The sequence below is a fragment of the Amycolatopsis sp. EV170708-02-1 genome (assembly GCF_022479115.1).
Classification (GTDB): Bacteria; Actinomycetota; Actinomycetes; order Mycobacteriales; family Pseudonocardiaceae; genus Amycolatopsis.
Window position 1 is genome coordinate 5,069,974 of the sequence record NZ_CP092497.1, and the last position, 115,343, is coordinate 5,185,316.

The window sequence follows — 115,343 nt, forward strand, 5'->3', positions numbered from 1 at the left end:
CGCTCGCGAAACCGCTGGTGTTCCTGGCGCTGCCGCTGATCCTGCTTCGAGTCCTGCCCGCGCGGGATTCCTTCCGGCTCACGTGGCGGCCCCGGCAGGCGTGGCAATGGCTCGCGCCCATCCCGGCGGTGCTCGTGTTCGGCTGGCTCTACGTCCTGGGCCCGCTCGCGCCGCCGCTTCCCACCGCGGAGGACTACCCGGACCCGGTGTACCTGGCGGTCGGCGCGACGCTGACCTTCTTCACCGCGAACGTCCTCGAGGAGGTGTTCTTCCGCGGCATGCTGCAGACCCGGCTGGAGGCGCTTTTCGGGCGGTGGCCGGGGATCCTGCTGTCGGCGCTGCTGTTCGCGTGGCTGCATCTGCCGACGCACGGACAGGGATCACTGCCGCTCACCCTGGGCGCGATCGTGGCCTTCCAAGGGTTCTTCGGCCTGTTCACCGGCTACCTGTGGTCGCGCTACCGCAACCTGTGGGCGCCGATCGCCGCGCACACCGCGATGAACACGCTGCCGCTGCTGCTGATGTGACGCGCCTCGTGAGTGGCAAGGACGGTTCTAACCGTCCTTGCCACTCACGAGACGGACGAGCGGGTCAGGCGCCGATGGTCGCCGCGTCGATGACGAACCGGTAGCGGACGTCACTGTTCTCGACGCGGTCGTAGGCCACGTTCACCTGGTCGGCCGAGATCGTCTCGATCTCCGCGCCGATCCCGTGCTCGGCGCAGAAGTCGAGCATCTCCTGCGTCTCGGCGATCCCGCCGATCATCGAACCGGCGAGCACCCTGTTCCCGCCGAGCAGCGAGAAGGCGTTGTAGGACAACGGTTCGCCGGGCGCGCCGACGTTCACCATCGCGCCGCCGACCCGCAGCATGCCGAGGTAGGAGTCGACGGGCAGCGTCGCCGAAACGGTGTTGAGGATCAGGTCGAAGCGGCCGCGCAGCGTCTTGAACGTCGACGCGTCACCGGTCGCGAAGTAGTCCTTCGCGCCCAGCTTCAGGCCGTCCTCCTGCTTCTTCAGGCTCTGGCTGAGCACGGTGACCTCGGCGCCCATGGCGACCGCGATCTTGACCGCCATGTGCCCGAGCCCGCCGAGGCCGACGACGGCGACCTTCTTGCCCGGTCCGGCACCCCAGCGGTTCAGCGGGGAGTAGGTGGTGATGCCCGCGCACAACAGCGGAGCGGCGACGTCGAGGCCGATCCCCTCCGGGATCCGGCAGACGAAAGCGTCCTTCACGACGATCTGGCGGCTGTAACCGCCGTAGGTGTTCTCGCCGTCGAAACCGACGCCGTTGTAGGTCTGGATGTTGCCCTTGAGGCAGAACTGCTCGGTGCCGGCGAGGCAGTATTCGCACTCACCACAGGAATCGACCATGCAGCCGACCCCGACCCGGTCGCCGACCTGGTACTTCGTCACGCCGGAGCCGACCGCGGCGACGACGCCGGCGATCTCGTGACCGGGCACCATCGGGAAGATCGCGCTGCCCCAGTCCTCCTTCACCTGGTGGATGTCGCTGTGGCAGATCCCCGCGTACGCGATGTCGATCAGCACGTCGTCCGGACGCAGGTCGCGACGCTCGATCGTCGTCGGCGACAGAGCGGCGCCCGGGGACGGCGCGGCGATGGCGTGCGTGGTCGTCGTCATGAAACCCTCCGAGAAACAGTGAGACCATGTAAGAGGTCACTTACAACCAGCGTAAGAGGGCTCTTACATATTCCGCGACCGGGACGGTGTGATCCACGACATGGGCGGCAAGTACCATCACGGCGATCTTCGCGCCGAACTCGTCCGGGTCTCGCTCGACCTGATCGCCGAGCAAGGGCTCGGCGCGTTCTCGGTCGCCGAGGTCGCCAGGCGCGCGAAGGTCAGCCCCGGCGCGCCCTATCGGCACTTCCCGGACAAGGAGAGCCTGCTGGCCGCGATCGCCGCCGACGTCGCGTGCCAGCTCGCCGACAAAGTGCGCGACGCCATCGAGGCCGAGGCCGAACCGGTCGCGGCGCTCGCCGCGGCCGCTGGCGCGTACACGGAGTACCTGATCGAACGCCGGGCCGGGATGAACATCATCTACTCGGACGGCTTGCAGGGCCCGGAGCACGCCGCACTGCACGAGCAGACCCGCCGCCTGACCGACCAGTTCGTCATGCTCTGCCTCACCGTCGCCGACCGGCCGGAGGACGGGCTCGAACTGATGGAGCAGCTGTTCACCCAGGCACACGGTTACGGCACGTTCTACCTCGACGGAGTGTTCACGAAACAGGGCTACTCCACCGAGGTGGTCGTCCGGAAATCGGTCGAGGCCGCTCGTGCCGCCATCGAGGGGCGCGCGAAAATGTGACGTGATTCACGTCCGATTTGCCCGATTACCGGGGCTCCCCGCGCCGACAGGATGCGAAGCGCAATCCTTTCGACAGCGAGGAGAAACGCGTGAGCATCGGGCAAGACGTCGGGTCATGGCGGGAACTGGGCCACCATACGAGCACCGCGGCGGTACTGGCGGGTGGCGTGCTCGTCGGCGCGATCACCATCTACGTGGCGGCGAGCCTGCTGCCGACGGCGATCCAGGACATCGGCGGAAGGTCGTTGTACGCCTGGACCATGACGGCGTTCCTGGTCGCCCAGGTCGTCGCGACCATGCTGGTGGGACAGGCGCTTTCGCGCTTCGGCGGCAAGGGTTCCTATCTGCTCGGTTTCGGTGTCTTCGCCGCCGGCTCGGTGGTGTGCGCCGCGAGCCCGTCGATGCCGGTCCTCCTGCTCGGACGCGGGATCCAGGGCCTCGGCGCCGGTCTGCTGACCGGGCTGGGTTTCGCCCTGATCCATTCGGCGCTGCCGCCTCGGCTCTGGAGCCGGGGCAGCGCACTGATCTCCGCGATGTTCGGGGTCGGCAACTTCGCAGGCCCGGCGCTCGGCGGATTCTCGGCGCAGTTCGGTTCGTGGCGCTCGGCGTTCGCGGTTCTGGCCGTGGCAGCGGCCGTGCTGGCCGTCTTCGTGCCCCGCGCGTTCCGCGACGGCGAACGCCCGGCGCAGGCGCCGCCGGTCCCGGTCGTTTCGCTGGCGCTGATCGTCGGCGCCGCCGGAGCGGTGAGCGTGGCCGGGATCCTGTCCGGCGTCCTCGCGATGGCCGCCCTCATCACGCTGGGGCTCGTCCTCGTGGGCGCGTTCCTGGTGACGGAGAACCGCTCGGCGGCGAGTGTGCTTCCCGCCTCGGTCTACCGCCGGGGCACGAGGTCGCGGTGGATCTACCTGACCATCATGGTGCTGGCGTCCGGCGTCGCGGTGGAGACGTTCCTGCCGCTGTTCGGCCAGCGGTCGGGCGGGCTGCCGCCCGCGGCGGCGGGATTCTTCGCCGCCGCGTTGTCCTTGGGCTGGTCGGTGAGCCAGCTCGTCAGCGCTTCGGCCGGTAAGCCACGTCGGCTCGTGCTCGCGGGGCCGGCCTGTCTCGCCATCGGGTTCGCCGTGCTGGGATTGCTCCAGACCGACCGGCCGCCGCTGCCCGTCGTGCTCGCCTGGCTGCCGGTGCTCTTCTTCGGTGGCACGGGAATCGGCATCGCGATGCCCCATCTGACCGTCTCGGCGATGACCTCCGCCCCGGACGGCGAGGGCGGGCAAGCGGCGGCCGCGATCGCGACGGTGCTCACGATGTCGACCGCGTTCGGCGCGGCGGTCGCCGGTCTGCTGGTCAACCTCGGCGGAGCTTCGGTGGTCACGTCGGCGAGGTGGCTGCTGTTCGGCTTCGCCGCCATCTCCGCCCTCGGCCTGCTCACCGCACGCCGCGCCGTCTGACGCCGGTCAGCTCCGGGAGCGCTTCACCCGCGGAAGCGCTTCCGGGCAGCCGCCGTCGCAGCGGATATGCGCCCAGACGATCTTCCCGCCGCGCACCGGCTCGCGCCGGACGCCCCATTGGACGGCCACCCCGTCGACAACGAGGAGACCGCGCCCGCGGGATCCTCGATCTGTGAACAGCGCGCCCGCGGCTGTTCGACGCTGACATCCGCGACCTCGATGCGGACAGCGCACGGCGCGACGCCACGCCACAACTGGATATGGCGTGCGCCACCCCCGTGCACATAGGCGTTGGCGACGAGCTCCGTCGCCGCCAGCAGGACGTCGTCGCGATGCCCCTCGCCGAGATCGGGAAGGCATCTGACCACCCAGGCGCGCATGTCCGGCAACGCCCGTGGCGTCGTGGCCCGCAGGTCGAGCACCCAGGTTCCCGGCACCGGATGCTCCGCGATGTTGATCATGGAGCCACCCTTCCCCTCGCGCGCGACCTCCCTGCTGAAGTCGCACAACCGGGTTACCCAGAACGGGCGCCGATCAACCCGTGTCGAATCCGACACCGGATCAGCGAACCGCGATACCCTCCAGCACCGTCTTGACCACGGCTTCCGTGGCCGGCGACGTGGTCACCCCCGGGCCGTGCGGCAGCAGAGCGGCGAGCACCGATTCGTGGCAGACACCGACCAGCATCGCCGCCGCCGCGTCGACGTCGCCGTCCAGCCTGCCGAGTTCCTTTTCGGCGCGCAGGTATCCGGCGAGGCGATCCCGCCAGGTCCCACCGTCCCCGGCCAGTTCCCCGAATCGCGCCAGCACGGCGGGCCGGGCGAGCAGCCCGGCGAACGCGGGCAGGATCTCCTTGTGCAGAGCCAAGCCGTACGCCAGCTGGGCGCGGAGATTGTCCTCGACCGTAGCCGATCCCGGCGCGGGCAGCTCGCCGAGCCCGGCTTCTGCTCTCCGTACGTGCTCGGCCAACGCGTCGGCCAGCAACTCCTCTTTGTCGGCGAAGTGGTTGTACAGCACGCCATCGGCGACCCCGGCCGCCCGCGCGATGGCCCGGACCGTGAGTTCCGCGGTGCCGTGGGCGGAGATCAGGTCCGCGGCCGTGCCGATCAGATGCTCGCGCAGGCTCCGGCCGTCTCCGGTGTCGCGCAGCGCCGCCGCTTTCCTCGGTGACATCAGGATTTCGCCGTGACCAGCCACGCGGCACCGCGAAGCCGCACACCACCGGGTCCGCCGAAAGGCCGGAGCGCGGCCGAAAGCGCTTCTCGCGCGCCGCTCGCCGCTTCTTCATCGACCTGGCCGAGGTGATACTTGACCGGGCCCCAGTCCGCGATGAACCCGGCGGCGTCGGCCACGTCGCTTCCCCAGACCTGATCCGCCTCGACACGAATGGCCGTGACGTCGAGGAATCCGGCGTCCGTCAGCACCGAGCGAGCCCGTCCGGGGTCGGCGAACGCCGTCGGGCCGGTGCCGTCCTCACCTGTCGGAGTCGGCAGGAATGGTGCCAGCGCACCGAAAACGGTGCCGAGATCGGTTCCGGCGAGTGCGGTCATGCACAGGAACGCGAGCTTGCCGCCCGGCTTCAGCGCCCGGCGGACGTTCGCGAAGGCGGCGACCGGATCCGCGAAGAACGTCACCGCGAACCGGCTGAGCGCGACGTCGAAAACCCCTTCCCCGAACGGGAAGACCTGGACGTCGCCCTGCTCGAACCCGACGTTCGCCACGCCTTCGGCCTCCGCGCGGGCCCGCGCCGTGGCGAGCATCGGCGCGGACAGGTCGATCCCGGTCGCGCTCCCGAGCGGGGCGCGGACGGCGGCGAGCCGGGTGACCTGTCCGTTGCCGCAGCCGATGTCGAGCACCCGGTCCCGCTCGCCGATCCCGGCGGCGTCGAACAGGAACTCGTTGAATCCGCTGTTCACCGCGTCGTAGCGCCCGTCGTGCTCGGCCCAGTGCCGCCCTTCGTACCCGTTCCACGCCTCGGACTGCGCGGTGTTGACGATGCCGGACATCCCAGAACCTCCTTCGTTATGAACGCGCGTTCATGAACATGTGTTCATAGTGCCGACGCCCGGTCCGGCCGTCAAGCGATCGCGACGGTGAAGTCGGCGGTGCGGACCTTGCCTTCGTGCTGGAAGTCGAGGAACAGCCGGTAGGTACCCGCCGTCGGGAACCCGGCGAAGAACGTCACCTCGGGCCCCGCAGCGGTCCGGCCGTCACCGGGTTCGCCGTCGGGATGGACGTGGAGATACGCGAGGTCGCCACCGCGCAGCGCGACCAAGTGCCCGTAGGCGCCCAGATACGGCTGGAGATCGGTGACCGCACGGCCGTTCTTGGTGACCATGAGGGTCACCTTCGACGGCATTCCCGCCATGAGTTCGCCGTCGAGGCGGACCCGGTAGCCGTCGGCCTCCGCGACATGCGAGATCCCGTATTCGACGGGGCGGAAGTCCCCGCCGGCGAAGAGGTCCGCCCCCAAGGTGGTCGCCTCGCCACCGCTGGGCTTGAAGTCGGCGAAGACGCGGTAGACCCCCGCCTCGGCGATGGTCAGCGGGACCGACCAGACGCCGTCGGCGCCGAGTTCGGGGTGGAGGTGCTGGAAGCCCGCGGTGTCGCGGCGGACGACGATGAGATGCAGCCGCTTTTCGTGTTCGACGTCGTAGGCCGTCACCGGCATGCCGTCGGCGCCGAGGATCCGGAAGGTGAACGGAGCCGTCTTCCCGGGAACGAGCGTCGTGGTGGTGGGCGCGAGGGTGTAGCCGCCTTTGGTCGACGCGAGCCCGGCGGGTTCGTGGCCATGCGTGCCGTGCGTTGCTGTGTTCATGGACCCAACATACATACCCCCACAGGGTATAAGGGAGCGACGCTCGTCACATACCCCCAAGGGGTAGCCGTACGACCAGCCGCGCACCAGTGGCGCCGTCCTCCGCCCGGAGCGATCCGCCGTGCCGGACGGCGATGTCCCGAGCCAGCGTGAGACCGAGGCCCGTACCCCCTGCGTCGCGCGCGCGAGCGTCGTCGAGCCGGGCGAACCGATCGAAGACGCGCTCGCGGTCGGCGACCGGGATACCGGGGCCGTCGTCGACGACTTCGAGGACCGCCTCCCCCGCCTCGCGCCGGAGCCGGACCGTGACGGCCGACCGCGCGTGCCGCACGGCGTTGTCGAGCAGGTTCCGCAGCAGGCGTTCCAGCTGGACGGCTTCGCCGGGCACCGGCGCCGGTCCGTCCACTTCGGACACGACCGCGGGGCCGGGTTCGAGCGCGCGTTCGGCGACCTGCTCGCCCACCACGTCGGCGAGGTCGACGACGTCCTCCGGAATCTCCGCCGGATCGACGGCCAGCTGCAGGAGATCCGCCGTGATGCGCTGCAGCCGCTGGACGTCGAGCAGCGAACGGCGGGCGACGGCGGGCCAATCGGCTCGATCGGCGTGGGTGAGCGCGACCTCCAGGCCCGCACGGAGGTTCGCGAGCGGACTGCGCAGTTCGTGGCTGGCGTCCGCGACGAACCGTTCCTGCCGGTCGTAGGCCTGCTGGAGCCGGTCGAGGGTCTCGTTCGTGGTGGTCGCCAGCCGGGCGACCTCGTCACGGGACGGCGGCACCGGCACCCGGCGGTCGAGCCTGCTCCCGCTGACCTCGGCCAGTTCCCGGCGGATCGCCTCCACCGGCCGCAGCGCCCGCCCCGCCGCGAGCCACGCGGCCAGCGCGGTGATCAGCACCGCGAGCGGGACGAAGAAGACCAGGGTGTCGTCGAAGGTCGCCAGCGTCCGGAGCGTTTCCCAGGGAGACACGAACAGGTAGACCGTGAACCGGTGCCCGTCCCGGTCGGTCACCTTGCCCACCACGGTGTATTCGCGATATTCACGCCACTGTGGATGGTCGCCGGGTTTCAGGGTGGCCTTCGTGGTGACCGTCCAGTCCCCGGGCGCCCCGGCGGGCGCGGGCGGCAACGGCGTCCACGCGGGATCCCAGCGGTGCAGGTTCTCGCTGCTCGCCACCTCCCTGCCGGACTCGTCGACCACCTCGAACACGGCGTCCCCGTAGAGCTGTGCCGGCTGCCCGGAACGGTGGGCCTCGGCGAGACCGTCCAGCTGGACCCGCGTCGCGGCCACGGCGCTGTCCGAAAGCTGCTTGCTCAGCAGTTCGCGGGTGCCCAGCCAGCCGAGGGTGAACACGACCGCGCACAGCAGCGCGGCCGAAAGCGCGGTGCTCCGGCGCACCGACGCCGGCCACCATCCACTCATCCGTCCTCCAGCCGATAGCCCGCGCCGCGCACGGTCGCGATGGTGCGCCGCCCGAACGGCGCGTCCAGTTTGCGCCGCAACGCGCTCACGTAGACCTCGACGATGTTGGGATCGCCCCGGTACGCCAGATCCCAGACCTGATCGAGGATCTCCCGTTTCGTCACCAGCTGACCGCCATGCCGGAGCAGGCATTCGAGAACCGCGAACTCCTTGGTGGTCAGCGAAACCGGCGTCCCGGCCCGGCGGCACGTCCGCTTCGCCGGGTCGAGAACGAGATCCCCGAACTCCAGCAGACCCGCCGATCCGGCCCCACCCCGGCGCAGGAGCGCCCGCAGCCGGGCGGTGAGCACGACGTAGGAGAACGGCTTGCTCAGGTAGTCGTCGGCGCCGGTGTCGAGCGCTTCGGCTTCGTCGTACTCGCCGTTCTTCGCGGTCAGCATGAGGATCGGCGTGGTCACCCCGCGCTCCCGCAGCGCCGCGCAGACACGGTAGCCGTTGAGCTTCGGCAGCATGATGTCCAGGATGATCACCTGGTACGGGTACAGCTGCGCGAGTTCGAGCCCTTCCAGGCCGTCGTGGGCGAGGTCGACCGCGTAGCCGTCGGCCTCGAGTCCCCATTGGAGGGTCTCGGCCAACCGCCTTTCGTCTTCCACCACGAGCACGCGCATACCTCGATCTTCGCAGATCACCACCGGGGTTCCTGAAGCGTTCTTCAGGTTGTTTCAGGAACCGTTCAGGTGGTTCCGGCCATGCTCGCGGTATGCACACAATGGACGGTCCCGCGGTGAGCGCGATGGACGTGGTGAAGGTCTACGGCCGGGGAGACACGGCGGTACGGGCGCTGGATCACGTGTCGGTGGAGTTCCCTCGCGGCCGGTTCACCGCGATCATGGGCCCCTCGGGCTCGGGCAAGTCGACCCTCATGCACTGCCTCGCCGGCTTGGACACCGTCGGCTCCGGCCGGGTCCACATCGGACGGACCGAGCTCACCGGCCTCTCCGACGCCGAGCTGACCAGGCTGCGCCGCGACCGGATCGGGTTCGTGTTCCAGTCGTTCAATCTGCTGCCGACCATGACCGCAGCGGAGAACATCCTGCTCGGGCTCCGGCTCGCGGGCAGGCGCCCGGATCCGGCGTGGTTCGACACCATCGTCGGCGCGCTGGGCCTCCGGGAGCGCCTCCGGCACAAGCCCGGTGAGCTGTCCGGTGGCCAGCAGCAACGGGTCGCTTGTGCCCGCGCGCTCGTCGGGAGGCCGGACGTCGTGTTCGCCGACGAGCCCACCGGCAGCCTGGATTCGAAGTCCGGCGCCGAAGTGCTCGGCTTCCTGCGCGACTCGGTCCGGGAACTCGGCCAAACGGTGGTCATGGTGACGCACGACCCGGTGGCGGCCTCGTACACCGATCGCCGGGTGCTGCTGGCCGACGGCCGGATCGCCGAGCTCACCGGTCAGGTGGCGTGATGCTGCGAACCGTGCTGGCCGGGCTCAAGGCCCGGCCGCTGCGACTGCTGCTGTCGGCCGTCGCCGTCACGCTGGGCGTGACCTTCGTGGCCGGATCGTTCGTGCTCACGGACTCCGTCGGCGCCGGACTGCGGGAAGCCGTCGCCTTCGAGACACGCGGGGTGGACGTGTCGATCACCGCCAAACGGGGTGCCCTCGACGACGCGACGCTCGCGAAGGCACGGCAGGTGCCGGGGGTCGCCGCCGCGGAGGGCAGGGCCACCGTCGGCGCACCCGTGATCGGACCCGACGGGCGCCCGCGCGACGCCGCCGCGACCGCGCTGAGCGCCGATGAGGGGCTGCGCCCGTACGACCTCGCGGAAGGCCGATTTCCGCATGGCCCGGGCGAAATCGCGATGGAGCGGAACAGTGCCGAGGGCTTCCCGCTCGGCGGGCCGGTGACCGTGCTGGACGAGACCGGTGGCCGTCACCCGCTGACGCTGGTCGGCACGTTCAGCCGTCCGTCCGACGCCGGTCTCGGCGGGGCGAATCTGGTGGTGTCCCAGGAAACCTTGCGACGGCTGAGCCCGGCGGCGACGTTCGGCGAGATCGTCGTGCGCGCCGCCCCCGGCGTCGGACAGGCCCGGCTGGCCGCGGAGCTGAAGAAGGCACTGGGCGTTCCCGCGATCACCGGGAAGGAGGCCGCGGCCCGGTTGCTCGCCGAGACCGCGCCGAACACCGCCGGCCTGGCGAAGTTCTTCACCGGCTTCGCGGTCCTCGCCATGGTCGTGGCCGCGATGGTGATCACCAACTCCTTCACCATCCTCGTGACCCAGCGGGCACGCGAGCTGGCGCTGCTGCGCTGTGTCGGCGCCGGGAAACGGCAGCTCTTCGTCGGTGTGCTGGCCGAAGCGACGGTGGTGGGGGCGATCGCCTCCGTGGCCGGGCTGTTCGGCGGTCTGGGTGCCGCCGCCGCGGTGCAGGCCATCGCCGGTCAGGAGACCGTCCATCTCCCGTTGACCGCGCGGACGGTGGCCGCCGCGGTGGCCATCGGCGTCCTGGTGACCGCGCTCGCGGCGGCGATCCCGGCGTGGGCGGCGACACGGGTCGCCCCGGTCGAAGCGCTGCGGACACCGGCCGGAGCCACTCGCGCCGGTCGTCGGCGCGTGATCGTGGCGGGGCTCCTCCTCGCCGCCGCCGCGAGTTCGGGCACCGTGGCCCTTCGGTCCTCAGTGGACGATGGCGCCGGGTTGGCCTTGGTGGCGATGGTCGCGCTGCTCGGGGCGACGCTGGCCGCCGGACCGCTGATCGCGGGGCCGGTCGTCCGGACGCTCGGGCGGCTCGTGCCGGGTAAAGCGGCCGGACTGGGCGCGCTCAACGCCGACCGGGACCCGAAACGCACCGCCGCGAGCGCCGCCGCGCTCACCATCGGCCTCACCGTCGTCGCACTCGCGACCACCATGGCGGCCGGCGTCGAAGCAGGCCGGAGCCGGGGACTGGACGAGCAGCTCGCCGCCGACTTCACCGTCACCTCGGTGCTCACGACCCGTCCCCTTCCCGCCACGCTCGCGGGCACCGTCGCGGCCGTGCCCGGCGTGACCGCCACCGCGACCCGCTGGTCGTTCTCGGGCGACCTCGGCGAATACGGGAAGTTCCAGCTGACCGCGGTCAGCGGCGATCTCCTGCGCCCGAAGGTGCTTTCCGGCCGTCTCGACCGGCTCGGCCCCGGCGAGATCGCCATCGGCAAGGACCTCGCCGAGCAGACCGGGCTCGCCGTCGGCGACACCGTGCGTTCCCTGCGTGTGGTGGCGGTCTACGACGCCGTGGAGGCGCCGGGGGCCGACCTGGGGTTCGCGCTGGTCGACGTCACGGAGCAGCGGAGGCTCGACCTGACCGGGGAGACCTACGACGGGAGCGTGCTCGTCAAGGTCACCGATCCCGATCGGGACCGGCCGGCGCTGGAGCGAGCGCTCTCCGCCTCGCCACTCGCGAAACTGAGCAGCGTCGGCGAAATCAAGGAAGAGGAGGCCGCGCCGCTGCGGGAGACCCTGAACCTCCTGTGGGCCCTGACCGGGCTGGCGGTGCTGATCGCTTTCGCCGGGATCACGAACACGCTCTCACTCTCCGTTCTGGAGCGGACCCGGGAATCGGCGCTGCTGCGCGCGCTGGGTCTGACGCGCGGCGGGCTCGGCGCCGCGCTGACCGCGGAGTCGGTGTTCGTGGCCGTCCTCGGTACCGTTTGCGGTCTGTCGGTGGGGATCGCTTCCGCGTGGCTGATCACGGAAGTGGCATCGGGCGGCGGTGAGGCGATCGTGTTCGCGCCACCGTGGGGCCGGCTGGGGGTGCTGGTGGCGGCGGCCCTCGTCGCGGCTCCCCTGGCGGCTTTCGTCCCGGCGCGGCGGGCCGGCCGAGCTTCGCTCGTGGCGGGCCTGTCGGCGGTGTGACTAGGCCAGCCGCAGTTCCCGCCCGGGCAAGGACCGCCGCCGGTCCGTCACCATGATCATCGCCAGTGTCCCGATTCCCAGCCACACCACCAGCTGCACGATCCCCGGCGTCAGTCCGTCCGTCCCGGTCAGCAACGACCGCAAGGCCACCAAGGCGCCGTTGGTCGGCAGGATCCCCAGCACGGTCCCGAAAAAGCCAGGCACGGTCGAGACCAGTGAAGCGCCGACGGTGAGTACAAGGATCGCGAGGGCGGCGAAGCGGCCAGGACGTTTGAAGATCGCCACCAATGCTTGGTTGACGACGGTGAACGTCCCGGCCGCGAGCACGAGCACCACCAGCAGGGTCACCGCCTTGCCGAAGCTCAGGCCGAGGAACGCCCAGAACACCCCGGTCAGGATCAGGGCGGTGAGCACCGCGAGTGTCGCGCCGGGGACGGCCGCGGCGAGGATGATCCGCCAGCTCGGTTCGCGGGTGGTGAGCACGCTCGGCGGCACCGCCCGGATCACCTGGTACGTCGCCAGCGCGCAGCCCCACAGCGCCAGCACGAGGATCAGCGCCACCGCGCCTTCGCCGAACGATCCCGAGCCCGCCGTGTCGGCGATCGCGGGGGTGGCGGCGACCTGTTTGAGGTGGTCGCGTTCGGCCTGGGTGTAGTCGGGCACCTTGCCCCGGCCCTCGTCGAGGCCCTTGGCCAGCTCCGAGGCGCCGGATTCGGCGCGTTCGGCACCGTCGGCGGCCGATCGGGCACCGGTGGCGAGTTCACCGGCACCGGTGGACAGCGTCGTCGCGCCGCCGGCGAGCTGACCGGAGCCATCGGCGAGCCTCCGTGCCCCGGAGTCGGCGGCCTTGACACCTGCGTCGAGTTTCCGCGCGCCGTCGGCCGCCGTGCCGATGCCGCCCGCGAGTTCCTTCGACTTGTCCGCGAGCTGCTTGTTCCCGTCGGCGACCTTCTGCGAGCCCGCGGAAAGGTCTTGCACCGCTTTCTTCGTCTGGACGACGGCGTCACGGATTTCGGCGCGTTTGCCGTCGAGGATCGCTGCGTCGGCCGTGAGTTTCTCCGAAGCGGCTTTGAGATCGGCGCAGAACTTCGTGTCCTGATCGCATTTCCGGGCCAGCTCGGCGAACTTCCGCGCCGAGTCGCCCGCCGACGGCAAGGCGTCGATGATCCGCACGACCTTGTCCGCCAGCGGTGAGATCGTGTCGGCCAGCTGTTTGTTGCCGTTCGCGACCTGCTGGGCCCCGTCGGCCAGTTCCCTGGTCAGCCGGGGCAGCTGCGCGGTGTCCTTCTCGGCCTGGGTCAGCCCCGACGACAACCGGCCGGAACCGGTGGCGAGCTGCCCGGTGCCGTTCGCGAGCTTGCGCGCGCCGTCCGCCAGCTGACCCGCCGCACCGCTGAGCTTTCCCGCCCCACCGGCGAGTTCGCCCGCGCCCGCGGCGAGTTTCCCGGTCCCGTCGGACAACTGCCGCAGCCCGACGACGAGCTGGCCGCTACCGTCGGCCGCCTTCACCACTTGCTGGTGGATCGAGGAGAATCCGACGTACAGATTGTCCACATAGGTCTCGACGATCTGCCGGTTCAGCGCGGTGAGCGTCGCGTTCGCGACCTCCCGGCTCGCCACCGGGTCGACCAGACCGGTGCGCTGTGACGTCTCGACGCGCATGATCGCCTGCTTCGCGTCGAGCGGCTTGCCCGACGTCGACGTGGCCTGCGCGGAGAAGTCGCGCGGGATGGTGACGACCGCCGAGTACGTCCCGTCGGAGATGCCCTCCTTCGCGTCCTCGGCGTCCGTGAGCACCCAGGTGTACGCGGACTCCTCGCCGTGCACGAGGTTTCCGGCCAGTTCCCGGCCGAGCGGGATCAGCTGCCCGTTCACCGTCACCGGCTCGTCCTCGTTGACCACGGCGGCCTTGGCCGCGCCGTGGTTGTCGTCGGGCGACCAGAACGCCCACGCCAGCCCGAGCGCGACGATCACCGGCACGAGCACGATCCCGAGCCAGGTCTTCCAGGTCAGCGGGCCGAACGCGGTCGCACGGGCGGAACCGGTGAAGAAGCGGGACATCAGCGGACCTCGGCGGGGACGGGGGCGGGCGTCATGGCGAGACCCGCGACGGCGGTGGTGGGCAGCAGATCCCGCACGAGGGCGAGACTCTGGCAGGACACGGCGAACGTCGCGGCCCGGCTCGCGAACGCGGCTCGCAATCCCTCGCGCTGAGCGGTGGCGACGACGGTGTCCAGGTCGTCGAGGAAGACGAGCGCGACGCCGTCGTCGAGCGCACGGCGGACCTCGCCCGCCGGGTCGTCGGTCTCCTTGCAGGCGACGAAGGCCACGTTCCGCCGGACGGCGTGCGCGTGCTGTGGCAGCACCCGGCCGAGAACCTTCAGATCGCCGCGGACATTCGGGACACGACCGGCGAGCGCGTAGAGCAGGGCGCTCTTGCCCGCCGGACCGGAGCCGTGCACGGCGAGGATCTCCCCCGGGCCGAGATGCAGTTCGACGTCGCGGAAGATCGTGCGGCCCCGGTCGTCGTCGACCCGGAGACCGGCGGCACTGATCACTTCGGACGAACCCGGCGCGGGCCAGTCGGCGAGCCGGAGTTCGTGGACGAGACCGTCGCCCTCGGCGTCGAACACGGGCAGTTTGCGATCCAGCCACGGCGGCAGCCCCCAGGCACGCGGGCCCAGCAGCGCGAGGATCGCCGGGACGAGCGTCATCCGCACCAGGAAGGCGTCCACGAACACCCCGACCGCGAGACTGAACGCGATCGGTTTGATCGTGGCGCTGCCTTCGGGCACGAAGGCGGCGAACACGCCCAGCATGATCACCGCCGCCGCGGTCACGACCCTCGACGCGGACACGAACCCCGTCTCGATCGCCTTGTGCGCGTCGCCGTGATGGACGTAGTCCTCCCGGATCCGGGACACGAGGAACACCTCGTAGTCCATGGCGAGTCCGAAAAGGACACCCATCAGGATGATCGGCAGGAAACTGATCACACTGCCGGTGCGCGTGACGCCCAGCGCCTCGGCCAGATGCCCCTGCCCGAACACGAACGACGTGGCGCCGAACGCCGCCCCGATCGAAAGCAGGTAGCCGAAGGTGGCCTTGAGCGGCACGAGGATCGAGCGGAACACCATCGCCAGCAGCACGAGCGAGAGCCCGACGACCAGGATGCCGAACGGCAGCAGCGCGTCACCGAGCTGCGTGGACACGTCGATGCCGACGGCGGTGAATCCGGTGACCGCGGTCCGCACGCCGTACCGCTCCTCGAACTGCCCTTCCATCGACCGCAGCCGCTCGACGAGGTCGTCGGTCGCCTCGTCGTAGGCGCCGGTCGTCGGCACGACCTGGATGATCGCGGTGTCGCCCTTGGGATTCGGCGTGGCGAGCGGGACGACGGCGACGCCGGGCACCTTGCGGATGTCGTCGGCGATGCCGTTGGTGATCCCGACCGGGTCGGTGGTCGAAAGGATGTCCGCGGTGACGACCAGCGGACCGTTGAAACCGGGTCCGAAATGCTCGGCCACCGCGTCGTAGGCGACCCGCGCCGGAGTGCCGTCCTCGTCGGTCCCGTTGTCCGGCAAGGCGAGCCGGAGATCCAGCGCGGGCACCGACGCTATCGCCAGCACCCCGACGATCAGTCCGATCGTGACCCACGGCGACTTCGTGGCCAGCCGGACCCAGCGGAGGCTGAACCGCGTCTTCTTCTTGGGCTTCCGGGTTTTTCGCGGCTTCTTGGGCCGCAGCCGCTCGCCGGCGAACGCCAGCAGCGCGGGGATGAGGGTGATGGCCACGATCACCGCGACCGCGACACCGCCCGCCGCCGCGATACCCATCGTCGTCAGGAACGGGATCCCGGCGACGAACAGGCCCAGAAGGGCGATCACCACGGTGAGCCCGGCGAAGATGACCGCGGATCCGGCGGTGGCGGTCGCCCTGGCGATCGACTCCTCGACCTCCAGTCCTTCGGCGAGCTGATCCCGGTGCCGTGAAAGAAGGAAGAGCGCGTAGTCGATGCCGACGGCGAGCCCGAGCATGACCGCGAGCATCGGCGCCGTGGAGGACACCGTCGCCACCGAAGTCGCCGCGTAGACCAGCGCCACCGACACACCGACGCCGAGGATCGCCGTCAGCAAAGGCATCCCGGCCGCGATGAACGAACCGAACACCATCAGCAGCACCACGAGCGCGATGACGAGGCCGATCCCCTCGGTGGGGCTGAGCTTCGGCACCTTATCCGAGAAGGCGTCGCCGCCGGTGAGCACCTCCGTGCCGTGGCCGATCCGGTTCTCCAGGTCCTGCGCGAGCCCGGCGAGCGCGGTCCGGGTCGACGGCTGGATGTCGGCGAGCCCGACGTCGAGCTGCACGGTGACCAGAGCGGCGCGGCCGTCCTTCGACACCGCGTCGTGCACGGCCGGGTCGAAGGGGTTGACCACCGTCGAGACCTGCGGGGCCCGGGTCAGCTCCGGGACCACGGCGGCGACCGAGTCGCGCACGGCGGCGGAGTCGGCACGCCGGCCTTCGGGGACGAGCACCACCAGCTGCGCCGAGGTCCCGCTCACCTGCGGGAAGACCCGGCCGAGGTGATCGAGCGCCTCCTGGGACTCCGAGCCGGGGATCGCGAACGTGTCGTCGGTGCCCTGCCCGAACAGCAGCGCCGCGCCGCCGGAGACGCACAGCACGACCAGCCACAACGCGGTGACCAGCACGCGGCCGCGGGCGGCGAGCCTGCCGAGGCGGTAGAGGAATGACGACACGATCGGCTCCCGGCACTCGGTGGATACACGGCGTATCGTAATACACGCTGTATCCGATTCACGATGTATCCTGTCCCACAGCCGGGTGAACCGGGCCGATGCGAAAGAATGGCGAGATGACCGAGGAGCGGGGCGCCACCATGACCAGGCGCCGGGCGGACACCCGCCGACGGCTGATCGACGCGGCGTACGAGGCCTTCTCCGAACGCGGCATCCGGGACACCCCGGTCGAGCTGATCTGCGAGCGCGCCGGCTTCACCCGCGGCGCCTTCTACTCGAATTTCAGCTCGAAGGAAGACCTCTTCCTCGCCCTGTTCCAGGAGGAGACCGAGATCCGGCTCGAACGGTTCCGCGAGGCCACTGAGAGCGTGCTCGGCGACGCCGTCGTCGGCGCGCACGAAGACCTCTCCCCCACCCTCGGGCGGATCGCCGAACTGTTCATGGTCGCGCTCAACGCGGACAAGGACTGGTACCTGCTGTGCGCGGAATTCCGCACCCAGGGCCTGCGGCAGCCGGAGATCCGCGACCGGATCGGCGCCGCGTTCCGGTACTTCCACACCGAACTGGGCGCGGTACTGGTCGGCACGCTCGACCGGATCGACCGGCGCTTGACGATCTCGGCGGACGACGCGGTGCACGTCCTGGTCGCCCTGTACGAACAGGGGCTGCAGAACTACCTGCTGGAAGGCGGCGAACTCCCCGCCGACGGCCGGTTCGTCAGCGAACTGATCCCGAAGGTGATGGCGTCGCTCATCGTCCCGGCGAACTGACCCTTCAGCACCGCGGCGGTAGCCACCCAGGCGTGGTCACGACCTGCTCGGGCGCCACAGGCATCTGCGAGGTCTTCGGCCCGAAGACGAAGCCGACGAGCCCGCCGGGGCAGACCCGCACCGCACTGGGCCCGTCCCGGGTCCCGGATTCGCGCCAGGCCACCGGATCCAGCCCGACTCGCCACACCTTCCAGAACGACGCGCCGTCCCGATGGCCGGTACAGGGATCGCCATCGGGCAGACCTTCGACGCGGCAGACGTAACGGGAGTCGCCGTACGGCCCCGGTCCGTCCCCCAGCCGCACCGCGAGCCCGGAGCGTTCGAGCGCGGTCCGCGCGTCACCGGGCGAGCCGGACACGCAGCGAACGAGCACGCCGACCGCGACGGTCACCCCTTCCGTTCCCTCGCAGGCACCCGTTCGGGAAACGGGGTCCACGGCGGGAAGAAGGGCCACCAGGCTGAGGAGCACCGTCAAGATCGACACCTTCGGATACTAGGGGTGTCCCCCTGGCTGCGCACAGTGAATCTTTCGAGGAGCGCCGACATAAATCACGCTCCGTTTCGCACGAAACGAGAGAATATGTCGGAAATTGCCCTGTTCTGGGGACTTGCGCATTCTCCGGCGCAGGAAAAAGATGTGTTCTTCTCGCGCGCACCACTCCATCGGGTGCGGCTCTTCGAAAGGTTCAGAGCGTGACGCGCAGGCGCCTTGTCGCATTCGTCGTTCCCCTCGCCCTCGCCGGATTCCTGCTCACCGCGGGCGGCACCGCCCACTCGCGGCAGCCTGCCCAGAGCCCGGTCGACATCTCCCCCGGCGCGATCAGGTTCGATCCGACCCTGCCGAGGCTGGACATCTCCTACGGCCACTCGGATCTGGACCTCGAATACATCCGGAAGGACGCGTCGGACGCCGACGGATGCGGAACGAGGAATCACGAAGAAACCGAAGAGGCCGTCGTCAGGCCGGGCACCGGGCACGTCACACTCGCCGGGGTCCGCTACGAGCTCGAACAGTTCCATTTCCACACCCCGTCCGAACACCGTTTCCGCGGGCGCACCGATCCGCTGGAAATGCATTTCGTGCACCGCAGCGCCGCCGGGAAACTGCTGGTGATCGGCGTGCCCCTGCGTTCGGGCGCCGCGTCGCCGGTGGATCGCGTCCTGGCGAAACTCGCCCCGGAATGCGGCGAAACGGTGGCACTGGAGGACTTCGACCTCGCCACGCTCCTGCCCCGCGACCGGAGCACACTGCGCTACGACGGATCCCTCACGACGGCCCCGTTCACCGAAGGCGTGCAGTGGTTCCTGATGTCCGAGCAGACCGTCTCGCCGTCGACGATCGCGCGGTTCCAGGGCCTGTTCGGAGCGGGCAACGCCCGCGCGCCCCAGCCGCTCAACGGGCGGAGGCTGACCGTCGTACCCCAATTCTCGTGAGTGGCGAGGACGGTTAGAACCGTCCTTACCACTCACGAGGCGAGAGGTCTCGTTTCATCGGGATTTCATGGCTCCGCCCTACGGTTCCGGGCACGGATCCGCGGCCGCGGACCGGTGGTCCACGAGGAGACGTGCATGAGCCCGGCGAGCCGGACCCCGTACAACATGGTGACGCCCCGGGACGACGCGCCGAGCCCCGGCCAACGGGACGGGGTCGTCGGACCGGGCTGGAGCTGGGCGGCGTTCTTCACACCGTGGGCCGACGGCCGCCCGTCGCCGAAGTACCGGTGGACGCTGTTCGAAACCGCCGCCGACGCCGTCGAAGATCTCCGCCGCTGCCTCGAGAACAGCGTCGTCGGCAGGCGCGGCGCCCTCTGCTCCTCCGTGCTCCGCAGGCGCGGGGCACCAAGGGAGTTGGTGCTGTGCGACGCCGCGGAGTGGGCTTACGCCGTCCACGAGGTCCGCGCCGGGGTGCACCTGGCCGACGCCGCCGACAGCTACTTCGCGCGCTGGCGGACGAGTATGGCCGGGCACCGGTTCACGATCGTCAACGCCGGAGCACCGACTGTCTGGTGAGGTCCAGACCTTCCAGCGCGAGGGTGCGCTGAAGGGAATCGCCGTCGGGCCCTATGGTGGTGAGCACCCATTCGAAGTGCTCCCTGGCCGCCACCGGATCGCCCGCGGCGAGATGGGTGCGGCCGAGCCGGTTGCGGATCTCGGACTCCATCCCGACGATGGTCTCCTCGGTGACGGCCGTCAGCGCGCGCCGCTGGAGTTCGAACGCCTCGGAGAGATTCCCCAGTTCCAGTTCCGCGGCACCCAGCCGGGCGAGGCTGGTCGCGACCAGCAGGCCGTCCGTGGTCTCTTCGGCGAGTTCGACGGACCGCCGGAGGTCGAGCGCGGCTTCGGCGAACCTGCCGATTTCGAGCTGAACCGTGCCGATATGGCACAGCACCCTCGCCAGCATCCCCGTGCTGCCGATCTCCTCGCTCAGCTCACGCGCGCGGCGGAGGTGGACGAGCGCCTCTTCGTGCTCGCCCTGCAGATAGGCGAGATAGCCCAGCGCCGACAACGATCTCTCGGCGAGCCAGCTGTCCCCCACCTCGTCGGCCATGACCATCACCCGCCGCATCCCGGGGATGGCGAGATCGTGCCGTCCGGCGATCAGGTCCGCCATGGTGAGCCCGCCCAGCGCCCGCGCCTCCACGCCGCGGTCTCCGGAGGACTGGCCCGCCCGCAGCGCGTCGTCGAACCAGCCGCGCGCCCGGTCCAGCTGGCCTTGCATGGCGTAGGCGTAGCCGAGGCAGAACCGCAGCGAAGAGACGAGGCGTTCGTCTTCGGCCTGTTCGGCCAGCGGCAGCGCGATCTGCAGCGCCGTCCGGCATTCGTGGTATCGCTGCTGGCGGGCGAGATAATCGACGAGCCCCTCGGCGACAGAGCACGCGAGGTCGTGCAACCCGGATTCGGCCGCCTGGGCCACCACCTCGGGCAGGTCGCCGACGGCGTCGAGCCAGGCGGAAGCGTCGCGCTGGCCGGTGAAAGGCCCTCCCGTCTCCAGCGGGAACCGCGCGACGCCCCATTCAGTCGCCCGGCGAGCGGCGCCGAGATACAAGCCGTACACCCGTTTCCGTGCCGCTTCGGCGGCCTCTTCCGGCATCTCCCCGGCGAGCCGCCGGGCGTAGACCGCCACCAGGTCGTGCAGCCGGTAGCGGCCGCTCGCCGGTTCCTGCACGAGGCTGGCGTCGACCAGGCTTTCCAGCCGCCGTTCGGCTTCGGCCGGTGAGCAGTCCAGCAGGGCGGAGACCGAGAGCCGGTCGAACTCGGCCGTCGGCGACAGGCCGAGCACACTGAACGCGTCCTGCTCGGCGGGCCGCAGCTGTTCGTACGAGAGGCGCAGCGCCACCTCGACGCTGCGATCCTCGGCGGTCAGCTCGCCGAGCCTGCGCTCGTCGTCCGACATCCGGTCCACCAGGTCCTTGAACGTCCACATCGGACGGTTCTGCAGCCGGGCGCCCGCGATCCGCAGCGCGAGCGGCAGACGCCCGCACAGTCCGGCGAGGGCGCGCACGGCGAACCGCTCCCCCTCCGCCCTCGGCGCTCCGACGATGCGGCCGAGCAGCCGCTCCGCCGCTTCGAGACCCAGCGCACCGAGGGAAACGCGGCGGTCTGCGTCCAAACCGGACAGACGGCGACGGCTGGTCACCAGCACCCGGCTGCCCGGCCCGGACGGCAGCAACGGCCGCACCTGCCCGGCGGACTCGGCGTTGTCGAGCACCAGCAGCAACCGCAGCTGCGCGGTCGCCGCCCGCCACGACGCGGACAGCTCGTCGAGATCGTCCGGCATGAGCCCGTCTTCGACCCCGACCGCGCGAAGCAGCCGCCGCAGCGCGCGCTCCGGCGTCACCGGCTCGCGACCTTCGGTGTAGCCGTGGAGATCCACGAACAACGCACCGTCCGGATAGGACTCGCGGAGCCGGTGGGCCGCGCGCACCGCGAGCGCGGTCTTCCCCGCGCCCGCGACACCGTCGACGGTGTCGACCGAGACCGACTCCGGATCGCCGTCCTCCACGAGCAGCGCGAGTTCCCGGTCCCTGCCGACGAGTTCGCCGTTGGTGGCGGGCAGTTCGTTGCGGATCCGGCGGGTCGGCTCCCGGCGCGGGGCGACACCGAGCAGCGCCTCGTCCCCGCGCAGTACCGCTTCCTGTACCTGCCGCAGCTCCTCGCCCGGCTCGACACCGAGCTGCTCCACCAGCCGCTCGCGGACGTCGGTGAACACCTCCAGCGCCTCCGCCTGCCGCCCGCCGCCGTAGAGCGCCCGCATCAGCAACGCGGCCAGCGGCTCGCTCGGCGGGTCGGCGGACACCAGCGCCGAGAGCTCGCCGATCACCTCGTCGAACCGTCCGAGTTTCAGCTGGGCCCGCAGTTTCCGGCGCAGGAACAGCAGCTTGCGTTCCTCCAGCCGCCGCCGCTCGCCCTGGACGAACGCTCCGGGCAGCCCCGTCAGCGGCTCGCCGTGGAACAGCCGGAGTGCCTCGGCGAAGGTGTCCACCGCGGCGACGAGGTCGCCCGATTCCTCGGCGGCGGCCGCGACGGCCGCTACCTCCTCCAGCCGGACCACGTCGAGGCGCACCCCGCCGCCGGCGAACCGGTAGCCACCGCGGTCGGACACGATCACCGAGTCCCGCGGCTTCGTCCCTGACGTGTCCAGGCATTGCCGCAGCCGCCGGACGTACACCGGCAGCACGTTCGACTCCGGCGGCTTCTCCCAGAGCCCGTCGGTGAGTTCGTAGTGGCTGACGGTCACGTCTGGGCGCAGCAGCAGCGCGGCGAGGACGGCCTGCTGGCGGACCGGACCGAGGTCCAGCCGGGTCTCGCCGTGCCAGGCCCGCAACGGGCCGAGCACTTCGAACCGCAGCTTCGATTCCGACATGATCCCCCCTTCGTTCCGCACTAGCCCGGCACCACGATCCCGTGATCGAACGCGTACACGATCGCGGCCGCCCGGTCCCGCAGCTGGAGCTTGGTGAAGATCCGGCCGATATGGCTTTTCACCGTCACCTCCGAAATCACGAGGGTCGCGGCGATCTCCGCGTTGGTCAGTCCCCGGCCGATCGCCCTGAGCACGTCCTGTTCCCTCGGTGTCAGCAGTTCCGGTGAGCGTCCGCCGCTGCCGTTCCCGGCGGCCTGCCGGTAGGCGGCGAGCACCCGCCCGGTGACCCCGGGATCCAGCCAGGCGTCGCCCGCGGCGACCGCCCGCACGGCCCGGATCAGGTCTTCGGCGGGAGAATCCTTGAGCACATAGCCCGCCGCGCCCGCCCGCAGCGCGTCGGCCAAGAGGTTGTCGTCGTCGAAGGTGGTCAGCGCGAGCACGGGTGGATGCCCGCCGGTCCGCCGCAGCCGCCTGGTGGCCTCGACGCCGCCGACGTTCTTCATCCGCAGGTCCATCACGATGACGTCGACCTCGTGCGCGGCCAGCGCCGCGGGCACCTCCGAGCCGTCGCCGCATTCCCCCGCGATGACGAACCCGTCGCGCCGCCGCAGGATGCGCCGCAGCCCGGACCGGACCAGCTCCTGATCGTCGACCAGCAGCACCTGGATCTCGGCGGCGGTCACGGTTTGACTCCCGGCACGGTGACCCGCACGATCCACTGCCTGCCACTGGGGCCGGCGCTGAGGTCGGCGCCGAGCTGGGCCGCCCGGACGGCCATCCCGGCCAGTCCGGACCCGTCCTCCGCCGCGCGCCGGACGGTGGCGGGGAGGGTGTTGCTGACGACGAGGTTCAACCCCGAACGGCCGGCGTTCAGCCGCACCTCCGCGGTCGCTCCGGGGGCGTGCTTGACGACGTTGACAAGTGATTCCTGCACGATCCGGTAGAGGCCCAATCCTTCCGAGGCGCCTACCCGGCCGAGGTCGCCTTCCTGTGTATAGCGCACCGCCAGTCCGGCGCTGCGGGTGCGTTCCACCAGCGTCGCGATGTCCTCCACGCCCGGCAGCGGGGCGCTGCCCGACGGCGAGTCGGCGAGCAGGCCGACCGTGCGGCGGATGTCGGCCATCGCGGCGCGTCCCACCTGCTCGGCTTCGGTCAGCGCTTCGATCGCCTCGTCGACGTCGCGGTCCTGCTGCAACGCATGCCGGGCACCGGTCAGGTGCAGCAGGGTGATGCTGAGCGAATGGCCGACGACGTCGTGCACCTCACGCGCGATGCGCTGGCGTTCGGCGAGCAGGGCCTTGTCACGGGAGGCGTCGCGGTTTCCGCGTTCGGCGGCCAGCACCCTGGTGTACCAGCGGTCATGAGCCCGCCACTGAGGCCGAGCAGAACCGCGACCATGTACACCGGCCCACCGATCAGCCCGCCCCAGATCCCCGCCACGAGGAGCACCGCCTCCGCCGCGAACGTGACGAGGGCGATCCCCCACGTCGTCCGCAGGACACTGCCCGCTTCGGTGGCCGCGACCAACAGCAGCAACGGCGCGAAATCCGGGAGCGCGGGCTCGACGAGCAGGACGGCGGCGGCGGCGATCAGCGCCGCCACCCGCGCCCACGGCACGACCCAGCCGGTGATCACCCAGGCCAGCGGTGTGGCGATCACGAGCAGCCCGCCCAGCGCGACCGGCTGCGGCGGCGCCAGGGCGTCCCGCTGCACCACCGCGATCACGGCGAAGACCACGCTCAGGAAGGTGGAACTCACCGGAACCCACCAGGGCAGGGCGAGCCCGGCACGGGTGAGGCTCTCCTGCGCCCGTGCCCGGAATCGGTCCCGCAAGATCTCCAGCACGGACATCAGCCTAGGAAGTGCCGGGAAGCGAGTCATCGTGCGGCGGGCGGCACCCTTCTCCGCCCACGGTAGGAGGCGGGCCGAGCACGGTGGGATGAAATCCGGATGAAACCCGGGTTGGTCATTCCTGGCTGAGCGCGACCCAGTTCAGTTTCTCCTGTTCTCGTTTCGGCAGGCCCGCGACGACGAGGTCGTAGGAGTCCTCGATCATCTCCCGGACGAAGTCGTCGGTCAGCGAGCCGTCCAGCTCGACGGTGTTCCAGTGTCGTTTGTTCAGGTGGTAGCCGGGGATGATCGCCGGATGCCCGGCGCGCAACCGGACGGCGAGGTCCGGCTCGCATTTGAGGCTGATCCGCAGCGGTTTCGCCTTGAGCGGGCTGAGCGCGAACACCTTGCCCGCGACCTTGAACACGCTGTTGTCCTCCCCGAACGGGAACTCCTCCCGGGCGCCGGGGAAGCCGAGGCAGATCTTCCGGAGGGCGGCTGGCTTCATGGCGTTCAGGCTAACCGCGACCACCGACAGAAACCTGTCCCGTCCGGGACGTTGACCCGCTGTCGGTGATTCACTGACGATGGGTGGAGCCGACTGGGTGGAGGCGAAACCGACATGCGCGTGAAGCAGCTCGCCGTAGCGGGGATCCTGTTGCTGGGCGTGGTACCGGGGGTCGCCGCGGCGGCCCCGCCGTCTCAGATGGAACGCGCCGCCCCGAGCGGCTGGGTGGGCACCTGGGCGGCCGCTCCCGCGGCCGGGGTCGCCGGGACCGACAACGGTTACCCGAACTTCTCGATCCGCAACATCGTCCACACCAGCGTCGGCGGGCACGAGGTGCGGGTGCGGCTGTCCAACGCCTTCGGCCGGACGCCGGTGCTGTTCGGCCGGGTGACCGTCGCGGTCGCCGTCGGCCCGGACACCCCGCAGGCCGTGCCCGGCACGATGCGCACGCTGACCTTCGGCGGAGATCGCGAGGTCACCGTGCCGCCGGGCGCCGACATCCTCAGCGACGGCGCGGCGCTGACGGTGCCGAGGGACGGCGATCTCCTGGTCACCACGTACACGCCGACGCCGTCGGGCCCGGTCACCTACCACCCGTTGGCGACGCAGAACTCCTACTTCACCCGGAACGGCGACAAGGCGGCCGACGAGTCGGCGGCGGCGTTCCCGGAGAAGACCGCGGTCTGGCACTACGTGTCCGGAGTGGATGTCCGTGGCCGGGGGCTGCGGGGCAGCGTCGTGGCGATCGGCGACTCGATCACCGACGGGGCGAACTCGACCTGGGGCGCGAACCTGCGCTGGCCCGATCAGCTCGCCGACAAGATCAGCGCGCGGACGGGCGTGCTCAACGCCGGGATCAGCGGCAACCGGCTGCTGCTCGACGGCGGCACCTACGGCGTCAACGCGCTGGCCCGGCTGGACCGCGACGTGCTCGGCCAGTCCGGCGTGCGGACGGCGATCGTGTTCGAGGGCATCAACGACATCCAGCAGACGCCGCACCAGGCCGACCCGAACAAGATCATCTCGGCGTTGAAGCAGATCGCCGGCCGCGCACACGACCGCGGTCTGCGAGTGCTGGGCGCGACGATCACGCCGTGGAAGGGCTGGGGTTCGTACACGCCGCAGCTCGAGGAGACCCGGCAGGCGGTGAACCGGTTCATCCGGACGAGCCGGCTCTTCGACGGCTACATCGACTTCGACGCGGTGATCCGCGACCCCGCCGACCCGCAGCGGATGAAACCCGAGTACGACTCCGGCGATCACCTCCACCCCGGCGACAAGGGCTTCACCGCGATGGCGGACGCCGTCCCGCTGTCCGGGCTCGGCTAGGAATCAAGGGCTGCGCCGGGCGGTCCGGTGGGGCACGATGAACTGATGGCGAGCAGCGACAGCGGGATCCGGGAGACGGCGCGGCTGGTCCGGTTCGCCGAACACGAAGCGCGAGCCGAAACCCTCCGGGCACAGCTCGCCGATCTCCACGGCACCATCCGGCTGGCGAAGCGGACGTCGAACCTGTTCCGGGCACGGAAGGCGACCAGCACCCCGGGGCTGGACGTCTCGGGATTCACGCACGTGCTCGACGTCGATCCCTTGGCGCGCACGGCCGACGTCGAAGGCATGGTCACTTACGAGCAGCTGGTGGACGCGACCCTGCCCCACGGGTTGATGCCGCTGGTCGTGCCGCAGCTCAAGACGATCACGCTCGGCGGCGCGGTCACCGGCCTCGGCATCGAGTCGTCCTCGTTCCGCAACGGGCTCGTGCACGAGTCGGTGCTGGAGATGGAGCTGCTCACCGGCGACGGCCGGATCGTCGTCGCCAGGCCGGACAACGAGCACAGCGAGCTCTTCCACGGCTTCCCGAACTCGTACGGGACACTCGGCTACGCGTTGCGGTTGAAGATCGAGCTGGAGCCGGTCAAGCCGTACGTCCGGCTCGACCACGTCCGGTACGAAGACCTAGAGGAGTACTTCGCGGCGCTCGGCGAGGCCTGCCGCAGCGGGTCGGCCGACTTCGTGGACGGAACGGTCTTCGGGCCGGGCGAGCAGTACTTGACCCTGGGCACCTTCACCTCGTCGGCGCCGGTGACCAGCGATTACACCTGGCTCGACATCTACTACAAGTCGATCCGCTCCCGCGAGACCGACCACTTGAGCGTCCGGGACTACCTGTGGCGCTGGGACACGGACTGGTTCTGGTGCTCGCGGGCGTTCGGCGTGCAGCACCGGCTCCCCCGGCTGCTGCTGGGCAGGCGGCTGCTGCGGTCGTCGGTCTACTGGAAGGTCGTGGCGCTCGATCGCCGGTTCGGGATCGCCGCGAAACTGCTCAAGCTGCGCCGTCTTCCGCCGGAAGAGACCGTGGTCCAGGACATCGAAGTGCCGCTGTCGCGGGCCGCGGAGTTCCTGGACTTCTTCCGCCGCGAGATCCCGATCAGCCCGGTGTGGGTCTGCCCGCTGAAGCAGCGGCCGGGCGGCGTGAACTCGCCGCTGTACGAGATGGACCCCGAAACGCTGTACGTCAACTTCGGGTTCTGGTCCGCGGTGCCACTGGACCCGGGCGAGGCGCCGGATACGCACAATCGGCTGATCGAGGCCGAAGTGACCCGGCTCGGCGGGCGGAAATCGCTGTATTCCGACAGTTTCTATGCCGAAGAGGAGTTCTGGCGGCTCTACAACGGCGACGCCTACCGGAAACTTAAGACGGCCTACGACCCCGACGGCCGCCTGCTCGACCTGTACGCGAAATGCGTGCGGCGGCGGTGATCGGGCCCGGGGAGAAGAGAGACGACCATGGCTGGGACGACTACCGTCGGGAAGATCTTCGAGCGGTTGCTCGGCCCGAGCGCCGAAGTGTCCATCACCGCCTACGACGGCAGCACGAGCGGCCCGGCGGACGCGCCGGTGTCGATCCGGGTGCGGTCGCCGCTGGCGTTGACGTATCTGATGTCGTCCCCTGGCGACCTCGGGCTCGCCCGTGCCTACGTCGCCGGCGCGCTCGACGTGGACGGCGATCTCTACACGGCGTTGCGCGCGCTCGTTTCCCAGGTCGATCAGCTCAGCGCCGCGGACCGGTTGTGGCTGCTGCGTGAGCTCGGGCCGAGGCACCTGCGCCGCGTCGCCCCACCCGCCGAAGAACTGCCGAGCCGCGCCAAGCGTGTCTTCGACGGGCTACGGCACTCGAAAGCGCGAGACAGCAACGCGATCTCGAACCATTACGACGTCTCGAACCGGTTCTACGAACTGGTGCTCGGCCCGTCGATGGCCTACACCTGCGCCGCGTATCCGTCCGACGACGCGTCGCTGGAAGAGGCGCAGGCGCACAAATTCGACCTGGTGTGCCGGAAACTGGGGCTCCGGCCCGGGATGCGGCTGCTGGACGTCGGCTGCGGCTGGGGCGGGATGGTCGAGCACGCCGTCGAGAACTACGGCGTCGAGGCGCTGGGTGTCACCCTTTCGCGCGAGCAGGCGCAGTGGGCGCAGAAGGACATCGTGACCAAGGGGCTCGCGGACAAGGCCGAAGTACGGCATCTCGACTACCGCGACGTCACCGAAACGGGTTTCGACGCGGTGTCGTCGATCGGGCTCACCGAGCACATCGGCGCGCGCAACCTTCCGTCGTACTTCCGTTTCCTCGCCGGGAAACTCAAACCGCGCGGGCGTTTGCTGAACCACAGCATCACCAACCCGGACACCTCCGTCCCGCACCGGTCACGCGGGTTCATCGACCGCTACGTCTTCCCCGACGGCGAGCTGGAGTCCGTCGGCGAGATCGCCACCGCGATGCACGACAGCGGGCTGGAGGTGCGGCATTCCGAGAACCTCCGCGAGCATTACGCCACCACCCTCGGCGCCTGGTGCGCCAACCTCGACGCGAACTGGGACGAGGCCGTCGCCGAAGCGGGCGCCGGCCGGAGCCGCGTCTGGGCGCTGTACATGGCCGCGTGCCGCCTCGCCTTCGAGCGGCGGGAGATCGAACTGCACCAGGTGCTCGGGGTGAAGGCCGGCCCGGACGGCGACGCGGGCATGCCGCTGCGGCCGGACTGGGGCGTTTAGTGGCGGAACGCCTCGGCGAGCCACCACGAGCCGCCGTCGTCGGCGATCTTGGCGTCGACGACGAGCGGCGCGTCCCGTGATCCGTCGAGCCAAACCTTGACGGCGGCGAGATCCTCGGCCGACCGCACGGTGACCCCGGCGCAGCCGAAACCGCGTCCGATCGCCGCGATGTCGGTGTCGGGGAACCGGACCGTCGTCATGTCCGCGGCACCGAAGTGGTGGATCTCGGCGCCGTACGCCGCGTCGTTGTAGACGATGACGACGAGCGGGATCCGTAGCCGCACGGCGGTTTCCAGCTCGGCGACGGCCATGTGGAACCCGCCGTCGCCCACCCCGAGCACCGGCAGCCGCTCCGGCCGGGCCAGCGCGGCGCCGATCGCCGTCCCGAGGCCCAGCCCGATGCTCTGGAACGCCTGCGTGAAGCAGAAACCGTTCTCGTCGGGGACGGACAGGTACGCGCTCGGGTAGCCCATGAAGTTGCCGGAGTCGATCGAAACCACCCGTTCGGCGGGCAAGATCTCGTCGAGACGGCGGCTGAGCGTACGTGGATCGATCCGTCCGCCGCCGGATAGGTCGTTATACGGGACGTCGTTCCATCGTGTGCTTTCGGGGATTTCGCGGTGGCTTTCGTGGCCCCGCCTGACGAGTTCGGCGTGCACGTCCACGGCCGTGCTGGTGACGTCGCCGACGACGCCCAGGTCGATCGTCCGGTGCGCGCCGAGCGCCGCCTGATCGACGTCGACCTGGACCAGCCGGGCACCCGGGCCGAGCAGCGTGCCGTGCCGGGTGGTCCACATGTTCAGCGCGCACCCCCAGCCGATCACGAGGTCGGCGTCCTTGACGAGGTCTGCCGCTCGCGGCGACGAGAAGCCGCCCGAGATCCCGATCGCGAAGGGGTCGTCGTGGAAGAGGCCGTGCGCCACCGCCGAAGTCGCGAGCAGTGCGCCAGAGACCTCCGCGAGCTCCTTGAGTGGTTTGGCGCTCTCACGCGCGCCGCGGCCGGCGATGAACACCGGCCGCCGCGCTTCGACGAGGAGCGCGGCCAGCTCCGCGATCGCCTCCGCGCTCGGGCGGATCGACGCCGGGCCGGGGACTTCCGGGACCGGGACCGCTTCGGGCGCTTCCTGGGCTTGGACGTCGAGAGGAAGGTTGAGCAGGACGGTCCGTCGCCGCTGCACGGCCGTCCGATAGGCGCGGACGGTGTCGGCGACCGCGGTGCGCGCGCCGTGCACGCGTTCGGGCTCCGCGCCGACGGCGGCCGCGAGCGCGTCCTGGCCGACCCGGAAGTTCGACAGCACCGCCGACGCCGCGGTGTCCCCGGCCAAGACGATCATCGGCGTCCGGCTCTTGGCCGCCTCGGTGATCCCGGTGAGCGCGTTGGTCAGCCCGCAGCCCTGATGGAGACTCAGAACCGGCACCTGACCGCTCATCCGGGCGTACGCGTCGGCCATGCTCGCCGCGCCGCCCTCGTGCCGCGCGGCGACGAACCGCGCACCGCCGGCCCGCAACCCGTTGGTGGCCTCGAAGTTGCCGCTGCCCACGACCCCGAACGCCATGCCGACGCCGAGCTCCGCGAGCGTGCGGCCGACCAGCTCCGCGACGTTCATGCCCGCTCGACCAGCGCGTAGACCCTGGCGGGACTGCCGGAACCGCCGACGATCGGGAGCGGGCTGACGACCAGCAGCGATCCGGTGGGCGGCAGGCTCGCCAGGTTCTGCAACTGCGTCAAGCCGTGTTTTCCCGCGCCCAGAAGAAGTTCGTGGCACGGGAAGGCCGGTTCGAGTGCGAGTGCCTGCCCCGCGTCGGTGCCGACGGTCTCGACCCCGAACCCGGTGATCGGCGCCTCCTCCGCGAGCCAGCGAGCGCACTCCCCCGACACACCCGGGGTGTGCGGACCGTTCTCGTCGTTGTTGAGGAAGGTCTCCTGATCATGCGAACGAGCGTCCCAGCCCGTGCGGTAGAGCAGCCAGCCACCATCGGGCAGCGGCCCGTTCACCCGCTCCCACTCACGGATGTCTTCCACGGAAAGCAGGAAGTCCGGGTCTTCGGCCGCGCGAGCCGACGCGTCGAGCACCACGGCCGGGGCGACCAGCGTGCGCAACGGCACCTCGGAGACGTCGTGGCCGTCCTTTCCCGACACCCAGTGCACGGGGACGTCGAGGTGGGTCCCGGTGTGCTCGCCGGTGTGGATGTTGTTCCAGTACCAGCGCGGCCCGCGTTCGTCGTACCGGCTGATCTCCTCCAGGCCGAACGGGATCGTGTTCGCGAACGGCTCCGGCAGCCGGAGGATCGGGGTGCTCGCGCTCAACGGGGCGGTGAGATCGACGACCTCGATCGCGCCCGTGGTGATCGCGGAGTTCAGCTGGGCCAACAACGACATGCGTGCCTCCCGGAAGTGACTGCGGCGTCCCGGCCACCTTAGGCGGGTTTCGGGCACGATGGGTGCCGGGACGTCGCCGATACGCCGAGGAGGAGATCGATGGTCGAGGTGGCACTGCGGCCGGTCGAGGATCGCGACCTGGACACCTTGTACGAGCTGATGCGTGACCCCGAATCGGTCCGGATGGCCGCGTTCATCGCCAGGGATCCCGACGATCGCGAAGCCTTCGACCTCCACATGGCGAAGTTGAGGACTTCTCCTGATCTCATCCTGCGCGCGGTGACCGGTGACGGACGATTCCTCGGCACCATCGGCAGGTTCTTCGTGGACGGCGACGCGGAAATCACCTACTGGATCGACCGTGCGGTTTGGGGGCGGGGCGTCGCCAGCCGAGCCCTTGCGCTCCTTCTGGAGATGGTCGAGGACCGGCCTCTGTATGCGCGCGCCGCGAGCGACAATCTCGGGTCACTTCGGGTGCTGAGGAAGGCGGGCTTCGCCGTCGTCGGCACCGAGATCGCTTACGCGTCCGCTCGGGACGCCGAGATCGAAGAAACCATTCTGCGCCTTGACGGTTGAGGCCAAGGGTCTGGGATCAGAGTGGTCCAGCTGGATGACGAGTGCCAATCAGAGCCAGACCATCTTCAGGATGCGGCGCCGCCCAGTCTTCGCCGATGCCGCGAAAGAGGCTTTCGCGACGTACTGCGTTTTCCCTACCCATCAATAACTCCTGACACGCCCGGACCTACATCGCCAGAATGCGAAACCAATTCTAGAGCACTTTTCACATTCGCACACTTGTTCGATTCTTGGTATTCTTGTGGGGTGTCCAGTCAGCGCATCCTCGAACCGCCGCACGAGTTGTGGCGTGCCGGTGCGCGGGAGCTCGCGCACGGCGTGGTGGAGCGGTTGTCGGTGGCGCGTCAGGCCTTGGCGGAGGTCGGGCAGTTCCTGGCCGAGATCGAGTCCCGCGGTCCAATGGAACTGTTCGGGCACGGGTCGACCGCGGGCTGGTTCGCCGAGGCCGCCCGGATCAGCCCCAAAGAGGCCCGCGACACCGTGGCCCGGGCGTTGGCTGTGAACGAGAGCCGGAATCTGGACGGCACTCCCGTACCGGCGTTCGCCCCCATCGCCGGTGCCGCGGCGGCCGAGGGTGATCTGGGGCATCAGCAGCTGGATCCGATCCTCGCGGTGCTGAAGAAGATCCCTGACGATGCCTCGGACGACGACCGGGCCGCTGCCGAGCAGATCCTGGTGACTCTGGCCCGCCATGCCGGACCCCAAGAGATCACCAACGCCGGCGCGGACCTTCTCGCCCACCTCGATCCCGACGGGAACGAGCCCAAAGACGAGGATCTCAAACCCCCGTCCCGCGAGGTGTATCTGCGGAAACGTGACGATGGGTGGTGGCGGCTCACCGGCTTACTGGACCCCGAATTCGGGCCCGCGCCAACGCCCTGTTCGAAACCTGGGGACAACGAAGACCCATCGACGAAGACGGCAACCGCGACCCCCGCACCCCCGGCGAACGCCACGGCGACGCGTTGTTCGACGCGATCCACTACGCGATGACCAACGACAAAGCCCCCACCCTCTCCGGAGACCGCACCACCGTCGTCGTCACCATCCCCCTGGAAACTTTGACCTCCGGGCTCGGGGCCGCCTGCGTGGACGGAGTCACCCAGATCACCGCCCGGCACGCCCGCATGCTGGCCTGCGACGCGAAAATCATCCCCGCCGTCCTCGGCACCGAAAGCGAACCCCTCGACATCGGCCGCGCCGCCCGCACCGTCACCCCCGCCCAACGCCGCGCCCTCAACCTGCGCGACCACGGCTGCGCCTTCCCCGGCTGCCGACGAAAACCCAAACACTGCGAAGCCCACCACATACTCCCCTGGGCCAACTCGGCGACACCAACCTCGACAACCTCTGCCTACTCTGCCGCTACCACCACATGGTCATCCACGGCCACTCCGGCTGGAAAGTCCACACCACCGGCGGCCGACCCGAATTCATCCCACCGCAGTATCTGGACCCGCTACAACAACCCCGCCACAACCACCACTGAACCGAGAAGCCCGCCGACCACCACCGGCGACGGGCCCCTCGGCATACCCTCGTTCAGTTGAACCAGGTCCCGAACATCGAGCTCTGCGACCGCCCCGCCAGACGCTCGCCGAGATCGACCGCTTGCGCTTCGGTAAGCAGACAGATGTAGTCGGTGACAGCCCGGGCACATCCGGCTTCCTTGCTCCTCTCCGAAGTACCCTCCGCCGTGTCATCATGCGTGATGTCGCGATAGATCCCCCGGAGTTGGATGGGGATTTTCGGACTACTCGGAGACTTCTCCAAGCACATCATCAACCGATCGAAGAGCGAACCGATGATCCGCTTCTGGCCTTCCTGCTGGATGGCAAGCGGAGGCCTGTTGATCACGTAGAACCACGTGAGTTCCTTCAGCGCGGCGACCCGGTACTGACTGCTCTGCTCGATCTCGACATAGGGTGGTTCGCCGAGCAGCCGGACCGCCTTCACGAACCGGGTGAGGTGGCCGCTGCTGATCTTGTTCATCTGCACCCGGTTCTTACGGGTCTCCCAGCACTGGGAGTGCAGGCGTCCGCCGAACTCGGCGATGATCGTTTCGAGCTCGTTCCGGAATCGGAACTCGTCGAATCCCCTGTGCTGCTTCAGCCGGCGGAGGCCATGCTTGAGTATGCGTTCCTTATCCACCGACAAACTGTGCAAGGGGATGAGACCGGCGCGAAAGTAGTCCTCTAGATCATGTGTCGCGTAACTGATGTCGTCCGCCCAATCCATCAGGACCGCGTTCGCGGATCTCAAGTCACGGCGGCTACCTTCCCTCGCCCAGTCGAAGTCCACCTTTTCGGTCTGATACGCACCCCATTTGTCCCCGTAGCCACGGTCGGTCCACAAGGCCGTTGGCGAATCACCCGACTTGAGACGCGGATACTTGAGGATCGCGTTCAACGTCGCCTGGGTCAGGTTGAGGCCCGGGTGCTCCATCTTCCGCCGGGCGAGCTTCGTCACCACCCGGAAGGACTGCGCGTTCCCTTCGAAGCCTTCCAGCCCTTCGATCTGAGCCAGCCGCTGGCCGAGGACCTCCTCCGCGATGTGGCCGAACGGCGGGTGTCCGATGTCGTGCACGAGTCCCGCCGTCTCGACGACGTCCTCGTTCAGATTCGATCCTTCCGGGAAGCCACGCTTCGGATCGTCCAATTGATAGCGCAGATGCTGCACAAGTCTTCGCCCCATCTGCGCGACCTTCAAACTGTGGGTGAGCCGGTTGTGCAACACCAGTTGCTCGTTGACCGCGGCGACCTGCGCCACCCCGGCCAGCCGCCGGAACGCGGACGAATAGAGAACCCGGTCCCGATCCCGCTGATAGTCGTCCCGATACGCGGTGTCCTGTTCTTTCACAGGATGGCGTCGAGCAGTTCCGAACGTCCCCTCCGACATGGTCGCCTCCTCGTCGTGACTCAAAGAGCCTTGAAAAGGAGGCGGAGAACGACAGAGAACCGTTAACGCCCGGACCGGAGAGACGGAACCATCGGTATTCGTTCGCGACCGAACCGCAACCCCGGCTCAGTCCACCATCACCAAATCCAGCCCGCGCACCCGTTCCCGGTCCGCGATGACGTCGATCTCGCTGATCTTCCCGTCCACGAACGCGAACGCGAGCACGACCGAAGGCCGTCCTTCGTCGGCCATCACGAGGCCGATGCCGCCGTTCACCAGCGCGAGCTGGGTGATCGCCGCCCGCACCGAAGCGGCCGCCGCGCCACGAGCCACCACACTGGCGCCGCGCAGGAAGATCGGCTCGCGCGAGGGGCCTGCCGCCTTGTCCGCGCGGAGGACGACGTCGGGATGCAAAAGTTCGAGGAGCGCCGCGAAATCTCCGCCGCGAGCAGCGGCCAGGTACGCGTCGACGACTTGGCGCCGTCGCGCGAGATCCGGTTCCGAGGTACTGGGGCGAGCCTGGACACGGCGCCGGGCCCGGCTCGCGAGTTGCCTCGCGGCGGCCGGGGTGCGGTCGATCAGCGGGGCGATCTCGTCGAACGGCACCGCGAACATGTCGTGCAGGACGAACGCGAGCCGTTCGGCGGGGCCAGCGTGTCCAGGACCACCATCATCGCCAGTCCCACCGAGTCGGCGAGCACCGCGTCGGCGGCGGGATCGACCGAGGAGTCGGCCGGTTCGGCGAGCCGGTCGTCGAGCGATTCCTCCCGCCGGTGGTCGCGCGAGCGCAGCACGTTCAGGCACACCCGCGCCACCACCGTGGTCAGCCAGCCGCCGAGGTTCTCGATCTCCTCCGCGTCGGCGCGGTTCAGCCGCAGCCACGTGTCCTGGACGGCGTCCTCGGCCTCACTGGCCGAACCCAGCATCCGGTAGGCCACCGCCCGCAGCCTGACCCGGTGTTCCTCGAAACGTTCCGTCAGCCGATCCACCGCTCATATCTAACAGCCACCGAGATCGTCGGTGAACCGCACGCCCGAAGACCGGTACGACGCGGCCCGGTCGGCGGCGGCCTGCGGTGTCAGTACCTCGTTCTTCGCGTAGTAGACCCAGTCCACCTGTTCGAGGTAGGTGCTCGTCCCGCCGCTGTGCTGCGTGAGGTCGATGAACCACTGATTCACGTTCAACGACATGTTCTGCCGCGGGTACACGTCGAACGGCCCGCTTCGGTCGTGGTCGGCCACCAGCGCGCCGTCGATGTAGTACCGCACGTGCCCGTCGGACACCGTCGCGACGACGGAGCGCCATCCGTCGATGCTGCGGCGCTGGCTGTCGCTCTTGTTCTCGGCGTACCAGGGATCCGGCGTGTAGGTGTGCCAGCTGGTCTGGAAGTTCACCGGCCCCGCCTCGCCCCACCCGCCGTTGGGCAGGTACTCCGAGAAGTCCAGCTCGCTGTAGATCGGGTCGTTGTCGTAGCGGAGCGGGCTGATCGTGAAGAACGTCTGGTTGATCCGGTCACCGTCGGGGCCGGACGCCGGCGCGTCGGAGAAGCGGATCCGCGCCGCGTATGTCCCTTCGAAGAACCGCCGGTCGGGCTGCATGATCTCGGTCTGGGTCGTCCCCGCGGGCGTGCCGTCGGTGGTTGAGGCGAGTTGCAGCACCTTGTCCCCGTCGGACGTCGGGAACGTGATGCCCTCGGGTGCCCACCGTGCGCCGCCGACGCCCGGGCCGCCTGCGCCGGACCGCACCTGCCAGCCGTGCTGGGCGAGGAGACCGTCGGTGTGCGAGCCGTAGTGGAAGTCGTCGAACAGCGCCCCGCAGCCGGCCGCTCCGGCGGCGGCGCCCGGCGCCAGACCCAGTGCGGCGACCGACAGCGCCGCGACGGCGGCGGCGCGGAACTTCCCTGAGGTCGACATCTCGTCTCCTTTACCACTGGTCAGTTTCTTTCCACCGTCGCCCGGTGAAGTGGTAAAGTCAATAGGTCTAGACAACTTGTCCACCAGCCAATTCACGCTGACCACTGGGTAGGCTGTGGTCATGCGGCGAACAGAGGTCAAGGATCGGCTACGCCAGCTCATCGAGCGGCGGCAGCCGGGTGAGGTCCTGCCTTCGGAACGCGCGCTGAGCAGCGAAATCGGCGTCTCGCGCCCCACCCTGCGAGCCGCGATCGACGAGCTGGAGCGCGACGGTCTCGTGGTCCGCGAGCACGGCCGCGGCACGTTCACCGCGCCGCGCAAGATCTCCCAGGATCTCCTGCCCGCCACCGGCGGCGAGCAGTTCGCCCCGCCCGCCGAAGGCCACTGGACGAGCCGCGTGATCGACTTCGCCACCACCCCGGCGGGCGCCCGGCTCGGCAAGCGGCTCGAGGTCTCGCCCGGCCACACCCTGGTCGCGGTCACTCGCGTCCGCGTCGTCGAAGAGGCGCCGATGGCGATCGAGCGGATCCTGGTCCCGCGCGACCTCGTGCCCGACATCACGGCCGCGGGCTTCGAGTCCGGCTCGTTCTACGAGCTGCTCCGCACGCGGTACGAGGTCGTGCCCGCGACGGCCGTGCAGATCATCGAGCCGACCGTCACCGACCCCGACGAATCCGGCCTGCTCGGCGTCCCGCAGCACTCCCCCGCGCTGCTGTTCGAACGCACCACCCGCGACGACGCCGGCCGCGTGATCGAGTACACCCGCTCGATCTACCGGGGCGACCGCTACCGGATCACCTCGCATCTGACGTTCGACCACACCTCGGGCTGACTCCGGCGTGCCGGGGCCGTCGCCGCGAGAGTCCATGTAAGACTCCCGGGCGATGTACACCCCGTCCGATCTCGCCGACCTGCTCGAATGCGAGCACCGCAGCCTCCTCAACCAGGCGCTGGCCGCCGGCCTGCCGGGCGCGCCACGGCCGGGTTCCGGGCCGGATCAGCTCGCGGTCACGCACGGACGCGCGCACGAGGCCGCGACTCTGGACAAGCTGCGCGGCGAGCGGAGCGCCGTCGTCGAGATCGACGAACGCGATCCGGTCGTCGCCGCGAAGGCCACCGAAGAAGCGCTTCGGGCCGGTGCCCCGGTGATCTACCAGGCGGTCTTCCACGACGGCGAGTTCTCCGGCCGGGCCGACTTCCTGATGCGAGACGACGAAGGCCGCTACGAGGTCTACGACACGAAGCTGGCCAGGCACGCGAAGCCCGCCGCGGTCGTCCAGCTGACCGCGTACGCCGACGCGCTGCGCCGGGCGGGCTGGCCGGCCGGCCCGCGGATGCATCTGCTGCTCGGCGACCACAGCACGCGGTCGTTCCGGGTCGACGACTTCCTCCCGCTGGTGGACCGGCTCCGCGCCCGGCTGCGGAACCGGCCGCCCACCCTGCCGGTCCGGCTCTGGGCCGACGAACGGCCCGCGTGCGGCGGCTGCTCCTATGCGGCGCACTGCGCGAGCGCCCGCGAAGCCGACCGTGACCTTTCGCTGGTCGCGGGGATGCGCGGTGACCAGCGGCGCAAGCTTGTCGCCGCGGGACTCGGCACCATCGACGCGCTCGCGGCCGCCGCACCGGAGGACCGCCCGCGCGACATCTCGACGACGTCGTTCACCACGCTGCGCGCCCAGGCCGCGATCCAGGTCCGGCAGGACGAGACCGGGCAGATCGCCTACGAGGTCATCGATCCGGACGCGCTGGCCGAACTGCCGCCACCCGCACCCGGTGACGTCTTCTTCGACATGGAAGGCGACCCGTACGCGCTGGCGGGCGAAGGGCTCGAATACCTTTTCGGCGCCGTGACCGACGACGACGGCGGCACGAAGTTCACGCCGTTCTGGGCGCACAATCGGTCGCAGGAGAAGCGCGCCTTCGAAGAGTTCGTCGACTTCGCCACCGCGAGGCTCGCCGAGCATCCCGGCTCGCACGTCTACCACTACGCGCCGTACGAGGTCACCGCGATCAAGCGGCTCGCCGCCGTGCACGGGACCCGGGAGGACGCCGTCGACCACCTGCTGCGCAGCGGTGGCCTGGTGGACCTGTATTCCGTGGTGCGCAAGGCACTCCGGGTATCGCAGCGGTCGTACTCGATCAAGTATCTCGAACCGCTCTACATGCCGGAGGCCCGCGACGGCGACGTCAAGACGGCGGTGTCGAGCATCGAGGCCTACGAGGAGTACCTGACGCTGACCGCCTCCGGCGAGACCGAGCACGCGGACGAAGTGCTGCGCGGGATCAGCGACTACAACGAATACGACTGCGTCTCCACCTTGCGGCTGTTCGAGTTCCTGCACAAGATCCGTGCGGAGGAAGGGATCGCGCTCGCCGAGCCGCCCGAAGAGTCCGATGTGGACGCTCTGCTCCGCCAGACCGAAGAGGACGTCGCGGCCCAGAAACGGGCCGAACGCGCGGCGCAGCTGGCCGCGCTGGTCGATCCTCTCCTGGAGGGCCTGCCCGACGATCCCGCCGAGTTCACCGGCGAAGATCGCGCTCGCGCACTGCTGGCCGCGTCGGTCGGCTATCACCGCCGCGAGACGAATCCGGCGTGGTGGGAGTACTTCCGCCAGCTGGCCGCGCCGCTCGGTGATCTGGAGACCGACAACGCCTGCACCGTCCCGGTTTCGCTGGAGGCCGGGGAATGGGTGCCGCCGTCGGGCCGGGTCCGCAAGGCGAAACGCTCGCTGGTGCTCCGCTGCGACCCGGACCGCCCGCATCCCTTCGCCCCCGGCGACGACGTCCGCCTGCGGTACGGCGCGGCCGCGCGCGACGCCAAGGTCGTCTCGGCCACCGCCGTCGAACTGACGCTAGAAGAAGGCTGCCCGCCCGACGAGACCACCGCCGACCGGCCGGTCGCTGTGCTGCCCGGGAGCCCGGTCCGCCCCTCCCCCAAGGACGACGCCGTCGCGGACCTCGCCCGCCTCGTCGTCGACCGATTGCCGGCGCTGCCCGCTCATCCCGGCGTCGATCTGCTCCGGCGCACGGCACCCCGGCTTCGCGACGACAAGCCCCTGCCCGAACCCGGGACCGACCTGGTGAACACGGTGATCGAGGCCGTCGAGGCGCTCGATGGCTCCACACTCGCCGTCCAAGGCCCGCCGGGCGCGGGCAAGACCTATCTGGCGGGCAGGCTGATCGCGAAGCTCGTGCGCGCGGGCAAGACGATCGCCGTCACCTCGACCAGCCACAAGGCCGTGGAGAACGTGCTGTCCGCCGCGCTGAAGAACGCGCCGGATCTGCCGTGCGCGAAACGCGCCAAGCGCACCCCGGACCCGGCCGCGCCGTGGGAGCAGCCGAAGACCAATCCCGCGCTGGTGAAGTGGCGCGAGGAGCACGACACCGGCCATCTGGTCGGCGGCACCGCCTGGACGTTCGCGAACGCCGCGATCCGGGAAGAGCCGTTCGACCTGCTGATCATCGACGAGGCTGGCCAGTTCGCCCTCGCCGACGCGCTCGCGGTGTCGATGTGCGCCAAGAACCTTTTGCTGCTGGGCGATCCGCAACAGCTGCCGCAGGTCGTGCAGGGCACGCATCCCGCGGGCGCCGAGGCGTCCGCGCTCGGGCACCTCATCGGCGAGGCCGACATCATCCCGGCCGAACTCGGGTACTTCCTCGACGAGACCCGGCGGATGCATCCGGCCGTCTGCGCGCCGGTGTCGCGGCTGTCGTACGCGGGCCGTCTGCACGCGCATCCCTCGGCCGCCGAGCGGGCGATCGACGGCGTCGAATCGGGTCTGTACCTCGCCGAGGTCGACCACCACGGCAACACGACGCGATCGGTCGAAGAGGCCGAGGCGGTCACCGCCCTCGTCGCCGAGCTCCACGGCCGCGCCTGGACCGATCACGGCGAGGCCCGGCCGCTCGGCGACGAGGACATCCTGGTCGTGGCGCCGTACAACCTGCAGGCCCGGGTCGTCGCCCGGGCGCTGGACGAGGCGGGCCATCCCGGCGTGCGCGTGGGCACGGTGGACCGGTTCCAGGGGCAGGAGGCGCCGGTGGTGATCACCACGATGACCTCGTCCTCGGCGGTCGATCTGCCGCGTGGCCTGGACTTCCTGCTCTCCCGGAACCGGCTCAACGTGGCGCTCTCGCGGGCGCAGGCGCTCGCGATCGTGGTCTGCTCGCCGCGGCTGGTCGAGGCCGACATCCGCACGGTCGACCAGATGCGGCTGGTTTCGGGCATGCTCGGGTTGATGACCGAAGCCGTGCCGTGGCACGCAGGACGGAGTGGACGATGACCGAGAAAGACCCGGACAAGGAAATCCTCGACGCCGAGATCGTCGAAGAGTCCCCGGCAGCGCCCGTCGAGGTCCCGGAGCCGGACTACAGCGAGGGCGGCGTGCCCTCGTTCGACCACGTGCGGGATCGGATCGAGCAGCGGTACACGACCTCGCTGGGCTCGACAGAGCTCGCCGGCCTCGGCGGCAAGGAAGACGTCGCTTCGCTGGACAAGAAGATCGCCGACCGGGACAAGGCCGCGAAGGACAAGCTGGCCGAGATCCGCCGCGCGATGCGGGAGCAGTGACGGTGCTCGAACACCGCACTCGCGTGCTTGAAGGCGTAACTCGCGTGATCAGAGGCAGCACACCGAGGTACGCCTTCAAGCACGCGAGATACGCTTTCAAACACGTGAGTTACGCCTTAGCGACCCCAATGCGATGAACCGGCTTTCACCGCGAGGGCCCGCGCCGTCCGGTAGTGCTCGGCGGCGGCTTCCCGCCGGCCGAGAGCGGTGGCCAGGTCACCGAGGTAGCAGGCGACCGGCCGGAGGGTGAGCATCCCGCTCCCGGCACCGGCGATCTCGCCCTCGGCGGGCAGAAGCTCCGCGTACAGGCGTTCCATCGCCGCCCGGTCGCCCAGGTCGATCGCGACCACGGCGTGCAGGCACGTGCGGGCCTCGAACAGCAGGTCCCGGGGCGAATCCGGGATCGGCGGCACCGGACGGCACCAGCTTTCGTAAGCGCCGTAGCTCTCTTCCCGCGCTTCCGGCGGCAAACCTCGCTGGAGCCGGTCGCAGAACAGGGCGAGCGCGAGGATCCCGTTGTCCACTCCGGACATGGCCGTTCCGGCGAGCCCCGCCGCCGCGGCCCGATACGCGGCTTCCCCTCCGGGGCCGGTCATCGCGGTCCGCATCGCGCGATACCACCGGGTGAACACGCCGACCAGCGGAAGGCCGTACTTCTCCCGAGGCCGTCCGCGGCCGCGGCATGCCGATCCGCGGCCGCGAAATCCGCGAGCGCGCTCTTCGCCTGCAGGAGCACGAGGTGTCCGAGCACCTCGAAGGTCACCAGCCCGTGCCGCCTGGCCAGGTCGACCAGTTCGGTGCCGATCGCGGCCCGCTCGGGGGCCAGTCCCGCACGGTCGAAGGACTGCAGGAACCGGGCGTTGAGCGCGAACGCGAGCAGCGCCGGGTCTTCGAGCCCTCGGGCGAGCGCCTCGGCCTCCCTAGCCGCCTCGCGAGCCCGTCGCCCGCCCTCGTTGCGCAGTTCGACGGCGAGCGTGGCCAGCAGGCGGCAGCGCTCGGTCCGGCGTTCGGCGGGCAGCGCGGCGAGGGTCCGCTCGACGGCGCCCGCGATCCGGGAAGCGAGTTCCCGGTCGTCGCTTTCGGTCCAGATGGCGGGGACGTCGAAGGCGCCGAGCATCCGTGCGGTCAGCAGCGGATCGTCCAGCTTTTCCGCCAGTTCCAACGCTTCCGCCCGAGCCCGCCGGGACTGGCCGAGGCCACCGGCGACGGCCGAAGCGCGGGCCTTCCCCATGATCAGCTCCAGCCGCTTCTCCGGGCCGGAGCCGCCGGATCGGTCGTACGCGGTGAGCGCGGCATCCCAGAGCCGAGCCGCTTCCGTTGGGGCGAAACGGCTTTCGGCCCGTTCCGCAGCAGCTTGCGCGTACCGCGCGGCACGGTCGCCGTGCTCCCCTGACAGCAGGAAATGGTGGGCCAGCGCGTCGACGTCGTCCGGGCGAACACGTTCCAGCGCCTCGGCGATCCCCCCGTGCTCGCGGGCCCGCCGCGAACGGGAGAGGTCGTGGTAGAGCGTGTCCCGCACGAGCGCGTGGGCGAACCGGAACCGGTTCGGCGCCCGCTCGGCCAGGATTCCCTGTCCGGCCGCGATCTCCACCGCGTCGAGCGCGGTTTCCCCCACCAGGGCCTCCAGAACGTCCAGATCGACGTCCGTACCGATCACCGCCGCGCGCCGCACCACACCGCGGACCTCGTCCGGTAACGCGTCCACCCGGTGCCGGACGACGTCGCGGACGCCCGGCGGCACCGCGGCCAGCGCGGCAGGCCCCTCGGCGGCCAGCAGACGGGCGAGTTCTCGGACGAAGAACGCGTTCCCGCCGCTGCGCCGGTGCAGCACCGCGGCGGTTTCCGGATCGACGTCTTCCCCGGTCGTGGCTCTGACCAGCGCGGCGACCTCGGTCTCGGGCAGCCCGCCGAGATAGATCCGCACCGGCTCGTGGCGGGCGGCCCGGCCGAGGAAGTCCGTCAATCGAGCGGGCGGGTCGGTGCCGCGATAGGTCGCGACGATCAGCACCGGCTCGCCCAGCACCGAGGCCAGCAGGGCCAACGTCTCCTCGCCCGCCCAGTGCAGGTCGTCGAGGACGAGCAGCAAAGGGTTGGCCCCGGACAGATAGGAGGCGACCGCCCGGTGCCATCGCCAGCGCGCGGCCAGGGGATCTTCGGTCGCCGGGTCCGCGGCCGGTGCCGCGCCGTATCCGGCGTCGGCGAGGGCGGCGAGGATCCGGGTCCAGGCGTAGGCGGGCGGCGCGCCCTCGTCGTCGGGATTGCTTCCCCAGGCCGTGGTCCAGCCCCGCGCGGCGAGACGGGCGGAGAACGCCTCGGCGAGCGCCGTCTTCCCCACCCCCGCTTCGCCCGACACGAGCACCAGCCGCGACCCCGCCGCGGCTTCTTCGAGCCTGGCCAGTTCCGCGTCCCGCCCGATCAGCGGCCGCTCGCGGCTCTTGGGCACGGACGGCTGGAGCCGGGGCGCTTGCGCCAGGATGTCGGCCTCCAGATCCCGCAGGCCTTCGCCGGGATCGATGCCGAGCTCGTCGGCGAGCCGCTCGCGCGTGGCGCGCAACACCGCCAGGGCGTCGCCTTGCCGTCCGGAGCGGTAGAGCGCCAGTGCCAGCAACCGGGAACCGTTCTCTCGCAAGGGATACTCGCGTACCAAGGGTTCCAGCTCGGGGATCGCCTCGGCGGCCCGGCCGAGCGCGAGAAGGGCTTCGGCACGGAGTTCGACCGCCAGCGACCGGAGTTCGGTCAGCCGGGAGACCTCGCCGAGCGCCCAGCCCTCCTCGGCGAACTCGGCATACGCGGGGCCGCGCCACAGCGCGAGCGCGGTGTCCATTTGAGACAGTGCGGCGTCCGCCCGGCGGGCGTCGAGGAGCTGACGAGCCGTGGCGACGGCGGCTTCGAATTCCCACGCGTCGACGGAATCCGCGCGCAGGGCGTAGCCGCGGGCGACCGTGACGAGCAGCCGCGCGGGCTCACGGGGCGCGCGATCCGGCTCCAGCGCTCGGCGCAAGGCACCGACGAAGGTCTGGACCGCACCGACCGCGCCGTCGGGCGGCCGTTCCCACAGGTCGTCGACCAGGCGTTCCACCGGCACGACCCGGCCGCGGGCGATCAGCAGCCTGGCCAGCACCGCGCGGTGCCGCGGGCCCTTGAGCCCGACGTCGCCTCGCCCGTCCTCGGCCACGAGCGGGCCGAGCACCCTGAACCGCATCGTCACCTCCCTCACCGACGGTGATCATCGTGCCCCGGCCGCTCACCGGCTGCTGACCGGGTGCTGATTCGGGCCGGGGACGCTGGCGGTCATCACGGAACGACCAGGAAGGTACCCATGCGCATCACCGGATTCGACTACCAGCGTGTGCCCGTGGCGGACGGCGTGGCACTCGACGTCGCCGTCGCCGGGACGGGCAGCCCGATCGTGCTGTTGCACGGCTTCCCCCAGACCCACCTGATGTGGCGGCACGTCGCGGCGGATCTGGCGGCCGACCACACCGTCCTCTGCCCTGACCTGCGGGGATACGGCGAAAGCGACAAGCCGGCCGACACCGGCGAGACCTACTCGAAGCGGTCGATGGCGGCCGACGTCGTCGCCGTCGCGAAGGCCTTCGGCCACGACCGGTTCGCCCTCGCCGGGCACGACCGGGGCGCGCTGGTCGCCCTGCGGGCGGGGCTCGACCACGCGGACAAGGTGAGCCACCTCGCGATCCTCGACGTGCTGCCGACGCTGGACATGTGGGACGTGCTGCACGGCGCCGGCGCCGCGGTCGGTTTCCACCTCTACCTGATGGCCCAGCCGCCCGGACTGCCCGAGCAGCTGATCGCCGGCGCGCCCGACGCGTTCTTCGGTCACTTCCTCGACGCGTGGACGCGGAACGGCGACGCGATCCCCGCCGACGTCCGTGCCGCGTACCTGGAAGCGTCGCGGAACGCCGTGCCGTCGATCGTCGCCGACTACCGCGCGTCGGCGGGCATCGACGTCGAGCACGACGAGGCGGACCGCGCGGCGGGCAACCGGCTCACCATGCCGCTCACCGTGCTTCAACAGGACTGGGGCGCCGTGCTCGGCTACGACGCCGTCGCGCTCTGGCAGGCGTGGGCGACGGACCTGGACCACCGGACGGTGACGTCGGGCCACTTCATGGCGGAGGAATCACCGGCGGAGGTGGCTAAGGCGCTTCGGGACCTGCTCACGCGTTAGAACTTGGGTTTCGGCATGGACAAGGTCGTGGGTCATCACGCCCCACGGCCGCGTCACGCACCGTATCGTCACCGCATGCCCAGGCTCTTCCCGGTGGTGGAATCCTTACCACCCGCCTATTCGTCGTTCGAGCTGTGGCCGTTTCGCGGCCACGACGGCGAGTGGATCCCCCTGCACCGCGAAATGCCCCCCGCCGACGTCGGCGCGGTCGTGCTCTCCCTGCTCGGGCACAGCACGAGCGGCGAGCTCACCCGGCCCGACGTCAGGGCCGCGTTCGACGAGCTGGTACGGCTCGAGCTCGCCTTCCTCCCCGGCGGCCTGCAGCTCGAGGCCGATGGCATCGCCGTGGCGCCAGGTTGCTGCGCTGACCTGACCGACTGGCCGGACTGGCACGGGCTGCCGGACGGGAAGGAGCCCTTGCTCGGTCATGGGCCGGGGACGGTGTTCGAGTTCGACGGCGAGATCATCCGGTTCTGGCCGGACGCGGACGACGAGGACTGGGGATCCCCCTCCGGACGGCGGTTGGAGATCCGTCGTCAGGACCTCCCCGGCCTTCTCCAGGGCGTGGACCGGGACCTCGCCGGTTTTCTCGACGCGCTCCGGGCATGGGCGCGGAACCTCGAGCCGTCTCTCGCGGATCAGGTCGTCACCGCCGTGAGCGGCTACTTGCGCGTCGGGGAGTGCCCATCGGCCTGAGCCGAACGGCGCAACCCACACCGCCACCGGCGGCAATCGGCCGCCGTTCGGGTTTGCCCCTCGCCCGGACGGGTATCGGGAGGCGGCACACCTATCGAGGGGCCCGACATGAAACCCACCGCTCAACGCGCGCACACCGTCGCACGCGATCTCCTTTCACTCACCAGATCGGGTGAAGCCGACCGGCTAGCCACCGCGCTGGTGTCCGTCGCCACCTCCACCCGGCGAAAACCGGCGCTCGACGACGTCGTCGGACGACTGGTCGACACGTTCTCCTTGGCGGCCAAGGATCGCCGTCGTTCGCTGCGGATCGGCGAACCGTTCACCCTGCGGCTGCGGGATCACGCGGGGATGACGGTCCGGCCCGACCGCCTCGACCCCGGGGTGGCCGCGATCGTGCGAGCCATCGCCGCCAGCGTCCGCGACGACCGGGACACCTGCGCCGACCAGATCGGGCAGGCCTGTGACAACGCCGATCTCAACCAACGGATCCGGGTGCTCGCGCACTGTGTGGTCTGGACGGCCGATCTCCTCGGCACCGACACGACCGCCTATCCCCCGGTGCTGTCCTGTCTCAAGGTATCGCCAGGTAACAGTCCATAGTAGACATTGCGCGGTTCGGATGACTTCCGGCCCGTCGTATGGACATCCTCCGCACGGAACGGCAAGCTGGACAACCGCGCACGAAGTCCCGGCCCCCGATGACGGGCGCACCTTGGCGGCCAGTTCCCCCGAACCAGGAGTGCAGACTTGGACGAGGTAGCGCCCTCGACGGTACCCGCGGATTCCCGAGCCGCCGCCACGGCGGGACGGCTGCCCAACCCGGACAGCAGGTTGGTCCGGGCGGCCGTGGCCGGTGACCCGGACGCGCTCCGCGAACTGACCCGTTTCCTTTCCCCGCATGTGTTCCGCTACTGCGCGAGGCGGCTCGGAACCGCCGGAACGGGTGCCTGCGACGCGCAGGACTGCGCGCAGGAGGTGTTGCAGGCGGTGCTGATCGCCTTGCCCCGCTACCGGTACCGCCCGGACCGGTTCCTCGCCTTCGTGCTCGGCATCGCCGGGCACAAGGTGGCGGATCTGCACCGGCGCCGGTCCCGCGAACCGGTCGCCTCCGTACCGGAGATCGGCGACGGGCTGACGTCGTGGGCGCGCCGCGACCCGGACGAGATCGAACGGCTGGAGCACCGGTTGCAGGCCGGTGTCCTGCTGGCGAGGTTGCCGATGCCGCACCGGCAGGTGCTCGCGCTCCGGTTCGTGTTCGGCCTCTCGGCCGAGGAGACGGCGGAACGGCTCGGCCTGCCGAGCGCGGGGGCGGTCCGCGCCGCGCAGTTCCGGGCGCTCGCCCGGTTGCGGGTCCTGCTCACCGAGCGGAACACCCGCTACGCGAAAGATGTCCCGATCATCGGACAAATCCCCGAACCCGAGCTCGTCCCGGTATAGAAGCGTCCACTTAGGACACTCCGCTTCTTGTACGGCGCTTGTACGACGATCCTCCATCCTGGCCCCCTATCAGGGGAAACCACTGGAGGACACAGATGAAGATCCGATCGAGGATCGCCAGAGGCGCCATGGGCACGATCGCGCTGGCCGGGGCGATCATGCTCGGCGGCGCGGGCGAGGCGCTCGCGGCGACGGGCACGGTGAACACCGACTCCGGGGCGGCGGTGACCGTGCGGTCGAGCCCGAGCACCAGCGCGAGTTCGGTCGGCACCGTCGCGAGCGGCACCGCCGTCACGATCGACTGCCAGACGAACGGCACGACGGTGACCGGGAAGTACGGCACCACCGACATCTGGGACTACGTGCCGTCGAAGGGCGGCTACATCAGCGACGCCTACGTCTACACCGGCTCGGACGGCCGGGTCGCCCCGGACTGCGCCGGCAGCACCCTCTCCTGTTCCACCGCCGGCACCGGCAACCCACGGACCTGCGCCGAAGCCATCGCGTGGGCGAAGGCGCACGTGCACACCCACAACGACCCCGACTACTACCGCTGGTGCGACCGGATCAACGCGTGGGCCTACGGCTGGAACGCCAGCGGTTCGGAAACGGCCTACGTCCACTGGACCCAGATCCCCGGTTCGTTCAAGCACCCCGGTGACACCCAGGTCCCGGCGGGCGGGCTCGCCTTCTTCAGCAACGGCGGTACCGGGCACGCGATGTTCTCCATCGGCGGCGGCAAGTTCCTGTCGAACGACATCCACGGCCCCGGCAGCTTCACCGAGACCACGATCGCGGAGATCAAGAACACCTGGGGTTACACCTATCTCGGCTGGTCGCAGCCGTGGTTCAAGATCAACCACTGACCGCACGAGTGGCCTCGAAACGCTGCCGGACGAAGGGGTCCTCGTCCGGCAGCGTTTCCTCCGCCCGCCAGGAGAAACTCGTGGCGGTGAGCTCGGAGAAGATCCATCGCCGCCGGACGCCGCCGGTGTCCGCCTCGATCTCGAAGCCGTCTTCCGTCCGCTTGCCGAGGAACGGGATCACCCAGCCGTTGCCGGGGCCGAGCCAGGTCGACCGGAACGCGTCGATCTTCTCGTCGTAGAAGCGCAGGCTCATCCCCACTCCCCGTCCACGCCGCCGGTCCTGCTCGCCCTGGCGGGGCTGATCCACACGTCGGCCAGCGCACGGCCGTCCAGCGCCCAGCCGAAATGCCATTCCCCGTCGACGGTCCGGACACTCCCGTCCTCGGCATGGTTGTGCACCACCAGGTCCCAGCTGCCGATCAGCGGCTCGAACAGGCTCAGCCGCCCGGCGAGTTCGGGGCGTGGTCCGGCGGCGGTGAAGACGGCGGCGAGCCGTTCGGTGACGTCCATGCGGCCAGAATGAGCACTTTGACAGTATGCTGTCAACCATGAGCGAGCTCGTCCACGCCTACCGGTCGTTGATCGCCGACGTCTACGAGCTGGCGGGGGTGAGCCGCCGGATCAGCGAACGGGAAGCCGCCGGACAGGGCACGACGGTCGCCCGCTGGCACGTGCTGAGCACGGTGTCCGAAGAACCGCTGGCCGTCCCCGCCATCGCGCGACGGCTCGGCCAGGTCCGCCAGGCCGTGCAGCGCGTCGTGGACGACCTCACCGAGGCCGGTGAACTGTGCGCGCGGCCCAATCCCGCCCATCGGCGCTCGGCCCTGTACGCCATCACCCCCGAGGGCGAACGGCTGCTGGAGCGGCTGTGGCAGGCGAGCGAAACCCGGCGCCAGGACGTGCTCGACGGCAGCGGCGTCACCACCGAGGAGCTGCGCCGGGCCCGCGACACGCTGCGCAGGTTGTCAGCCGCGCTCAGCTCCTGAAAGCGCCCTTTCGTCGCATCGTGATAAAAAGCGGCCGGTTCGTCGGGTTAGAGTTGGCGGATGGGCACCGAAGCTCTCGCTACTCCCGCACCCCGGGAGCAGCGTGTGCTCATGCAGGCGATGCTCACCCGGCTGCCCGAGTTCAGCGATCGCCTCGCCCAGCTGCTCAGCGACGAGGACGAGTTCTATCACCAGGTGGACAGCACCGCGCCGGACGAGTTGCGCAAGGTCTGCCGGGCGAATCTCGAACGGGCGCTGACGGCGCTCGTCGAGGGGCGGGGGCTGCCGCTCGACGCGGCGCGCAAGACCGGACTGGCCCAAGCGAGGCAGGGCATCCCGCTGCCGTCCGTGCTCCGCGCGTTCCGCATCGGCGGGATCTTCGTCTACGAGCGCCTGCTGGAGCTGGCGGGCCCCGGCTTCATCAATCCGGCCCGCACGGTGGAGATCAATTCCAACGTGTGGAAGACCATCGATCTCTACTCCGACGCGCTGACCACCGCCTACAGCGAGGTCGCCGCCGAACTCTCCCAGGAGAAGCTCGCCCTGCTCGACGGCCTGCTGCAGGGCCGGTTCGCCACCCAGCCGGAGCTCGAAAACGCGGCGAAGGAGCTCGACCTCCCGGCCGCGGGAACGTTCGTCGCCGTCGTGACCGAAGCCGTCGAGCCGGAGGAACGGCCCGGCGTCGAGGCGCTGCTGCGGGCGCGGCGCTGGAAATCGGCCTGGCGGCCGGGCGCCGAGGTCGGGCTCGTGGTGATCGACCGCGTCGAGGACGTCCGGCGGCTGCGCGACCTGCTGGGCACCCTGCCGCTGGCGGCGGGGATGAGCAGGCCGTTCAACGGATTCCTCGAAGTACCCGACGCGGTCCACCGGGCCCGGATCGCCCGCCGTTCGCTGGCCGCGGGCGCCGCCGGTGTCGCCGTCTTCGGCGACTCCCCGGTCACCACGCTGGTCGCGAGCGCGCCGGAGATGTCGCGGGACGTGCTGCGTTCGGTGCTGACCGGGCTGCTGGTGCTGCCCAAACCCGAGCGGCAGGTCCTGCTCGACACCCTGATCGCGTGGTTCGCCGGCCACGGCTCGGCCAAGGAGGCCGCGGACCGGCTGATCGTCCACCCGAACACGGTCCGCTACCGGCTGCGCCGAGTGCAGGAGCTGACCAAACGCGACCTGTCCGACCCGGTCGACGTCGGCGAACTCTACGTCGCGCTGGAAGCGGTCCGGCTGACGGACGCTTAGACCGTTCTTTCCGGCGCCATGTCGGCGTCGATGATCCTCGCGAGGTCCAGCAGCGTGTGCCCCAGACCGGGCCGCGCGGTGAGCCGCACGGCGAGGGTGCGGCCGCGCGCGGTCGTGGCGACCGGGAGGGTCACCTCGGGATTCGCGGATCTCGTCCACTGTGGACGACGCCCGGCCGCGGACAGGACGATGTCGGGGTGCGGCGACCGCCGCCCGGGCCGCCACCGTGATCTCCTGGCGTCGAGATCACGGATCACGTTGCCGTGCAACGAAAGCAGCGCGGCGACGTCGGCGACGGCGTCACGGAGCTCGACGTCGGTGATGGAATCCGAGTACGCGCCGATGTCCAGCGCACGCCGATCGTTCGGGTCCTGCGGCACAGAATTCCTTTCCACGCACCGGAAGTCGTCCGATGGTGGTCCCGATCACGTTGTTCCGGGGAACAAACATGTTTGGCTGACTGCGCCGAATGGGTGTTCCCGTACCACCTTCCGGTCGCACGGCGTGCCTGTGACCGTCGGTCACACCTTTGACGCCGACCGGTCCGCGGGCCACTATCTGGCGACTGATTACCGATGGGTAATGTGTCTCACCAGGAGGACCGTTGCGTCGAGCGTTGAGCCTGATCTTCTTGGCCCTAGGGGTGTTCGCCATCGCCGGCGCGGTACTGCTGCCGACGTACGTGAAACCCGAACTCGCCAAGGTGCCGCTGAACCAGGAATCGACGTCGATCCTCGAAGGCACCGCGTCGAAGGTGCTCGCGGTGAAGACCGCGGGCGGCAAGACCGTCACGGAGATCCGTGACGACGCGAAGCTGAAGGCGACCGCCCGCGTGGTGGCGAACTTCGCGCCGCCGGAGATGCGGGAAGGCACGGACGTCGCCGTCTGGCTGATGGCCGTCTCGGTCGTCGACACCAGCGACCAGACCGTCGTCAGCGCGAGCAAACGCCAGGTCTGCTTCGATCGCCGCACCGCCGAGGGCTACGTGCCGCCGGGCGGCGACCAGGAGGCGAAGTGCTCGGCCAACAGCAGCTTCGTCACCAAACTCAAGGAGAAGCCCGAAAAAGAGGGCGAGAAGCCCGAGGAGGTCCAGGAGTACAAGGCGCAGCCCGGCCTGAACTTCAAGTTCCCCTTCGGCACCGAACAGAAGGACTACCAGGTCTACGACGACAACACCGGCCGCGCGGTGCAGGCCCGGTTCAAGGGCGTCGAAGACATCAAGGGCGTCGAGGTCTACAAGTTCGTCCAGGAGATCCCCGACACGAAGATCTCGACGAAGAAGGTCCCGGGGTCGCTCATCGGCGCCACCGGGGACTCCGTCGAAGCGGGCCAGTTCTACCGGGGCACCATCACGAGCTGGATCGAGCCGGTGACCGGGATCCAGGTCAAACAGGAACAGCAGTCGCACCAGGAACTGCGGTCGGCCGCCAACCCCACCCCCACGGTGGTCTTCGACGGCAAGCTGGCCTTCACCGACGCGACCGTCGACGCGATGGTCAAGCAGGTCGACGAGAACAAGGGGAAGCTGGACTTCATCGGGAGCACCGGGCCGATCGTGCTCGGGATCGCCGGCGCGGCCTTCCTCGCTCTCGGGGTCTTCCTCCTGGTGAAGCGCCGCCCGGCCCCTTCGCGTCACTGACGCTTGCGCAGCACCATCACCAGATTCCACGACGCGACCTCCCGGACACCCGGGACACGCGCGATCCACTGGGCCCAGGAGGGGTGGTAACGCGGATAGACCTCCTGGAGATCGGCGAGCGGCGCGGCCTTCCCCCACCGGATGGCCGCGCCCGCCGAAAAGGCGAAAAGGCTCTCGCCGAATTTGTTCTTCGGCTCCTTCCCGTTCTTTTCGAGATAACGCCGCCGGGCGTAGTGGCCACCGAGGAAATGCCACGGCGCCGTCTCGTGCCCGCCCCACGGCGAATACCACGGCGTGAACGAGGCGAAAACCGTTCCGCCGGGTTTGGTCACCCGGCACATCTCGGCCAGCATGACCTCGGGTTCGGAAACGTGTTCGAGGACGTTCGACGAATAGCAGACGTCGACGGACGCGGTGCGCACGGGCAGTTTCGTCCCGCTGCCGCGCACCATGTTCTCACCGGCCTCGCCCCGTGCCGTCAGCTCGCCGACGTCGGGATCTATGCCCAGATACGTGGCTCCGGCGGCACGGAACGCGTCGGAGAAATAGCCGGGCCCACCACCGACGTCGACGATGGTTCGGCCGTTCAACGGAGTGTGCTGCGCCAATTGCCGGACGGAGTCCTCGGCGAGCACCGAGTAGAAACCGTCCGGATCAGTCTGTTCGGTGAGAAAAGCCCGGAACAACGTCACCGATCTGCGCAGGGTGGCGCGATGAGGCATCGTTGCTGGCGCCACCGACCGATTACCGACCATCGAACCATCGCTTTCCGAGAATGATTCATCTACCGTGTACGCACCGGTAACCTAGCATTGTCGCTAACAGGTTGGGAGAACCACGATGGAAAGGCCACGTGTGCTGCTCGTCAACTGGCGCGACACCGGGCATCCGGAGGGCGGCGGCTCCGAGCGGTACGTCGAACGGATGGCCGAGGGGCTCGCCAAGGCCGGATACCGGGTGGAGATCCAGTGCGCGGCGTACCCGGGCGCCAACGCGGGAGAATGGCGCGACGGCGTCCGCTATCGCCGCCGTGGCAACAAGTTCGGCGTCTACCTCCATGCGCTCCGGGCGATCCGGAAGGCGCACGCCGACCTCGTCGTCGACGTCCAGAACGGGATGCCGTTCTTCGCCAGGCTCGTCGCGGGCTGCCCGGTCCTCGTGCTGGTGCACCACGTCCACCAGGAGCAGTGGATCAGCGCGCTCGGGGAGACGCTGGGCCGTATCGGCTGGTGGATCGAGTCACGGCTGGCGCCGTGGCTGTTCCGCCACTGCCGCTACGTCACGGTTTCCGAGATCACCAAGGGCGAACTGGCGGGCCTCGGCATCGAAGGCTCGCGGATCGCCGTGGTCCCCAACGGGTTGGACACTCCCCGCGCGGCAAGGCCGTCCGGGAGACCGAACCGACGCTGGTCGCGGTCAGCAGGCTGGTGCCGCACAAGCGGATCGAGCACGCCATCGACGTCGTCGCGGAACTGTCCCGGCGCTGGCCGACACTACGGCTCGAAGTCGTGGGCCAGGGCCCGTGGGAAGAGGTCTTGCGCAAGCACGCCCGGGACAGGGGTGTCGAAGACCGGGTGCGGCTGCACGGCTGGGTGGACGAGGACGAGAAACACGAGATCCTGGAACGGTCCTGGCTGCACCTGTGCCCGTCGGTCAAGGAGGGCTGGGGCATCGTCATCATGGAGGCCGCCGCGCACGGCGTGCCGTCGGTGGCCTACCGGGCGGCGGGCGGGGTGGCCGAGTCCATTGTGGAGGGCAAGACCGGCGTGCTGGCCGACGACTTCGCCGATTTCACCGCGCAGGTCGACGGGCTGCTCGCCGACCGGGCCCGGCGGACCGAAATGGGCCGGGCCGGGGTCACCTGGGCCGGCCTGTTCGACTGGGAGCACAGCGTGAACCGCTTCGAATCACTCGTGCGCGACGTGGCCGGGGTGGCCATCCCCCGCCCCAGGGTCCTGACGCCGCAGGGCTTCCACGATCCCGTCGGCCAGGTCGGCCGTGGCGGCGTCGTCGAAGTCCTTGCGGCGTGCGCGCACGGTGAGGGTGCTCGTCTCGCCGACGGTCACCGCGCCGAACGCCACGCCTGAGCGGCCGCTGGCGGCGGGATAGAACGCGATCGAGGTGACCGCGTCCGCCGCCGAAACGACGCCGAGATTGGAAACCAGATAGGTCGAACCGAGCCTGCCCGCCAGCAGCCGGGTGCCCAGACGGGCGATCCGGCTGCTGCGGGCGGGGAAATCGGGCTCCGGCGGCTGTGTGGCCAGCAGCGCGCCGACTTCGGCGACCGCGGGCTTCCTGCCCAGCCGCAACCGGAAGAACGCGCTGTCGTGCAGGGGTTCCGGCGCGGCTCCGCCTCGCCACGAGGCACCGACCGCGGCCACCACCCGTGCGGTTTCCTCGCCGTGCCGGGCGTTCCACGTCTCGGTCAGGTCGGCGGCGGCCGCCGCGAAGGCGGCGGACCCGAACCGTGAGCGCGGGAGGATCCTGGCGCTGAACACGTCCCCAGGACCGCTTTCGGCCCGCTCTGGGGTGATTCTCGCCGGGGGCGCGAAAAGCGCTTCAGCGAGCCTGTGGAAGGCGGAGACGAGAAAGGACCGGTCCGCCGTGCGGGTACCGATTCCCTTGGCGGCGGACGAAATCGGAACGTCCAGGACCAGACCGAGGACGGCGAGCAGGCCGAGACCGTCGAGCGCGCCGTGATGCGCGGCGATCAGCACGACCGGTTCGTCGGCGCCGACCGCGACCCGGAGCAGCGGCGCGCCGCGTTCGTACGCCGCCTCGGCGAACCGATCGCGGACCGCGGGAAGTTCTTCGCTCCGAACGGCTTCGACGTCCGGAGCGGCGCCGAGCCAAGGCCGTTCCTCGACCGCGACCGCCAGCCGCATCCGCGCCTTTTCCGGGGTCAGGGTCGAAGACAGCCTCGCTTCCAGGAGGATGCTCCAGGAAACGGTGGGGTCGCCGTAGAGCCCGACGACCCGGCCGGCGTGGTCGGAAGCGAGCTCGGACACCGGCTCAGCGGTTGCCGTAAATGACGTGCTCGGGGCTCGAGTTCGGGTTGAACTGCTCCTTGATCTTCGCCTGCACCTGGGGTGCGGCGTCCGGATCGGCGGTGTTCGTCAGCGCGTAACTCCCGCCCGCGGCCGTTGCGAGCCCGATGATGACGGCGGCGGCCGCGCCGATGAGGGTGCCCAAGACCTACTCCTTCCGCGACAGGGAATTCCTGCGTCGGCTCAATGTACGCACCGGTAACTTGAGGCACAACAGGCCGGCCGCGATCGACACCAGCGCTACTCCGTTTGCCAGCACCACGGGGGCCGGTGATCGCGTCCCGGTCACGGCAGGCTCACCGGGAGTGCGGTAAAGCGTGAGCCAGTCACCGGAGAACACCGGTTCCGCGCCGGTCAGCAACCGCGGGTCGACGCGCCCCGGCGTCCCGTGTTCGACGAGGATCCAGCCGATTCCCGCCGCCGCCAGATCTTCCGGCGACGTCGCCGCGCGGACACGGTCCATTCTGGAATCCTCGCCGGAGATCTCCTCGCCACCGACCCGCAGCGTGTCGTCGGCGAGAACGGTCTCCGGGAGCGCGCGCGGCGCGGGGTCCAGCTGGGTCCGGTGGTCGTTCCAGGCGAAACTGCGGAACGTGGACAGCGGCAGCGCGACCACGTCGCCGGGCCGGTCGTCTTCGGCGAGCACCCGATGGACGGCGTTCCAGTCGTCCGGGTAACGCACCGCTTCGAGCCTTCCCCAGCCGCCCCAGGCGAGATCGGGCATGGTGAGCAAGGGAAACAGCGCGGCGGCCACGACGAGCGCCCCACGCGCCGCCCCGGTCCGCAGGCGCACGGCAGCGGCTTCGATCGCGAGGGCGAACCCGAGCGCGACCGGAAGCGCCCACCAGGCCACCCATTTCTGCGCGTCCCGCAGCAGGCCCGCGCCGGGCACGTGTCCCATCGCCCAGGACAGCACGGGCTCGCCGAACGGCAGGGTCGCCAGCGAGGCGAGGACCACGCCGAGAACTCCGAGCGACAGCAACGCTCTCGCCGCCGGTGTGCCCCACTTTCGCGCCAGCGGGCGGAGCCCGGCCAAGGCCACGGCGACCGTGACGAGGATCAGCACCGGCGCCATCGGCGCGCCACGGCTGCCGGGGACGACGTCGCCGTTCCAGATCCCGCCGAGCCCCAGCACGCTCAGGATGGCCGGACCCCAGCTCTCCTCGCGGGCGCTGAACGCGGCCACCCCGGCGGGATCGGACAGCGTGCCGCCGTCGTGCAGGAGCGTCGGGACGAGCCACGGCAGGTTGAGCACCACCGCGAGACCGAGGGTGTGGCCGAGTTTTCGCGGTCCGGCCAGCGCGATCGCGGTGAGCGCGGCCAGCAGTCCGCCGGGCGGGGTGAGCACCGCGGGGGCGCAGGCGAGCACCAGCCGCGCGAGCGCCCTCGGTTCGTTCCGGCGCAGGGAAAGCGCGGTGCGCACGATCCACGGGAGGCAGGCGTAGGTGAGCAGGAGCGGCCAATGCCCGATGAACAACCGCTCCGCGAAGTACGCCGTCCACGCGTAACCGGTGGCGGCGACGATCCGCGTACCGAGTTGCTCCGTCGGGACCAGCCGCGCTGCGCCGTATGCCGCCACGAACAGTGAAAGCAGCAGAATGATTTTCTGGACGATGTCGCCGGGAACCACGGCGGTCGCGAGCGCGATCACGGCATCGGCGGGGACCGAACGCGGCAGGGCGGAACCGAGCCCGAGCGCGTCCGGGATCAGCGACTGGCGCTGGGCGAACACCATGTCGTAGCTCAGGACGAAGCCGCGGCCGAGCACCGGCAGGAACACCAGCAGCGCCAGCCCGGCCGACACCGCGGCCAGGACGAGACGTTCGCGCCGTGCGTCCAAGTGCTCTTCCCTTTCCGCCTCGATCGCGGTTATGGTCGCGGAGATTACTCGCCGGTAATGGGAGCTCCGTTGAGCGTAGACGCCGAGGTCGGGCAGACCAGGACCGACAAGCGTGTCGCGGCGATCCTCGTTTCGCTCGCGCTGGCCGCGAACAACGCCGGCGCCTACGCGCTGAGCATCGTCGCCGCCCGGCTGCTCGCGCCGAGCGCGTTCGGTGAGCTGAGCTCGCTGCTGGCGGTGCTGGTGATCGGTGTCGTGCCCGCGATGGGGCTGCAGACCGTGGTGGCGCTGCGGGTGGCCCGGCTGCGTTCATCAAAGGAGTCGCAGGACAGCGGGACACTGCTCGCGCTCGGCCTCACCACGAGCGCCATCGTCGCGACCATCGGCCTGATCCTGGCGCCGGTGCTGGTCTTCGTGCTGCACCTGGATTCCGTGGTGCCCGCGCTGCTGCTCGCCGTCACGCTCGGACCGCTCACGCTGCTCGGTCTCTTCCACGGCCTGCTGCAAGGCGGTGGCCGCTTCGCGCTGCTGGCCGGGCTCATGTCGCTCGAAGGCGCGGGCAAGGTCGGCGGCTCGCTGCTCGGCCTGCTGATCGGCGGCGACGCCACCGGCGCGCTGGCCGGGACCGCGATCGGCTCGTACCTGGTGATCTTCTGCGGCTGGGTCCTCTGTGGACGGCCCCGGCCCCGCAAGGCGGGCTGGCACGCGGGCGAGGTCCTGCACGCGGCGCAGGCGATGCTGGCGCTGGTCCTGCTGGTGAACCTCGACCTCGTACTGGCGCGCCACACCCTCCCCGCGACCGAGGCAGGCGAATACGCTCTCGGCGCGATCGTCACGAAGATCGCCTACTGGCTCCCCCAAGCCGTCGGTGTCCTGGTGCTGCCCCGTTTCGCGAACGGCGCCGACCGCCACCGCATCCTGCCCGCCGCCCTGGCCGTCTGCGCCGCTCTCGACGCGTTCGTGCTGGTGGTTTCTTTCGCTTTCGGGTCGCGTCTGCTCTCGTTCATCGGCGGCTCCGGCTACGCCGCCAGCACCATGCCGGTGTGGCCGTTCGCCCTCGCGGGCTCGATGCTCGCGCTGGTGCAGATCCTGCTGTTCTCGCGCCTCGCCGCCGGTGACCGGCGGGTGACCGTGCTGATGTGGACGACCGTGGTGGTGGAGACGGTGCTGGTGACGACTTGGCTGCACTCGTCGGCCGCTCAAGTGGTGATCGTCGCCGCTTGCTGTGCTGGAGGTTTGGCGCTCTCCGGCGCGGTGTTGGAGCTGCGGTCGCGGAGGTGAGGCGGGACTGTGTGGATTTCGGGTCACCCAACGCACCAAAATCCACACGGTCACGCATGAAAGGTCCGGTCACGATGCCGGACCGTCGCGTTCTGTCGGTGTTCGACTCCATGCTGCGCCGGTGCGAAGAGGAGATTGGGCTCGCCACCCACTGATCGCCGAAGGGCCATCGGTGATCACGGCGAAGCAACTCGAAGCCATCGGAGTATCGCGAAGCACGATCTCGCGACGGTGCCGATCGGGAGGGTCGTGGCGAATGCTGCTGCCCGGCGTCGTGCTGCTCCAGAACGGCGAGCCGACGGCCGAACAGAAGATCCACGCCGCGCTCCTGCATTCCGGCACCGGCTCGATCCTGACCGGCGTGCGCGCGTTGGAGCGCTACGGGCTGCGTAACCTCCCGGACACCGAGGAGGTCCACGTGCTCGTCCCCTCGAACCGCTCGGTCGCACACCGCGGGTTCGTCCACATCGAACGGTCGCGCCGCCTGCCGAATCCGTGGCCGCGGTCCGGGGTCCCGACAGCTCCAGTGCCCCGCGCGGTGATCGACGCGGCGCGAAGGACACCGCGCAAGGACGCGATCACGGCGATGATGGCCGAGTCCGTCCAGCGAGGGTTCTGCCTGCCGCGGTCCCTCGCCGACGAGCTCGACGAAGGCAGGCGGACGGGCAAGGAACTCCTGCGAAGCGCGCTCCTCCCGATCCTGGGCGGCGCCCGGTCGGTCGCCGAAGCCGATGCCTGGCGTCTCTGGCAGCGGTCGGATCTGCCCGAGTGCCGCTGGAACGTCAAGATCTTCGGCGCGGACGGCACCTACATCGCGCAACCCGACGGCTGGTGCGACGAACTGGGCTTCGCCTGGGAAATCGATTCCCTCGAGCATCACGCGGGAGACACCGGCTTTCGCGACACCCTCGCCCGCAACGCCCGCTATGCCGCGGCCGGGATCGTCGTCGTCCAGACGCTGCCGTCCCGGCTGCGTTCGGAGCCCGGCAGGGTCGTGGCCGAGCTCCGGGCGGCACTCGACAGCGCCCGCCTACGACCCCGGCCCGACGTCCGGCTCGGGTGACCGCCCGGCGAACCAAGGCACACACATCGCCACCATCGCCGCCGCCGCCAGCAGCAGCGAAGCCTGGGTCACCGGACCATAGGCCCATTCCTGGCCGTGCCCCAGCAGCCGCCCCACCACCGCGACGAGCGTTCCCACGACCATCCCGCCGAAAGCGAGATACCGCGGCGCGCGTTCGCTGAACTGGCGGGCGAGCAGGACGGCGATCAGCAGCACGATCGGCAGCATCCCGCCCAGGACGGCCAGCAGTCCGATCAGGACCACCGGGACCACCCGCCCGGAGCCCGCTTCCACCGGAATACGACGACGGCGGGCAGGCCACAGCGCCCCGATCAGCACCAGCAGGATCGCGACCGCACCGATCAGCAGACCGGACCGGTACTTCCAGTCCGGCGTGAACTCCAGGTGCACGACACCGCCGGAGCCCGCGGGCAGGATCCACGCCTGCTGCCAGCCGTCGACGCGCGTCTTCGCCAGCGGAGTCCCGTTCAGCGAAGCGGTCCAGCCCGCGTTCGCGTTCTCCGGAACGGCGAGAACGGACTCGTCGCCCCCAGCCACGGTGACCGAGCGCGACGTCGCGTCCCAGGAGTCCACGGTGACGGCGCGATGCGTGGCGGGCGAAACGGCGAGCCCGGAGGGTTTCAGCCAAAGGTCTTGGACCACAAAGGACTCGGACCGGTCGGTCCGCAGTTCGTGACCGCCCGCCGCCAGGTCCACGCCGCCCGCCGAATCAGGGCACGCGGACAGGGTCAGCGGCCGGTGCGCGAGGAAGTCGGCGAGCGTGCCGCGTACGGAAGTGTCGTAGTCGAAGCCGTCCAGGCGGACGTTCGGGCCCGATCCGCAGGGCAGGGTGAATTCCGCCACCGGAGCGGGAAGTTCCGCACCGGTCAGGGAAAGACTCCCGATTCCGAGCGAGTTCCGGGTCCGCTGGTCGTCGTCGAGACCCGCGAACGCGATCTTCAGCTGTGAGGTCTCCATGGGCGGGAACGTCGCCGCTCCGGAGGCGTCGAGTTCGACGGAACGGCTCGACGTCGGGGTGGTCAGTTCCAGTCGCGCGGATGTGCGCGAGTCGGCGACGCGGATTCCGGAAATGGTCTGCGGTTTCGCCCAGTCCAGCGTCATCGTCGGCCGCAGGTCGGTGATGTCGGGTTGCCACGCGGTCGCGGGATTCCCGTCCACCGCGGCGAACGCGCTCGCGGACGGATCCCCGCCCAGTTGCGACGTCGCCGACACCCGCACGCCCGGCAGCGTCACCGGCACCCGGCCACCGCCCGCGGGCAGCACGGTGCCGCCGAACTCGTAGGCGCTCCGCGACGTCGTCGAGAACAGCCGCCTGATGCCGTCCGGTTCCTCACCGTCACGGCCCGCGTTGGCGTCACAGCGCCCGGGCACGCACGCGTACCTCGGCTGCGGCCCGCGCGTGAACGCGAACCCCGGAGCCGCACCCGCCCCGAGATCGGCGGGGACTTCCAGCGCGCGCTGCGGTTCCACGCCCGGGATCTTCAGCTCCGAGATCCCGACGTTGCCGTCCTGCCTGCCGACCACGAGCGACAGCAACGTGATCCGCACCTTGCGCGTCACCCCCGCCGGCACCGGATAGGTGTGCGCCCCCGCGCCCCGCACGACCTGGTGATCGACGGAACCGTTGTCCGTGGTGATCCGGATCCTGGTCGGCGGCCAGCCGACGCGGATGTCGTCGACCATCGCGAGATCGACCGAGTTCACCAGCCGCGGGGTGTCGAGTTCGACTTCGAGCCATTCCCCGATCGGCCCGGTGAAGCTGGACGAATGCCAGGCGGTGCGCGGATCCCCGTCCAGCGCGGCGAACGGCTGATGGCTCGGATCCGAGCCGCCGAAAGCGTCCGCGAACGACGCCGCCGTCGACGCGGTGACCGAGCGGATCCCCCGGTACGCGGCCAGGGTCTGGTGCTGCTCGCCCGGAAACGGCAGGACGTCCAGCGCGGCTCGTTGCTGGCGCGGGGATTCCCCGGCGGTCAGTGTCTGGCTCAGGTTGTCCCGCACCCCGCCGACGTTGCGTTCGGCGCGGCGCAGCCCGTCGGTGACCAGCCTCGGCCCCGTCGGCGAACCGCCGTCACCGGTCAGCACCGTCGGCGTGCCGGGATCGAGCTGCCCGGAGTTCATCAGCGGCAACAGGTTCTCCGGGCCGCCGCTCACCGTCGGGACGTCCTTCGTGGACGTCGCGGTGACCAGCGGCACCGGACGTTTCACCTCGAAGACCTCCAGCGGCCCGAACTGGGCCGACTTCTCGATCCCCGGCGATCCCGCCAGCCCGGCACGCAACGTCGTGAAATCGGGCGCGCCGACCTTGGCGCGGTCGACGTCGCCGCGCAGCAGCAGGAACCGGTAGCCCGACCGCGCGAGCAGCGCCGCGAGCCCGGGATCCCCTCTGCCGTCGGCCAAGGCGGCGTCGACCGAGTCCATCAGGCGGGTGTTGCCCTCCGAGCCCAGCGGGACCTGGTTGCGCACCGCCCACGGGCTGTCCGCGATGGCCTGCGCCGGTTCGTCCACCGTGCGGCCCCAGTCGTACTCCCCGAACCCGGTCGCGGGCAGCAGCAACGTCCGCGCCGTCGCGTCGGTCTTGGCGACGTACCCCATCGCGTCGTACCAATATCCCGGCACCTCGTCCCAGCCCGGCCCCGGCCGCAACGTCAGCAGCCACACCGGCGCGGCCATCGCCACGACCAGCAGCGCTCCCAGCGCGGGACGCAGCTGGCGGCGTAGTGCCGGCGCGGCGCTCGTGATGCCGTGGACGAACGCGAGCATCAGCGGCAGCCGCAGCACCGGTTCGAATTTGTGCACGTTCCGCAGGGGCGCCAGCGGGCCGTCGAGCAGCTGCCGCACGGGTTCCGCCAGGGGGCTGTCGAGCGTCCCGACGTAGCCGACGGTCAGCAGCGTCAGCCCGGTCAGCACGCCGAGCACCAGGAACCGTCGTTCGGGCAGCCCACGCCGCGCGAGGCCGAACAGCCCGACCGCCGCCACCAGGCCGGTCGCCGCCATCAGCACCGGATTGTCGATCAGCGCCCAGCCAGAGGGCCACCACGGCGTGCCTTGCACGACGTAGGCGACCCACTGGTTCGTGCCGCGCAGCACCTCGAACAACGACATCGGCGCCGTGGTGTTCGTCGCGGATTCGATGTAGTCGAGGAACGGCAGGCTGTACTGGCCGAGCAGCACCAGTGGCAGGAACCACCACAGCACCACGCCGACGACGAAGACGAACCACCAGATCACCAGCGCGACGTGCGTGCTCCGCCATTTCCTGGTCAGCAGCCACAATCCCGGGAGCACGAGCGCCATCACGACCATCGCGCCGTTGATCCCGCCCATGCACAGCACGGCGAGCGCGGACAACCCGGCGGCACGGCGCGGCGAGCCGATGCGATCGGCGAGGATCAACGGCAGCAGCACCCACGGCAGCAGGACCGCGGGCAGCATTTCCGAGGACAGCGAACCGATTTCGGTGACCATCCTCGGCGCGAGGGCGTAACCGACTGCTCCGATCAGCCGAGTCCGTTCGTTCCCTATTTTCAGCGCGCGGGCCACGAGCAGGGCGCCGCCGAACGCGACCGAGAGCAGGATCGCGCACCACAGCCGCTGTGCGATCCACACCGGCATGCCGACGGCCTGGCACACCGCGAAGAACGGCCCCATCGGGAACAGGTAGCCGTACGCCTGGTTCTGCAGCTCCCCCGCCGTCGCCTGGGGATTCCACAGGTGCAGTGCCCTGCCGAGGAAGGCCAGCGGATCCACGGCGAGGTCGAGTTTCGTGTCGAAGGTCGTCCTGCCGGGACGCTGCACAAAGGACAGCACGGTGAGTGCCAGCACGATCCACGTGCTCGGCCTCTTCACGAGCGCGCCGGGGGTTACCATCCGGTAGATACTAGGCGGAAACGTGGCTACTATGCGCCTACCCATTCGTCCCCGCGACCTGAGCAGGTGCGACATCACGCAAAAGCAAAGACCTCGGACAGACGGTTTCGAAGAAGCGTGGTCCCTCGCCGAGCCGGTCAAGGGCTGGATGACGCGGGATCAGGGCCTCGCCTTGTGGAACGCCGCGTGCCGGCTGGAGAAGGGCGATCTCGTCGTCGAGATCGGCAGCCACCAGGGCCGTTCGACGATCGTGCTCGCGAGCGCCGCCCGCACGGCCGGGGCGCGAGTGGTCGCGGTCGATCCGTTCGTCGACGGACGGTTGTTCGGCGGATCGCCGACACGCCAACGGTTCGAGGCGAACCTGAGAAAGGCGGGCGTCGAGGACGTCGTCGAGCTCGTGGCGGAGTACAGCACGAAGCTCCGCCCACGCTGGGACCGCCCGATCCAGCTGCTCTACATCGACGGCAAACACGACTACTGGACCTACACCGACGACCTGCGCTGGTCGGCGAACCTGGACGACGGCGCGGAAATCCTGGTCCACGACTGTTTTTCCTCCATCGGCGTCACACTGGGCACGATCGCGAAAGTCCTCTTCGGACGGCGCTACACCTATCTCGACCGCGCGACGTCGCTGGCCCGGTTCCGGCTCGCCCCGCCGTCGGCGAAGGACAGGCTGCGCGTGCTCGCCCAGCTGCCGTGGTTCGTGCGCAACGTCGGGATCAAGATCCTGCTGCGGCTGCGCCTGGCTCCCGTCGCGAAGCTCTTCGGCCACGACAGTCCGTACGACCCTTACTGAGTGAGCGGCTTGCCGACGTCGACCTTGGCGAGACAGACGGGAGCACCCTTGGCGGACAACTGAAAACCGATCTTGTCGAACAGGCCCTCGATCGGCAGGTACATCGTGTGCAGACCGGGCTGGAACCACACCGGCACGCGTGCTCCGTCGCGGTCGACGAATCCTTCCCCGCCGTCCGAGGTGAAGTAGTCGATCCGGAGCAGGTACCGGCCGAGAACGGGCGTGTCCAACGGAACCCGGACCAGTTGCTCGCCGACGGTGTACCCGCAGCCCGCCACCGGGCCCGGCAGCCCACGGGAAACCGGCTCCACTCCGGTGATCGTCCTCGCGGTGCCCGAATCGTCCAAAAGGGACATCCGGCCGGTCGGCTGATCGAACTGGAACCCCGGGATCAGGCCGACCACCCGTGAGGCACGGGCGTTCTCGCCGAACCAGCCGTGCAGGACGTCGTTCGGCACCGCCGTGTCGAACAGGACGAGGTCGGGATCCCGTTCGATCGACGCCCTCGCGTTGGCGAGGAACTCCCGGGAGTGTTCGAACCGCAATCCCGGCGCCAGCCGGGAGAATCCCACGGCGGAACTCGCGATCAAGGCGAGACACAACGCCAGGGCGAACGGGCGTTTCGCCGCGGATGGCGCGGGATCCGAAGGCCGATCGAGCGGTTTGGGCTCCAGGAAGGCGAAAGCGAGACACAGCGCGACGACGAGCGCCAGATCGGCGACATAGCGGGGATCGCTGCCCAGTTCCGGGCCGACCTCGGTGAGCCTGGTGGCCGCCGAAAGCCCGATGTCCGCCGCGAAGACCAGGCCCAGCAGGATCCACGCCTTCCTGGCCCGGAGCCCGCCGACGCGGATCCCGACGACCAGCACCGCGACGGCCACGAGCAGCAGCACGATCCGCACCACCACGGGGGAAGCGGCGAAGGTCGCGCCGGGGCCAGGGCCCGACCACGGCCCGCCCACCAGCCCGGGGATCAGGGTGTCGCCGAGCATCCGGCCCGTCATGTCCGCGACCGTGCCGACGGTGACCGCACCGCCGCCTTGCCCGATCTGACTCGTGGTCAGCATCAGGAAAACGGCGGCGTAGCCCGCGAGGACGGCGGCGAGGACGCCCAGCAGCACGACGTGGCGGCGCAGGGAAATCCCGAGCAGGACGGTGATCCCGGCGATCAGCACCGGGATGAACACCGCCTTTTCGTAGAACGCCAGCCCGAACACGGTCCAGGCCACGGTGGCGATCGCCCAGCGTCCGCCGTCGGCGAGATATCGCACGTGCGCGTGCAAAGCGGCCGTGGCGGCCAGCAGCACGGGCGCGATCTGGATGGCGTACGCCCACCACAACGTCGGGACGAGCAGCAAGGTCGACGTCGTGAACATCGTGAACGGGACGAGAATCCCCCACCGGCGCCCGAAACAGCGCACCAGCACCGCCCACAGCAGCACCGACGCCGCTCCTTGCATCAGCAGGACCGGTGCCATCAGGACGGCGAAGTCCAGTGGCGCCCACGCGGTCAGCACGTCGGCGAGCAGGAATCCGCCGGGCGCGAGATGGCCGTGGTAGTCCTGGAAGAAGTAGCCGAAGTCGAACGGGCCCGACTTCGCGGCGTGATAGGTGATGACGAAGTCGTCCTGCGCCAGGCTGCCGCGCAACGCGGCCCACACGTGCAGGACGAACGGGATCACGCCGGCGGCGAACGCGGCGAGCGCGACCGGCGAAGGTCTTTTCCCCCGGAGAGCCACGGGTCGCCTCAATTCTTGCAGGTCGGCGGCTGGCACATGATCTTGCTCAGCGCCTGGTAGAAGACGTCCGAGATCTTCCTCGGATCGGGGGTGGTGAACGATTCCCCGCCGGTGGCGGTGGAAACCTGCCGCAGTTCGGAGGCGTCGATATCCGGCCCGATGCCGATCCCGATGACCGGTAACGGTTTCCGCGGATCCTGGAGTTTGCCCAGTTCCTCCAGCAGCCGCGGCAGCCCGATCGTCTCGCTGTCCTCGTTGCGCCCGTCGGTGAGGACGACGACCAGGTTGATCCGGCCGGGTTTCCAGTTCTGCCTGGCGTTCTGATACGCGGCGAGGATCGAGTCGTAGAGCCCGGTCGCGCCACCGGCTTTCGGCCGCACGGCTTGGAGCCGCGCGACACCGCCCGAGGCCGTCTGCTCGGCGATCGTCTTCATCGGCAGCAGGACACGGTGGTCCTTGTCACCGTCCAATTTGGTCGAGAACAGCCACAAACCCAGTTCGGTGGTGGGTTTGAACAGGCCGAGCCCCTGTGTCGCGGCCTGCAGGGTGAGTTCCATCCGGCTCTTCCCCGTGCCCGGCACGGCGGCGGCCATCGATCCGGAGACGTCGAGCAGCACCTGGACCCGGGCACTCAGGTTCGTCCCCGCCCAAGCCTGCAGCACGGCGTACAGTTCCGTCACCGGCGGCGCTCCCGGCGGACGCGGCGCCGGGTCGGTCCGGCTGTCCTGCGCCCGCGGCACGGCGAACTGCCCGCCGGGCGCCCGGAATCCCGCGTCGGCGAAGATGGAGCCGGCGAGCGGATCGAGCAGCAGCCGCAAAAAGCGCTCCGCCGCGGCCCTCGACGCCTCGGACGCCTTGGGCAGCACGACATACGGGTAGTCGAACCCCTGCACCGGGACGCCGGGATAGGCCGCCACCAGGTTCCGCGCTAGGACGGACTGTTCGGTCGCGGGGAAGGCGGCCGGGAATTGGCTCGGCGCCGGGTTCAGCTTCCTCATGGCGGCGGTGAACGCCGCGGCCGGGTCGGGCTCCCTCTCGGTCAGCTTCCGCAGCGCGAGCAGCGTTCCGACGCCGAGCGGATCTCGCGCCGGATCCGGGATCCCGATCGGTGCGCCGTCGAGGATCTCTTGCCACGAGGGGGCTTTCCCCGGCCAGCCGAATCGGTGCGCGGTTTCGTCGGGAAGTCCCAGTACCACCGGGGAATTCGCCACCGACTGACCGGATTCCGGCAGGTTCCACGCGCCGGCGTCCCTGGCCTGCGACAGCATCGTGCTCGACTCGGGAATCCAGACGTCGGGCCCGCCGGAGGCGGTGGTCCCGAGCAGGTCGGCGGTCTTGGCCGACTCGCTCGCGGTCACGTTGACACTGAAGCATTCTTCCTGCGGCACGGTCTTCGCGAGCCGCGTGAGCACGGGCGCCACGTCCGGCGCCGCGGTGACCTCGACGGGCGTCAGCGCGTCACAACCGTTGCCCGCCAACCGGGCCCGCAGGTAGTCGACGCCCCACCAAGCACCGAGCGCGATCACCAGCAACAGACTCAAGACGACCACGGGCGCGTTGAACCGCCCGCCACGCCTCGGGCCGTCCTGCATGCATGCCTCCGAGGTGCGGGGTGAGGACCTGGGATGTTGCCCAATCCGCCCGCGAACGTCAACCCTCGGGTAACTTAGCGCCTTCCGTTGCGGCAAACGGCCTAACCGAACTCGTCACTCACGTGATCAGGGCCGTCACTCGCGTGCTTGAAAGCGTAACTCGTGAGTTACGCCTTCAAGCACGCGAGTTACGCGCCTAGCCGAAATACCGTCCGGCGCCGATGTGGGCACCGGCGGAATGCCACCAGCCGGCGTCGCCGGTCGAGTCGATGCCGTCCGCGATCACTGTCACGCCCGCCATGGTCGCGGTGTCGATGAGGTTCCGCAGCGCGCGTTCCGCCAAGGGTTCCGTGCGGCGTTCCGCCAGCCGGGGAGCGATCCGGACCGTCCGCACGGGCACGTCCACCAGGCAGACGACGTCACCGCCCGCGCCGAAGCCCTGCAGTTCCGCGTCCACGCCGATCTCGGCGAGGAAGTGCAGGTTGTCGACGGTCTCGCCGAGATCCGCGAGCACGGCGTCGGTGGGAAAGCCCAGCCTCAGCAGTGATGGCCCGAGCCCGGTCGCGCTCAGGATGTTCCGCACCGACCCGACGAGATCGGGATCGGCGGCCTGATGCGAGGTCAGTCCCACGACCATCGGGAGCCTGTCGTCCGATTCCTCGCAGGCGGTGCGGATGAGCCACTCGCCGAGCGGCACGATCAGGCCGGTCTCGTTGGCGAAGCGGACGCAGGTGTCGTGACCGATCCGGCCGTGACGCGGATGGTTCCACGCGAGCCTCGCCTCGATGCCCGCCGGCCTGCTGTCCGCGAGCCACGTCAGCGGCCGGAATTCGATCTCGATCTCGCCGGTCTCCCAGGCGCCCGCCATGGAGACGGCGAGGCCGAACTCGTGCCGCTCCCTGGTGTCGAGCACGGAATCGGACAGCGCCCACTGCCGGTAGCCGTTGGCCTGCGCGCGGCGCAGCGTCATATCCGAGACGCGCAGCAGCTCGTTCGGCGCGATGTCCCTCGGCGGCCGGTGCACGACGCCGACACAGGCCGAAACCGCGACGCCGCTACCGCTCTCGAGGTAGACCGGCTCGGACAGCTCCTGGTTGATCATGCCGATGACGGTGGCGACGTCCGGGCTGGCCGCGGTGTTCTGGATGAGGATGCCGAATTCGTCGCCACCGATCCTGGCGACGAGCGCGTCCTCGCCGCCGACGACGGTCCGCAGCTTCGCGGCGACGTTCTTCAACAGGTCGTCGCTCTGCTTCTGGCCGAGCCCGCCCGCGATCAGGGAGAAACCGTCCAGGTCGACGTGATAGACCGTGACGCCGAAGGACGGGTCGGCGTGCCGTAACGCCTTCTCCAGGCGAGTGCCGAAACACTGCCGGTTCGGCAGGCCGGTCAGCGGATCGTGCAGGGCTTGACGGCTCAGCTGGCGCTGCAGCAGCGAGACGTCCGTGTCGCCGTCGACCAGCGTGATCAACTGCTGGGCTTCGCCTGCCGGGTCGCGGATGACGGCGCCGGTGAATCCGGCCCACGACGGTTCCTCGTCCTCGGTCACGAGTCTTCGCGACAGCTCGAGCCGCTGGCTCTCCCCGTCGAGCAGCTTCCGGTAGCCCTCGCGCAGGCCGTCGGCGTCGTCCGGGTGCACGAGGTCGTAGAGGTTGAGCCCGATCAGGTCCGCGACGGGCCGGTTCAGCATTTCGGCGAACGCCGGGTTCACCCGCTGGACTCGGCCGTCGACCCTGGTGACGGCCACACCGGTCGCCGAGCCGGTGAACAGTTGCTCGAACCGCGCCTGCGTCAGCACCAGCTCACGCCGCGTTTCGCGTTCGAGCGTGACCAACGTGCGGCTCAGATCCTCTTGCTGCGTCTGGATGCTCTCGCGCAACGCCTCGCCGTAGCCGGACGCGAGCGCGCCGAGCACCTGCAACACCCGTTCAGGGAGCGACTTCACGCTCCGCAGCTCCGGTTCGTGCAAAAGCCCTTGCCGAGTACGTCCATCGTGCGACGCAGGCTGTCCGGCCCGACGCATCTGAGCGCGACGAGCCGCGCGCCGGCCTCGGTGGCCTGCGCCGGTTCGGCGTCCTCACTCAGCACCGCATCGAAGACCTCGTCGAGCAAAGCGGCGAAATGCTCTTCGATCTGGGCGTGGGTATACGGAAGGTACGCCGTACCGGTGACCAGGTAAGCCCACTTGCGGGCCAGCGTGGCACGGGTCGGCGCGGCGTTCCTCCGCTTCGGTGCCGCGGAGGAAGAAGGTCTCTTGGAGGCGTCCGGCGATACGGGGAACTCATCGCCGTCCGGAAGTGGAGCAGTCACGTCCGCCGGTCCTGGGGTCGCTTTCGTATTCCGTGGTGGAGGAACATCCTCCACGATTCTGAAGCCGTACTCACCGTTTAACGGTCACCCAATCGGGTGGTCACCCTACGGTACTGCAACACCGACCTTTTCCCTCAACCAAGTGCGGGTGGCGTCCCGATACTGGGACGCGTTGCGATGTAACGCCAGCGAATGTCCGGCACCGGGCAGAACATACGTGGAAAGTTCGGCCTCGGGTCGATAGAACGGCGCTTCCGCCGGACGCAGCGTCTCGCCGCTCGAACAGTCGCGAAGCGAGAAAAGGCCGCAGAACAGGATGTCTTCCGACCCGACGGCCTGGAGAACCGGCACCCGGATCTCTTTCGTCGCGGGCAGCACGATGCCGAACACGGCGACCGTCCCCATTCCCGGGACCGAAACCTGATCCTTGGTCGCCTCATCGGCTTCGATGACCTGGGGGTCGGTATTTTCCGTCGCGTAGAACAGTCCGGCACGCGCTCCCGGTTTCGTCGTGAAATAGAGCGGGTCGCTGCCCAGCGAGCCGAGCCGCCCGTCGGTGAACGCGGGCTGCAGGCCGAAAAGCACCCCGAAGGTCAGCGCGGGGACCGACGGCAGATGCGTCATCCCGGTGAGGATCACGCCGTCCACGTCCTGATACGTCGAGGCCTCCGCCGCGACGATGCCCGAACCGACCGAATGCCCGACGATCACGACCTTCTCGAACGGTGTGCCGCCGACCCGGCCCGCGCGCAGATGACCGATCACCTCGTGCATCGACCGTGCCAGCACCGGCAACAGGAGCGGAAGGCTGAACGGTTTGCTGCTCCCGCCCGAACCGAGCTGGTCCGCCGCGAAGGTCGCGTAGCCGTGCTTCGCCATGTCCCGCTGATAGGAATAGCGATCCGGGTCGTAGGGCAGGTCCCAGTAGGCGCTGTTGTAGGTACCGCCGTGCACCAGCAGCTGGACCGCCTTGGGCGCCGGGCCTTCGGGCAGGCAGAACCGGCCGTGCACCGTGGCGGGTTCGCCGAGCGGGCCGGTGACCGGCAGATCCAGATCGGAACAGCGGACGTCGACGGCCTCGGCCGGGGCCGCGACCAGGAAGCCGCCGAGGAGCACGCAGCACGCGGCCACCGCCGTGGCCAGTTTGAGCGGCATTCTCTCAGAACCCTCTCCGGAATCGGGACGCTCGGAAGGAGCATGAACCCTACACCTGGTGATCGACCGCTCACCGTCAGCCTTGCGTTCTCGGCCGCGCGATCATCGGCAACCGGTTCGGCTGCATCGTCGCCTTGATCTTGGGGAACACCTTCACCCCTGGTACCGGCTCCAGCCGCCATCGGGCGCCGATCGTCGCCGCGACCAACGCGATCTCCGTGGGAGCGAACTGATGGCCGGGGCACAGCCGGGCGCCGGCACCGAACGGGATGAACGCGCCCTTCGGCACCTCGGCGGCGCGCTCGGGTTCCCAGCGATCCGGGTCGAACCGTTCGGGATCGGGGAACCAGCGCGGATCGCGATGCAAAGTGTGCTGGCTGACCGCGACCTCGGTACCGGCCGGAAGGCGCACACCGCCGAGTTCGACGTCCTCCCGCGCCCGCCGCATCAGGATCACCGGCGGGGTCCGGCGGACGACCTCGTTGATGATCCGCTGCGTGTAGACCAGCCGCGGCAGGTGTTCGAACCGCGCGGGCCCGCCCGCGAGCACCTCGTCGACCTCGGCGTGGAAGCGGCGTTCGACATCCGGCCTCGCCCCGATCTCGTGGAAGAACCACGCGAGCGCGACGGCGGTGGTCTCGGCGCCGGTGGTGAGGATCGTGATGACCTCGTCCGCCACCTGCCGGTCGGTCATCCTCTCGCCGGTCTCGTCGTCCTTGGCCAGCAACAACATCGAGAGCAGATCGCCCTGATCGCCGCCCTTCTCACGCGCTTCGAGGACGGCGTCGCCGATGACCCGCCGCAGCCGCGCGGCCGCCGCGTCGAACTCGCGGTTCGCCGGAATCGGCAGGCGTTCCACGAACCTCGGCGAGAACGCCCGGACCATGACGTACTTCAACATGACCGGGATCGACCGCTGGATCTCGCTGAGCGCGTCGTCGCCGAGTTCGGCGGAGAACAGCGTGCGCCCGGAAATGGTCAGCGCGAGATCCTGCATGCGCCGGTCGAATTCGACCACCTCACCCGGTTTCCACGTATCGGCGAGTTCTACAGCGAGCTTCGTCATCGTCGTCTCGGCGTAGAGCGCGATCCGGCTTCGCTGGAAAGCGGGCAACATCATCCGTCGTTGCCGCTGGTTGAAGGCACCGTTGGAGGTCGCGAGCCCGTCGCCGAACAACGGCCGCATCTTGTCGAACACGATGCCTTTGTCGAATTTCCCCGCGTCGACGGCGAGCAGCCGCCACGCCAGCTCGGGGGTCGTGACCAGATAGACCGGCATCGGGCCGAAGTCGAGCCGCACGACATCGCCGTGCGAGCGCAGTGAGGACAACAGTTTCAGCGGGTCACGGAGCATCGGCACGGTATGCCCCAGCACCGGCCACCGGCCCGGTGCGACAGCGACGTCCGGAGGTGCTGCCATCGTGCTCGTCTCCCGGTGCCTGGACGCTGAACCCGGTCACCTTAGGACCGCGAGGCGACGGAGCGGGTTCCGCCGCCGCACTTCCACACGATCGGACGATGGCAGCACGGTCCCGTCAGGCCGCTAGACTCCTGTGCCCCAACGGATCCCAACCGAACGGCGGCGACGACGGTGACTTCGAACCTGAGCTGGGTACCCCCCGAGGTCGACACGACCGTGCCGAATCCCGCCCGGGTCTACGACTACTGGCTCAACGGCGACCACAACTTCCAGGCCGACCGCGAGCTGGGCGAACAGATCCTGAAGATCATGCCGGGCATCCGCGACGCGGCCCGGCTCAACCGCGCCTTCCTGCGGCGTGCCGCGCTGCACATGGTGGAGGCGGGGGTGCGGCAGTTCCTCGACATCGGCTCCGGAATCCCGACCGTCGGCAACCTCCACGAGATCGTCCAGCGGATCGACCCGTCCTGCCGGGTGGTCTACGTCGACCGCGAATCGGTCGCCGTGGCACACGCCAAGCTGCTGCTGCGCGGCAACGACCGGTGCGCGGCGATCCAGGCCGACCTCCGCGACGTCAACGACATCCTCGACGCGCCCGAAACCAGGGAACTGCTGGACCTCGACCAGCCGATCGGCCTGTTCATGTTGCTGCTGCTGCATTTCGTGCCGGACTCGTGGGAGCCGCACGGGATCCTGGCCCGCTACCGGGAGCGGATCGCCTCCGGCAGCTTCCTGGCCGTGTCGCACGTCGCCGCCGACGCGAACTCGAGCGGCCTCGACGAGGCCATCGCGGCGTACAAGAGCACCCGGAACGACCCCATCCCCCGGACCCACGACCAGGTGCTTTCGTTCTTCGAGGGGTTCGACGTCATCGAGCCCGGCGTCGTCGGCTGCGCGATGTGGAACCCGCAGGGCGCCGGTGACATGTCCGAAGACCCGGAGATCAACTCGCTGCCGTACGCCGGTGTGGGCCGGAAACCCTGAGGTCAAGCCTCGTGAGTGGCGAGGACGGTTAGAACCGTCCTCGCCACTCACGACCTCCCCCGGCTCAGGGCAGCACGTCGGTCACGGTGTCCTTGATGACCTGCCACTTCCCGTGCTCGCGTACCAGCGTCAGGCTGATCGTGTAGTGCCGGTTGATGTTCTGCGACGGCACCTTGTAGTACGCGTCGAGGATCGCGAAGCCCATCTTGCAGCCCTCGACGACGGTGTGGGTCACCGTCCACGGCATGCTGTACTCGTAAGGGACCTTGAACTGCTCGTTGACCACCGGGTCGACGTTGGCGTCGTAGCCGATGAACAGCTGCCCCCGGCGCCCGACGGTCACCATGTTCTGGTGGATGATCGCCCGGTAGCGGGCCTCGTCGCGTTTGTTGAAGCTGTCCATGTCCTCCCAGACCGCGCGGTCGAACGCGCGCTGACAGGCCTGCCGTTCCGACTCGGCCCGCTGGTCGCTCGCCGCCGCCGCGGCGGGCACGCCGATTCCCGCGGCGGCCACGATCAGCCCGGCCAACGCCGCGTAATACCGCTTGCGCATGGGATTCTCCTCGTCACGTCCCGTATTCCGTCCACCAGCAGGTTCGCCGGGCGGCGCATCACAGCTGCATCACTTCCGCACCGGCGCGGGCGGATGGCCGGTTAACCTCGCGGGAGGGGGTGCGATGGAGTTCCGGATCTTGGGCCCGGTGCAGTGCCGGAACGAGGCGCGGCCGGTGAAACTGGCGGGCCCGCGGCAGGAGCGGATCCTCGCCGCGCTGCTGCTCGGCGCCGATCGGGTCGTCTCGGTCTCTCGGCTGGTGGACGTCGTCTGGGACGAGGATCCGCCCGCCACCGCCACGCGCCAGATCCGCAACCTCACCACCGCACTGAAGCGCACGCTCCTCGCCGAGGGTGCCGCCGACGACGTTTTGACCGCCGAAGGGCCGGGCTTCGTCCTTCGCCCAGACTCCTTCGACCTCCGCACGTTCGAGGAGCGCGTCTCGCGTGGTGAGTTCCGCGAAGCGCTCGCGTGCTGGAGCGGCCCGGCTCTGTCCGGTGTGGACAGTGCGGCGCTGCGTGGTGAAGCCGAAGAGCTCGACGAGCGTCGTCTGTCCGTTGTGGAGCGTTGTCTCGACGAAGAGATCTCTGCCGGGGAAGACTCCGTCGCCGAGCTGACGGCGCTGGTCGCCGAACACCCGCTCCGGGAACCGTTCGCCGGTTTGCTCATGCGTGCGCTGCACCAGCAGGGCAGGCAGGCCGACGCGCTGAACGTCTACCGGCGGGCGCGAACGAGGCTGGTGGAGGAACTCGGGATCGACCCCGGGCCGAAGCTGCGCGAACTCTACGAGCGGATCCTGCGTGACGAGCCGGAATACGGCAAGTCCCGCTGCTTCCTCCCTTACGACGTCCCGGATTTCACCGGGCGTGAGGCCGAGATCGGCCGGCTGGTCGATGCCGTCCGGCTCGGCCGCCCGGTCGTCGTCGACGGTATGGCCGGTGTCGGCAAGACCTCGCTCGCCGTCCATGCCGCGCATCGGCTCGCCGCCGATTTCCCCGACGGGCAGCTGTTCGTGGATCTGCACGGCCACTCCCCCGCCCGCGAACCGCTTCCGCCGGAGGCCGCGCTCGAAGCCCTGCTCGGGCAGCTGGACGTCCCGGCCTCACGGCTTCCCGGCGGCGTGGACCGGCGGGCCGAACTGTGGCGGACCAGGACGGCGGGCCGGTCGCTGCTCGTGGTGCTCGACAACGCCGCGAGCGCGGAACAGCTGCGGCCGCTGATTCCGGGTTCGGCGACGGTCGCCGTCTTGGTCACCGGGAGGCGCCGCCTGGCCGCGGTCGACGGCGCCGCGTCGATCAGTCTCGAAGTGCTGCCGGACGAAGAGGCGGGCGCCCTGTTCGCGGCGGCGTCCGGGCGACCGGACACCGGGGTGGCCGCGTTGTGCGGGAACCTGCCGCTGGCGATCCGCATCGCGGCCGCCCGGCTGCAGAATCGTCCACAGTGGACCGTCGAGGCGCTGGCCGAACGGCTGGGCTCCGAACACGACCGGCTGGCCGAGCTGAAGGTCGCCGGACGCGACGTGGCCGCGGCCTTCGCACTGTCCTATCGGGAGCTCGACGCCGCGCAACAGCGCATGTTCCGTTTGCTGGGGCGCAATCCCGGTGCCGACATCGGCGTGCCCGCGGCGGCCGCCCTGGCCGGTATCGGGGAACGCGAGGCCGAACGCCTGCTGGAGGACCTACTCGACGCCCATCTGCTCAGGCAGCCGGCGCTGGGCCGCTACGCGTTCCACGACCTGATCGCCGAGCACGCCCGCAACGCCGCACGCGACGAGGAATCCGGCCCTGCCGTGCGCCGTCTCCTCGATCACTACCGCGACGGCGGCGGCCCCGGCTGGTACCGGGCGGAACGGGCGAACCTCGTCGCGGTGACCCGGCACGCGCTCGACGCCGGTCTCGACGAGTACGCCTGGCGGATCGCCGCGGACACCACGGAACATCTCCGGGAGAGCGGGCACCTCGACGAGCTGCTCGCCGTGGCACGGGCCGGGATCACCGCCGCCCGCCGGATCGGCGACCCGCACGCGATCCAGCTGAGCCTGGCGAGCCTCACCCTGGCGTTCTGGGAGAACGGGCGGCTCACCGAGGGCATGGACTGCGCGCTGGAACGGCTGGACGTCGTCCGCGCGTCAGGTGACCGCGCGGCCGAGGCGATCGCGCTGTCCAGGGCGGGTGCGCTGCACGGCATGCTCGGCCGCTATCCCGAGGCGATCCGGTTCTACCGGGACGGCCTGGCCGTCGTGGACGAGACCGCCGCCGCCACGCTGTGGACCAATCTCAGCAACGCCCAGGAGGTCCTCGGCAGGCTGGACGACGCGCTGGTCTCCGCCCGGCGGGCGGTGGAGCTGCGCGAGGACGACCGCGGCACGATCCTGAGTTCCGCCCAGCTCGGCCTGGTCCTGTCCCGGCTCGGCCGGTTCGACGAAGCCTTCGACGTCATCGAACGGTCGATCACCGCCTCGCGGGATCTCGGCTATCTCTTCGGCGAGGCATGGAGCCGGATCGACCTCGCCGACGCCCTGTTGCTCGCCCACCGCCCGGGCGACGCGCGCGAACAGGCCGAACGCGCGTGCGCGATCCTCACACGGCTCAACCATCCGCTGCTGCTGGCGATGGCGGCCAACAGCCTGGGCACCGCCTGCCTAGCGCTCGGCGAGACGGCGACGGGCCTCAAGCGGCATCGGCTCGCGCTCGAAACGGCGAAGCGGATCGGCTATCGGTTGCAGGAAGCCCGCGCGCTGGCCGGGCTGGGGCAGGCCGGAGCCGCGCGGGACCACTACGCCGCGATGGGCCTGCCCATCGAACCCACCAGCAAGGCGACCATGGCGAGCGCCGCCGTACTCCACAGCAACAGCACGACACCCGCCCCTCGACGACCAAGCCGCCGACGAAGGCGCCCAGGGCTATCGAACCGGTGAACACGCCGACGTAGAGACCGGTGACGTGCTCGACGCGATCCGGCGCGAGGGCGGTCATCCACAGCTGCGCGCCGACCGACAGTCCGCCGTAGGCCAGCCCCCACAGGGCGACCGCGGCCCAGGCGACGAACGCGGAGGCGCCGGACAGAGCCAGAAGCCCGAGCGCGACCGCGATACCGGACGCCAGCAGCAGCACGGTCGGCCGAGGCCTGCGCCCGGCCGCGGCTCCGGCCACGAAGTTGCCGATCAGCCCGGACACGCCGTAGACGAGCAACAGCGACGCGATCGCGCCCGCCGTCAGCCGGGGCAGCTCTTCGAGGACCGGACGCACGTAGGTGTACGCGGCGAAGTGCGCGGTCACCAGCAGCACCACCACGGCGAGGCCGGTGACCACGGCGGGACGGAACAACGAGCGGCGCCGTCCGGTGCCGGTCTGTTCGGCGACCGCGGGACGGCGCAACACGGGCAAGGCGAGCAGCAAGGCGGGAACGAGCACCGACGCGCACACCACGAGCGACCAGAAGGCCGCTCGCCAGCCGAAAGCGTTCCCCACGAACGTGCCCAACGGCACCCCGAGCACCGAGGCGGCGGCGACACCCCCGACGGTGAACGAAACCGCGAGCGCGCTGTCGCGAGCCGCGACCAGCCTGATGGCCACGGCCGAAGCCATCCCCCAGACGGCGCCCATCCCGGCACCGAGCACGATCCGCGCGACCATGAGCAGCCCGAAATCGACGGCGATCGCGGTCAGCCCGTTGCCGGCGGCCAGCACCGCCACGGCCGCGGCCAGCACCCGGCGCCGATCGAGGTCGCCGAGCAGCCGCGGCACCACGGGTGCGGTGACCGCCGAAACCAGACCGGTGACGGTCAGGCTGAGCCCGGTCGCGCCCGCGGAGACGCCGAGACCGTCCGCCATCGGGGTGAGCATCCCGACCGGCAGCATCTCGGAGGTCACCACCAGGAACGTGCTCAGCGTCAGCACGCCGACGGCGGCCCATCGCGACGGGGAAGTCCGCTCCGGACGAACCGGAGCCGGGTGGGAAACAGAGGAACTCATGCCGCCAGCCCATCACCGCGCGGCACCGGGAACAACGACGTCTTCCTCATCGATCGATGAGCCAGGCTCATCGATCCGGTGCTATCGTCCGAGGATGGGTGACGCGCTTCCGACCATGCACCAAGCGCATCTGCAGCAGATCGAATGCCTGCTCGCGCTGGCGGAAGAACTGCATTTCGGGCATACGGCAGAGCGGCTCGGCTACTCGCAATCGCGAGTGAGCCAGCTCATCGCCACGCTGGAGGCGCGGGTCGGCGCGCGGCTGGTCGAGCGCACCAGCCGCAAGGTCGGGCTCACCCGCGTCGGCGCGCAGTTCGTCAAGGAGATCCGGCCCGCGTATCGCGCGCTGCTCCGCACCTTCGAGCGCGCGCGTGAGCGGGCGATGCGCGGCGCAGTCGAAGAACTGCGGGTCGGGTTCACCGGCATGGTCTACGAGGAGGTCACTTCGATCTTCCGCGCGCTGCGCGATCGGCACGGCGTGGCCGTGCACACCCACGACGTCCCGCTCGGCTCACCGTTCACCGCCGTGCTCGACGGCGAGATCGACGCCGTCATCGCCGAGCTCCCGGTCCACGAACCCGAGCTCACGGTCGGCTTCCTGTTCCCGCCGCAAGACCAGTACGTGATGGTCGGGACCAGTCACCCCATCGCGGAGCGCGAGTCGATCGATCGGGAAGATCTCGCGGAACTCGACCTGCTCCACCGCGCCGGTGACGGCCCCGGCTACTGGAAGGCCGCGCGCACACCGCCCGCCACCCCGTCGGGAACGCCGATTCCCTCGACCGCGGGGATCACGACCGTCCAGCAGGGAATGGCGCTGGCGGCGTCCGGGATGCACGCGATGCTGGTGTGCCGTCCGTTGACGGAACAGCACACCCGCACCGATCTGCGCTACGTCCCCGTCCGCGGCCTGGAAGCGTCCAGCCAGCTCGGTCTCGTCTGGCGGACCGGCCACGTGAACCCGCCGCTGACCGCGCTGGCCGAACTGCTCGAACAGGCCGGGTCGGTCAGCCGAAAAACCCGGTGAGCAGGCCGCGCAAGGTGTCCGGCTGGTGGAGGACGCCGTGGTCCTGCCCCTCGACGGTGGCGTACCGCGCGCCGGGGATCGCGTCGGCGACCGCGCGGGCGCCCGCCCGCATCCAGGCGTCGCTCTCCCCGCCGTCGACGACCAGCGTGGGCACCGGGATCTTGGCCAGCCTGTCCGCGGGCAGCACGTTTCCGGGGCCGCAGAGCGCGAGGTCGTACGGCAGCGTGTGGGCGAGCCCGGTGAACCACGCCCAGAACGGGTCGTCCCGCATCCCCTTGACGACCTCTTCCGGCGTCGCCGTCCCCTCGACCAGGAACAGCTCCGCCGCGCCGTCGCGGTCGCCGTCGGCGATCAAGGCACGGACGCGGTCGAAGAGGTCGGCCGCGGGCCTCTCCCGGCTGTCGTCGACGACGTACGGCGGCTCGTACACGGCGAGGCTGGTCATGGCGACGCCTCTGGCGGCCGCCTCCAGCCCCAGCACCGCACCCGACGAGTGCCCGAACACCGCCGCCGAACCACCCACGTGCTCGATCAACGCGGCGAGATCCTCGACCTCGCGTTCCACCGAATAGACCGCGCCGGCGCCGCTGTCACCCCGGCCACGCCGGTCGTAGGCGATCACGCTGTACTCCGGTGCCAGGGTCGCGGCCAGGCCGGCGACGGTCGTCCGGTCGTTGAACGCGCCGCCGACCAGGATCACCGGCGTGCCCTCACCGGTGCGGTCGAAGGCGATCGAGGTTCCGTCGGCCGAGGTCACGGTCTCGAACGAGGTGGTCATCAGGTCCTCCACAGGGTCGCTTCACTCTAGCTTCGGCACTGAGTCGGAGCCGACGACCACCGCTCGACATCACTTCCGGAGATTTCCGAAGAATTCGCGGAGTTCGGCCACCACGTCGTCCGGCACGGCCATCGCGACCATGTGACTGGGGCTTTCGTGCTCGGCCCAGCGCACGACGTCGTTCTTGCGCGAGGCGATCGCACGCAACGCGGACGGCCCGCCGTGAGAGACGCCGGTCGGCACCGCCGTCTGGTCCATCGGCATCGCGGCCTGCCCCTCGTAGTACGGCCACAGCGAGGTGCCGCCGGTCCCGGTCAGCCAGTACAACGTCGCGTTGGTGAGGAGCAGGTCGCGGTCGATCGGCTCGGCGGGCGGCGTGCCGTCGGGCCAGCCGTCGAACTCCTTGAACCGTTCCATCAGGTACGCCAGCTGCGCGACCGGCGAATCGAGGAAGCCGAAACTCAGCGTCTGCGGCCTGTTCGTCAGGTACGGCGCGTAGCCGCTGCCGCCCGCGAAACGCTCCAGCAGCCCCGCGAGATCGGCCTGGTCCTGCGGCGTGAGCCCCTCGAAGTCGGCCGGATCGCCGGTCGGCACCCCGAGCCCGGACGTGATGTGCGAGCCGATGACGTGCTCGGACGCGTGCACCGCGAGGCAGGGCGTCACCAGCGCTCCGGCGTCGTTCCCGTGCGCGCCATAGCGTTCGTAACCGAGGCGGCTCATCAGTTCCGCCCAGGTCCGCGCCACCCGGGCGATGTCCCACGGTCGTTCGTCGGCCGGCTCCGGGAACGGCGAGAAACCGAAGCCCGGCAAGGACGGCGCGACGACGTGGAAGGCGCGAGACGGGTCGAGACCGTGGGCTCGCGGGTCGGTCAGCGGGCCGAGGACATTCAGGAACTCGGCGATCGAGCTGGGCCAGCTGTGCGTCATGATCAGCGGGATCGCGTCGGGTTCCGGCGACCGGACGTGCAGGAAGTGCACGCGCTGGCCGTCGATCTCGGTGGTGTACTGCGGGAATTCGTTGAGCTGCTTCTCCAACGAGCGCCAGTCGTAGCCGTCTCGCCAGTACTCTGCCAGGTCCTTGAGGTATGCGACCGGGACGCCCCGGCTCCACTCGGCACCGGGCAGCGCCGACGGCCAGCGCGTGCGGGCCAGCCGGTCGGTCAGGTCGTCCAGATCGGACTGCGGGATGTCGATGCGGAACTGCTCGATGTCGGTCATGAGGTGACCGTAGGGGCCATTCAGGCCAGTTCCTGACCTAAATGATCCCTCGCGTTCAGCCGGCTAAACGCGGGCTCATGGTCAGCATGTCGCGAAAGCCACTTTCGCGACGTCTGATGTCCCGAAAGTGGCTTTCGCGACCCAAGCCTTGGCGTTCGGGGAGGACGAAGGGAGCTTTCCCCGCATCCGATGCGATGAAAGTCCCCTTCGCAGCACTGTCTTTGGACGAACGTGGCGATCGCCGCGTTCGTCCGTGAAGGCAGCCCCGCATTCAGCCGGCTAAACGCGGACGATCTGCGTGGCGCCGAAGGTGTCCTTCACCGGCACCTCGAAGGTCTTCCGCCGCACGGTCACGCGCAGGACCTCCTGTCGCTGCGTCGGATCCGAAACCGCCAGCTGCCAACCGTTCGAGGTCCGCCCGAGCGCGACCGACGCCGGCCCGGACACCGACACCTCGTCGACCGAGCCGGCGGCGAAGAAGTTCGCCAGCAGGGTCGCGTCCCACAGCCGGACGGCCTGCACGGTCGCGGTGTTGGACCGCACGCGCCACGACCAAGCCGACGCGATCGTCTGCAGCACCGACGCGGTGGGAAGGACGGCGTAGGCGTAGCTCGCGTTCGAGGGCTTGGCTCCGTGTTCGATGACCAGCTTCTGGTAGCGCCGGGTGTAGGGCACCGTGGTGCCCTTGGTGTTGGCGCCCTTGTCGATGTCGCGCCAGGTCCCTGTCCGGTCCTCGCGCAGCGCGGTGACCTCGGCGTCGTCGAGCAGGAGGTACCCGCCGACCCGTTCGAGGTGCAGCCATCGCTTGCGCCGCAAGGACTCCGAGCCGCCGACGAGATGGCCGTCGGCCAGCAGGACACCGGTGCCGTTCTCGCCGAGGTTGCGGTTCTCGATCGTGGTGCGGACCCGCTCGCCGGAGGAGTCGGTGATCCCGGCGCCGAGGCACACCACACCGGACGGCGTGAAGAACCACGACTTCTTCGCGGTCAGCGTGCCGTCCTGCGAGACGAAGTCGAGGGCGTGCGCGCCGTGCCGCGCGTCCCAGCGGACACCGCCGCAGTGATCCTTGCCGGTGAGCGGGACCGACTCCAGTTTGGGGGCCGGTCCGCTCTTGGTGGTCGTGCCCGGCAGCAGCAGCGGGTCGACCGTCGGCCAGTAGGCGTCGGTGAAGTGCCCCTTCGCCTTCGGCAGGAACAGATACAGCGAACCGTCGCCGACGTACCAGCCGTGCAGGTTCATCGAGTTGATCGACTCGTACCGCGAGATCCGCGTCGAGGCGACGCCGAGCGAGGCCGACCAGCCTTCGGTGATGTGCACCATCCGGTCCTGCTGGCCGAACACGCGATGCGTCGCGACCGTCGGCGTCGCCCGCACCTTGGTCGCCAGCAGCTCCTGCGCGAACTCGATGCCGGGGATGCCGACGAGGTCCGGCCCCGGAGCGAACCGCTCGGGATCGGGGATCTTGAGGTACGGCGCGAAAGTGTCCTCGGTGATCCACTTCGCGGCGAGACCGCCGAGTTCCTCCTTGCGCTTCCCGCTCGCCGACCGGGCCAGCAGGACCACCGCGCCGGTGAGCTGGTGCCCGATGTCGTGCGCCGACTCCCCTTGCCGGGAAAGGAACCGGCCGCGGACCGACTCCATCAGCGCGCCCGCGTACACGAACGGCGCGAAGGTGTCGGAGACCAGCGCGTACGCCGCGTCGCGGACGTCGGCGGGCAGTTCGAACTCCGTGCCCTTGGTGACATGGATGGCGGACGCGACGGCGGTGAGCAGGATGATCCCATAATGCCCGGGATACGGCACCGAATCGTGCTGCAGGAACGATCCGTCGGTGTGGAAGCCGTCGCCCGCCGCGCGATGGAGCTTGGCGATGACGCTCGCCGCTCCCCCACCTTCGATGTCGGTGAACGCCCCGACGCCGCGCTTGATCCGCTCGGCGTCGCCCAGCATCGCGCCGGAGACGAGGGAGATCGTCGACTTGTCCGCGCGGTTGGCGCCGGTCTCGACGACGCTCGGGTTGTTCGTGCGGCGGTTCGGGTCGCCGGAGAACTTCAGTACCGGCTTCAGATACTTGGCGAGCTCGTCCTGGGTGAGCTCGTCGGCGACCGTCGCGAGGATGTGCAGCAGGTAGAGCGGGATGCCGATCTCGTAGGTGTACCAGTTGCCGATCTCGGCGGTCTTCTCGCTGTACTGATCGCTGGTGTACAGCAATTCCAGCGCGCCCTTGATCCGGGCCAGCACGGCGGGATCACCCGCCAGCGCACCGCCCGGGGTGCCCCAGTTGACCGCGATCGCGCGGAGCCGCGCGTACATCGACGTCGTGAACTCGCTGCCGGGGCCGAGCGGAAGGTCCTTCCACAAGGGACCGTCGCCGACCGTCATGCTGTCGTGGTACGCCTTCGCGACCCTGTCGAGGTTCGCCAGCGCCGCCGTGCGCTCCGCCGACGGCCGGTTGATACCGGTTTGCAGTTCGCGATAGCCGGTCACGATGGACGACGTCCCCGGAGCGGCGGGCCGCGCGGACGAAGTGCCCGCGAGAGCGGAGGTGAGCGCCATCGAAGCGGCCGCTGCCGCACCTCCCCGCAAGGCCGTTCTCCTGTCGATGTAACCGAATCCGGACATGACGGTGCCTCCCAAAGGGGTCGAGACGGGTTCAAGGGCGGCGGCGGATACTGGGGCCTTGTGAGTGGTAAGGACGGTTCTAACCGTCCTTACCACTCACGAGGTTTCTAACGCTTCCCGTCGGTCCTGCGGGGCAGGTCCCACGGGTTGTTCTCCTGCAACGGTTCCGGCAGCAGCGCGTCGGGGAAGCCCTGCCAGGCGATCGGTCGCAGGAACCGCTCGATCGCGGCGGTGCCGACCGAGGTACTGGTCGGCGCGGTGGTCGCCGGGTAGGGACCACCGTGTTCCTGTGCCCAGGTGACGGTGACGCCGGTCGGCCAGTCGTTCCACAGCAGACGACCGGCGACGCGGGTCAGCGACGGGAGGACCGGGCGGATCCAGTCCACATCGGACTCTTCACCGTGGACGGTCGCGGTGAGCCCAGGTTCCATCACGCCGAGCAGGCTGATCAGCTCGGCCTGGTCGGTGTAGGTGACGATCAGCGACGCCGGGCCGAAGCACTCTTCGCGGACCGTGTGAGCGTCGGCGAGGAAGGCCTTGGCGGTGGTGGCGAGCAGCGTCGCGCCGTGCGAGATCCCTTCCGTGCCACCGGATTCCGACAGCACCTCGACACCGTCGACGTCGCTGAGCTTCGCCAGTCCGTCGGCGAAGCCCGCCGCGATGCGCTCGTTGAGCATCGGCTGCGCCGGGACCGCGGCGACGGCCTCACGCAGCGTGTCTTCGAGGCCGTGGCCCTCGGGCAGGAACAGCAGTCCCGGCTTGGTGCAGAACTGCCCGGCGCCGAGGGTGAACGATCCCGCGTAGCCCTTGGCGATCGCCTCGCCGCGCGCGTCGATCGCGGCCTGCGTGACGACGACCGGGTTGACGCTGCCGAGTTCGCCGTAGAACGGGATCGGCGACGGCCGCGAGGTCGCGATGTCGAACAGCGCGCGCCCGCCCGGCACGGAACCGGTGAACGACGCCGCCTGGATCCGCGGGTCCTTCAGTGCCGTGACGCCGTTCTGCTGGCCGTGGATGACCGCGAAGATCCCTTCCGGCGCACCGGCCGCGACCAGCGCCTCGCGCAGGACCTCGCCGGTGCGGGCGGACAGCTCCGGGTGTCCCGAGTGCGCCTTGAGCACGACCGGGCAGCCGGCGGCCAGCGCCGACGCGGTGTCACCACCGGCGACGCTGAACGCGAACGGGAAGTTGCTGGCGGCGAACACCAGCACCGGCCCGATCGGGGTGAGCAGCCGCCGGATGTCCGGCCGCGGCCCCATCGGCCACGCGGCGTCCGCGTGATCGACGGTGGCGCCGAGGAACTCGCCGTCGGCCAGCACCTCGCCGAACAGGCGGAGCTGGAACGTCGTGCGCTTCAGCTCGCCCTGCAGCCGCGGGGAGGCCGGGAGATGCGTCTCCCGGTTGGCCAGCGCGATCAGCTCTTCGGCCGCCGCGTCCAGCGCGTCCGCGGCCGCGTTCAGCCATCCGGCGCGCTGGGCTGGGGTCGCGGCCGCCGCCGTGCCTGCCGCATCGGCGGCGGCCGCGAGGATCTGTTCGAGCGTGGCGGGATCCGTTGCCTGGCTCATGATTTTCCTGCTTCTCCTAGAGTTCTTGCGCGGCGCTGACGGCGGCGATGAGATCCGCCCAGCGCCCCGGGCCGGCGAGGCCGAGGTGGTACAGGTGCAGTTCGGTGGCGCCTGCCTTACCGAGTTCGGTGGTGTAGGCCTCGATGTCGGGCACCGGGCTCGCCGCCACCGCGGTGATGTAGCTGCCGACGGCGACCTTCTCCGGCAGTTTGGCCCGCGCCGCAGCGACGGCGTTCACGCTGGGGTGACCGGGTGCCCAGTTCTGCAGCACCACCGCGTCGACGTCGTCCGGGGCCGACGGCGTCAGCCCCGGCAGCGCGCCGGTGACCCACGGGTCCATCGCGCCGTGCAGCACGATCCTGGGCCCGGACGGGATCTTCTCGAGTACCGCGCGCCGGAGGGCGTCGGTCGCGTTCTGGCGCGTGTCGAGCAGGACCTGCCGGAGCGTGGGCAGGATCTTGTCCTCGGTGGCCCGCAGGTCACCGCTGTCGATCAGCCGCCGGACCTCGGCCCGCAGCTTGCCCAGCGCCTTCACCGGATCCTGACCGGCCGCGGCCCAGGCGTCGAGACAGTCTTCGCAGCAGCAGATCGACAGCAGCCGGGCCACCGCGGGCGACCAGACACCGTCGGTCTTCTCGTGCTGGTGCTGGTGCACGGCGCCGAGCGGGCCACAGGCCTCGAGGATCACCGTCGCGAAGTCGAGCCCGGCGAGACTCTCCGCCGCCACGTTCGCCGCGTACTCGCGGACCGCGGGCACGCCGGGGCACAGCGCCCACGGATACCGCTCGCCGAAACAGTTGCGCACGGTGAAATCCGGGAACTCCGTGCCCAGCTGGGAATTATGGGTCAGCACCAGCCACGCCGCGACCGGGATCCCCGCCTCGGTCAGCGCCCGGACGGCGTCGCCCGCGCTGTCGCGGCTTTCGACCCAGTCCGGCTCGGCGGGCTTCAGCTCACCCCAGGCTTCGTCGCGCACCGGCCGGTACAGCGCCGCGTGCCGCGCGACGACCGAGGTGCGCTCAGGCGACCAGGGCGTCGCCGCGCGGGCGCTGTGGTACGACACGGCGACGGCGACCTCGTCGACGCCGAGTTCCCGTACGCGCTCGACGAAACCGGGATCGTCCACGACGTCCCAGGGGTAGGCGTATCCGGTGACCTTCACCTCGTCACCACCGTGCCGTGTTCGGTTCGAAGCTTCCCACGAACTTCCGCATATAGGTCACGTCATCCCGTTTGGTCTGTCCACTTCGGACATAGTCTTCATGGGCCCGTGCCAGCGCGTCGGGGTCGAGCTCGACCCCCAGCCCCGGCTTGTCGGGCACCGCGACCGCACCGTCGACGAACTCCAGCGCACCCGGGGCGATGACGTCGGCCGTCTTCCACGGCCAGTGGGTGTCGCAGGCGTAGGTCAGGTGCGGCGTCGCCGCGGCCACGTGCACCATAGCGGCCAGACTGATCCCGAGATGACTGTTCGAATGCATGGAAAGGCCGACGTCGAAGCATTCCGCCGTGGTGGAGAGGGCCTGGGTGTCCCGCAGACCACCCCAGTAATGATGGTCCGAAAGTATGACCCCGACCGCTCGCTGCCGGAAGGCGGGCTCGATGTCCGCGAAGCGCACCACGCACATGTTCGTGGCCAGCGGCATGTTCGCCTTCTCCGCGACCCGCGCCATGCCCTCGATCCCCGGCGTCGGGTCTTCGAGGTACTCCAGGACGCCGTCGAGTTCCTCGGCGACCCGGATCCCGGTCTCGACGGTCCACGCCGCGTTCGGGTCGATGCGCAGCGGATGGTCCGGGAACGCGTCCGCGAGCGCGCGGATGCCGTCCATCTCCTGGTCGGGGTCGAAGGCGCCGCCCTTGAGCTTGATGGAGCCGAAGCCGTACTCCTCCACCATGCGGCGCGCCTCGCCGACGAGCGCTTCCGGCGTGGTCACCTCGCCCCACGAATCCTCTTCGGCGCCGATGTGGGCGCCGAACTTGTAGAACAGGTACGCGGAGAAGTCGACGGCGTCACGCGCCTTGCCGCCGAGCAGGTCCACGACCGGCCTGCCGAGGTAGTGGCCCTGCGCGTCGAGCGCGGCCACCTCGAACAGCGAGTACACGCTGGCCACGGTCTTGCTGACGGAGAAACCGCCGGTGAGCCCGTGCGCGTCGGCGAAGACGACCTCGCCCAGCGTGGTCGCGACCTTCCGGCGGAGACCAGGCAGGTCGAACACGTCGTGTCCCTTGAGTTCCGGCAACACCTTCCGGACCTGGTCGAGGAACGCGAGGTCACCGTAGGACTCGCCGAGGCCGACCACCCCGTCCTCGCAGATCAGCTGGACGACCCCGCGCAGCGCGAACGGCTCGTGCACGCCCATCGCGTTGAGCAGCGGAGGGTCGGCGAAGGCGACCGGGGTCAGGACGACGTCGAGAACCTTCATCTTCAGGCACCGGCCTCGACGGACTTGAGGACGGCGAAACCGTCGTCGATGATCTTCTCCAGGCGGGCGACCTGGTCCGCGGTGGGCTCGACCAGCGGCGGCCGGACCGAACCGACCTTGTCACCCCGAAGGCGCGCGGCGGCCTTGACCAGCGACACGGCGAAGCCCTGCCCCTCGTCCCGCAACGCGACCAGCGGGAGGTAGAAGCCGGCGAGCAGCGCCTCCATGACGGCGTCGTCGTTCTCCGCGAGCGCGCGGTGGAACCGGGCCGCGATCTCGGGGGCGAAGCAGTGCACGGCCGAGGAGTACCGCGCCACGCCGACCGCGGAGTAGGCGCGCGCGGAGACCTCCGCCGTCGGGAGACCGTTGAAGAACAGGAAATCCTTGGCCCGGTCGGTGCCGGCGGAGCGGATCGTGGTGATGATCCGGCTCATGAGTTCGACGTCGCCGAAGCCGTCCTTGATACCGACCACCGACGGGATGTCGAGCAGCCGCACCGCCGAGTCCGGGGTGAACACGCCGGTGGAACGGTGGTAGACGATCACCGGGATCGAGGAATCCCCGACGGCGTACCGGACGTGGTCGACCAGCCCGGACGGCGGACCGGTCACCAGGTACGGCGGCAGGAGGAGGACGCCGTCCGCGCCGCCCGCCTCCGCCGCCGCGATCCCGGCGCGGGCCGAGGCCGCACCGCCGCCGGCGCCGACCCACACGGGCACCCGCCCGGCGACGACCTCACGAGCCTTACGCAGGATCGCTGCGTGCTCGTCCGGGGACAGCGAGCTGAATTCGCCCGTACCGCAGGCGACGAACAGCGCACCGGCTCCGGCGGCCACGTGGCTCTCGACGGTCTCCGCGAACGCGTCGAGGTTGAGTTCCAGCCCCTCGGTGAAGGGGGTCAGCGGGAACGCCAGTAGGCCGTCGAGTTCGATCTTGGGCTGTGCCATGGATTTCTCTTTCGTTCTTTGTGGATGGTCCCGGGTACGGGCCCGGTCAGGCGGGCACGGTGGTGCCGTCCTGCGACTTGCTGGGTGTGACGTCGTCGTCGCGGTCGATCGTGTCGATGATCTCGTCGGTGGTGGCCTTGCGCTCGGGCATGAGGTAGCCGAGCCCGATGAACAGCCCCAGCGAGACCAGGATCGGGGTGGACACGGTGACCGCGAGGGTGGCGTTGTAGCCGTAGTAGGCGATCGCGTAGGCGATGAGACCGCCCGCCCACGAGATCAGTGCGGCGCGGGAGCCGGAGCGGCGGAACGCGGGGAGCATGCCGAGCAGCAGCGGCACCGAGATCGGGCCCATCAGGGCGGCGACCCAGAGCACCACGATGCCGAGCACACCACCGAGTTTCTCGGCCTGCGTGGCCACCGCCATGGTGGCGGCGACGAACAGCACGGTGGAGACACGGGCGGCGAGCAGCCCCTGCGACTCGGTGAAGTTCCTGGCCTTCTTCCACAGCACCGGCAGCATGTCGCGGGTGATGACCGCGGAGATCGCGTTGGCGTCGGAGGAGACCATCGCCATGGTGTGCGAGAAGATCCCGGCCAGTACCAGCCCGACCAGCCCCGGCGGGAGGAACGTCGTGGTCATGATCGCGTAGGCGTTGTTGGGGTTGTCGATGTCCGGGATCAGCAGCGGGGCGGCGAACATCGGGAACATCATCACCAGCGGCCACACCAGGTACAGGATCGAGGAGAGCCGCGCGCCGCGGCGGGCCTCGTAGGTGTTCGGCGCGGCCATGTAGCGCTGCGCCAGGTTCCACATACCGCCGTTGTACTCCAGCGTCTTGACCAGCACGTAGACGAGCAACACGACGGTGGTGAACTTCGACGTCGTCGGGTTCAGGTGGGCGGGCGGCAGGTCGCCCCACACGGTCCACAGCCCGGAGACACCGCCGAGCTTGTCCAGCACGACCCACAGCATCACGATCGCCGCGATGGCCTGGATGACGAACTGGCCGAAGTCGGTGAGCGCGTCGGCCCAGAGACCGCCGACGGTGCAGTAGATCAGCGTGATCGTGCCGGTGATGATGATGCCCCAGGTGTAGGGCACGCCCGCGAAGACGTTGAGGATCGTCGCGACCGCGAACCATTTGGCCGCGATGTCGAAGATCTTCAGCAGGCTGCCGCTCCAGGCCAGCGCCTGCTGGGTGGGCACGTTGAAGCGCTTCGCCAGGTACTCGAGCGGCGAGGCGACACCGAGCTTCGAGCGCAGGCGGTTCCACCGTGAGGCGAACAGCCAGCTGCCGATGCCGACACCGATGCCGATACTGGCCATGCCCCAGAAGTAGACGGTGATGCCGTCCGTGTACGCGACGCCCGCGTACGCGACGAAGAGCACGGCGCTGTAGCCGGACATGTGGTGGGAGATACCGGCCAACCACCACGGCATCTTGCCGCCGGCCGTGAAGAAGTCACTGACCGTGTTGACGCGGCTGTGCGACCACAAGCCGATCACCACCATCAGGACGAAGTACGCGGACACCATGATCCAGTCCAGTAAATGCACCGCTGACTCCTTTCCGCGTTCACGAAGGCCCAGCCCGACCTGTTCACATCCATGAACGGAGTCTGTTATAGTGATTATGTTCATCCATAAGAACGCTGTTCGGGACGCTAATATGGCCGGAGTCACAAGTCAACGGCCGGATGGAGGAGCGCGGATGCCGCAGCAGGAAGCCGCTGTCACGGTGGCGAACGGCGCGCCTGAACCCGCCGGAGTGAAGTCGGCCAGGCGGGCGATCGACCTGATCGAGACCTTCGCCGCGAACGACGTGTGGCTTTCGCTGTCGGACCTGCACGCGCGGACCGGTTTCCCCAGGTCGAGCCTCCATGGCCTGCTCCGCACCCTGCTCGAAGCCGGCTGGCTGGAAGTGGACACCAACACCGCCCGCTACCGCCTCGGCGTCCGCGCGCTGATCTGCGGCACGGCGTACCTGGACCGCGACCCGGTCGTCCCGTACGCGACCGAAGCACTGGAGCGGATCCGGGAGAAGACCGGCTACACGGCGCATTTCGCGCGCCGCGAGGGCACCGATGTCGTGTACCTGGAGACGCGCGAGTCCCGGCACTCGACGCATCTCGTGTCCCGCGTCGGCCGCACGCTGCCCACCCACGCCACCGCGCTGGGGAAGGCACTGCTGGCCGAACTGACGCACGACGAGATCGACGGCCTCCTGACCGGGGAGCTGTCGGCGCTCACCCCGAACACCATCACCACGGCGGACGCACTGCACGCCGAATGCGCGAAGACCCGAGAACGGGGCTATGCCTCGGAAATCGAGGAAGGCAGCCTCGGCGTCCGGTGTGTCGCGGCCGTGATCCCGTACCGCATCCCCGGCACCGACGCGATCAGTTGCTCCATGCCGGTCACCGAAGTCACCGACGCCGACGCCCAGCGCGTCGGCGAGCTCCTCGCCGAAATCACCGCGGAGCTCGGCCAGCAGCTGCGCCGCGCCGGCATCCGCTGACCTGTTTCGTACTTTCCTTCACTGACAAGGGGTTCACATGGCAGACCAGCGCGTCCTGATCACCGGCTCGGCGGGTATCGTCGGCACCCTGATGCGGCCGCGACTGCGCCGTTCCGGACGGGTGCTGCGCCTGCTGGACCTGGCCGCGCAGCCCGAAGCCGCGGGCGGCGAGGACGTCGAGCTGATCACCGCTTCGGTGACCGACCCGGAGGCGATGGCGAAGGCCTGCGCCGGTGTCGACGCGGTGATCCACCTCGGCGGGCACAGCCGCGAGAACTCGTGGGAAGCCACGCTCGACGTCAACATCAACGGCACCCACACCGTCCTCGAAGCCGCGCGCGCCGCCGGTGTTCCGCGCGTGATCCTGGCTTCCAGCAACCATTCCGTCGGCTTCCGCCGCAACGACGAGGCGGGCGCGGACGGCCTCCCCGCCGACTCCACCCCCCGGCCCGACACCTACTACGGCGTCAGCAAGGCGGCCATCGAAGCACTCGGCAGCCTGTACCACTCGCGGTTCGGGATGGACGTGATCGTCATCCGGATCGGCTCCTGTTTCGAAAGCCCGCTCGTCCTCGGCCCGCGTGGCCTGACGACATGGCTCTCCCCCGACGACGGCGCGCGGCTTTTCGAGGCCTGCCTGAGCTACCCCTCCCCCGGCTACCGGCTGATCTGGGGCGTCTCGGACAACACGCGCCGGATCTACTCGCTCGCCGAGGCCGAGGAGCTGGGCTACAAATCCCTCGACAACGCGGAGACCTACGCCGACCAGCTCGCGGATCTGCCCGCGCCGACCGGCGTGGCGGCGGAGTACGTCGGCGGGCCGTTCTGCACCGCTCCGCTGGGGGCACACAACCCGCTCTGAGGAGCCCGAGCCCGACGGACTGCGCCCGGCAGGTCGTTGAGGTGACGCCCGGTGAGGGGTGTGTGGAAATGGAGACGTTGAGTGTCCCTATTTCCACACACCCCCTCTTCACCGGGACTGTGTGCCGGTACCTCAGCCGGTCATGCGCTCGCCGAGCCGTCGCGCGAGGTCGGCCAATTCGTCGTCGGGGACGTCCAAGTAGCCGCGCGCGGGGTCGAACACCGCCGCCTGCTGCTGTTCGTAGGGGACGCCGGGCGGCAAAGGCGCAAGGTGCCAGTGGACGTGCCGGTTACCCTGCTGGCTCCCCAACGACAGCACATAAAGCCGTTCGACGGTCAACAAGTCGCTCAACGCGCTGCCCGCACGGTGCACGACCCGCTGGACGGCGAGGTATTCGTCGGCGGTGAAGTCGCCGATGGCGTGCTCTCGATGCTCGATCGGGGCGACGAGAAAGTGCCCGAGCACGGACGGAAAGCGGCTGGCGAAAACCACCGCGTCGGCATCTCGATAGGCGACGTGATGCGGATAGTCGGGGTTGCCGTCGAGAAGTTCACAGACGAAACAGGCTCGGCGGGCGAGATCGAGATAGGCGGCGGCCCGCCACGGAACACGGTCGGTCATACCCCACGACTACCCTGCACGCGCCCCGCGACCGCCAGCACGAGCGGCGCCGCGAGCCAGCACAGATACGCCCAGGTACCCGTGGTCAGAAACGAGACGGGAACGGAAACCCCGAACACCGCGGCCAGGCACACACTGCGCACCAGGTTCTGGCCGACCGCCCGCGGTGGCGCGTCCGTGCGGTAAAGGTGTTCGCGCCGGATCTCCCGGATGATCAGCGCGAACGTCGAGGACGCCAGCACCTGCACGATCGCGTACAGGCTGAACCGGGGCGGGAAGGCTCCGTCCGCGGTGATCACCCGGGTCGCGAACGGCGTCAGGACCTGCATGAACAGCCAGGCCAAGGTGAGGCTGATCAGGCGGCTGCTCAGTGAGCGGACATATCCGAAGATCTCGTGGTGCGCGCGCCAGTGGGCGGCGATCACCACGAAGCTGACCGCGAAGGCCAGATACTCCTTTCCGTGGTCCCACACCGAATCCAGCATCGCTTCGGTGGTGTCGCCGGTGGGGACGGGAAGTTCCAGCGCCAGCAGGGTGAGCGCGATCGCGATCACCGCGTCGATGAACATGGTGAGCCGCTCGGGAGCATTCTGAGTCGCCATGATGCGGAAATCCCCAATCTCAGGCGACGGTCGCCGGGCGGAGCTTCCGGGACCGGACGGCCAAGATGATCATGACGGCGGGGATGAGCAGGTCGTTGGCGAGGACACCGCCGGTGTTGCCGGGACTGTGGACGCCGTTGGCGAACCATTGGTAGACGTGGCCGATCAAGGCTCCCCAGAGGAACATCCCGGCGCCGAGCCCGATGGTGACGCGTTCGCGCGCGGAGGCCGAGGCGGCGCGGAATCCCATGACGGCCAGCCCGAGATTGGCGAAGGCGATCTCGAACAGGAAGGGCGTCCGGTCGAAGCCGATGGCGGTGGCCATGACGTCGGGGAAAGCGAGGAACGCGACCGTCATCCACAGGCTGCCGAAACCCAGGGCGCCGATCGCCCACCAGCGTTGCCAGATCTCCAGCCGTTCGCTGGCCGACGGGGCGTGGCGGGCCCGCACGAACGCGCCGATGGCCGGCACCAGCATCCAGACCAGGGGGAAGGCGGATTGGGCGAGGTAAGAGAAGGTGCTCATGTCTTCAGTCTTACCTAGTTAATATTAACTCGTCAACAATCAGGTATAGTGACCTTCGTGGATGACGGACTCGCAGACCTGTTGCATCGCGTGGTCATGCTGCTGGGTGAGAACGCCCGGCGGCGCACCGAAGACACCGACGGCTTGACGTACAGCCAGATACGGCTTCTGGGCACACTGGAGGAGATCGAGCCGGCGACGCAGCATCGGCTCGCGCAGGCGCTTTCGGTGTCCGACCCGGCGATCAGCCGGGCGCTACGCCCGCTCGAAGCGGACGGCCTGGTGCGGATCACCGTCGACCCCGACCACGCGCGCCGCCGGCTGGTCCGCCTCACCGACGCCGGCCGGAAAGCCTTCCACGCCGCCGGAAAACCGCTCTACGACGAGTTCCGCGCCGCCCTCGTCGAGGCGGGCTTCCCCTACGAGCGCTACCTCGAAGACACGCTCCGGCTGGCCGAGCTCCTCTCGCCGGATCAGGGCACGCGGCGCTGATCGGGAGCCGCCCACCCGTTGATCACGGCGAGCAGTTCGAGATACCGCTCCCGCCGGGGATCGTCGGCGATGTCCAGCCAGGGCAAGTCTCGCCGCGGGGCGGCGTCGTAGCCTTCGGCGAGACGTCGCATGAGGGCCCGGAAATCCGGATCCCGGGCCAGCTCGGCGAGTTCCACCCAGGCGTCGACCTGTTCGGCCGCGGGACTTTCGGGCAGTTCGGGCGTCAGCGTGCGGGCGATCCCGGCGAATCCGGGATGGTCGAGACCGCCGAAGGTGGCTTCGAGGAAGTCGCCGATCAAGCGGCGGCGCTCCTCCTCGGTCAGCTTGGCCAGGTCGTGCATGAGAGTGATCTCCTCGGGAGTGGATACGCGCCGGGTCACGGCTTTCAGCACCGCGTGACGGAGACGCAGCACGTGGATCTGCGCTTCCAGTGCCCGCATATGCGCCTCGGCGACGTCGGGAAGGGCGGCTTCGCTTTCGACGACCTTCCGGATCGTGGCCAGGTCGAGTCCCAGCTCACGCAGGGTGCGCACGAGCTCCAGGCGCGCGAGCGCGTCGACGTCGTAGCGGCGATGCCCGGACGCGGTGCGGCCGAAAGGGGCGACGATGCCCCGGTCGGAGTAGAAGCGGATGGTCTTGACGGTCAGCCCGGTCCGCCGGGACAGCTCGCCGATCGAGTACCGGGGGTCGTCCATTCGCCCACCCTCGCACCTCCCCTCGGAGGAGATGCAAGAGCGATCACGACGAGGGCTCGGGCCCCGTCAGGCAGTACTGCACGAGCGGGCCGAACGTGGCGACCAGTTCGTCGACGGACGCCGACGCGATCGGCTCGATGCGCACGAGGTACCGGGCGACCGCGAGCCCGAGGATCTGCACGTTGACCATGCCCGCCCGGAGCGCGGCGTCCGGCGTGTCCAGCAGTGCCGCGAGCCTGCCGGTGATCTCCCGGTCGATGAACTCGCGCAACAGCTCTTCGGACCGCGGGTCGGCGGGGGCCGACCGGGTCAGCATCATCAGCGGCGTGCGGTCGGATTTGTCGAGGTTCTCCACCAGGGTCCGGACGACGCGTTCGCCGATGGTGCCGAGATCGCCGTCGAACAGCGCTTCGACGGCGGGCGGGACGTCTCCGGACATCTCGATCGCGGCGCTGAACAGGCCCTGTTTGGTGCCGAAGAAGTAGAACACCATCGCCGGGTCGACCTCCGCCGCGGCGGCGATCATCCGCACGGTGGTGCCGCCGTAGCCGTGTTCATGGAACAGCTCGCGGGCGACCCGCAGGATCCGCTGTTTGCTCTCCAGGCCGGACCGCCAGCGCCCGGAACGGCGGTTGTTCTCGTCTTCTGTCATCGCGGACGAAGCCTAACACCGTTTTCTTCACCACTCGATGAAGTTTGCCGGTACCGTGTTCTTCATCAGGCGGTGAAGAACGGGGTGGGCGATGCGGGTGATGGTGATCGGTGCCGGTCTCGGCGGGTTGACGCTCGCTCACGGGTTGCGCCGGGCGGGGATCGACGTCGTGGTGTACGAGCGAGACGCCGCGTCGGGGCGTCCGCAGGGCGTGAGCCTGCACGTCGACGAGCGCGGGAGGTCGGCACTGCGCGCGTGCCTCCCACCGGCTCATTTCGCGATGGTCGAGGCCACCACGGGAGGACCGCGTGTACAGACCTTGGAACTGTCCGATTCGGACGGAGCGCTCGCGGTCACGGGCGCTCAGCCGTGCGACGGCTCGGAGGGCCGGGCCAGACCCGGCAGGCAGGTCCATCGGCCACTGCTGAAAGCGGTACTGCTGACCGATCTCGACGACGTGGTCAGGTTCGGGGCGGAGTTCACGCGGTTCGAGCGGCGCGCCGACGGCACGGTCCGGGCGTGGTTCGCCGATGGCCGCACCGACACCGCGGACGTCCTGGTCGGCGCGGACGGGATCGGCTCGGCGGTCCGCCGCCGGTATCTGCCCGACGTGCGGGTGGTGGACACGGGACGCCGGATGATCATGGGTGCGACCCCGGTGCGCGCCGTGCTCGGCACCGGATTGCCCGATCTGATCGGCGACAGCCCCGCCCGTGTCCGCGTTCGCGGAACGACGATGGTGATGGGTGTGCTGCGGTTCACCGAGTCTCCCCCGGCCGCGCGAAGGCGCTGGCTGCCCGCCCTGCCTCGCACCGCGGCCGACGTCGAGGACTACGTGATGTGGGCCTTGCCCGCCACGCGGGAGCCGACCATGGAGCTGCCTCCCGCCTTGCGGACGATCGTCGGCGAGGCATGGCCTGACTTCACGGTCGCGCTGCGCGGCGGCATGATTCCGCCACCGCCCGCCTGGCCGGCCGGTCCGGTGACGCTTCTCGGCGACGCCATCCATCTCGCTCCGGGTTTCGGCGGGAACCTGGCGATGCAGGACGCGCGCCATCTCAGCGAGGCACTGGCCGAGGCGCACCATGGACGGCTCGGCCTGTTCGACGCGATCGGTACCTACGAGGACACGATGCGCCGCAACGGTTTCACGAAGGTGAGCGCATGAGCCTCGGCATGCTGACCCAGAAGTCGCTCTCGTTGTTCAGCGCGGTGGGCGGCTGGCGCACGGTCGCCGAAGGTGTCGCTTCGCGGGTGCTGTTCCTCGTCGCGTACCTGGTGACCGGGCAGGTGCTGACGTCGGCGCTGATCACGGTCGGCGGCGTGGCCGTCTTGGCCGCCGTGCGGTTGTTCACCGACCGCAAGGTCTGGCAACCGGCGATCGGGGTGCTCGTGGTCGGGGTGTCCGCGCTGCTGGCCGGGAATTCCGGGCACGCGGCCGACTTCTACCTGAGCACGGTCCTCTGGCAGGCGGGCGGCGGCGTGCTCTTCGGAGTATCCATCCTGGTGCGACGGCCGGTCATCGGCCTGGTGCTGGGCAGGCTGCGCGGCGAACGCCATACCTGGCGGCGTGATCGACGGCAGCGGCGGCGGTACTACCTGTGCACAGCGGTATTCCTCGCGAAATTCGCGATCGCCACGGCGGCGCTGGTGCCGCTGTACCTGGCCGGGACGGTGATCCCGCTCGGCATCGCCGCCACCCTGCTCGGAGGTGCGCCCGCGGCGGGCGTCTGCCTCTATCTGTGCTGGCGGATCCTGCGTGAGGAGCCGAGGACCGCAGGCTGACCCGGTTGCCAGGAAAGGTCCTTTCCTGGCAACCGCGAGTTCAGCCCACCGCGATCGACTGGAACTTCACCTCGATCCGAGGCGGTCCCGTCCCGTCTCCGGGGCCTTTCGCGTCGTCCACGCCGCCGCGCGCGACCTTGTCCAGTGTCTGCAGGCCCGCGTCGGAGATGCTCCCGAACACCGTGTACTCCGGCGGCAGTTCCGCTTCACCGAAGACCATGAAGAACTGGCTGCCGCCCGAGTCCGGGTTCTGGGTCTTCGCCATGGCGAGGATTCCGCGGCCGTACTTGAGCTCGGGGAAGATCTCGTCCGGGATCGTGTAACCCGGTCCGCCCATTCCGGTGCCCTCCGGGTCGCCGCACTGGAGCATCTGCAGCCCCGAGACGCCGAGCCGGTGGCATGAGGTGCCGTCGTAATACCCCTGTTGCGCCAGCGAAAGGAAGTTCGCCACGGTGCATGGCGCGAGCCCGCGGTCCAGTGTCAGCCCGATGTCGCCCGCGGTCGTCTTGACCGTGACCGCCGACGTGCCGGAGGCCGGAGTCGGTCCCGCCGCGGGCGGGTTCACCTTCTTCGCCGCCTCCTTGGCGGTGTCCGCCGGGTAGGCGCAGTCCGTCGGATCCGCGAGCGGCGTCGAGCGTTTCGGCAGCTCGGTGCGGGCGGAGGGGATGTTCACCGGGCTCTGCGTCGCGGTGTCCTGCGAGCTGGACGTCGGAGCGGCCGACGACGAGGACGCGACCGCGCTCTTTCCCTTCGAGTCCGAGAGGAAGAACCCCGGCGCCACGAAACCGGTGATCGCCACGACCGCGACCACCACGACGAGTCCCAGCACGCCGAGCCCGACCCAGAGCGCCGTCTTGTTCGAAGACGGCGGTGGCTGCTGCGGCGCGCCGTACCAACCTTGTTGCTGGTAGGGCTGTTGCGGATAGGGCTGCTGTGGGTACGGCTGCCCCGGCTGAGGGCCGGGGTCGGGCGCCTGGCCTTCGGGCTCGCCCGGCTGCGGCGGCTGGGACATCTGTGCTCCTGTCGTCCGGAGGTGGTACAGGAACACTCTTGCGTATCGCCGTGCAGAACGTCACGGCATCCCCCACGGCGTGCCGTCCCCGTTCGCCGGGACGGGCCGGATCTCGAAGTCGGGCCGGTCACCGGCCCGGTGCACGACGGCCTCTTCACCGCGCCGCAGCTCGATCCGGACGTCTCCGTTCGGCAGCCGCCGCCAGCGTTTCGGCCTCCCCCACCGGTCACGGACGGTCAGCTCCCCGTCGAGATCCGTTCGCAGCACGCACGGCGCCCCCGCCTCGCTGGTGATCTTGACCCACCGCGTCTTCCCGCCCTGCCTGGAGGCGCTGAGCAGGAACGCCCCCTCCGTGCGGAAGTCGCGCAGCGCGGCGTCGGCCCATTTCGCGGGCACGGCCGGGAAGAGCCGGATCACGCCGCCCCAGCTCTGCACGAGCATGTCGTGCAGGGACTGCGCGGCCGAAAGCGGCGTCTCGATCACCGGGCCGGATTCCTTGTACATCGTGTTCGGCTGGATGTAGCGCCGCTGCAGTTCGCCGAGGTAGAACTCCGCCTTCTCGCCGCGCAGCATCTGCGCCGACATCGAAGCGGCGCCGGTGAACGTGTAGCCCTGCAACGCCCCCTCGAAGCCCACCCAGTGATCGAGCGAGGTCTCGATGATCCGCCGGTGCTCCGGCCGCTCCCAGGTGATCTCGTACAGCGGGTAGATCTGCAGCAGATGCGAGTAGTGCCGATGCGACTTCGCGAACGGCACCCCCGCGCCGATCATGTAGCCGTTGGCGTCGGCGGGATACGGGACGAGGGTGGCCAGGACCTCCCGCCACCGTCGCGCGAGCGGATCGTCGACGCGCAGTTCCGCCGCCGACTCCAGCAGGGTCTTGCAACCCCAGCGGATCAGCGCGAGGTCGTAGTTGCAATCGGGCGCGTTGACGCCGTACTCCGGCGAGAACGTCGCCGGAAGGTGCAGCTTCCCGTCCGCCCGGGTGCCAGGAAATGGAGGTAGTAGTTGATCGCCTTGCGCAGCAACGGGAACAGGGTGTCCCGCAGGAGACGCCGGTCCATCGTGTGCCGGTAGGACAGCCAGACATTGTGCAGCGCCCAGGTGAGGTTCCCGACCTCCGGCGTGGGCGTCGCCTTGCCCGGGATGCCGACCGGGAACCCCGCGTTCGTCCCGACGGCGCCGTTGAGCAGGTTCATGTCCGTCGTACGCGGGATGCCCGCCGAATCGTGCTGGTACGGCTCGGCGACCTGGCTCGTCAGGTTCGCCCGGTACTTGTCCAGCGCGTGGCCGACGGCGTCCAGTTCGAGGTGGTTCGACCCGTGGATGAGCCAGTACTCGAGCTGGACGTTGAGGTTCCACCACGTCGCGGGCCACGGGGTCGGTTCCAGCCACGGCCCGCACGTCGCCATCACCGGCGCTTCCCGGCGCGCGGCGGAGGCGATCTTGTACAGCTGGATCCAGTAGAAGCTCTGGAGCCGGGCGTCCGGAATGGACAGGAAGCCGTGCCGGTAGTAGTCGTGCCACCAGCGACGGTGTCCGGCCGTCAACACCGGGAACGGCTCGGCGCGGCGGATCGGCTTCAACGCCTCCCGCGCGGCGGTCCTCTTCGGATACGACCAGGCCACAGACGTGTACAGCGTCCGCTTCGAGCCATGGACGACCTCGCGCCACGCCGTGACGTGCTCGCCGCCCGCCAGCAGGCTCTGCACGGAAAGCCTGCTGTCACCACTGCTTTCCAGGCTCGCGGGCGGGTTGGCGACATACCCGGCGGGCGGCGGCTTCCCGAACTTCGGGTCCGTTCTCGGGCTCACCGCTTCTGCCGGATGGAAGACCCACGCGAAACCGCGCTCCCCCTCGGTCGGCTCGACCTCGACGGCCAGCAGCGACCGTCCGGTGTGGACGATCGCCCGCAGCGACAGGCTGCCCGCGGCCGTGGTGATCGTGCCCTTGAGTTCGGCGTTCCAGAGGTCCATCCGCCAGTCGATCCCGGTGATGGCGCCGACCGGTTCGAGGGTGAAATACCCGATCGGCAGCCGCGCGAGCCCGAACAGGGAGCCGAACTCCGGCCGGTGGTCCTGCACCTCGCTGTGCTGGACGTTGAACCGGACGGCGTTCCGGCCGGGTTCGGCGTAGATGCCCGAGCCGAGGAAACCGTTGCCCAGGAAGGGCCCTTCGTACCAGGTCTTCGGCATCCGGCGCCAGATCAGGTCGGCCGTGCCGAGGAAGCCGGGCCAGTCGAGCCCGCCGAGCGCGAAGTCGTTCTCCACCGCCGCTGCCGACGGCGCGAATCCGGCCGCGGCCACGCCCGCCAGCGCCCCGCCGAGCACCGTCCTTCGAGTGATGTCCATGCTCATACTCCCCATGCCGGAGTTCCACGGTCACCAGGTACGTCACGCGGCTCCAGGTCCGGACGCGCACCGCGCCGCGCGACGACGGCCGTCCCGCCGCGGCGGAGCGGGATCGAGATCGTGCCGGGGCCCCTGTGACGCCACGGGAGCCGCCGTCCGCGCGCGTCACGGACCTCGATGTCGCCCGGGATCCCGTGCCGCAGGGTGAGCGGCTCCCCCGCCTCGCTGTGGACGCGGATCCATTCGGTCGTGCCGCTCCGGCGGGAGGCGTCCACGAGGAACGCCCCTTCCGTGCGCAGGCTTTCGAAGGACGCGTCCGGCCACGCCGACGAGACCGACGGGAAGACCTTGAGCACGCCGTGGTCGCCTTGCAGGAGCATGTCCACAATGGACTGCGCGGCGGTGATCGGGCTCTCGATCGCGAGGTTCGCCCCCTCGCGGTACATCGTGTTCGGCGTCAGCTGGGTGTTGGCGACGACGGTGCCGTCGAGGAAGATCTTCAGGTAGCGCAGCGCTTCTTCGGGCTCGTCCATCACGGAACTCATCGACGACGCCGCCGCGAAGCTGTAGCCGTGCCATTTCTCCTGCGCGCTCGACCAATGCGCGAACGTACGGCGCATGATGTCCCGGTCGCCGGGACGGTCCCAGAGTTTCTCGCGCAGCGGATAGAGCCAGAGCAGATGCGAGAAGTGCCGATGCGAGTCGGCCAGCGGGACACCGTCGCCGATCAGTACGCCTTGGGCGGGATCCTGGTGGTACGGCACCAGCTTCTCGCCGATCTCCCGCCACGCCGGCACCCGCGGATCGTCGATCCGCAGCTTGGCCGCCGATTCGACCAGCGTGCGCGCGGCCCAGCGGATCAACGACAGGTCGTAGGTGCAGTCGGCCGCGTCGGCGTACTCGGGTGATCGCGTCATCGGCAGATGCAGGGCACCGTCCGGGCCGGTCGCGAGGAAATGCCGGTAATAGTTGAGCGCTTTGGCCAGTGTCGGGTAGAGGACGTCGCGCAGGACGTTCTGGTCCATGCTGTGCCGGTACGCGAGCCAGACGTTGTGCAGGCCCCAGATGAGGTTCCCGGTCTGGTCGTTCTTGGTGACCGGCCCGGGGATCCCGACCGCGCGAGTGCCGCCGGGCCGCAGCCGCCAGTCGCCAGGATGCGAGAGCGCGTACGTGTCACCGTCCCGGTGAGCGGGAGGCACCGAGAGTTCGAGGTTGGCGTGGTCGCGGCGGAAGGTCGCGGTGACGGCGTCTAGTTCGGGATGGTTGCTGCTGTTGACGATCGGGTACGTGACCTGGACGTTCAGGTTCCACCACACCGCCGTCCAGCTGTTGCCGACCTCCGGGAACCACGGCCCCCATTCGGCGACCACCGGCCCGTTCGCGCGGGTGGCGCAAGCGGTCTTGTACAGCTGGATCCAGTAGAACCGCTGGATCCGCTTGTCCGGGATGGATAGGAAACTGCGGCGATAGAAGGCGTTCCACCAGCGCCGGTGCCCGGCGACGAGCAGATCGGGCATCGTCGCCGAGGCCCGATCGACCCTCGTGATCGCCTCCGCTGTGTGCGTCGGCTCGGGGAACCCGTACGCGACCGTCGCCGCCAGGAGCCGTCGCGTGCCGATGGTCCGCTCACGCCACGCCGTCGTGTACCCGCCGCCCGCGTGGAGCGGCTGCTCGCAGTACCGGACGGCGCCCGCACTGGCGAGCTTCGGATCGGGATTGGCCGTGTACTCGGGTGGTTTGCGGATCGTCCTGGTCGTCGCCGACTCGAGCGGCGTGAACCCCCAGTCCGCCGCCGCCCCGGTGAGCGAGACGAGGAGGAGATCCTGGTCGTTGTGGACCAGCGCGGAGAAGCGCACCGAGCCGCGGGTGGTGGTGATCGTGCCGCCGAGTTCGGCGTTGTACAGGTCGAGGTGCCAGTCCACCGCCGTGATCGCGCCCTCGAAGGTGAGGGTGAGGTAGCCGATCGGAAGGCGCGAGTACCCGATGGCCGCTTCCCACTGCCCGCGCTGGTCCTGGACGCGGGAATGGCTGAGCATCACCTTGAGGACGTTCGGCCGCGCCCCCGCGTAGAACTGGACACCGAGGAAGCCGTTGGCGAGGAACGGGCCCTCTTGCCAGCCCGTCGGCAGCCGCTTCCAGACCATGCGCGCGTCATCGACGATCCGGCGGCGGACGTCTTGCCCGGCGAGTGCCGGTGGCGCCCCCTGCGCCCAGAGCCCGCCGAGCGCCGCCGCCCCCGCCGCGACCCTCAGCATCGATCGCCTGGACAGCTCGGCCATGGGTCGCCTCCAGATTCATACTACGTTTACCGCAGATCAGGTCCTGGCGACCGGCATGTTTCCAGAAATAGTCGAGCTTTGGCCACCCCTTTCACTCGCGCAGCGGTACAGACATCCGATGTCTCGTCGGACAATTCATCTTTCGTTGAGCAGATTCGCCTTCAGTTTCCGGACCGTCTCATCGGACAAGCCACGCTGCCGTGCCCAGCCGGCGAAGCCCCCGAAATCGTCCTCGACGCTGTCCAGCAAGGCGTTGATCGTGCTCTCGGTGCACCGGAACAACTCCTCCGGCAACCGGAGCGAGCGGAAGCGCTCGATCACCCGGGGGAGGCTGTACGCGCTGCGCAGGTAGTCCCGGACGATCAGCTCCCGCGGTGCCCCGGCGAGGCCGAGCGCGAGGGCCGTGACGATCCCGGTCCGGTCCTTGCCCGACGCGCAATGCACCACGACGGGCCGGGCCAGCAGGACCGCCAGGATCTCGATGGCGGCCGAGAGGTTGTCGTCGTGCCGGAGATGGTCCGCGTAGATCTCCTCCAGCACGTTCGACCGTCCGCTTTGGACGGTTCGCAGCGGCACGTTCACATAGCGGACCCCGGGCAGCTCCGCCCGGCCCTCGCCGACCGTCTCGGCGCTGGAGCGAAGGTCGAGGACGCCTTCGATTCCTAACCGGTCGAGCAGGAGCTCCTTGTCCGTTCGGGTTAGGGCCTGCAAGGTGTCGCTGCGGAACAGCCGCCCCCGCCGGATCGGCCCGCCGCCCGTGTCACGGAAGTTGAACGCGCCGGTGAGCACGGAAGTCACCGGGGCTCCTCGCCGAACGTGATCGTCCCCGCCGAGCCGTCGACGGTGATCACCTGGCCGGTGGTGATCAGCGCGGTCGCGCCGGGGACGCCGACCACGGCCGGGATCCCATGTTCCCTGGCCACGGTGGTGCCGTGGGAGACCATGCCGCCCGTTTCGGTCACGAGCGCGGCCGCGGTCAGGAACAGCGGCGTCCAGCCAGGGTCCGTGGTCGCGGCGACCAGGATCTCGCCCGGTTCGATCCGCGCCCCGTCGGGATCGTCGATCACCCTCGCCCGGCCGGTCACCGTCCCGGCCGCCGCGGCGAGCCCGATGAGGTCAGCTTCGCCCGCGCCGGATTCGAGGGCGGGCACGGTGCCGTCGGAAAGCAGGACCGACGGCACCCGTGGCCTGCGCGCCTCCCGCTCCCAGATCTCCCGCCGCCGCGCCACGGCCGCCCGGAAGTCCTTGCCGTCCAAGGCCTCGCGGACTTCGGCGAGGTCGAGGAACATCACGTCATCGGCCTGTTCGAGCCCGACGATCTCCTCGCCGACGAGGAGCAACTGCTTCCGGAGCGCGGCGAAACCGCGCATGAGACAGAACTTCGGGAACTCGCGCAGTCCGCGCAATCGCCTCGACCTGCGGAGCAGGAAGCGCGCCAGGATCGCCCGGTGCGCTTTGGTCACCGGAAGCCGCCCGGTGAGTTCGACGATCCGCGCCTCGGCCGCCGCGGCCGCGTGCTCGAAGCGGGTTTCCGCGTTCTGCTCCTCAGCTTCCGCCCGCAGCAGATTCGCCAGCATCGCGAAGACCGGCTCGGGATCTTCGGCCCAGCGAAGTACGCCGAAGTCGATCTCCGAGGTGGCACGGCAACCGTACTGGGCCAGGAACGCCGCGACGCCGTGCTGGACGACGTCCGGCAGGGCCCCCGCGAGCTGTTTGGCGGCCAACTCGCCGGGCGCGGTGTCCAGCAGCAACCTGAACGCCTCGCCGTCACGCCGGATCGCCTCCCCGGTGCGCCACAACGCCAGGTCCATCTCGGTGGTCGGATTGTGCGGGACACCACGGAAAACGGTGGCGATCTCCTCCTCGTCCACATAGCCACGAAGCAACCGCCCGGCCAGCTGCCCGCCGGACCCGCCCGCGGTATTGGCGTCACGAGGGAGATTCGCCTCGATCCGGCAGACGTCGCGCCGGACGGACTCCACAAAGGACAGTCGTTCCGAGGCCGTCGCCTCGTTCGGCCCCGCGAAGGCGGCGATCCGCCGCTCGGCGTCGCGAACGACCTTGGCGCGAGCCTGATCCGGCCACAGCCAAGCCGGGATCATCCGGCCCCAGCGGAGGCGCCGTTTCTTCGGTGGGGCGTCCAGCACGGCAGGGAACCGCTGGTCACGGCCGAGCTGTTCGACCAGCTTGCCCGACGGCGCCGCGAGATTGTCCATGAACGCGGCCATCTGCGGCCGCTTCGCCGGGCTCCGCACGCCGTCGGTGATGTCCCAGAACAGCCACCCGTCCACGTCGATGATCTCGTCGGAGAAGCCGAGCGCGCTCATGTACGTCGCCATCCCACGCTGCCGCTCCCGGATCATGGACGCGCCCATCGGCGTGAAGGGACGGTCGATCCCCTGGTAGACGTTGACCGACCAGTACGCGCGCGGCTCCCCCGCACTCTCCGGGACCGGGAACAGGGTGGTGATGTGCCGCGACTGGGTCAACCACAGTTCACCGTCGCCGTCGAACGCCCACTCGACATCCTGCGGCGCGCCGAAATGCTTCTCCAGCCTTCTGCCGACCGCCGCGAGTTCACCCAGCTGTGACGGCGTCAGACAGCCCTCGCCCGTTTCCCCTTCGGAACTCAGCAGGTAGTGGTCCGGCGTCACCGCACCGGAAACCACCGCCTCACCCAATCCGGGCGCGGCGTCGATGACGATTTCGGACCGTTTGCCCGAGACCGGATTCGCCGTGTACAGCACCCCGGCGCACGCGGCGTCGACCAGGCGCTGCACGATCACCGCGATGGCGGGAGCGCGATCGGCGTCGTGCACCTCCCGGTACCTGGTCGCCCGGTCGGACCACAGCGAGGCCCAGCACCGGCGCACCGCCGCGAGCACCTCGTCCGCGCCCCGGACACCGAGGAACGTGTCGTACTGCCCGGCGAAACTGGCGTCCGGCAGATCCTCGGCGGTCGACGACGACCGCACCGCGACCGGACCGTCCGGCGAAAGCCGTTCGTACGCCTCGACGATCCCGGTTTCGAGCCAGGCCGGGAGCGGCACGTCCGGCCGTCCCTCCCTATCGTCCGCGACCACCTGCCGGTACGCGGCGGTCGTGATGCAGAAGCCCTCCGGCACCGGGAAACCCGCCGAAATCATTTCCGCGAGATTCGCCGCCTTGCCGCCGACGAGGTCTCGCGGGCAGCCGTCCGCCTCGGCGAGCTGGAGAATCACTTTCCTTACCTCCCAGGGGATTCGCTTGGCCTGAGCTTGCCTCCTCAACCTGGGTTGAGTTCAAGTACGTTCCTGGAATTCGCGGCGTCGTACGCGGCGACGAGTTCGGCGGCCACCTTGCCGGGCTCGGATCGCAACCGGCTGGGCAGGGTCTGGAGTACGAGGATCCCCTCGGCGGCGTACCGGCCGTTCCGTTCGAGAGTGCCGGCGTACTGCTCGCGCCCGAAGTGGAAGTCGTACGAGTCGACCTCCCAAGCGAGCCGGACCTTCTTGAAGTAGCCGTCGGGGGTTCCGATGTAGCGGCCGGAGGCGTCCCGCAACTCGTGGTTCCACAAGGGCTCCGGGAGCCCTGTCCGCCGCCAGACCGCCATCGCGTCGACCTCGGCCACCGACCGAGCTCCTCGCAGGACGTCACGCAGCACCTCGCGAGGCAACGCACTGCCTCGGTCGCTACCCGCTTCAAGCTCCCTGATGAGCACCTCGGGATGCAATCTGCCCCTCTGGACGGCTTCGGTCAGCAATGCCCGGACCGGGTCACGCGCGCTGAATCGGCGGCACTCGTCGAGAACCGCCCGGACGAGGGGCGCCACCGCCACGCCATCCACGACGACGGGCCGGGGCATTCGCGTGGTCCGCTCCACGGTCACAAAACCGACGCTGCTGACCTTGCCGGAGGCCGGTATCAGCAGCCGGATCCCGTTCGCCGCGATTCCCGCTCCACGCAGGCCCTGGCGGCGGCAAGCTTCGAGACCCGTGACGAGCGCCTGCGCCCCGCCGTAGAGCAAAGCCCCGTCGACCAGCTGACGCCGGGTCGGTTTGCCGGAACCGAGCAGGACCACTCCCGGAAGCAAGCGCTGCCACGGCTGCCCTGGCCGGCAACGCCGATAACAGGTCTTCCTGGGAACGCCGAACTCCACCAGCCGAGCGACAGTGATCACTCCGCCGCGACTGAGCTCCCACAGAGCCTCGCGATCGTCTCGCCATTCGCCGGTTCGCACCACATACGCGATCGTGGAGCTACCGGCCCACTCCGCACCAGCCCTGATCCGCTCGCCTGTGGACAACTCGCCCCGCCGCCGCCCCCTGTGGACAACTCACGAGGTGTTCCCAATGTCGCATTTGGGACGCTGAGCGTCTCAAATGCGACATTGGGAACCTTCAGGCAAGCGGAGGCCACGGGAGCGAAGCGCCCGTCAGGCCACGGGAAGCGGAGGCAGCGCCGCAGCATCCAGCCAAGCATCGAAGAAAGCAGCAAGAGAACGCCCGGCAAAGCGTTCAGCGAGCGCCACGAAAGCGGCAGTGGTCACCAGACCGTGCCGGTTCTCCATCGCCCAAGCCTTCACCAGCGGGAAGAACACCTCGTCGCCGACGGTACAACGCAAGGCGTGCAACAGAAGGCCGCCGCGTTTGTACACCCGCTCGTCGAACATCCGTGCCACGCCGGGGTCGGCGAGGCGCAGGTCCGCGGGTTTCGCCTTCATCCGCGCGTGCCACGTCTTCGCCCACGCGTGCGCGTTCTGTCCGCCGGATTCTTCGGACCAGAGCCATTCCGCGTACGTCGCGAAGCCTTCGTTCAGCCAGATGTGCCGCCAGTCGGCGACGGTCAGGCTGTTGCCGAACCATTGGTGCGCCAGCTCGTGCACGACGAGCCGTTCGTGCGTGCGCCGTCCGTCGACATGGTTGGCGCCGAAGATCGACATGCCCTGTGCTTCGATCGGGTCGTCGAGGTCGTCGTCGGTGACGACGATGACGTACTCGCCGAAGGGGTACGGCCCGAACAGCCGTTGCAGCGACTCCATGATCTGGCCCTGCCGCCCGAAATCGCGCGAGAAGGCGCGGCGCAGACGCGGCGGCACAGCGGCACGCTGCGGGACACCGCCGGAGGCGAGCACGATGTCGTCGTACCGTCCGATTTGGACACTCATCAGGTACGTCGGTGTCGGCTCGGGCCGCTCGAAGACCCACTGAGTGGTGCTCGCGCGCGTGTACCGGGAGACGAGATTCCCGGTGACGGCCACGAGATACGGCGAAGACGTCGTGAGTGCGACACGGTACGTCGCCTTGTCCGCCGGATGGTCGTTGCACGGGAACCACGACGGCGCCCCGACCGGCTGGCTCGCGACGAGCGAGCCGTCGGTCAGTTCGTCCCAGCCGATGTCGCCCCACAGCCCCGGAAGCGGCCGCGGGTTCCCGACGTAGTGGACCTCCACCAGGAACTCGCTGCCGAGCGCCAGTGACTTCGCCGGCTTCACCTGCAGCTTGTGCGCGCGGCGCGTGTACTTGGCCGGTTTCCCGTTGACGAGCACCCGGTTGATCCGGAACTCGCCGAAGTCGAGCGTGAACCGCGACAGTGCCTGCGTCGCCTCCGCGGTGATGGCCGCGGAGGCCGACAACCGGTTGGGACCGATCTTGTAGTCCAGCTCCAGATCGTAGTGCCGGACCCGGTAACCGCCGTTACCGTGACGGGGCAGATAGGAGTCGCCGGAGGTGTCCGCGCCGGGAGAGGGCAGCGCGGAGTCCTTCGAAATCACCCGCGAAGACCCTCGCTTCCCTACTTCGTCCAGGCCGAGATGGGATTACCCAGCCAGCGCGAGTCGGCGGGTACCGCGTCGCCCCGGGTCACCAGGGAGCCCGGTCCGACGGTCGTCCGCGCGCCGATGCTCGCGCCAGGCAGCACGATACCGTGCGGCCCGAGCGTCGCTCCCTCGTCCAGGGTCACCGGCGACATCGTCATGATCCGATCGTGGAACAGGTGCGTCTGCACGACACAGCCGCGGTTGATCGTCGCGCCGTCACCGAGGCGCACCAGGTCCGACTCGGGCAGCCAGTACGTCTCCAGCCACACACCACGGCCGATCTTGACGCCCATGGTCCGCAGCCACGCCGGAAGCAGCGGTGTGCCGCCGAGCGAGCCGATCAGCCACGGGACGGCGAGCGCCTCGACGAAGGTGTCGGCGAGTTCGTTGCGCCAGACGAACGAGCTCCACAGCGGATGGTCGACCGCACGGAACCGGCCGACGAGCAGCCACTTCATCGCGGTGGCGGTCAGCGCGGCGACGGCACCGGCGGCGAGCAGCAGCGGCCCGCCGAGCAGCACCGCGACCAGGAAACCGAAGGACGACGCGAGCGCGAAGATCCCGGCGGCCACCAGCACGGTCAGCGCGACACCGCACATCACCGGCACGATGCGGCACAGTTCGACGAGCGCACGCGCCGCCTTCAGCCGCAGCGGCGGGGTGTACGTGCGGCTCGTGTCGGCCTCGCCGACCGACCGGCGGACCGGCAGCGGCGGCATCCCGAGGTACGACGAGCCCTTCTTCGCCTTGAGCGGGGCCGACGACAGCACCCCGACCAGACCGCGTTTCGGCACCGAACGGCCCGGCGCGGCCATCCCCGAGTTGCCGAGGAACGCCTGCTTGCCGATCCGCGCCGGGGCGACGTGCAGCCAGCCGTGGCCGAGCTCGTAGGTGGCGACCATGGTGTCGTCCGCGAGGAACGCGCCACTGTCCACCTGGGTCATCTTCGGCAGCGCGAGCACGGTGGACGCCTCGACGTTGCGGCCGACCTTCGCCCCGAGCATCCGGAGCCACACCGGGGTGAACAGGCTGGCGTACAAGGGGAACAGCCCTTCACGCGCCATGCCCATCAGCCGCTCGGTCGCCCAGACCTGCCACGCGACGCGGCCGTGCACGGGGTGGTAGCCCTCGACCATGCCGATGCTCAGCGAACGGACACCGACGAGGACGAGCAGGGCGTACGTCAGGAAGTACGCGACGGTCGCGAGCGGCGTGAACAGCAGCGCCTGGCCGAGTGCGGCGCCCAGGGACGAGGCACCGGCGATCGCGTAACCCAGCACGGCGACGGCGGGCAGGGCGGCGACGGCGGGCAGAAGACCGAGAGCGACCGAGGTCGCGCCGTAGACCGACGCCCAGAAGCGCGAACGCGGCGGGCGGCTCGACGGCCACTTCAGCGAGTCCTTGGTGGCACGGGCGGCGGGGGCACCGGCCCAGCGCTGCCCGGCGGGCACGTTGCCGCGCACGGTCGACCCGGCCGCGATCTCCGCGCCCTTGCCGATCCGCGCGCCGGGGAACAGCGTGCTGCGCGCGCCGATCCGCGCGTCGGCGCCGATCCGGATCTTGCCGATGTGCACGAGGTCGCCGTCCACCCAGTGCCCGGTCAGGTCGACCTCGGGTTCGACGGCGGCGCCGCGGCCGAGCTTCAGCATGCCGGTGACCGGCGGCGGGGAATGCAGGTCGACGTCCTTCGCGATCCGCGCGCCGAGGGCCTTGGCGTACGTCGTCATCCAGGACGCGCCCGCGACGCTGTCCGCGCCGCTGAACTCGGCGAGCTTCTCGGCGGTCCACAGTCGCAAGTGGACACTCCCGCCACGCGGGTAGCTGCCAGGGCGGACCCCTCGCAGCAGCAGCCGGGAGCCGGTCGCCGAGATCGCGATCCGCCCGGCCGGGCTGAACAGCACGATCCACGCGGCCGCGATCCACGCCCAGTTCAGCGTCGGCGCCCAGGCGAAACCGGCCAGCGACAGCACGTTCGACAGTGTCGCGGCGATCGTCGTCCAGCGCAGGCCGACCAGGCCCATCAGCGGGATCATCAGCAGCGACTGGATGATCCCGGCCTTGCGCGGGGTGGGCGCGATGTCGCGGCGTTCGGTCTTCTCGCCGCTCAACGCGTCCAGCATCGACGCGAGCGCGCCGAGCTTCGGGTTGGCGTAGATGTCGCTCACCGACACCTGCGGGTGCCTGGTGCGGATCCGCGCGATCAGCTGGGCGGCGGTCAGGCTTCCGCCGCCGTTGGTGAAGAAGTCGGCCTTCGGGTTCTCGACCGAGACGCCCAGGATCTCCGCCCAGCCTTCGGCGAGCCAGCTCTCCGTCGGCGACAGACCCGATTTGGCGGCGTCCACAGTGGACAGCGGCCAGGGCAGCGCGTTGCGGTCGACCTTGCCGGAGGTGCGGGTCGGCAGGTCGTCGATCAGGGCCAGCAGCGGGACGAGCGCGGCCGGCAGCTGCTCGCGCAGCCGGGTCGCGGCCTCGTCGTGGTCGAACTCGACACCCTCGGCGGGCACGACGTACCCGACGAGGACCTGGTTGCCGGCCTTGGTGCGGCGGACCGCGGCGGCGGCGCCCTGCACACCGGGCAGCGCCTGGAGCGCGGCGTCGACTTCGCCGAGTTCGATCCGGCGGCCGCCGAGCTTGACCTGCTCGTCGAGGCGCCCGAGGAACAGCAGCCCCTCGGCTTCGGCGCGGACCATGTCACCGCTGCGGTACGCGCGGCGCCAGCCCAGCGAGGGCAGCGGCGCGAACTTCTCGGCGTCCTTCTCCGGGTCCAGGTAGCGGGCCAGGCCGACGCCGCCGATGACCAGCTCGCCGGTCTCCCCCATCGCGACCGGCTCGCCTGCCTCGTTCACGACTGCGAGCTGCCAGCCCACCAGCGGCAGGCCGATGCGGACCGGACCCTCGCCGGTCATCTGCGCGGCGCAGGCGACGACGGTGGCCTCGGTCGGGCCGTAGGTGTTCCAGACTTCGCGGCCTTCGACGGCGACGCGTTCGGCCAGCTCCGGCGGGCAGGCCTCGCCGCCGAAGATCAGCAGGCGGACGTCTTCCAGCGCGTCGGCGGGCCACAGCGCGGCCAGCGTCGGCACGGTCGACACGACGGTGATGCCCTGGGCGACCAGCCACGGGCCGAGATCGACGCCGGTGCGCACGAGCGAACGCGGAGCCGGGACCAGGCAGGCGCCGTGGCGCCAGGCGAGCCACATCTCTTCACACGACGCGTCGAACGCGACGGAGAGCCCGGCGAGCACGCGGTCTCCGGGGCCGATCGGCTCCTCGGTGAGGAACAACTGCGCTTCGGCGTCGACGAAGGCGGCGGCCGAGGCGTGCGAGACCGCGACGCCCTTCGGCTTGCCGGTCGAACCGGAGGTGAAGATGATCCAGGCGTCGTCGGTCGGCGCGGGCGAGCCCTCGACGCCGCTCGGCGAGCCGACGACGGTGATCGCGCCGCCATCGGTGACGACGGCGGCGACGGCGGCCTCGCCGAAGACCAGCTCGGCGCGCTCCTCCGGGTCGTCCGCGTCCACCGGCACGTACGCGGCGCCGACGGACAGGATCGCGAGGATCGCGACGTAGAGCTCCGCGGTGCCGGAGGAGATCCGGACCCCGACCCGGTCGCCGACGCCGACGCCGTTGGCGGTCAGCTTGCGGCCGTAGGCGTCGATCTCCTCGACGAGCTTGCGGTAGGACAGCGTGGTCTCGCCGTCGTCGATCGCGCCCGCGTTGGGGTGGCGGGCGGCGGTCTCGGCGAGGATGTCGATCAGGGTGCGCTCACCGGCGCCGAGCCCGGACCAGAACAGGGCACGGTCGGCGACGGGGGCGGGCGAGGGAGCGACGGTGACATCGGCGACACAGGCGATCGGCCGGGAGTCGGCGGTCAGTGTCATCGGCTCATCACCACGGGCAGGGCATAACCATGGGCGCGCAAGCCCATCACACACCTTTCGCGAAGTGCGTTCATTCGGGCTCGCTCTCCGAATGAGGCGCCCGCTAGCAGACCATCGACTTTACCGCAGGTGAACGACATATCTCGGGAGGGTCTCGGCAGAGTGTCGAAACTCACCGGTGGACACGCCGAAACCCGAGGTCATCGGCGTGTCCATCCAGTGAAATACCCACCTACATCGTGAGAAATCAACGCGCTTTCGGTTTACCCGCAGACTTTCCGGCGGCTTTTCCGCCCGCCTTGGGCCTTTGCTTCTTTTCCCGCACCCGGACATTCACCCGAACGGGGCTGCCTTCGAAACCGAACCGCTCACGGAACTTCCGTTCGATGAACCGCCGGTAGCCCGCCTCCAGGAAACCGGTGGTGAACAGGACCAGCGTCGGCGGCCGGATACCCGCCTGGGTCGCGAACAGCACCTTCGGCTGCTTGCCACCGCGCACCGGCGGCGGGGTCGCGGCGATGAGGTCGGCCAGCCAGCCGTTGAGCTGGCCGGTGGGGACTCGCTGGTCCCACGACTTCAGCGCGGTCCGCAGCGCGGGCGCGAGCTTGCGCACCGACCGGCCGGTGAGCGCCGAGATGTTGACCTTGTCCGCCCACGGCACCCGCACGAGGCCGCGGTCCAGCTCACGGACCATGGCGTGGCGGCGGTCCTCGTCGACGAGGTCCCACTTGTTGAAGGCGAGCACGCACGCGCGGCCCGCCTCGACGACCATCGTCAGCACCCGCAGGTCCTGCTCCGAAAGCGGCTCGGCCGCGTCCAGCAGCACGATCGCGACCTCGGCCGCGTCGATCGCGGTCTTGGTCCGCAGCGAGGCGTAGTACTCCGCGCCGTTGGCCGAGTTGACCCGCTTGCGCAGACCGGCCGTGTCGACGAACCGCCAGGTCTCGCCGTCCAGCTCGACCAGCGAGTCGACCGGGTCGACGGTGGTACCGGCGACCGAGTCCACGACGGACCGCTCCTCACCGGACAGCTTGTTCAGCAGGCTGGACTTGCCCACGTTCGGCTTGCCGACCAGCGCGACGCGGCGCGGGCCGGTGGTGGCGCGGTCGCCGTCACGCGGCATCGACGGCAGCGCCTTGACGATGGCGTCGAGCAGGTCGCCCGAGCTGCGCCCGTGCAGCGCGCTGACCGGGTACGGCTCGCCGAGGCCGAGCGACCACAGCGACGCGGTGTCGGCGAGCAGGCGGTCGTCGTCGACCTTGTTGGCGGCGAGCAGCACCGGCTTCTTCGAGCGGCGCAAAACCTTGGAAACGGCCTCGTCGGTCGCCGTGGCGCCGACACTGGCGTCGATGACCAGCAGCACCGCGTCGGCGGTGGCCATCGCCATCTCGGCCTGCGCGGCGACGGAGGCCTGCAGCCCGGTCGCGTCCGGCTCCCAGCCACCCGTGTCCACCAGCGTGAACCGGCGGCCCGCCCAGAACGCGTCGTAGGCGACGCGGTCCCTGGTCACCCCGGGGACGTCCTGCACGACCGCCTCGCGGCGGCCGAGGATGCGGTTGACCAGGGTCGACTTGCCCACGTTCGGCCTGCCGACGACGGCGAGGACCGGCTGCGCGAGCTGTGCCTCCTCCTCGGCCTCGCCCGCGGCGATCTGCGCGTCGAGCGCGGTGAATTCGGATTCGTCGGACCAGGAGCCGTCGATCTCGCCGACTCCGTCTAGCTCTGTCATGTACTCAATCCTGTCGCGTGTCTCGGAGCCCGTGCTCCAAGCGCCATTCGTCCAGTGCCTTCACGAGGTCCGCGAGCGCGATGCGAAGCCGCTCGGTTCCCTCCTCCAGCCCTGTCCTTCCCTTCCCGATCGCGGGAGTGAAAGGTTCGCCGACCATGATGTCGACGCGTGGCCGCCAACGCCGTTTGGCGCCGGCGGGTTTGTACGTCCCCCGAGTGGCGACCGGAACCACGGTCGCGTTCCCGGCGCGGACCAGGAAGGCCGCGCCGCGCTCGAAGTTTTCGGCGTCACCGAGGCCGCGGGTGCCTTCGGGGAAGATCCCGACCGCACCGCCGTCCTCGAGCACCTTGACCGCCGCCATCAGCGGCTTGCGGTCCACCGCCCCCCGTTTCACCGGGATCTGGCCCAGTTTCGGGAAGAACCAGCCGACGAACCCCCGGAAGAGTTCCTCCTTGACCAGGAACGCCGTGCGCCTCGGCAACATTCCGAAGAGCAGCTGCGGTTCCACCATCGAGCTGTGGTTGGCGATGAACACCACCGGACCCGACGCCGGGACCCGCTCGGCGCCGTGCACCCGCACCCGGAAGGCGGGCCGGACGATGAACTTCGCGATGCCGCGGCCGAACGTGTGGATCGGGCCGCTCGCGCCCTCGGGAAGCCCCCGCGCGGTCACCTCGTCGCCTCGGCGGGGCAGCCTTCGAGAAGGCCGCGGTGCAGGGCCAGTTCCGCCAGCGCGACGATCACCTGGTCGATGTTGAGCGCCGAAGTGTCGACCTCGACGGCGTCCTCGGCCGCGCGCAAGGGCGAAGCCGCCCGCGTGGAATCGAGGCGGTCACGCCGTTCCACCGCCGCCTTGGCGACATCCACGGTGGACTCCCGGCCGGCGGCGGAGTCCTGCGCGCTACGACGTGCGGCGCGGACCTCGGCCGACGCGGTGAGGAAGATCTTGAGCGGGGCGTCCGGCGAGACGACGGTGCCGATGTCGCGGCCTTCGACCACGATGCCGCCGACCCGGCCGAGCGCCTCGGCGATGATCTCGCGCTGCCGGGCGACCAGCAGTTCACGGACCGCGGGGACGGCCGAAACCGGCGACACCGCGGTGGTGACGTCCGCGCCGCGGATCTCGGCGGAGACGTCTTCACCCGCCAGCGTGACAGTCGCTTCGTCCGGGCTGGTCCCGATGCCGAATTCGGCCTTCCGGGCGACGTCGGCGATCGCGTCCGGGTCGGTCAGGTCGGTTCCGGCGCGCAGGACGG

91 protein-coding genes and 7 pseudogenes (2 of these 98 only partly in view) are annotated in these 115,343 nt (G+C 69.8%); 37 read left to right on the forward strand and 61 right to left on the reverse strand.

Annotation, left to right across the window (positions count from 1 at the left end):
• Window positions 1-527, forward strand: partial view of a CPBP family intramembrane glutamic endopeptidase gene (locus MJQ72_RS23030; RefSeq protein WP_240593039.1) — the 3' portion only. 355 nt of this gene lie to the left of the window's left edge; only the last 527 of its 882 coding nucleotides appear in the window; its start codon lies off the left edge, out of view; it ends in the stop codon at window positions 525-527.
• 64 nt (window positions 528-591) lie between these two features.
• Here MJQ72_RS23030 and MJQ72_RS23035 read toward each other — a convergent pair whose 3' ends face one another.
• Window positions 592-1,641, reverse strand: a complete 1,050-nt coding sequence (locus tag MJQ72_RS23035) for an NAD(P)-dependent alcohol dehydrogenase (protein ID WP_240593040.1) — start codon at window positions 1,639-1,641, stop codon at window positions 592-594.
• Window positions 1,642-1,729: 88 nt separating this feature from the next.
• Between MJQ72_RS23035 and MJQ72_RS23040 the strand changes: the two genes are divergently transcribed.
• Together MJQ72_RS23040 and MJQ72_RS23045 are read left to right on the forward strand one after the other, a co-directional pair.
• Window positions 1,730-2,332: a TetR/AcrR family transcriptional regulator gene (locus MJQ72_RS23040; RefSeq protein WP_240593041.1), complete on the forward strand. Its 603-nt coding sequence runs from the start codon at window positions 1,730-1,732 to the stop codon at window positions 2,330-2,332.
• An 89-nt stretch (window positions 2,333-2,421) separates the two neighbouring features.
• Window positions 2,422-3,777, forward strand: coding sequence for an MFS transporter (locus MJQ72_RS23045; RefSeq protein ID WP_240593042.1), 1,356 nt, complete (start codon window positions 2,422-2,424; stop codon window positions 3,775-3,777).
• A gap of 23 nt (window positions 3,778-3,800) precedes the next feature.
• Here MJQ72_RS23045 and MJQ72_RS23050 read toward each other — a convergent pair whose 3' ends face one another.
• From MJQ72_RS23050 to MJQ72_RS23075, 6 genes are all read right to left on the reverse strand, one after another.
• A complete protein-coding gene (locus MJQ72_RS23050; protein ID WP_240593043.1) occupies window positions 3,801-4,238 on the reverse strand; it encodes an ATPase in 438 nt (145 codons plus the stop codon).
• 100 nt (window positions 4,239-4,338) lie between these two features.
• Window positions 4,339-4,950 (reverse strand): TetR/AcrR family transcriptional regulator, encoded by a 612-nt coding sequence (locus MJQ72_RS23055; protein WP_240593044.1) that lies wholly within the window; start codon window positions 4,948-4,950, stop codon window positions 4,339-4,341.
• A complete protein-coding gene (locus MJQ72_RS23060; protein ID WP_240593045.1) occupies window positions 4,950-5,783 on the reverse strand; it encodes a class I SAM-dependent methyltransferase in 834 nt (277 codons plus the stop codon). Before MJQ72_RS23060 ends, MJQ72_RS23055 begins: the two co-directional genes overlap by 1 nt.
• Before the next feature lie 71 nt (window positions 5,784-5,854).
• The gene (locus MJQ72_RS23065; RefSeq protein WP_240593046.1) at window positions 5,855-6,595 is read right to left on the reverse strand and encodes a hypothetical protein; all 741 of its coding nucleotides are present in this window, start codon (window positions 6,593-6,595) and stop codon (window positions 5,855-5,857) included.
• A 46-nt stretch (window positions 6,596-6,641) separates the two neighbouring features.
• Complete coding sequence (locus tag MJQ72_RS23070; RefSeq protein ID WP_240593047.1) at window positions 6,642-8,012, reverse strand: ATP-binding protein; 1,371 nt, start codon at window positions 8,010-8,012, stop codon at window positions 6,642-6,644.
• Window positions 8,009-8,680, reverse strand: a complete 672-nt coding sequence (locus MJQ72_RS23075; RefSeq protein WP_240593048.1) for a response regulator transcription factor — start codon at window positions 8,678-8,680, stop codon at window positions 8,009-8,011. The genes MJQ72_RS23070 and MJQ72_RS23075 overlap by 4 nt, the downstream gene beginning before the upstream one ends.
• A 101-nt stretch (window positions 8,681-8,781) precedes the next feature.
• Between MJQ72_RS23075 and MJQ72_RS23080 the strand changes: the two genes are divergently transcribed.
• Both MJQ72_RS23080 and MJQ72_RS23085 read left to right on the forward strand, forming a co-directional pair.
• On the forward strand, window positions 8,782-9,471 hold the full coding sequence (locus tag MJQ72_RS23080) for an ABC transporter ATP-binding protein (protein WP_240601399.1): 690 nt from the start codon (window positions 8,782-8,784) through the stop codon (window positions 9,469-9,471).
• Entirely contained in the window at window positions 9,471-11,894 is a 2,424-nt protein-coding gene (locus tag MJQ72_RS23085) for an FtsX-like permease family protein (RefSeq protein WP_240593049.1), read from the forward strand. The genes MJQ72_RS23080 and MJQ72_RS23085 overlap by 1 nt, the downstream gene beginning before the upstream one ends.
• Here MJQ72_RS23085 and MJQ72_RS23090 read toward each other — a convergent pair whose 3' ends face one another.
• Together MJQ72_RS23090 and MJQ72_RS23095 are read right to left on the reverse strand one after the other, a co-directional pair.
• A complete protein-coding gene (locus tag MJQ72_RS23090) occupies window positions 11,895-13,955 on the reverse strand; it encodes a YhgE/Pip domain-containing protein (RefSeq protein WP_240593050.1) in 2,061 nt (686 codons plus the stop codon). It abuts the gene before it with no gap.
• Complete coding sequence (locus tag MJQ72_RS23095) at window positions 13,955-16,651, reverse strand: MMPL family transporter (RefSeq protein ID WP_240593051.1); 2,697 nt, start codon at window positions 16,649-16,651, stop codon at window positions 13,955-13,957. Before MJQ72_RS23095 ends, MJQ72_RS23090 begins: the two co-directional genes overlap by 1 nt.
• Window positions 16,652-16,767: 116 nt before the next feature.
• On the opposite strand from MJQ72_RS23095, the gene MJQ72_RS23100 reads away from it, so the two are divergent.
• Window positions 16,768-17,421, forward strand: a complete 654-nt coding sequence (locus MJQ72_RS23100; RefSeq protein ID WP_240593052.1) for a TetR/AcrR family transcriptional regulator — start codon at window positions 16,768-16,770, stop codon at window positions 17,419-17,421.
• 4 nt (window positions 17,422-17,425) lie between these two features.
• Here the strand turns inward: MJQ72_RS23100 and MJQ72_RS23105 are convergent, their stop codons facing one another.
• Window positions 17,426-17,905 carry a hypothetical protein gene (locus tag MJQ72_RS23105; protein ID WP_240593053.1) on the reverse strand — a complete coding sequence of 160 codons (480 nt, stop codon included), beginning with the start codon at window positions 17,903-17,905 and terminating at the stop codon, window positions 17,426-17,428.
• 209 nt (window positions 17,906-18,114) lie between these two features.
• Between MJQ72_RS23105 and MJQ72_RS23110 the strand changes: the two genes are divergently transcribed.
• Together MJQ72_RS23110 and MJQ72_RS23115 are read left to right on the forward strand one after the other, a co-directional pair.
• The gene (locus MJQ72_RS23110; protein ID WP_240593054.1) at window positions 18,115-18,855 is read left to right on the forward strand and encodes a carbonic anhydrase family protein; all 741 of its coding nucleotides are present in this window, start codon (window positions 18,115-18,117) and stop codon (window positions 18,853-18,855) included.
• A 135-nt stretch (window positions 18,856-18,990) separates the two neighbouring features.
• Window positions 18,991-19,431: a hypothetical protein gene (locus MJQ72_RS23115; RefSeq protein WP_240593055.1), complete on the forward strand. Its 441-nt coding sequence runs from the start codon at window positions 18,991-18,993 to the stop codon at window positions 19,429-19,431.
• On the opposite strand, the gene MJQ72_RS23120 is transcribed toward MJQ72_RS23115, so the two are convergent.
• The 5 genes from MJQ72_RS23120 to MJQ72_RS23135 all read right to left on the reverse strand — a co-directional run bounded on the left by MJQ72_RS23120 (window position 19,403) and on the right by MJQ72_RS23135 (window position 24,623).
• Window positions 19,403-22,285, reverse strand: coding sequence for a BTAD domain-containing putative transcriptional regulator (locus MJQ72_RS23120; protein WP_240593056.1), 2,883 nt, complete (start codon window positions 22,283-22,285; stop codon window positions 19,403-19,405). The genes MJQ72_RS23115 and MJQ72_RS23120 overlap by 29 nt on opposite strands.
• 20 nt (window positions 22,286-22,305) lie before the next feature.
• On the reverse strand, window positions 22,306-22,968 hold the full coding sequence (locus tag MJQ72_RS23125; protein ID WP_016335282.1) for a response regulator transcription factor: 663 nt from the start codon (window positions 22,966-22,968) through the stop codon (window positions 22,306-22,308).
• Window positions 22,965-23,546, reverse strand: coding sequence for a histidine kinase (locus tag MJQ72_RS44860; RefSeq protein ID WP_315860740.1), 582 nt, complete (start codon window positions 23,544-23,546; stop codon window positions 22,965-22,967). Before MJQ72_RS44860 ends, MJQ72_RS23125 begins: the two co-directional genes overlap by 4 nt.
• Window positions 23,498-24,130, reverse strand: a complete 633-nt coding sequence (locus tag MJQ72_RS44865) for a hypothetical protein (RefSeq protein ID WP_315860741.1) — start codon at window positions 24,128-24,130, stop codon at window positions 23,498-23,500. The genes MJQ72_RS44860 and MJQ72_RS44865 overlap by 49 nt, the downstream gene beginning before the upstream one ends.
• 121 nt (window positions 24,131-24,251) lie before the next feature.
• Window positions 24,252-24,623, reverse strand: coding sequence for an MmcQ/YjbR family DNA-binding protein (locus tag MJQ72_RS23135; protein WP_240593057.1), 372 nt, complete (start codon window positions 24,621-24,623; stop codon window positions 24,252-24,254).
• Between the two features lie 114 nt (window positions 24,624-24,737).
• Between MJQ72_RS23135 and MJQ72_RS23140 the strand changes: the two genes are divergently transcribed.
• From MJQ72_RS23140 to MJQ72_RS23150, 3 genes are read left to right on the forward strand one after another with little or no spacing between them, the layout of a single operon-like run.
• Window positions 24,738-25,952 carry an SGNH/GDSL hydrolase family protein gene (locus tag MJQ72_RS23140; RefSeq protein ID WP_240593058.1) on the forward strand — a complete coding sequence of 405 codons (1,215 nt, stop codon included), beginning with the start codon at window positions 24,738-24,740 and terminating at the stop codon, window positions 25,950-25,952.
• A gap of 45 nt (window positions 25,953-25,997) precedes the next feature.
• Window positions 25,998-27,383, forward strand: a complete 1,386-nt coding sequence (locus tag MJQ72_RS23145) for an FAD-binding oxidoreductase (RefSeq protein WP_240593059.1) — start codon at window positions 25,998-26,000, stop codon at window positions 27,381-27,383.
• A gap of 27 nt (window positions 27,384-27,410) precedes the next feature.
• A complete protein-coding gene (locus MJQ72_RS23150; protein ID WP_240593060.1) occupies window positions 27,411-28,673 on the forward strand; it encodes a class I SAM-dependent methyltransferase in 1,263 nt (420 codons plus the stop codon).
• On the opposite strand, the gene MJQ72_RS23155 is transcribed toward MJQ72_RS23150, so the two are convergent.
• Window positions 28,670-30,280: a thiamine pyrophosphate-binding protein gene (locus tag MJQ72_RS23155; protein ID WP_240593061.1), complete on the reverse strand. Its 1,611-nt coding sequence runs from the start codon at window positions 30,278-30,280 to the stop codon at window positions 28,670-28,672. The two genes, MJQ72_RS23150 and MJQ72_RS23155, sit on opposite strands and share 4 nt — an antisense overlap.
• Window positions 30,277-31,053 carry a cyclase family protein gene (locus tag MJQ72_RS23160; protein ID WP_240593062.1) on the reverse strand — a complete coding sequence of 259 codons (777 nt, stop codon included), beginning with the start codon at window positions 31,051-31,053 and terminating at the stop codon, window positions 30,277-30,279. Before MJQ72_RS23160 ends, MJQ72_RS23155 begins: the two co-directional genes overlap by 4 nt.
• 99 nt (window positions 31,054-31,152) lie before the next feature.
• On the opposite strand from MJQ72_RS23160, the gene MJQ72_RS23165 reads away from it, so the two are divergent.
• Window positions 31,153-31,629, forward strand: coding sequence for a GNAT family N-acetyltransferase (locus MJQ72_RS23165; protein ID WP_396426866.1), 477 nt, complete (start codon window positions 31,153-31,155; stop codon window positions 31,627-31,629).
• Between the two features lie 246 nt (window positions 31,630-31,875).
• Window positions 31,876-33,118: pseudogene (locus MJQ72_RS23170) on the forward strand (DUF222 domain-containing protein).
• A 53-nt stretch (window positions 33,119-33,171) separates the two neighbouring features.
• Here the strand turns inward: MJQ72_RS23170 and MJQ72_RS23175 are convergent.
• The 3 genes and pseudogenes from MJQ72_RS23175 to MJQ72_RS23185 all read right to left on the reverse strand — a co-directional run bounded on the left by MJQ72_RS23175 (window position 33,172) and on the right by MJQ72_RS23185 (window position 36,440).
• Window positions 33,172-34,527 (reverse strand): deoxyguanosinetriphosphate triphosphohydrolase family protein, encoded by a 1,356-nt coding sequence (locus MJQ72_RS23175; protein WP_240593064.1) that lies wholly within the window; start codon window positions 34,525-34,527, stop codon window positions 33,172-33,174.
• A gap of 126 nt (window positions 34,528-34,653) precedes the next feature.
• Window positions 34,654-35,516: pseudogene (locus MJQ72_RS23180) on the reverse strand (sigma-70 family RNA polymerase sigma factor).
• A 9-nt stretch (window positions 35,517-35,525) separates the two neighbouring features.
• Entirely contained in the window at window positions 35,526-36,440 is a 915-nt protein-coding gene (locus MJQ72_RS23185) for a glycoside hydrolase family 16 protein (RefSeq protein WP_240593065.1), read from the reverse strand.
• Window positions 36,441-36,561: 121 nt separating this feature from the next.
• On the opposite strand from MJQ72_RS23185, the gene MJQ72_RS23190 reads away from it, so the two are divergent.
• Genes MJQ72_RS23190 through MJQ72_RS23200 form a run of 3 tightly spaced genes read left to right on the forward strand, consistent with a single transcriptional unit; the run spans window position 36,562 to window position 41,010 of the window.
• Window positions 36,562-37,272 (forward strand): GntR family transcriptional regulator, encoded by a 711-nt coding sequence (locus MJQ72_RS23190; RefSeq protein WP_240593066.1) that lies wholly within the window; start codon window positions 36,562-36,564, stop codon window positions 37,270-37,272.
• 52 nt (window positions 37,273-37,324) lie between these two features.
• Window positions 37,325-40,723: a TM0106 family RecB-like putative nuclease gene (locus tag MJQ72_RS23195; RefSeq protein ID WP_240593067.1), complete on the forward strand. Its 3,399-nt coding sequence runs from the start codon at window positions 37,325-37,327 to the stop codon at window positions 40,721-40,723.
• Window positions 40,720-41,010, forward strand: a complete 291-nt coding sequence (locus tag MJQ72_RS23200) for a hypothetical protein (RefSeq protein ID WP_240593068.1) — start codon at window positions 40,720-40,722, stop codon at window positions 41,008-41,010. The genes MJQ72_RS23195 and MJQ72_RS23200 overlap by 4 nt, the downstream gene beginning before the upstream one ends.
• A 116-nt stretch (window positions 41,011-41,126) precedes the next feature.
• On the opposite strand, the pseudogene MJQ72_RS23205 reads toward MJQ72_RS23200, so the two are convergent.
• Window positions 41,127-44,212, reverse strand: a pseudogene (locus MJQ72_RS23205) (BTAD domain-containing putative transcriptional regulator).
• 117 nt (window positions 44,213-44,329) lie between these two features.
• Here MJQ72_RS23205 and MJQ72_RS23210 point away from each other — a divergent pair.
• From MJQ72_RS23210 to MJQ72_RS23230, 5 genes are all read left to right on the forward strand, one after another.
• Window positions 44,330-45,199, forward strand: coding sequence for an alpha/beta fold hydrolase (locus MJQ72_RS23210; RefSeq protein ID WP_240593069.1), 870 nt, complete (start codon window positions 44,330-44,332; stop codon window positions 45,197-45,199).
• A 75-nt stretch (window positions 45,200-45,274) separates the two neighbouring features.
• Entirely contained in the window at window positions 45,275-45,895 is a 621-nt protein-coding gene (locus MJQ72_RS23215; RefSeq protein WP_240593070.1) for a hypothetical protein, read from the forward strand.
• 108 nt (window positions 45,896-46,003) lie between these two features.
• Window positions 46,004-46,498, forward strand: coding sequence for a hypothetical protein (locus tag MJQ72_RS23220; protein ID WP_240593071.1), 495 nt, complete (start codon window positions 46,004-46,006; stop codon window positions 46,496-46,498).
• Between the two features lie 147 nt (window positions 46,499-46,645).
• A complete protein-coding gene (locus MJQ72_RS23225) occupies window positions 46,646-47,335 on the forward strand; it encodes a sigma-70 family RNA polymerase sigma factor (protein ID WP_240593072.1) in 690 nt (229 codons plus the stop codon).
• A gap of 95 nt (window positions 47,336-47,430) precedes the next feature.
• Entirely contained in the window at window positions 47,431-48,201 is a 771-nt protein-coding gene (locus tag MJQ72_RS23230; protein WP_240593073.1) for an SH3 domain-containing protein, read from the forward strand.
• Here the strand turns inward: MJQ72_RS23230 and MJQ72_RS23235 are convergent.
• Together MJQ72_RS23235 and MJQ72_RS23240 are read right to left on the reverse strand one after the other, a co-directional pair.
• Window positions 48,191-48,454, reverse strand: a complete 264-nt coding sequence (locus tag MJQ72_RS23235) for a hypothetical protein (protein ID WP_240593074.1) — start codon at window positions 48,452-48,454, stop codon at window positions 48,191-48,193. The genes MJQ72_RS23230 and MJQ72_RS23235 overlap by 11 nt on opposite strands.
• Window positions 48,451-48,711, reverse strand: coding sequence for a hypothetical protein (locus MJQ72_RS23240; protein WP_240593075.1), 261 nt, complete (start codon window positions 48,709-48,711; stop codon window positions 48,451-48,453). Before MJQ72_RS23240 ends, MJQ72_RS23235 begins: the two co-directional genes overlap by 4 nt.
• 38 nt (window positions 48,712-48,749) lie before the next feature.
• On the opposite strand from MJQ72_RS23240, the gene MJQ72_RS23245 reads away from it, so the two are divergent.
• Window positions 48,750-49,187 carry a MarR family winged helix-turn-helix transcriptional regulator gene (locus tag MJQ72_RS23245; RefSeq protein WP_240593076.1) on the forward strand — a complete coding sequence of 146 codons (438 nt, stop codon included), beginning with the start codon at window positions 48,750-48,752 and terminating at the stop codon, window positions 49,185-49,187.
• A 60-nt stretch (window positions 49,188-49,247) separates the two neighbouring features.
• A complete protein-coding gene (locus MJQ72_RS23250; RefSeq protein WP_240593077.1) occupies window positions 49,248-50,420 on the forward strand; it encodes a CdaR family transcriptional regulator in 1,173 nt (390 codons plus the stop codon).
• On the opposite strand, the gene MJQ72_RS23255 is transcribed toward MJQ72_RS23250, so the two are convergent.
• Window positions 50,417-50,800, reverse strand: coding sequence for a hypothetical protein (locus MJQ72_RS23255; protein WP_037348260.1), 384 nt, complete (start codon window positions 50,798-50,800; stop codon window positions 50,417-50,419). The genes MJQ72_RS23250 and MJQ72_RS23255 overlap by 4 nt on opposite strands.
• Window positions 50,801-51,036: 236 nt before the next feature.
• Here MJQ72_RS23255 and MJQ72_RS23260 point away from each other — a divergent pair, with 236 nt between their 5' ends.
• Window positions 51,037-52,059 carry a DUF3068 domain-containing protein gene (locus tag MJQ72_RS23260; protein ID WP_240593078.1) on the forward strand — a complete coding sequence of 341 codons (1,023 nt, stop codon included), beginning with the start codon at window positions 51,037-51,039 and terminating at the stop codon, window positions 52,057-52,059.
• Here MJQ72_RS23260 and MJQ72_RS23265 read toward each other — a convergent pair.
• Complete coding sequence (locus tag MJQ72_RS23265; RefSeq protein WP_240593079.1) at window positions 52,053-52,751, reverse strand: class I SAM-dependent methyltransferase; 699 nt, start codon at window positions 52,749-52,751, stop codon at window positions 52,053-52,055. The two genes, MJQ72_RS23260 and MJQ72_RS23265, sit on opposite strands and share 7 nt — an antisense overlap.
• 232 nt (window positions 52,752-52,983) lie before the next feature.
• Between MJQ72_RS23265 and MJQ72_RS23270 the strand changes: the two are divergent.
• Window positions 52,984-53,367: pseudogene (locus MJQ72_RS23270) on the forward strand (glycosyltransferase); the annotation flags it as partial.
• Between the two features lie 119 nt (window positions 53,368-53,486).
• A pseudogene (locus MJQ72_RS23275) lies at window positions 53,487-53,888 on the forward strand (glycosyltransferase); the annotation flags it as partial.
• Between the two features lie 78 nt (window positions 53,889-53,966).
• Here the strand turns inward: MJQ72_RS23275 and MJQ72_RS23280 are convergent.
• The 3 genes from MJQ72_RS23280 to MJQ72_RS23290 are packed head-to-tail and all read right to left on the reverse strand — an operon-like array spanning window position 53,967 to window position 56,946.
• On the reverse strand, window positions 53,967-55,067 hold the full coding sequence (locus MJQ72_RS23280; protein ID WP_240593080.1) for a hypothetical protein: 1,101 nt from the start codon (window positions 55,065-55,067) through the stop codon (window positions 53,967-53,969).
• 4 nt (window positions 55,068-55,071) lie between these two features.
• Window positions 55,072-55,251: a hypothetical protein gene (locus MJQ72_RS23285; protein ID WP_016335312.1), complete on the reverse strand. Its 180-nt coding sequence runs from the start codon at window positions 55,249-55,251 to the stop codon at window positions 55,072-55,074.
• A 3-nt stretch (window positions 55,252-55,254) separates the two neighbouring features.
• Window positions 55,255-56,946 (reverse strand): hypothetical protein, encoded by a 1,692-nt coding sequence (locus MJQ72_RS23290; RefSeq protein WP_240593081.1) that lies wholly within the window; start codon window positions 56,944-56,946, stop codon window positions 55,255-55,257.
• A 69-nt stretch (window positions 56,947-57,015) separates the two neighbouring features.
• Between MJQ72_RS23290 and MJQ72_RS23295 the strand changes: the two genes are divergently transcribed.
• Both MJQ72_RS23295 and MJQ72_RS23300 read left to right on the forward strand, forming a co-directional pair.
• Window positions 57,016-58,227, forward strand: coding sequence for a lipopolysaccharide biosynthesis protein (locus MJQ72_RS23295; RefSeq protein WP_240593082.1), 1,212 nt, complete (start codon window positions 57,016-57,018; stop codon window positions 58,225-58,227).
• Window positions 58,228-58,483: 256 nt separating this feature from the next.
• Window positions 58,484-59,290 (forward strand): hypothetical protein, encoded by an 807-nt coding sequence (locus MJQ72_RS23300; RefSeq protein ID WP_240593083.1) that lies wholly within the window; start codon window positions 58,484-58,486, stop codon window positions 59,288-59,290.
• On the opposite strand, the gene MJQ72_RS23305 is transcribed toward MJQ72_RS23300, so the two are convergent.
• Window positions 59,258-63,181, reverse strand: coding sequence for an alpha-(1->3)-arabinofuranosyltransferase (locus tag MJQ72_RS23305; RefSeq protein WP_240593084.1), 3,924 nt, complete (start codon window positions 63,179-63,181; stop codon window positions 59,258-59,260). The two genes, MJQ72_RS23300 and MJQ72_RS23305, sit on opposite strands and share 33 nt — an antisense overlap.
• A 148-nt stretch (window positions 63,182-63,329) precedes the next feature.
• On the opposite strand from MJQ72_RS23305, the gene MJQ72_RS23310 reads away from it, so the two are divergent.
• Window positions 63,330-63,980 carry a class I SAM-dependent methyltransferase gene (locus MJQ72_RS23310; protein ID WP_240593085.1) on the forward strand — a complete coding sequence of 217 codons (651 nt, stop codon included), beginning with the start codon at window positions 63,330-63,332 and terminating at the stop codon, window positions 63,978-63,980.
• On the opposite strand, the gene MJQ72_RS23315 is transcribed toward MJQ72_RS23310, so the two are convergent.
• The 6 genes from MJQ72_RS23315 to MJQ72_RS23340 form a co-directional block, all read right to left on the reverse strand.
• Complete coding sequence (locus tag MJQ72_RS23315) at window positions 63,974-65,719, reverse strand: hypothetical protein (RefSeq protein ID WP_240593086.1); 1,746 nt, start codon at window positions 65,717-65,719, stop codon at window positions 63,974-63,976. The two genes, MJQ72_RS23310 and MJQ72_RS23315, sit on opposite strands and share 7 nt — an antisense overlap.
• Window positions 65,720-65,727: 8 nt before the next feature.
• A complete protein-coding gene (locus tag MJQ72_RS23320) occupies window positions 65,728-67,311 on the reverse strand; it encodes a substrate-binding domain-containing protein (protein WP_240593087.1) in 1,584 nt (527 codons plus the stop codon).
• A 196-nt stretch (window positions 67,312-67,507) separates the two neighbouring features.
• Window positions 67,508-69,256, reverse strand: a complete 1,749-nt coding sequence (locus MJQ72_RS23325) for an EAL domain-containing protein (protein ID WP_240593088.1) — start codon at window positions 69,254-69,256, stop codon at window positions 67,508-67,510.
• A complete protein-coding gene (locus MJQ72_RS23330) occupies window positions 69,253-69,621 on the reverse strand; it encodes a hypothetical protein (protein ID WP_240593089.1) in 369 nt (122 codons plus the stop codon). The genes MJQ72_RS23325 and MJQ72_RS23330 overlap by 4 nt, the downstream gene beginning before the upstream one ends.
• 105 nt (window positions 69,622-69,726) lie before the next feature.
• Window positions 69,727-70,776, reverse strand: a complete 1,050-nt coding sequence (locus tag MJQ72_RS23335; RefSeq protein WP_240593090.1) for an alpha/beta hydrolase — start codon at window positions 70,774-70,776, stop codon at window positions 69,727-69,729.
• Window positions 70,777-70,852: 76 nt separating this feature from the next.
• Window positions 70,853-72,196 (reverse strand): cytochrome P450, encoded by a 1,344-nt coding sequence (locus tag MJQ72_RS23340; RefSeq protein WP_240593091.1) that lies wholly within the window; start codon window positions 72,194-72,196, stop codon window positions 70,853-70,855.
• A gap of 171 nt (window positions 72,197-72,367) precedes the next feature.
• On the opposite strand from MJQ72_RS23340, the gene MJQ72_RS23345 reads away from it, so the two are divergent.
• The gene (locus tag MJQ72_RS23345; RefSeq protein ID WP_240593092.1) at window positions 72,368-73,180 is read left to right on the forward strand and encodes an SAM-dependent methyltransferase; all 813 of its coding nucleotides are present in this window, start codon (window positions 72,368-72,370) and stop codon (window positions 73,178-73,180) included.
• Window positions 73,181-73,244: 64 nt separating this feature from the next.
• Here the strand turns inward: MJQ72_RS23345 and MJQ72_RS23350 are convergent, their stop codons facing one another.
• Window positions 73,245-73,733: a hypothetical protein gene (locus MJQ72_RS23350; protein ID WP_240593093.1), complete on the reverse strand. Its 489-nt coding sequence runs from the start codon at window positions 73,731-73,733 to the stop codon at window positions 73,245-73,247.
• Window positions 73,734-73,857: 124 nt separating this feature from the next.
• Here MJQ72_RS23350 and MJQ72_RS23355 point away from each other — a divergent pair, with 124 nt between their 5' ends.
• Entirely contained in the window at window positions 73,858-76,650 is a 2,793-nt protein-coding gene (locus MJQ72_RS23355) for a BTAD domain-containing putative transcriptional regulator (RefSeq protein WP_240593094.1), read from the forward strand.
• A gap of 34 nt (window positions 76,651-76,684) precedes the next feature.
• Here MJQ72_RS23355 and MJQ72_RS23360 read toward each other — a convergent pair.
• Window positions 76,685-77,707, reverse strand: a pseudogene (locus MJQ72_RS23360) (MFS transporter); the annotation flags it as partial.
• A gap of 94 nt (window positions 77,708-77,801) precedes the next feature.
• Between MJQ72_RS23360 and MJQ72_RS23365 the strand changes: the two are divergent.
• The gene (locus MJQ72_RS23365) at window positions 77,802-78,734 is read left to right on the forward strand and encodes a LysR family transcriptional regulator (RefSeq protein WP_240593095.1); all 933 of its coding nucleotides are present in this window, start codon (window positions 77,802-77,804) and stop codon (window positions 78,732-78,734) included.
• Here MJQ72_RS23365 and MJQ72_RS23370 read toward each other — a convergent pair.
• The 8 genes from MJQ72_RS23370 to MJQ72_RS23405 all read right to left on the reverse strand — a co-directional run bounded on the left by MJQ72_RS23370 (window position 78,715) and on the right by MJQ72_RS23405 (window position 89,845).
• Entirely contained in the window at window positions 78,715-79,512 is a 798-nt protein-coding gene (locus MJQ72_RS23370) for an alpha/beta fold hydrolase (protein ID WP_240593096.1), read from the reverse strand. The genes MJQ72_RS23365 and MJQ72_RS23370 overlap by 20 nt on opposite strands.
• A gap of 69 nt (window positions 79,513-79,581) precedes the next feature.
• Window positions 79,582-80,730, reverse strand: a complete 1,149-nt coding sequence (locus MJQ72_RS23375) for an epoxide hydrolase family protein (RefSeq protein WP_240593097.1) — start codon at window positions 80,728-80,730, stop codon at window positions 79,582-79,584.
• A 279-nt stretch (window positions 80,731-81,009) separates the two neighbouring features.
• On the reverse strand, window positions 81,010-83,352 hold the full coding sequence (locus tag MJQ72_RS23380) for a polysaccharide lyase 8 family protein (protein WP_240593098.1): 2,343 nt from the start codon (window positions 83,350-83,352) through the stop codon (window positions 81,010-81,012).
• Between the two features lie 107 nt (window positions 83,353-83,459).
• Complete coding sequence (locus tag MJQ72_RS23385) at window positions 83,460-84,917, reverse strand: aldehyde dehydrogenase (NADP(+)) (RefSeq protein ID WP_240593099.1); 1,458 nt, start codon at window positions 84,915-84,917, stop codon at window positions 83,460-83,462.
• 16 nt (window positions 84,918-84,933) lie between these two features.
• The gene (locus MJQ72_RS23390) at window positions 84,934-86,079 is read right to left on the reverse strand and encodes a hypothetical protein (protein WP_240593100.1); all 1,146 of its coding nucleotides are present in this window, start codon (window positions 86,077-86,079) and stop codon (window positions 84,934-84,936) included.
• A gap of 4 nt (window positions 86,080-86,083) precedes the next feature.
• The gene (locus MJQ72_RS23395) at window positions 86,084-87,340 is read right to left on the reverse strand and encodes a glucarate dehydratase family protein (RefSeq protein WP_240593101.1); all 1,257 of its coding nucleotides are present in this window, start codon (window positions 87,338-87,340) and stop codon (window positions 86,084-86,086) included.
• Window positions 87,341-87,342: 2 nt separating this feature from the next.
• Entirely contained in the window at window positions 87,343-88,287 is a 945-nt protein-coding gene (locus MJQ72_RS23400) for a 5-dehydro-4-deoxyglucarate dehydratase (protein ID WP_240593102.1), read from the reverse strand.
• A gap of 46 nt (window positions 88,288-88,333) precedes the next feature.
• The gene (locus MJQ72_RS23405) at window positions 88,334-89,845 is read right to left on the reverse strand and encodes a sodium:solute symporter family protein (protein WP_240593103.1); all 1,512 of its coding nucleotides are present in this window, start codon (window positions 89,843-89,845) and stop codon (window positions 88,334-88,336) included.
• A 154-nt stretch (window positions 89,846-89,999) separates the two neighbouring features.
• Here MJQ72_RS23405 and MJQ72_RS23410 point away from each other — a divergent pair, with 154 nt between their 5' ends.
• Window positions 90,000-90,806, forward strand: a complete 807-nt coding sequence (locus tag MJQ72_RS23410) for an IclR family transcriptional regulator (protein WP_037348214.1) — start codon at window positions 90,000-90,002, stop codon at window positions 90,804-90,806.
• A 37-nt stretch (window positions 90,807-90,843) separates the two neighbouring features.
• Window positions 90,844-91,668 carry an NAD(P)-dependent oxidoreductase gene (locus MJQ72_RS23415; protein WP_240593104.1) on the forward strand — a complete coding sequence of 275 codons (825 nt, stop codon included), beginning with the start codon at window positions 90,844-90,846 and terminating at the stop codon, window positions 91,666-91,668.
• A gap of 132 nt (window positions 91,669-91,800) precedes the next feature.
• Here the strand turns inward: MJQ72_RS23415 and MJQ72_RS23420 are convergent, their stop codons facing one another.
• Genes MJQ72_RS23420 through MJQ72_RS23430 form a run of 3 tightly spaced genes read right to left on the reverse strand, consistent with a single transcriptional unit; the run spans window position 91,801 to window position 93,417 of the window.
• Window positions 91,801-92,289 (reverse strand): HIT family protein, encoded by a 489-nt coding sequence (locus tag MJQ72_RS23420; RefSeq protein WP_240593105.1) that lies wholly within the window; start codon window positions 92,287-92,289, stop codon window positions 91,801-91,803.
• Complete coding sequence (locus MJQ72_RS23425) at window positions 92,286-92,891, reverse strand: TMEM175 family protein (protein ID WP_240593106.1); 606 nt, start codon at window positions 92,889-92,891, stop codon at window positions 92,286-92,288. The genes MJQ72_RS23420 and MJQ72_RS23425 overlap by 4 nt, the downstream gene beginning before the upstream one ends.
• Before the next feature lie 19 nt (window positions 92,892-92,910).
• Window positions 92,911-93,417: a DUF6790 family protein gene (locus MJQ72_RS23430; RefSeq protein WP_240593107.1), complete on the reverse strand. Its 507-nt coding sequence runs from the start codon at window positions 93,415-93,417 to the stop codon at window positions 92,911-92,913.
• A 57-nt stretch (window positions 93,418-93,474) separates the two neighbouring features.
• Between MJQ72_RS23430 and MJQ72_RS23435 the strand changes: the two genes are divergently transcribed.
• Entirely contained in the window at window positions 93,475-93,909 is a 435-nt protein-coding gene (locus MJQ72_RS23435; protein WP_240593108.1) for a MarR family winged helix-turn-helix transcriptional regulator, read from the forward strand.
• On the opposite strand, the gene MJQ72_RS23440 is transcribed toward MJQ72_RS23435, so the two are convergent.
• Both MJQ72_RS23440 and MJQ72_RS23445 read right to left on the reverse strand, forming a co-directional pair.
• Window positions 93,891-94,604, reverse strand: coding sequence for a MerR family transcriptional regulator (locus MJQ72_RS23440; protein WP_240593109.1), 714 nt, complete (start codon window positions 94,602-94,604; stop codon window positions 93,891-93,893). The genes MJQ72_RS23435 and MJQ72_RS23440 overlap by 19 nt on opposite strands.
• Before the next feature lie 43 nt (window positions 94,605-94,647).
• The gene (locus MJQ72_RS23445; RefSeq protein ID WP_240593110.1) at window positions 94,648-95,256 is read right to left on the reverse strand and encodes a TetR/AcrR family transcriptional regulator; all 609 of its coding nucleotides are present in this window, start codon (window positions 95,254-95,256) and stop codon (window positions 94,648-94,650) included.
• A gap of 91 nt (window positions 95,257-95,347) precedes the next feature.
• Between MJQ72_RS23445 and MJQ72_RS23450 the strand changes: the two genes are divergently transcribed.
• Complete coding sequence (locus MJQ72_RS23450) at window positions 95,348-96,424, forward strand: NAD(P)/FAD-dependent oxidoreductase (RefSeq protein ID WP_240593111.1); 1,077 nt, start codon at window positions 95,348-95,350, stop codon at window positions 96,422-96,424.
• Window positions 96,421-97,041: a DUF3159 domain-containing protein gene (locus MJQ72_RS23455; RefSeq protein ID WP_240593112.1), complete on the forward strand. Its 621-nt coding sequence runs from the start codon at window positions 96,421-96,423 to the stop codon at window positions 97,039-97,041. The genes MJQ72_RS23450 and MJQ72_RS23455 overlap by 4 nt, the downstream gene beginning before the upstream one ends.
• 40 nt (window positions 97,042-97,081) lie before the next feature.
• Here MJQ72_RS23455 and MJQ72_RS23460 read toward each other — a convergent pair whose 3' ends face one another.
• From MJQ72_RS23460 to cmk, 11 genes and pseudogenes are all read right to left on the reverse strand, one after another.
• On the reverse strand, window positions 97,082-98,053 hold the full coding sequence (locus MJQ72_RS23460) for a peptidylprolyl isomerase (protein ID WP_240593113.1): 972 nt from the start codon (window positions 98,051-98,053) through the stop codon (window positions 97,082-97,084).
• A gap of 60 nt (window positions 98,054-98,113) precedes the next feature.
• A pseudogene (locus MJQ72_RS23465) lies at window positions 98,114-100,404 on the reverse strand (glycosyl hydrolase family 95 catalytic domain-containing protein).
• 2 nt (window positions 100,405-100,406) lie between these two features.
• Complete coding sequence (locus MJQ72_RS23470; RefSeq protein ID WP_240593114.1) at window positions 100,407-102,683, reverse strand: glycosyl hydrolase family 95 catalytic domain-containing protein; 2,277 nt, start codon at window positions 102,681-102,683, stop codon at window positions 100,407-100,409.
• Window positions 102,684-102,818: 135 nt separating this feature from the next.
• The gene (locus MJQ72_RS23475; RefSeq protein WP_240593115.1) at window positions 102,819-103,481 is read right to left on the reverse strand and encodes a tyrosine-protein phosphatase; all 663 of its coding nucleotides are present in this window, start codon (window positions 103,479-103,481) and stop codon (window positions 102,819-102,821) included.
• Window positions 103,478-105,904: a PEP/pyruvate-binding domain-containing protein gene (locus tag MJQ72_RS23480; protein WP_240593116.1), complete on the reverse strand. Its 2,427-nt coding sequence runs from the start codon at window positions 105,902-105,904 to the stop codon at window positions 103,478-103,480. The genes MJQ72_RS23475 and MJQ72_RS23480 overlap by 4 nt, the downstream gene beginning before the upstream one ends.
• Before the next feature lie 44 nt (window positions 105,905-105,948).
• The gene (locus MJQ72_RS23485; RefSeq protein ID WP_240593117.1) at window positions 105,949-106,743 is read right to left on the reverse strand and encodes a hypothetical protein; all 795 of its coding nucleotides are present in this window, start codon (window positions 106,741-106,743) and stop codon (window positions 105,949-105,951) included.
• Between the two features lie 354 nt (window positions 106,744-107,097).
• Window positions 107,098-108,435, reverse strand: coding sequence for a M1 family metallopeptidase (locus tag MJQ72_RS23490; protein ID WP_240593118.1), 1,338 nt, complete (start codon window positions 108,433-108,435; stop codon window positions 107,098-107,100).
• Window positions 108,436-108,455: 20 nt separating this feature from the next.
• Window positions 108,456-112,358: a Pls/PosA family non-ribosomal peptide synthetase gene (locus tag MJQ72_RS23495; RefSeq protein WP_240593119.1), complete on the reverse strand. Its 3,903-nt coding sequence runs from the start codon at window positions 112,356-112,358 to the stop codon at window positions 108,456-108,458.
• 247 nt (window positions 112,359-112,605) lie between these two features.
• Entirely contained in the window at window positions 112,606-114,087 is a 1,482-nt protein-coding gene (gene der, locus MJQ72_RS23500; RefSeq protein ID WP_240593120.1) for a ribosome biogenesis GTPase Der, read from the reverse strand.
• Between the two features lie 4 nt (window positions 114,088-114,091).
• Window positions 114,092-114,760, reverse strand: a complete 669-nt coding sequence (locus MJQ72_RS23505) for a 1-acyl-sn-glycerol-3-phosphate acyltransferase (protein WP_240593121.1) — start codon at window positions 114,758-114,760, stop codon at window positions 114,092-114,094.
• Window positions 114,757-115,343 carry the 3' portion of a (d)CMP kinase gene (cmk, locus tag MJQ72_RS23510; RefSeq protein WP_240601400.1) on the reverse strand. Its footprint extends 118 nt past the window's final position, so the window shows 587 of its 705 coding nt (coding positions 119-705); its start codon lies beyond the right edge, outside the window; its stop codon occupies window positions 114,757-114,759. The genes MJQ72_RS23505 and cmk overlap by 4 nt, the downstream gene beginning before the upstream one ends.

Coding starts and splice junctions, on each gene's coding strand:
- MJQ72_RS23135 (WP_240593057.1), bottom strand. CDS start 24,623: ATGAAGCCAGCCGCCCTCCGGAAGATCTGCCTCGGCTTCCCCGGCGCC.
- MJQ72_RS23420 (WP_240593105.1), bottom strand. CDS start 92,289: ATGACCGACCGTGTTCCGTGGCGGGCCGCCGCCTATCTCGATCTCGCC.
- MJQ72_RS23060 (WP_240593045.1), bottom strand. CDS start 5,783: ATGTCCGGCATCGTCAACACCGCGCAGTCCGAGGCGTGGAACGGGTAC.
- MJQ72_RS23350 (WP_240593093.1), bottom strand. CDS start 73,733: ATGCGCAAGCGGTATTACGCGGCGTTGGCCGGGCTGATCGTGGCCGCC.
- MJQ72_RS23320 (WP_240593087.1), bottom strand. CDS start 67,311: ATGCAGGACGGCCCGAGGCGTGGCGGGCGGTTCAACGCGCCCGTGGTC.
- MJQ72_RS23375 (WP_240593097.1), bottom strand. CDS start 80,730: ATGACCGACATCGAGCAGTTCCGCATCGACATCCCGCAGTCCGATCTG.
- MJQ72_RS23155 (WP_240593061.1), bottom strand. CDS start 30,280: ATGAACGTCGCGGAGCTGGTCGGCCGCACGCTCGCGGAGCTCGGCGTC.
- MJQ72_RS23215 (WP_240593070.1), top strand. CDS start 45,275: ATGCCCAGGCTCTTCCCGGTGGTGGAATCCTTACCACCCGCCTATTCG.
- MJQ72_RS23085 (WP_240593049.1), top strand. CDS start 9,471: ATGCTGCGAACCGTGCTGGCCGGGCTCAAGGCCCGGCCGCTGCGACTG.
- MJQ72_RS23115 (WP_240593055.1), top strand. CDS start 18,991: ATGAGCCCGGCGAGCCGGACCCCGTACAACATGGTGACGCCCCGGGAC.
- MJQ72_RS23140 (WP_240593058.1), top strand. CDS start 24,738: ATGCGCGTGAAGCAGCTCGCCGTAGCGGGGATCCTGTTGCTGGGCGTG.
- MJQ72_RS23235 (WP_240593074.1), bottom strand. CDS start 48,454: ATGAGCCTGCGCTTCTACGACGAGAAGATCGACGCGTTCCGGTCGACC.
- MJQ72_RS23335 (WP_240593090.1), bottom strand. CDS start 70,776: ATGCCGCTCAAACTGGCCACGGCGGTGGCCGCGTGCTGCGTGCTCCTC.
- MJQ72_RS23415 (WP_240593104.1), top strand. CDS start 90,844: ATGGCAGACCAGCGCGTCCTGATCACCGGCTCGGCGGGTATCGTCGGC.
- MJQ72_RS23055 (WP_240593044.1), bottom strand. CDS start 4,950: ATGTCACCGAGGAAAGCGGCGGCGCTGCGCGACACCGGAGACGGCCGG.
- MJQ72_RS23445 (WP_240593110.1), bottom strand. CDS start 95,256: ATGACAGAAGACGAGAACAACCGCCGTTCCGGGCGCTGGCGGTCCGGC.
- MJQ72_RS23080 (WP_240601399.1), top strand. CDS start 8,782: ATGGACGGTCCCGCGGTGAGCGCGATGGACGTGGTGAAGGTCTACGGC.
- MJQ72_RS23455 (WP_240593112.1), top strand. CDS start 96,421: ATGAGCCTCGGCATGCTGACCCAGAAGTCGCTCTCGTTGTTCAGCGCG.
- MJQ72_RS23460 (WP_240593113.1), bottom strand. CDS start 98,053: ATGTCCCAGCCGCCGCAGCCGGGCGAGCCCGAAGGCCAGGCGCCCGAC.
- MJQ72_RS23425 (WP_240593106.1), bottom strand. CDS start 92,891: ATGGCGACTCAGAATGCTCCCGAGCGGCTCACCATGTTCATCGACGCG.
- MJQ72_RS23120 (WP_240593056.1), bottom strand. CDS start 22,285: ATGTCGGAATCGAAGCTGCGGTTCGAAGTGCTCGGCCCGTTGCGGGCC.
- MJQ72_RS23165 (WP_396426866.1), top strand. CDS start 31,153: ATGGTCGAGGTGGCACTGCGGCCGGTCGAGGATCGCGACCTGGACACC.
- MJQ72_RS23250 (WP_240593077.1), top strand. CDS start 49,248: ATGGGCACCGAAGCTCTCGCTACTCCCGCACCCCGGGAGCAGCGTGTG.
- MJQ72_RS23220 (WP_240593071.1), top strand. CDS start 46,004: ATGAAACCCACCGCTCAACGCGCGCACACCGTCGCACGCGATCTCCTT.
- MJQ72_RS23300 (WP_240593083.1), top strand. CDS start 58,484: ATGCTGCTGCCCGGCGTCGTGCTGCTCCAGAACGGCGAGCCGACGGCC.
- MJQ72_RS23200 (WP_240593068.1), top strand. CDS start 40,720: ATGACCGAGAAAGACCCGGACAAGGAAATCCTCGACGCCGAGATCGTC.
- der (WP_240593120.1), bottom strand. CDS start 114,087: ATGACAGAGCTAGACGGAGTCGGCGAGATCGACGGCTCCTGGTCCGAC.
- MJQ72_RS23230 (WP_240593073.1), top strand. CDS start 47,431: ATGAAGATCCGATCGAGGATCGCCAGAGGCGCCATGGGCACGATCGCG.
- MJQ72_RS23145 (WP_240593059.1), top strand. CDS start 25,998: ATGGCGAGCAGCGACAGCGGGATCCGGGAGACGGCGCGGCTGGTCCGG.
- MJQ72_RS23210 (WP_240593069.1), top strand. CDS start 44,330: ATGCGCATCACCGGATTCGACTACCAGCGTGTGCCCGTGGCGGACGGC.
- MJQ72_RS23440 (WP_240593109.1), bottom strand. CDS start 94,604: ATGGACGACCCCCGGTACTCGATCGGCGAGCTGTCCCGGCGGACCGGG.
- MJQ72_RS23380 (WP_240593098.1), bottom strand. CDS start 83,352: ATGTCCGGATTCGGTTACATCGACAGGAGAACGGCCTTGCGGGGAGGT.
- MJQ72_RS23340 (WP_240593091.1), bottom strand. CDS start 72,196: ATGGCAGCACCTCCGGACGTCGCTGTCGCACCGGGCCGGTGGCCGGTG.
- MJQ72_RS23190 (WP_240593066.1), top strand. CDS start 36,562: ATGCGGCGAACAGAGGTCAAGGATCGGCTACGCCAGCTCATCGAGCGG.
- MJQ72_RS23160 (WP_240593062.1), bottom strand. CDS start 31,053: ATGTCGTTGTTGGCCCAGCTGAACTCCGCGATCACCACGGGCGCGATC.
- MJQ72_RS23355 (WP_240593094.1), top strand. CDS start 73,858: ATGGAGTTCCGGATCTTGGGCCCGGTGCAGTGCCGGAACGAGGCGCGG.
- MJQ72_RS23365 (WP_240593095.1), top strand. CDS start 77,802: ATGGGTGACGCGCTTCCGACCATGCACCAAGCGCATCTGCAGCAGATC.
- MJQ72_RS23075 (WP_240593048.1), bottom strand. CDS start 8,680: ATGCGCGTGCTCGTGGTGGAAGACGAAAGGCGGTTGGCCGAGACCCTC.
- MJQ72_RS23400 (WP_240593102.1), bottom strand. CDS start 88,287: ATGGCACAGCCCAAGATCGAACTCGACGGCCTACTGGCGTTCCCGCTG.
- MJQ72_RS23185 (WP_240593065.1), bottom strand. CDS start 36,440: ATGTCGACCTCAGGGAAGTTCCGCGCCGCCGCCGTCGCGGCGCTGTCG.
- MJQ72_RS23245 (WP_240593076.1), top strand. CDS start 48,750: ATGAGCGAGCTCGTCCACGCCTACCGGTCGTTGATCGCCGACGTCTAC.
- MJQ72_RS23100 (WP_240593052.1), top strand. CDS start 16,768: ATGACCGAGGAGCGGGGCGCCACCATGACCAGGCGCCGGGCGGACACC.
- MJQ72_RS23050 (WP_240593043.1), bottom strand. CDS start 4,238: ATGATCAACATCGCGGAGCATCCGGTGCCGGGAACCTGGGTGCTCGAC.
- MJQ72_RS23395 (WP_240593101.1), bottom strand. CDS start 87,340: ATGAAGGTTCTCGACGTCGTCCTGACCCCGGTCGCCTTCGCCGACCCT.
- MJQ72_RS23175 (WP_240593064.1), bottom strand. CDS start 34,527: ATGTCGGAGGGGACGTTCGGAACTGCTCGACGCCATCCTGTGAAAGAA.
- MJQ72_RS23430 (WP_240593107.1), bottom strand. CDS start 93,417: ATGAGCACCTTCTCTTACCTCGCCCAATCCGCCTTCCCCCTGGTCTGG.
- MJQ72_RS23310 (WP_240593085.1), top strand. CDS start 63,330: ATGACGCGGGATCAGGGCCTCGCCTTGTGGAACGCCGCGTGCCGGCTG.
- MJQ72_RS23240 (WP_240593075.1), bottom strand. CDS start 48,711: ATGGACGTCACCGAACGGCTCGCCGCCGTCTTCACCGCCGCCGGACCA.
- MJQ72_RS23195 (WP_240593067.1), top strand. CDS start 37,325: ATGTACACCCCGTCCGATCTCGCCGACCTGCTCGAATGCGAGCACCGC.
- MJQ72_RS23385 (WP_240593099.1), bottom strand. CDS start 84,917: ATGAGCCAGGCAACGGATCCCGCCACGCTCGAACAGATCCTCGCGGCC.
- MJQ72_RS23370 (WP_240593096.1), bottom strand. CDS start 79,512: ATGACCACCTCGTTCGAGACCGTGACCTCGGCCGACGGAACCTCGATC.
- MJQ72_RS23305 (WP_240593084.1), bottom strand. CDS start 63,181: ATGGTAACCCCCGGCGCGCTCGTGAAGAGGCCGAGCACGTGGATCGTG.
- MJQ72_RS23150 (WP_240593060.1), top strand. CDS start 27,411: ATGGCTGGGACGACTACCGTCGGGAAGATCTTCGAGCGGTTGCTCGGC.
- MJQ72_RS23450 (WP_240593111.1), top strand. CDS start 95,348: ATGCGGGTGATGGTGATCGGTGCCGGTCTCGGCGGGTTGACGCTCGCT.
- MJQ72_RS23410 (WP_037348214.1), top strand. CDS start 90,000: ATGCCGCAGCAGGAAGCCGCTGTCACGGTGGCGAACGGCGCGCCTGAA.
- MJQ72_RS23495 (WP_240593119.1), bottom strand. CDS start 112,358: ATGACACTGACCGCCGACTCCCGGCCGATCGCCTGTGTCGCCGATGTC.
- MJQ72_RS23035 (WP_240593040.1), bottom strand. CDS start 1,641: ATGACGACGACCACGCACGCCATCGCCGCGCCGTCCCCGGGCGCCGCT.
- MJQ72_RS23090 (WP_240593050.1), bottom strand. CDS start 13,955: ATGTCCCGCTTCTTCACCGGTTCCGCCCGTGCGACCGCGTTCGGCCCG.
- MJQ72_RS23070 (WP_240593047.1), bottom strand. CDS start 8,012: ATGAGTGGATGGTGGCCGGCGTCGGTGCGCCGGAGCACCGCGCTTTCG.
- MJQ72_RS23065 (WP_240593046.1), bottom strand. CDS start 6,595: ATGAACACAGCAACGCACGGCACGCATGGCCACGAACCCGCCGGGCTC.
- MJQ72_RS23470 (WP_240593114.1), bottom strand. CDS start 102,683: ATGGCCGAGCTGTCCAGGCGATCGATGCTGAGGGTCGCGGCGGGGGCG.